Annotated in this window: 106 protein-coding genes, 7 tRNA genes, 2 pseudogenes and 1 riboswitch (2 of these 116 running past the window's edge); of the genes and pseudogenes, 40 read left to right on the forward strand and 75 right to left on the reverse strand. The window is 59.6% G+C overall.

Annotated elements, in window-relative coordinates; translation table 11 throughout:
* From KVH01_RS11815 to leuC, 22 genes are all read right to left on the reverse strand, one after another.
* Positions 1-659: the 5' portion of a c-type cytochrome gene (locus KVH01_RS11815; RefSeq protein WP_217881581.1), read on the reverse strand. 577 nt of this gene lie to the left of the window's left edge; 659 of the gene's 1,236 nt are visible here — the first part of the coding sequence; its start codon is at positions 657-659; its stop codon lies beyond the left edge, outside the window.
* 2 nt (positions 660-661) lie between these two features.
* The gene (locus KVH01_RS11820; protein WP_043049549.1) at positions 662-1,201 is read right to left on the reverse strand and encodes a (2Fe-2S)-binding protein; all 540 of its coding nucleotides are present in this window, start codon (positions 1,199-1,201) and stop codon (positions 662-664) included.
* Positions 1,194-4,025, reverse strand: coding sequence for a xanthine dehydrogenase family protein molybdopterin-binding subunit (locus KVH01_RS11825; RefSeq protein ID WP_217881582.1), 2,832 nt, complete (start codon positions 4,023-4,025; stop codon positions 1,194-1,196). Before KVH01_RS11825 ends, KVH01_RS11820 begins: the two co-directional genes overlap by 8 nt.
* A 415-nt stretch (positions 4,026-4,440) precedes the next feature.
* A tRNA-Asp gene (locus KVH01_RS11830) sits at positions 4,441-4,517 on the reverse strand.
* Between the two features lie 105 nt (positions 4,518-4,622).
* Positions 4,623-4,699 (reverse strand) — tRNA-Asp (locus KVH01_RS11835).
* Between the two features lie 55 nt (positions 4,700-4,754).
* Positions 4,755-4,830, reverse strand: a tRNA-Val gene (locus KVH01_RS11840).
* 108 nt (positions 4,831-4,938) lie between these two features.
* A complete protein-coding gene (locus KVH01_RS11845; RefSeq protein ID WP_043051729.1) occupies positions 4,939-5,703 on the reverse strand; it encodes an SDR family oxidoreductase in 765 nt (254 codons plus the stop codon).
* 11 nt (positions 5,704-5,714) lie between these two features.
* Positions 5,715-6,926: an O-succinylhomoserine sulfhydrylase gene (locus KVH01_RS11850; protein ID WP_043051728.1), complete on the reverse strand. Its 1,212-nt coding sequence runs from the start codon at positions 6,924-6,926 to the stop codon at positions 5,715-5,717.
* Positions 6,927-6,991: 65 nt separating this feature from the next.
* Positions 6,992-8,497 (reverse strand): amidophosphoribosyltransferase, encoded by a 1,506-nt coding sequence (gene purF / locus KVH01_RS11855; protein ID WP_015884965.1) that lies wholly within the window; start codon positions 8,495-8,497, stop codon positions 6,992-6,994.
* Positions 8,498-8,538: 41 nt separating this feature from the next.
* Positions 8,539-9,096: a CvpA family protein gene (locus tag KVH01_RS11860; protein ID WP_005789751.1), complete on the reverse strand. Its 558-nt coding sequence runs from the start codon at positions 9,094-9,096 to the stop codon at positions 8,539-8,541.
* 807 nt (positions 9,097-9,903) lie between these two features.
* Complete coding sequence (locus KVH01_RS11865) at positions 9,904-10,563, reverse strand: SPOR domain-containing protein (RefSeq protein ID WP_217881583.1); 660 nt, start codon at positions 10,561-10,563, stop codon at positions 9,904-9,906.
* Positions 10,547-11,854: a bifunctional tetrahydrofolate synthase/dihydrofolate synthase gene (gene folC, locus KVH01_RS11870; RefSeq protein ID WP_217881584.1), complete on the reverse strand. Its 1,308-nt coding sequence runs from the start codon at positions 11,852-11,854 to the stop codon at positions 10,547-10,549. The genes KVH01_RS11865 and folC overlap by 17 nt, the downstream gene beginning before the upstream one ends.
* Positions 11,851-12,771: an acetyl-CoA carboxylase, carboxyltransferase subunit beta gene (gene accD, locus KVH01_RS11875; RefSeq protein WP_032888267.1), complete on the reverse strand. Its 921-nt coding sequence runs from the start codon at positions 12,769-12,771 to the stop codon at positions 11,851-11,853. The genes folC and accD overlap by 4 nt, the downstream gene beginning before the upstream one ends.
* A gap of 243 nt (positions 12,772-13,014) precedes the next feature.
* On the reverse strand, positions 13,015-13,647 hold the full coding sequence (locus KVH01_RS11880; protein ID WP_217881585.1) for a phosphoribosylanthranilate isomerase: 633 nt from the start codon (positions 13,645-13,647) through the stop codon (positions 13,015-13,017).
* 64 nt (positions 13,648-13,711) lie between these two features.
* The gene (gene truA / locus KVH01_RS11885) at positions 13,712-14,536 is read right to left on the reverse strand and encodes a tRNA pseudouridine(38-40) synthase TruA (protein WP_043051724.1); all 825 of its coding nucleotides are present in this window, start codon (positions 14,534-14,536) and stop codon (positions 13,712-13,714) included.
* A gap of 229 nt (positions 14,537-14,765) precedes the next feature.
* Positions 14,766-17,291 carry a FimV/HubP family polar landmark protein gene (locus KVH01_RS11890; RefSeq protein ID WP_217881586.1) on the reverse strand — a complete coding sequence of 842 codons (2,526 nt, stop codon included), beginning with the start codon at positions 17,289-17,291 and terminating at the stop codon, positions 14,766-14,768.
* A gap of 161 nt (positions 17,292-17,452) precedes the next feature.
* Positions 17,453-18,463, reverse strand: a complete 1,011-nt coding sequence (locus KVH01_RS11895; RefSeq protein WP_217881587.1) for an aspartate-semialdehyde dehydrogenase — start codon at positions 18,461-18,463, stop codon at positions 17,453-17,455.
* A gap of 250 nt (positions 18,464-18,713) precedes the next feature.
* Complete coding sequence (asd, locus tag KVH01_RS11900; RefSeq protein WP_005789767.1) at positions 18,714-19,826, reverse strand: aspartate-semialdehyde dehydrogenase; 1,113 nt, start codon at positions 19,824-19,826, stop codon at positions 18,714-18,716.
* A gap of 64 nt (positions 19,827-19,890) precedes the next feature.
* Positions 19,891-20,973: a 3-isopropylmalate dehydrogenase gene (gene leuB, locus KVH01_RS11905; RefSeq protein WP_217881588.1), complete on the reverse strand. Its 1,083-nt coding sequence runs from the start codon at positions 20,971-20,973 to the stop codon at positions 19,891-19,893.
* Between the two features lie 54 nt (positions 20,974-21,027).
* The gene (locus KVH01_RS11910) at positions 21,028-21,792 is read right to left on the reverse strand and encodes a class I SAM-dependent methyltransferase (protein WP_217881589.1); all 765 of its coding nucleotides are present in this window, start codon (positions 21,790-21,792) and stop codon (positions 21,028-21,030) included.
* Positions 21,793-21,923: 131 nt separating this feature from the next.
* Entirely contained in the window at positions 21,924-22,568 is a 645-nt protein-coding gene (gene leuD / locus KVH01_RS11915; protein WP_014719160.1) for a 3-isopropylmalate dehydratase small subunit, read from the reverse strand.
* 10 nt (positions 22,569-22,578) lie between these two features.
* A complete protein-coding gene (leuC, locus tag KVH01_RS11920; protein ID WP_046068941.1) occupies positions 22,579-23,997 on the reverse strand; it encodes a 3-isopropylmalate dehydratase large subunit in 1,419 nt (472 codons plus the stop codon).
* Positions 23,998-24,137: 140 nt separating this feature from the next.
* Between leuC and KVH01_RS11925 the strand changes: the two genes are divergently transcribed.
* Positions 24,138-25,028, forward strand: coding sequence for a LysR family transcriptional regulator (locus KVH01_RS11925; protein ID WP_217881590.1), 891 nt, complete (start codon positions 24,138-24,140; stop codon positions 25,026-25,028).
* A 66-nt stretch (positions 25,029-25,094) separates the two neighbouring features.
* Positions 25,095-28,373, forward strand: a complete 3,279-nt coding sequence (locus KVH01_RS11930; RefSeq protein ID WP_217881591.1) for a sensor domain-containing protein — start codon at positions 25,095-25,097, stop codon at positions 28,371-28,373.
* A gap of 3 nt (positions 28,374-28,376) precedes the next feature.
* Here KVH01_RS11930 and KVH01_RS29835 read toward each other — a convergent pair whose 3' ends face one another.
* The 11 genes from KVH01_RS29835 to uvrB all read right to left on the reverse strand — a co-directional run bounded on the left by KVH01_RS29835 (position 28,377) and on the right by uvrB (position 37,181).
* Positions 28,377-29,324 (reverse strand): CsgG/HfaB family protein, encoded by a 948-nt coding sequence (locus KVH01_RS29835; RefSeq protein ID WP_225924161.1) that lies wholly within the window; start codon positions 29,322-29,324, stop codon positions 28,377-28,379.
* A 458-nt stretch (positions 29,325-29,782) separates the two neighbouring features.
* A complete protein-coding gene (locus KVH01_RS11940; protein ID WP_217881592.1) occupies positions 29,783-30,745 on the reverse strand; it encodes a tRNA dihydrouridine synthase in 963 nt (320 codons plus the stop codon).
* A 55-nt stretch (positions 30,746-30,800) separates the two neighbouring features.
* Positions 30,801-31,235 carry an acyl-CoA thioesterase gene (locus tag KVH01_RS11945; protein WP_217881593.1) on the reverse strand — a complete coding sequence of 145 codons (435 nt, stop codon included), beginning with the start codon at positions 31,233-31,235 and terminating at the stop codon, positions 30,801-30,803.
* A 38-nt stretch (positions 31,236-31,273) separates the two neighbouring features.
* Positions 31,274-32,104 (reverse strand): alpha/beta hydrolase, encoded by an 831-nt coding sequence (locus tag KVH01_RS11950; protein ID WP_217881774.1) that lies wholly within the window; start codon positions 32,102-32,104, stop codon positions 31,274-31,276.
* A 14-nt stretch (positions 32,105-32,118) separates the two neighbouring features.
* The gene (locus KVH01_RS11955; RefSeq protein WP_043051277.1) at positions 32,119-32,658 is read right to left on the reverse strand and encodes a TetR/AcrR family transcriptional regulator; all 540 of its coding nucleotides are present in this window, start codon (positions 32,656-32,658) and stop codon (positions 32,119-32,121) included.
* Between the two features lie 182 nt (positions 32,659-32,840).
* Positions 32,841-32,916, reverse strand: a tRNA-Glu gene (locus KVH01_RS11960).
* A 78-nt stretch (positions 32,917-32,994) separates the two neighbouring features.
* Positions 32,995-33,070, reverse strand: a tRNA-Ala gene (locus KVH01_RS11965).
* Between the two features lie 50 nt (positions 33,071-33,120).
* A tRNA-Glu gene (locus KVH01_RS11970) sits at positions 33,121-33,196 on the reverse strand.
* A gap of 78 nt (positions 33,197-33,274) precedes the next feature.
* Positions 33,275-33,350 (reverse strand) — tRNA-Ala (locus KVH01_RS11975).
* A 147-nt stretch (positions 33,351-33,497) separates the two neighbouring features.
* Entirely contained in the window at positions 33,498-34,979 is a 1,482-nt protein-coding gene (gltX, locus tag KVH01_RS11980; protein ID WP_217881594.1) for a glutamate--tRNA ligase, read from the reverse strand.
* Between the two features lie 186 nt (positions 34,980-35,165).
* Positions 35,166-37,181: an excinuclease ABC subunit UvrB gene (gene uvrB, locus KVH01_RS11985; protein ID WP_217881595.1), complete on the reverse strand. Its 2,016-nt coding sequence runs from the start codon at positions 37,179-37,181 to the stop codon at positions 35,166-35,168.
* A gap of 343 nt (positions 37,182-37,524) precedes the next feature.
* Between uvrB and KVH01_RS11990 the strand changes: the two genes are divergently transcribed.
* Both KVH01_RS11990 and KVH01_RS11995 read left to right on the forward strand, forming a co-directional pair.
* Entirely contained in the window at positions 37,525-38,721 is a 1,197-nt protein-coding gene (locus KVH01_RS11990; protein ID WP_043047517.1) for an amino acid aminotransferase, read from the forward strand.
* A 98-nt stretch (positions 38,722-38,819) separates the two neighbouring features.
* On the forward strand, positions 38,820-39,029 hold the full coding sequence (locus KVH01_RS11995) for a hypothetical protein (RefSeq protein ID WP_043047518.1): 210 nt from the start codon (positions 38,820-38,822) through the stop codon (positions 39,027-39,029).
* Between the two features lie 107 nt (positions 39,030-39,136).
* On the opposite strand, the gene ptrR is transcribed toward KVH01_RS11995, so the two are convergent.
* A complete protein-coding gene (gene ptrR / locus KVH01_RS12000) occupies positions 39,137-40,009 on the reverse strand; it encodes a putrescine utilization regulator PtrR (RefSeq protein ID WP_043047643.1) in 873 nt (290 codons plus the stop codon).
* Between the two features lie 103 nt (positions 40,010-40,112).
* Here ptrR and KVH01_RS12005 point away from each other — a divergent pair, with 103 nt between their 5' ends.
* Positions 40,113-41,504: an aldehyde dehydrogenase family protein gene (locus KVH01_RS12005; protein ID WP_217881596.1), complete on the forward strand. Its 1,392-nt coding sequence runs from the start codon at positions 40,113-40,115 to the stop codon at positions 41,502-41,504.
* A gap of 50 nt (positions 41,505-41,554) precedes the next feature.
* On the opposite strand, the gene KVH01_RS12010 is transcribed toward KVH01_RS12005, so the two are convergent.
* Positions 41,555-41,860 (reverse strand): protealysin inhibitor emfourin, encoded by a 306-nt coding sequence (locus KVH01_RS12010; RefSeq protein ID WP_043047520.1) that lies wholly within the window; start codon positions 41,858-41,860, stop codon positions 41,555-41,557.
* A 28-nt stretch (positions 41,861-41,888) separates the two neighbouring features.
* Positions 41,889-42,950 (reverse strand): M4 family metallopeptidase, encoded by a 1,062-nt coding sequence (locus KVH01_RS12015; RefSeq protein ID WP_217881597.1) that lies wholly within the window; start codon positions 42,948-42,950, stop codon positions 41,889-41,891.
* 135 nt (positions 42,951-43,085) lie between these two features.
* On the opposite strand from KVH01_RS12015, the gene KVH01_RS12020 reads away from it, so the two are divergent.
* The 4 genes from KVH01_RS12020 to KVH01_RS12035 all read left to right on the forward strand — a co-directional run bounded on the left by KVH01_RS12020 (position 43,086) and on the right by KVH01_RS12035 (position 47,206).
* Positions 43,086-44,015 carry a DNA/RNA non-specific endonuclease gene (locus KVH01_RS12020; RefSeq protein ID WP_217881598.1) on the forward strand — a complete coding sequence of 310 codons (930 nt, stop codon included), beginning with the start codon at positions 43,086-43,088 and terminating at the stop codon, positions 44,013-44,015.
* A gap of 120 nt (positions 44,016-44,135) precedes the next feature.
* Positions 44,136-44,329, forward strand: a riboswitch (cobalamin riboswitch).
* Positions 44,330-44,433: 104 nt separating this feature from the next.
* The gene (locus tag KVH01_RS12025) at positions 44,434-45,444 is read left to right on the forward strand and encodes an ABC transporter substrate-binding protein (RefSeq protein WP_217881599.1); all 1,011 of its coding nucleotides are present in this window, start codon (positions 44,434-44,436) and stop codon (positions 45,442-45,444) included.
* Positions 45,441-46,445, forward strand: a complete 1,005-nt coding sequence (locus tag KVH01_RS12030; RefSeq protein ID WP_217881600.1) for a FecCD family ABC transporter permease — start codon at positions 45,441-45,443, stop codon at positions 46,443-46,445. Before KVH01_RS12025 ends, KVH01_RS12030 begins: the two co-directional genes overlap by 4 nt.
* A complete protein-coding gene (locus KVH01_RS12035; RefSeq protein ID WP_217881601.1) occupies positions 46,442-47,206 on the forward strand; it encodes an ABC transporter ATP-binding protein in 765 nt (254 codons plus the stop codon). The genes KVH01_RS12030 and KVH01_RS12035 overlap by 4 nt, the downstream gene beginning before the upstream one ends.
* A gap of 153 nt (positions 47,207-47,359) precedes the next feature.
* Here the strand turns inward: KVH01_RS12035 and KVH01_RS12040 are convergent, their stop codons facing one another.
* Genes KVH01_RS12040 through tspO form a run of 4 tightly spaced genes read right to left on the reverse strand, consistent with a single transcriptional unit; the run spans position 47,360 to position 49,501 of the window.
* On the reverse strand, positions 47,360-47,851 hold the full coding sequence (locus KVH01_RS12040; protein WP_217881602.1) for a GNAT family N-acetyltransferase: 492 nt from the start codon (positions 47,849-47,851) through the stop codon (positions 47,360-47,362).
* Positions 47,848-48,072 carry a hypothetical protein gene (locus KVH01_RS12045; protein ID WP_217881603.1) on the reverse strand — a complete coding sequence of 75 codons (225 nt, stop codon included), beginning with the start codon at positions 48,070-48,072 and terminating at the stop codon, positions 47,848-47,850. Before KVH01_RS12045 ends, KVH01_RS12040 begins: the two co-directional genes overlap by 4 nt.
* A gap of 35 nt (positions 48,073-48,107) precedes the next feature.
* Positions 48,108-49,061 (reverse strand): alpha/beta hydrolase, encoded by a 954-nt coding sequence (locus KVH01_RS12050; protein WP_217881604.1) that lies wholly within the window; start codon positions 49,059-49,061, stop codon positions 48,108-48,110.
* Positions 49,061-49,501 carry a tryptophan-rich sensory protein TspO gene (tspO, locus tag KVH01_RS12055; protein WP_217881605.1) on the reverse strand — a complete coding sequence of 147 codons (441 nt, stop codon included), beginning with the start codon at positions 49,499-49,501 and terminating at the stop codon, positions 49,061-49,063. Before tspO ends, KVH01_RS12050 begins: the two co-directional genes overlap by 1 nt.
* 175 nt (positions 49,502-49,676) lie before the next feature.
* Here tspO and chrA point away from each other — a divergent pair, with 175 nt between their 5' ends.
* Positions 49,677-50,879 carry a chromate efflux transporter gene (chrA, locus tag KVH01_RS12060; protein WP_217881606.1) on the forward strand — a complete coding sequence of 401 codons (1,203 nt, stop codon included), beginning with the start codon at positions 49,677-49,679 and terminating at the stop codon, positions 50,877-50,879.
* 90 nt (positions 50,880-50,969) lie between these two features.
* Here chrA and KVH01_RS12065 read toward each other — a convergent pair whose 3' ends face one another.
* Complete coding sequence (locus KVH01_RS12065; RefSeq protein ID WP_217881607.1) at positions 50,970-51,548, reverse strand: nucleotidyltransferase family protein; 579 nt, start codon at positions 51,546-51,548, stop codon at positions 50,970-50,972.
* A 253-nt stretch (positions 51,549-51,801) separates the two neighbouring features.
* On the opposite strand from KVH01_RS12065, the gene KVH01_RS12070 reads away from it, so the two are divergent.
* Genes KVH01_RS12070 through KVH01_RS12080 form a run of 3 tightly spaced genes read left to right on the forward strand, consistent with a single transcriptional unit; the run spans position 51,802 to position 55,854 of the window.
* On the forward strand, positions 51,802-53,139 hold the full coding sequence (locus KVH01_RS12070) for a cytochrome C (protein WP_217881608.1): 1,338 nt from the start codon (positions 51,802-51,804) through the stop codon (positions 53,137-53,139).
* Between the two features lie 4 nt (positions 53,140-53,143).
* Complete coding sequence (locus KVH01_RS12075; protein ID WP_217881609.1) at positions 53,144-53,635, forward strand: sorbitol dehydrogenase family protein; 492 nt, start codon at positions 53,144-53,146, stop codon at positions 53,633-53,635.
* Positions 53,632-55,854, forward strand: a complete 2,223-nt coding sequence (locus KVH01_RS12080; RefSeq protein ID WP_217881610.1) for a GMC oxidoreductase — start codon at positions 53,632-53,634, stop codon at positions 55,852-55,854. The genes KVH01_RS12075 and KVH01_RS12080 overlap by 4 nt, the downstream gene beginning before the upstream one ends.
* Positions 55,855-55,941: 87 nt before the next feature.
* Here the strand turns inward: KVH01_RS12080 and KVH01_RS12085 are convergent, their stop codons facing one another.
* The gene (locus tag KVH01_RS12085; protein WP_032896111.1) at positions 55,942-56,463 is read right to left on the reverse strand and encodes a DUF2846 domain-containing protein; all 522 of its coding nucleotides are present in this window, start codon (positions 56,461-56,463) and stop codon (positions 55,942-55,944) included.
* 63 nt (positions 56,464-56,526) lie between these two features.
* On the reverse strand, positions 56,527-57,126 hold the full coding sequence (locus KVH01_RS12090; protein ID WP_217881611.1) for a hypothetical protein: 600 nt from the start codon (positions 57,124-57,126) through the stop codon (positions 56,527-56,529).
* 526 nt (positions 57,127-57,652) lie between these two features.
* On the opposite strand from KVH01_RS12090, the gene KVH01_RS12095 reads away from it, so the two are divergent.
* Positions 57,653-57,886, forward strand: coding sequence for a DUF6124 family protein (locus tag KVH01_RS12095; protein WP_103733771.1), 234 nt, complete (start codon positions 57,653-57,655; stop codon positions 57,884-57,886).
* Between the two features lie 146 nt (positions 57,887-58,032).
* Positions 58,033-58,407: a GFA family protein gene (locus KVH01_RS12100; RefSeq protein ID WP_217881612.1), complete on the forward strand. Its 375-nt coding sequence runs from the start codon at positions 58,033-58,035 to the stop codon at positions 58,405-58,407.
* 191 nt (positions 58,408-58,598) lie between these two features.
* Here the strand turns inward: KVH01_RS12100 and KVH01_RS12105 are convergent, their stop codons facing one another.
* Positions 58,599-58,745, reverse strand: a complete 147-nt coding sequence (locus KVH01_RS12105; RefSeq protein ID WP_164487184.1) for a hypothetical protein — start codon at positions 58,743-58,745, stop codon at positions 58,599-58,601.
* Between the two features lie 521 nt (positions 58,746-59,266).
* On the opposite strand from KVH01_RS12105, the gene KVH01_RS12110 reads away from it, so the two are divergent.
* The 5 genes from KVH01_RS12110 (at position 59,267) to KVH01_RS12130 (ending at position 64,111) form a co-directional block, all read left to right on the forward strand.
* Positions 59,267-59,497 (forward strand): DUF6124 family protein, encoded by a 231-nt coding sequence (locus tag KVH01_RS12110; RefSeq protein ID WP_217881613.1) that lies wholly within the window; start codon positions 59,267-59,269, stop codon positions 59,495-59,497.
* 838 nt (positions 59,498-60,335) lie between these two features.
* On the forward strand, positions 60,336-60,818 hold the full coding sequence (locus tag KVH01_RS12115) for a GNAT family N-acetyltransferase (RefSeq protein ID WP_217881614.1): 483 nt from the start codon (positions 60,336-60,338) through the stop codon (positions 60,816-60,818).
* Between the two features lie 398 nt (positions 60,819-61,216).
* Positions 61,217-61,711 (forward strand): hypothetical protein, encoded by a 495-nt coding sequence (locus tag KVH01_RS12120; protein WP_225924163.1) that lies wholly within the window; start codon positions 61,217-61,219, stop codon positions 61,709-61,711.
* A gap of 69 nt (positions 61,712-61,780) precedes the next feature.
* On the forward strand, positions 61,781-62,596 hold the full coding sequence (locus KVH01_RS12125; protein WP_217881615.1) for a hypothetical protein: 816 nt from the start codon (positions 61,781-61,783) through the stop codon (positions 62,594-62,596).
* An 84-nt stretch (positions 62,597-62,680) separates the two neighbouring features.
* Positions 62,681-64,111: an IS1182 family transposase gene (locus tag KVH01_RS12130; protein WP_217881616.1), complete on the forward strand. Its 1,431-nt coding sequence runs from the start codon at positions 62,681-62,683 to the stop codon at positions 64,109-64,111.
* Positions 64,112-64,561: 450 nt separating this feature from the next.
* On the opposite strand, the gene KVH01_RS12135 is transcribed toward KVH01_RS12130, so the two are convergent.
* Positions 64,562-65,545: an NADPH:quinone reductase gene (locus KVH01_RS12135; RefSeq protein WP_225924164.1), complete on the reverse strand. Its 984-nt coding sequence runs from the start codon at positions 65,543-65,545 to the stop codon at positions 64,562-64,564.
* A 142-nt stretch (positions 65,546-65,687) separates the two neighbouring features.
* On the opposite strand from KVH01_RS12135, the gene KVH01_RS12140 reads away from it, so the two are divergent.
* Positions 65,688-66,032 (forward strand): winged helix-turn-helix transcriptional regulator, encoded by a 345-nt coding sequence (locus KVH01_RS12140; RefSeq protein WP_217881617.1) that lies wholly within the window; start codon positions 65,688-65,690, stop codon positions 66,030-66,032.
* Between the two features lie 106 nt (positions 66,033-66,138).
* Here the strand turns inward: KVH01_RS12140 and KVH01_RS12145 are convergent, their stop codons facing one another.
* The gene (locus KVH01_RS12145; RefSeq protein WP_003192651.1) at positions 66,139-66,372 is read right to left on the reverse strand and encodes a hypothetical protein; all 234 of its coding nucleotides are present in this window, start codon (positions 66,370-66,372) and stop codon (positions 66,139-66,141) included.
* Positions 66,373-66,533: 161 nt separating this feature from the next.
* On the opposite strand from KVH01_RS12145, the gene KVH01_RS12150 reads away from it, so the two are divergent.
* From KVH01_RS12150 to KVH01_RS12160, 3 genes are read left to right on the forward strand one after another with little or no spacing between them, the layout of a single operon-like run.
* Positions 66,534-67,076, forward strand: a complete 543-nt coding sequence (locus KVH01_RS12150; RefSeq protein ID WP_217881618.1) for a GNAT family N-acetyltransferase — start codon at positions 66,534-66,536, stop codon at positions 67,074-67,076.
* 33 nt (positions 67,077-67,109) lie between these two features.
* Positions 67,110-67,352, forward strand: a complete 243-nt coding sequence (locus tag KVH01_RS12155) for a hypothetical protein (RefSeq protein ID WP_057024598.1) — start codon at positions 67,110-67,112, stop codon at positions 67,350-67,352.
* A 58-nt stretch (positions 67,353-67,410) separates the two neighbouring features.
* On the forward strand, positions 67,411-67,710 hold the full coding sequence (locus KVH01_RS12160; protein WP_198720828.1) for an META domain-containing protein: 300 nt from the start codon (positions 67,411-67,413) through the stop codon (positions 67,708-67,710).
* 126 nt (positions 67,711-67,836) lie between these two features.
* Here the strand turns inward: KVH01_RS12160 and KVH01_RS12165 are convergent, their stop codons facing one another.
* Together KVH01_RS12165 and KVH01_RS12170 are read right to left on the reverse strand one after the other, a co-directional pair.
* Complete coding sequence (locus KVH01_RS12165) at positions 67,837-68,556, reverse strand: class I SAM-dependent methyltransferase (RefSeq protein ID WP_217881619.1); 720 nt, start codon at positions 68,554-68,556, stop codon at positions 67,837-67,839.
* 97 nt (positions 68,557-68,653) lie between these two features.
* Positions 68,654-70,114, reverse strand: coding sequence for an MFS transporter (locus KVH01_RS12170; protein WP_225924165.1), 1,461 nt, complete (start codon positions 70,112-70,114; stop codon positions 68,654-68,656).
* A gap of 134 nt (positions 70,115-70,248) precedes the next feature.
* Between KVH01_RS12170 and KVH01_RS12175 the strand changes: the two genes are divergently transcribed.
* From KVH01_RS12175 to KVH01_RS29850, 4 genes are all read left to right on the forward strand, one after another.
* Complete coding sequence (locus KVH01_RS12175; RefSeq protein WP_217881620.1) at positions 70,249-72,009, forward strand: S8/S53 family peptidase; 1,761 nt, start codon at positions 70,249-70,251, stop codon at positions 72,007-72,009.
* A 74-nt stretch (positions 72,010-72,083) separates the two neighbouring features.
* Positions 72,084-72,452, forward strand: a complete 369-nt coding sequence (locus tag KVH01_RS12180) for a cupin domain-containing protein (protein ID WP_217881621.1) — start codon at positions 72,084-72,086, stop codon at positions 72,450-72,452.
* A 485-nt stretch (positions 72,453-72,937) separates the two neighbouring features.
* Positions 72,938-73,243, forward strand: a complete 306-nt coding sequence (locus KVH01_RS29845; RefSeq protein ID WP_225924166.1) for a transposase — start codon at positions 72,938-72,940, stop codon at positions 73,241-73,243.
* 594 nt (positions 73,244-73,837) lie between these two features.
* Positions 73,838-74,047: an integrase core domain-containing protein gene (locus tag KVH01_RS29850; protein WP_264083781.1), complete on the forward strand. Its 210-nt coding sequence runs from the start codon at positions 73,838-73,840 to the stop codon at positions 74,045-74,047.
* 163 nt (positions 74,048-74,210) lie between these two features.
* Here the strand turns inward: KVH01_RS29850 and gbdR are convergent, their stop codons facing one another.
* The 7 genes from gbdR to KVH01_RS12220 form a co-directional block, all read right to left on the reverse strand.
* Positions 74,211-75,296 (reverse strand): choline metabolism transcriptional regulator GbdR, encoded by a 1,086-nt coding sequence (gbdR, locus tag KVH01_RS12190; protein ID WP_217881778.1) that lies wholly within the window; start codon positions 75,294-75,296, stop codon positions 74,211-74,213.
* Between the two features lie 22 nt (positions 75,297-75,318).
* Entirely contained in the window at positions 75,319-76,725 is a 1,407-nt protein-coding gene (locus KVH01_RS12195) for an amino acid permease (RefSeq protein WP_217881622.1), read from the reverse strand.
* A 138-nt stretch (positions 76,726-76,863) separates the two neighbouring features.
* Positions 76,864-77,604: a BPL-N domain-containing protein gene (locus KVH01_RS12200; protein WP_217881623.1), complete on the reverse strand. Its 741-nt coding sequence runs from the start codon at positions 77,602-77,604 to the stop codon at positions 76,864-76,866.
* Between the two features lie 110 nt (positions 77,605-77,714).
* Complete coding sequence (locus KVH01_RS12205) at positions 77,715-79,445, reverse strand: OPT family oligopeptide transporter (RefSeq protein WP_217881624.1); 1,731 nt, start codon at positions 79,443-79,445, stop codon at positions 77,715-77,717.
* Between the two features lie 251 nt (positions 79,446-79,696).
* Entirely contained in the window at positions 79,697-80,323 is a 627-nt protein-coding gene (locus KVH01_RS12210) for a glutathione S-transferase family protein (RefSeq protein WP_217881625.1), read from the reverse strand.
* A gap of 220 nt (positions 80,324-80,543) precedes the next feature.
* Positions 80,544-81,239 carry a tRNA (adenine(22)-N(1))-methyltransferase gene (locus tag KVH01_RS12215; RefSeq protein WP_217881626.1) on the reverse strand — a complete coding sequence of 232 codons (696 nt, stop codon included), beginning with the start codon at positions 81,237-81,239 and terminating at the stop codon, positions 80,544-80,546.
* A 10-nt stretch (positions 81,240-81,249) separates the two neighbouring features.
* Positions 81,250-81,963 (reverse strand): FadR/GntR family transcriptional regulator, encoded by a 714-nt coding sequence (locus KVH01_RS12220; RefSeq protein WP_217881627.1) that lies wholly within the window; start codon positions 81,961-81,963, stop codon positions 81,250-81,252.
* A 338-nt stretch (positions 81,964-82,301) separates the two neighbouring features.
* Here KVH01_RS12220 and KVH01_RS12225 point away from each other — a divergent pair, with 338 nt between their 5' ends.
* Both KVH01_RS12225 and gudD read left to right on the forward strand, forming a co-directional pair.
* On the forward strand, positions 82,302-83,663 hold the full coding sequence (locus KVH01_RS12225; protein ID WP_217881779.1) for an MFS transporter: 1,362 nt from the start codon (positions 82,302-82,304) through the stop codon (positions 83,661-83,663).
* Positions 83,664-83,683: 20 nt separating this feature from the next.
* Complete coding sequence (gene gudD / locus KVH01_RS12230; protein ID WP_217881628.1) at positions 83,684-85,009, forward strand: glucarate dehydratase; 1,326 nt, start codon at positions 83,684-83,686, stop codon at positions 85,007-85,009.
* A 196-nt stretch (positions 85,010-85,205) separates the two neighbouring features.
* Here the strand turns inward: gudD and KVH01_RS12235 are convergent.
* From KVH01_RS12235 to KVH01_RS12250, 4 genes and pseudogenes are all read right to left on the reverse strand, one after another.
* A pseudogene (locus KVH01_RS12235) lies at positions 85,206-86,207 on the reverse strand (chitinase); the annotation flags it as partial.
* A 40-nt stretch (positions 86,208-86,247) separates the two neighbouring features.
* Entirely contained in the window at positions 86,248-86,883 is a 636-nt protein-coding gene (locus KVH01_RS12240; protein ID WP_217881630.1) for a lytic polysaccharide monooxygenase auxiliary activity family 9 protein, read from the reverse strand.
* A 337-nt stretch (positions 86,884-87,220) separates the two neighbouring features.
* A complete protein-coding gene (locus tag KVH01_RS12245; protein WP_217881631.1) occupies positions 87,221-87,595 on the reverse strand; it encodes an addiction module antidote protein in 375 nt (124 codons plus the stop codon).
* A 1-nt stretch (position 87,596) separates the two neighbouring features.
* Complete coding sequence (locus KVH01_RS12250) at positions 87,597-87,899, reverse strand: type II toxin-antitoxin system RelE/ParE family toxin (RefSeq protein ID WP_032896084.1); 303 nt, start codon at positions 87,897-87,899, stop codon at positions 87,597-87,599.
* 465 nt (positions 87,900-88,364) lie between these two features.
* Here KVH01_RS12250 and KVH01_RS12255 point away from each other — a divergent pair, with 465 nt between their 5' ends.
* The 4 genes from KVH01_RS12255 to KVH01_RS12270 all read left to right on the forward strand — a co-directional run bounded on the left by KVH01_RS12255 (position 88,365) and on the right by KVH01_RS12270 (position 92,318).
* Positions 88,365-88,976, forward strand: a complete 612-nt coding sequence (locus KVH01_RS12255) for a DapH/DapD/GlmU-related protein (protein WP_217881632.1) — start codon at positions 88,365-88,367, stop codon at positions 88,974-88,976.
* Between the two features lie 336 nt (positions 88,977-89,312).
* A complete protein-coding gene (locus KVH01_RS12260; protein WP_217881633.1) occupies positions 89,313-89,600 on the forward strand; it encodes a DUF6124 family protein in 288 nt (95 codons plus the stop codon).
* A 163-nt stretch (positions 89,601-89,763) separates the two neighbouring features.
* Positions 89,764-90,792, forward strand: coding sequence for an alpha/beta hydrolase family protein (locus KVH01_RS12265; protein WP_217881634.1), 1,029 nt, complete (start codon positions 89,764-89,766; stop codon positions 90,790-90,792).
* Positions 90,793-90,926: 134 nt separating this feature from the next.
* A complete protein-coding gene (locus tag KVH01_RS12270; RefSeq protein ID WP_217881635.1) occupies positions 90,927-92,318 on the forward strand; it encodes an aminotransferase-like domain-containing protein in 1,392 nt (463 codons plus the stop codon).
* Here KVH01_RS12270 and panB read toward each other — a convergent pair.
* Positions 92,306-93,121 (reverse strand): 3-methyl-2-oxobutanoate hydroxymethyltransferase, encoded by an 816-nt coding sequence (gene panB, locus KVH01_RS12275; RefSeq protein ID WP_217881636.1) that lies wholly within the window; start codon positions 93,119-93,121, stop codon positions 92,306-92,308. The two genes, KVH01_RS12270 and panB, sit on opposite strands and share 13 nt — an antisense overlap.
* Positions 93,122-93,273: 152 nt before the next feature.
* Between panB and KVH01_RS12280 the strand changes: the two genes are divergently transcribed.
* Positions 93,274-93,444: a DUF2986 domain-containing protein gene (locus KVH01_RS12280; RefSeq protein ID WP_073526986.1), complete on the forward strand. Its 171-nt coding sequence runs from the start codon at positions 93,274-93,276 to the stop codon at positions 93,442-93,444.
* Here KVH01_RS12280 and KVH01_RS12285 read toward each other — a convergent pair.
* From KVH01_RS12285 to KVH01_RS12305, 5 genes are all read right to left on the reverse strand, one after another.
* Complete coding sequence (locus tag KVH01_RS12285; RefSeq protein ID WP_217881637.1) at positions 93,416-94,411, reverse strand: GlxA family transcriptional regulator; 996 nt, start codon at positions 94,409-94,411, stop codon at positions 93,416-93,418. The genes KVH01_RS12280 and KVH01_RS12285 overlap by 29 nt on opposite strands.
* Positions 94,412-94,415: 4 nt before the next feature.
* Positions 94,416-94,958 (reverse strand): cysteine hydrolase family protein, encoded by a 543-nt coding sequence (locus tag KVH01_RS12290; RefSeq protein ID WP_217881638.1) that lies wholly within the window; start codon positions 94,956-94,958, stop codon positions 94,416-94,418.
* A 90-nt stretch (positions 94,959-95,048) separates the two neighbouring features.
* Entirely contained in the window at positions 95,049-95,582 is a 534-nt protein-coding gene (locus tag KVH01_RS12295; protein ID WP_043047578.1) for a GNAT family N-acetyltransferase, read from the reverse strand.
* Positions 95,572-96,783: a YeeE/YedE family protein gene (locus KVH01_RS12300; RefSeq protein WP_217881639.1), complete on the reverse strand. Its 1,212-nt coding sequence runs from the start codon at positions 96,781-96,783 to the stop codon at positions 95,572-95,574. Before KVH01_RS12300 ends, KVH01_RS12295 begins: the two co-directional genes overlap by 11 nt.
* Before the next feature lie 53 nt (positions 96,784-96,836).
* Positions 96,837-97,454 carry a TetR/AcrR family transcriptional regulator gene (locus KVH01_RS12305; protein WP_217881640.1) on the reverse strand — a complete coding sequence of 206 codons (618 nt, stop codon included), beginning with the start codon at positions 97,452-97,454 and terminating at the stop codon, positions 96,837-96,839.
* 133 nt (positions 97,455-97,587) lie between these two features.
* On the opposite strand from KVH01_RS12305, the gene KVH01_RS12310 reads away from it, so the two are divergent.
* Positions 97,588-98,028 carry a hotdog fold domain-containing protein gene (locus KVH01_RS12310; protein ID WP_124378769.1) on the forward strand — a complete coding sequence of 147 codons (441 nt, stop codon included), beginning with the start codon at positions 97,588-97,590 and terminating at the stop codon, positions 98,026-98,028.
* 12 nt (positions 98,029-98,040) lie between these two features.
* Here KVH01_RS12310 and KVH01_RS12315 read toward each other — a convergent pair whose 3' ends face one another.
* Positions 98,041-99,258 (reverse strand): MFS transporter, encoded by a 1,218-nt coding sequence (locus tag KVH01_RS12315; RefSeq protein WP_217881641.1) that lies wholly within the window; start codon positions 99,256-99,258, stop codon positions 98,041-98,043.
* Positions 99,259-99,380: 122 nt separating this feature from the next.
* On the opposite strand from KVH01_RS12315, the gene KVH01_RS12320 reads away from it, so the two are divergent.
* On the forward strand, positions 99,381-100,037 hold the full coding sequence (locus KVH01_RS12320; RefSeq protein ID WP_217881642.1) for a TetR/AcrR family transcriptional regulator: 657 nt from the start codon (positions 99,381-99,383) through the stop codon (positions 100,035-100,037).
* A 131-nt stretch (positions 100,038-100,168) separates the two neighbouring features.
* Here the strand turns inward: KVH01_RS12320 and KVH01_RS12325 are convergent, their stop codons facing one another.
* A complete protein-coding gene (locus tag KVH01_RS12325; RefSeq protein ID WP_217881643.1) occupies positions 100,169-101,479 on the reverse strand; it encodes a sensor histidine kinase in 1,311 nt (436 codons plus the stop codon).
* Positions 101,472-102,146: a response regulator transcription factor gene (locus tag KVH01_RS12330; protein WP_043047594.1), complete on the reverse strand. Its 675-nt coding sequence runs from the start codon at positions 102,144-102,146 to the stop codon at positions 101,472-101,474. Before KVH01_RS12330 ends, KVH01_RS12325 begins: the two co-directional genes overlap by 8 nt.
* A 285-nt stretch (positions 102,147-102,431) precedes the next feature.
* On the opposite strand from KVH01_RS12330, the gene KVH01_RS12335 reads away from it, so the two are divergent.
* Positions 102,432-102,734, forward strand: a complete 303-nt coding sequence (locus KVH01_RS12335) for a hypothetical protein (RefSeq protein ID WP_082636708.1) — start codon at positions 102,432-102,434, stop codon at positions 102,732-102,734.
* A 90-nt stretch (positions 102,735-102,824) separates the two neighbouring features.
* Positions 102,825-103,214, forward strand: a complete 390-nt coding sequence (locus tag KVH01_RS12340) for a hypothetical protein (RefSeq protein WP_225924168.1) — start codon at positions 102,825-102,827, stop codon at positions 103,212-103,214.
* A 220-nt stretch (positions 103,215-103,434) separates the two neighbouring features.
* On the opposite strand, the gene KVH01_RS12345 is transcribed toward KVH01_RS12340, so the two are convergent.
* Positions 103,435-104,808, reverse strand: coding sequence for a transposase (locus KVH01_RS12345; RefSeq protein WP_217881644.1), 1,374 nt, complete (start codon positions 104,806-104,808; stop codon positions 103,435-103,437).
* A 325-nt stretch (positions 104,809-105,133) separates the two neighbouring features.
* On the opposite strand from KVH01_RS12345, the gene KVH01_RS12350 reads away from it, so the two are divergent.
* On the forward strand, positions 105,134-105,715 hold the full coding sequence (locus tag KVH01_RS12350; RefSeq protein ID WP_318836573.1) for a DsbA family protein: 582 nt from the start codon (positions 105,134-105,136) through the stop codon (positions 105,713-105,715).
* 93 nt (positions 105,716-105,808) lie between these two features.
* Here the strand turns inward: KVH01_RS12350 and KVH01_RS12355 are convergent.
* The 6 genes and pseudogenes from KVH01_RS12355 to tcuA all read right to left on the reverse strand — a co-directional run.
* Positions 105,809-106,536, reverse strand: a pseudogene (locus tag KVH01_RS12355) (prepilin peptidase).
* A 9-nt stretch (positions 106,537-106,545) separates the two neighbouring features.
* Complete coding sequence (locus KVH01_RS12360; protein WP_217881646.1) at positions 106,546-107,007, reverse strand: hypothetical protein; 462 nt, start codon at positions 107,005-107,007, stop codon at positions 106,546-106,548.
* 510 nt (positions 107,008-107,517) lie between these two features.
* Positions 107,518-108,429, reverse strand: a complete 912-nt coding sequence (locus KVH01_RS12365; protein ID WP_217881647.1) for a DMT family transporter — start codon at positions 108,427-108,429, stop codon at positions 107,518-107,520.
* 86 nt (positions 108,430-108,515) lie between these two features.
* Positions 108,516-109,619: a glutamate-cysteine ligase family protein gene (locus KVH01_RS12370; protein ID WP_217881648.1), complete on the reverse strand. Its 1,104-nt coding sequence runs from the start codon at positions 109,617-109,619 to the stop codon at positions 108,516-108,518.
* 53 nt (positions 109,620-109,672) lie between these two features.
* A complete protein-coding gene (gene asnB, locus KVH01_RS12375) occupies positions 109,673-111,469 on the reverse strand; it encodes an asparagine synthase (glutamine-hydrolyzing) (protein WP_225924169.1) in 1,797 nt (598 codons plus the stop codon).
* A gap of 44 nt (positions 111,470-111,513) precedes the next feature.
* On the reverse strand, positions 111,514-112,877 hold the 3' portion of the coding sequence (gene tcuA, locus KVH01_RS12380) for an FAD-dependent tricarballylate dehydrogenase TcuA (RefSeq protein WP_217881650.1). Its footprint extends 178 nt past the window's final position; only the last 1,364 of its 1,542 coding nucleotides appear in the window; the start codon falls outside the window, past its right edge; its stop codon occupies positions 111,514-111,516.

The raw sequence follows: 112,877 nt of genomic DNA on the forward strand, positions 1-112,877 counted from the left end.
GTGGCGAGCAGGCTCGGCGCCAAATAACCATTGAGAATGCCGCCGGTCAGGCGCTTGTCCAACTGCATCGCACCCGGCAGACCGCGAGGTGTGTGACATTCGCCGCAATGACCGAGTACCTCGACCATGTACTGGCCGCGTTTCCAGGTATCGCTTTTGCCTTCGGCCGGCTCCAGTTCCAGGGCTTTGCCGTACAGCAGGTTCCAGCCGATCAGGCCCAGGCGCACGTTGAACGGAAAGCTCAGGCGGGTCTCCGGCGATGCGCGCTCGATAGGCTCGATAGTTTTCAGGTACGCATGAATCGCGTCCGAATCCTCACGGGGCATCAGGTGGTACGAGGTGTATGGCATCGCCGGATACAAATGCGCACCGTCGCGACGCTTGCCTTCGGTCAGCGCAGCGAAGAACTCGTCATCGTTGTACAAACCGATGCCGTGCTCTTTGCTCGGCGTGATATTGGTGCCATAGATCGTGCCGAACGGCGAGACGATCGGCAAGCCGCCCGCAAACGGCGCGCCGCCCGGTGCCGTGTGGCACGCCATGCAGTCAGCTGCGCGGGCGAGGTATTCACCGCGCTTGACCTGATCATCGGCATGGGCAAACAACACTGGCGCAGCCAGGCCGACCGCCAGGGTCAGGCGGGTCAGAAATAGCTTCATGCTTAACCCTCCTTGACCAGGCCGAGATCGTTCAGCACGTTGCGGGTGGCGTTGTAGTAACGCACATACCCGGTGCACCGGCAGATGTGATGGCCCAGGCTGTCTTCGATAACCTGTTCCAGCTGGCTTTGCACAATCGGCTGGCGTTGCAGCTTTTCCACCAGCACCGTCGCCGCGTTGACGAAGCCCGGTGCGCAGTAGCTGCACTGGAACGCGAACTCGTCCACAAAGCGCTGCTGGATCGGGTTCAGCTCTGTGACCTGCCCCGACTCGTCGCGCTTGGCATGGGATTCGATGGTGCGCACTTTCTTGCCTTCAAAGTAATGCGCGCCAGTGATGCACGTGCGCACTTCCTCGCTGGTGCCGTCCGGGTTGTCGACGATCACCACGCAAGCGTGGCAAATACCCTGGCCGCAGCCTAGACGCGAGCCGGTAAGGTTTTTGTATTCGTGCAGGTAATCGATCATCGGCAGGTCATCAGGGATGTCCACCGGGCCGACGGATTGACCATTGAGGGTCAGTTGAAGCGGACGGTCAGCCATTGAGGGCCTCCTTGATGCGCGCAGCCGTGATTGGCAGGTCGCGAACACGTTTACCGATGGCGTGGGCCACGGCATTACCGATGGCCCCGACGATCGGGATCATCACCACTTCAGCGATCCCCTTGGGCGGGTCGCTTGGCGACAGCGCCGGCAGAATCTCCGACGTTTGCTTCCACACGGCTACGTGACGCGCCATCGGCAGACGGTAACGGTTGAAGTTCCAGTCGCCCTCCCCCGGCCCGCCTTCGTACAGCGGCATCTCCTCCATCAACGCGTGACCGATACCCATGGCGACACCGCCTTCGAGCTGGCCTTTAACCAATTCCTCCACCAACACACGGCCGCACTCGATCCACGAATGGTGATTGAGCACTTCGACCTGCGCCGAGCCCTTGTTGACCTTCAACTCGACCAATGTGGCCACCGGGCTGTAGTAAGTCACGGCAGCGTTGTTCAACTGCGTCGCGGGGTAGCTGATGTTCTGGCGGTCCAACAGGTGGAAACCGGCGGTGCTCATCAGCGCTTGCTTGGCTTTCGGCGCACCGTCGCCGTACTTCACCGCCAGACCGTCGAGGGGCAGGCGCTCGCGAACGCCGTCGATGCTGTATTCAGCCTCTGCCCAGCTCCAGCGGTTGAACCCGTGGACAGTGGCAGCGGTGACCAGGCCACGCTCGTGGGCGTGCCTGGCCAACACCTCGAAGCTCAACGGTTGCATGCCGTTGGCGGTGAGCTTGCCGTCGACCCAATGCGCATCCTCACGGCGTACCACATAGGGGTTGGCCTGGCCGCCGAACGGACCCTGACGCCAGATCTCCAACGCCGCCGGCCACAATCCGTGGTTGAACAGCACGCGCGCCGCTTCACGGGTGGCATGGCTGAAGTAATACGCCGAGTTGGTGGCCGAAGACGCCGAAGCGAGCTTGCCTACCCAACGCGGGTTGCGCAGCAGGTTGTCCTGCTCGGCCTGACTCATGATGTAAGGGTTGCCGCTGGTGATCAGCTGCATCTCCTTCCATTCTGTTTCGCCGGTCTTCACTTCGTGTGCCGGGCTGCCGAGGAAATCAGCCACCACCAGCGACTGCGAGGTCGACATGCCGGTGCCGATTTCGATACCGATGTGGCGCAGACTGATGCGACCGTCTGCGCTGAACTCGATACTGGCCATCGGTGCTTCGGAACCGGTACCGAAGTCTTTCTGGCAGATGGCAAAACCGACGCCGTACCAGTTGTCCGGGTCAGCGGCTTCGCGTTGTTTCTTGATCGCGTCGCGGTTCTTCCACACGTCGTGCACAGCGGCTTTGTCGAGAATTTCGTGCAGGCGTAAGGCACCGGCAGGAATGGCGCCCTGGGTGTTCTTCATGCCCGAACGCAGGGCATTCTTGCGACGCAGCTCGATGGCATCCACACCGAGACGACCGGCGATTTCGTCGACCATCATTTCCGTCGCGGCCATGCTCTGCAGGGTGCCGTACCCGCGCATCGAACCGGCTTCAACGCCCCGCGAGTGATAGGCGGTGACTTGCAGGTCGTTCTGCGGCATGTAGTAGATCGATTGCGCAGCCGTGGCGCCTACTGCGGCGACCGAGGGGCTGTAGTTGACCCGGCCACCGCCATCGACGCTCATATCAGCCAGGAAGATCTTGAAGCTGTGGTCGTTCTTGTCGACAGCCAATTGGTAGCGGATGTCGAACGGGTGACGCTTGATGCCGCTCTGGAACTGCTCGTAACGGTCATTGGCCAGGCGCACCGGCACGCCGCCGCCATACAAGGCTGCGAGGGCGGCGTAGTAGACAAAGATATTGTGGTCTTTGGAGCCGTAACCCACGGTATAACCGGGGTGCATATTCAGGTTGGCCAGGCCGAAGCGCGACGGCGAGATCATTTTTGCGGTCTCGGTCGCAACTTCCAATGGGCACTGGGTGGCCACCACAAAGTGCAGGGTCTTGGTCGCTGGATCGTACCAGCCGTTGCCGTTATCCGGCTCCATGGCCGCCGGTTCGATCGATGGGGTTTTGTAGCGCTCGTCGAACACCAACCAGTTATCCGGCGGCGTGTTGAGCTGGCTCTTCATGCGGTCGGCGTAGAACAGACCGCGCTCGGTCAGGTTGCCGTGCAGGTTCGGCTGGGAATTCCACACCGGGCGCCGGTTTTTCAGCATCGGGAACAGGATCGAATCCTTGAGACTGGCGAATTCATCCTCATCTGCCGAGGTCGGGCCGCCAACGCGCACGTAGCGAAAGCTACCGTAAGGGTCGCCTTCGTAGTACGGCACTTTGGCGCCGTAACGAATCGCCTTGTCATTGAACTTGAGTTTGTTTTTTGCCTGACGGAACCGCTCGAAATCGTTCCAGATCAGGATCGCCACCGGATGACCGATGAACATCGGCACCTTGCCTTCCGGCAACAGTGGATCCGGAGCATGTTCTTGCGGGAACACGATACCGTCGTTGTCCAGGTCGGCAGCGGTAACAATACGGTCCGGCTGCAGGCCGGCGCCGAGCCACGCCAGGTCGTAGCCCGCATAGATATGGTCGGCCTTGGTGGTCTTGAGCAGCATGGCGTGACCTTGCTGCACAGGCCAGCCTGGCATGTCCTTGGAACGGATGTCGCGGGCGAAGACTTTACTGCCACAGACTTTCGACAAGGCATCGTTACGCTGGCGCGCCTTGCCGTTATTGCCCAGCCATTTTTCGGAGGGCACGGTGACGCTGTTTTCCATCAAGGCCGCCAGCGCCTGGGTGCTGAGCGGCGTGAGCGTGACGCTCACACCCGCCACCAGCCCGCCCTGAAGGAACGAACGCCGGGTTATTTCACGGTTGGACATGGATCATCCTCTGAGCGGTTATACATCCGCCCTTATGGTTAAGTGCAGCGAATCTGGAGACTTGCAGAAGCCTTTCTGGACGAACTAAAAGGCCATGATGACAGTGCAAAGTTGACCGAAGAGTTAACTTTAAAGGTTTCTGCGCCTGCGGCAAATAACCACATGGAAATTTTTTGACACAACAATGCAAAACGGCCGACAAGATCGATACGATCTGTCGGCCGTTTGCCTGTTAATGCGGGATATTGGCGTAGCTCAAGAGATTGGGCGTTGGCTGCTGCGAACACGATGGTGAGGTTTTACAAACGCCAGACACAAAAAACCCCAGTCTTTCGACCAGGGTCTTTGCTATCGGATCAAGTCAGCCGGTGGCTTTCTTGTGCTTCAAGGCGTTCAGTGGGCCTTGAGACAGATATGGCGCAGCGGACGGGACTCGAACCCGCGACCCCCGGCGTGACAGGCCGGTATTCTAACCGACTGAACTACCGCTGCGTATCGCTTGGCTGATTGAGCGTACAGCCTCAACCACCTTTAAACATCTGATCGATCAACCTGGGTTGTTCAATCTCAAGCCCGATACATCGAACCTGGAAAATATGGCGCAGCGGACGGGACTCGAACCCGCGACCCCCGGCGTGACAGGCCGGTATTCTAACCGACTGAACTACCGCTGCGCGTCGGTGCAACCTTTAACGTTGCGTCTTGCCCTGAAGCAAGACTCTCAAGAAGTGGTGGGTGATGACGGGATCGAACCGCCGACCCTCTGCTTGTAAGGCAGATGCTCTCCCAGCTGAGCTAATCACCCTTTGCTTCGTTGAGGCCGCGAAATTTACGCAGGTAGCGGACCTAAGTCAATAGCCCGCTTGAAGTTTTTCTGAAAAAGACAAAATCACTTCAAGACAGCTACCCCGCCCTACTCGCTATAAATCATCTTCTTGCTCATACCACCATCCACCACAAACTCTTGCCCGGTGACAAACCCGGCCTGACGCGACAGCAACCAGGCTACCATCGCCGCCACGTCCTCTACCGTGCCTACTCTGCCCGCAGGGTGCTGGGCATGATCGGCGTCGGTGAGCGGCTCGGCACGGCGCGCAGCAGGATCACGCGCATCGATCCAGCCGGGGCTGACCGCATTGACCCGCACTTCCGGGCCCAGGCTCATGGCCAAGGCGTGGGTCAGGGCCAGCAGGCCACCCTTGCTCGCCGCGTAGGCTTCGGTGTCCGGCTCCGATTGACGGGCCCGGGTCGACGCCAGGTTGACGATGGCACCGCCGTGGGCGCGCAGGTAAGGCGCACAATGCTTGGCCAGCAGCATCGGCCCGCTGAGGTTGACCGCCAGTACGCGATTCCAGTGGGCCAGATCGAGGCTTTCCAGGGTGATATTGCGCGGATCGGCGACCGCCGCATTGCACACCAGCGCATCCAGGCGCCCGAACTGCCCCAGCACCTCGGCGACACCCTGGGCGACTTGCTTCTCGTCAGCCACGTCCATGGTGATGAACCAGGCATTCTCGCCCAGCACCTTGGACACCCTGGAACCGCGCTCGCGGTCCAGGTCAGTCAATACCACCTGCCAGCCTTCGCTGATCAGCCACGCCGCAATACCGAGGCCAATGCCGCGCGCCGCCCCCGTTACCAGTGCAACGCGCCCGTTAGTGGCCGCTGCAGCCTCCATGGACCACTCGATCACAAGGCCGCCAGCCCGCGGGCCAGGTCTGCCTGCAAGTCAGCGACATCTTCCAGGCCCACCGCGATACGGATCAGGCTGTCACGGATACCGGCGGCTTCACGCTCCTGCGGCGCCAGGCGCCCGTGGGAGGTGGTGCTCGGGTGAGTAATGGTGGTCTTGCTGTCGCCCAGGTTGGCAGTGATGGAAATCAGCCGCGTCGCATCGATAAAACGCCAGGCGCCGTCTTTGCCGCCCTTCACTTCAAAGCTCACCACCGCGCCGAAACCACGCTGCTGGCGCTGGGCCAATGCATGTTGCGGGTGGCTCTTGAGCCCGGCGTAGTGCACCTTCTCGATACCGTCCTGCTGCTCCAGCCACTCGGCCAGGGCCTGAGCATTGGCGCAATGGGCCTTCATACGCAGGCTGAGGGTTTCCAGACCCTTGAGGAAGATCCAGGCGTTGAACGGGCTCAGGGTCGGACCGGCGGTGCGCAGGAAGCCCACCACTTCTTTCATCTGCTCGCTGCGGCCAGCCACCACGCCGCCCATGCAACGACCCTGGCCGTCGATGAACTTGGTCGCCGAATGCACCACGATGTCCGCACCCAGCTTCAACGGCTGCTGCAAGGCCGGGGTGCAGAAGCAGTTGTCGACGATCAGCATCGCACCCTTGGCGTGCGCGATTTCGGCCAGCGCGGCGATATCGACCAGTTCGGCAAGCGGGTTGGAAGGCGACTCGACGAACAACAGCTTGGTATTGGCCTTGATGGCCCCGTCCCAGCCGGACAGATCTGCCAGGGGTACGTAGTCCACTTCGATACCGAAGCGCTTGAAATACTTTTCGAACAGGCTGATGGTCGAGCCAAACACGCTGCGCGATACCAGTACATGGTCGCCAGCGCTGCACAGGCTCATCACCACGGCCAGGATGGCCGCCATGCCGGTGGCGGTCGCCACGGCCTGCTCAGCGCCTTCCAGGGCCGCGATGCGCTCTTCGAACGCACGCACAGTCGGATTGGTGTAGCGCGAATACACGTTACCCGGCACTTCGCCGGCAAACCGCGCAGCAGCGTCAGCGGCAGTACGGAACACGTAGCTGGAGGTGAAGAACATCGGGTCGCCGTGCTCACCTTCCGGGGTACGGTGCTGGCCGGCGCGCACAGCCAGGGTATCGAAAGCTACGCCATCGAGGTCGCTGTCCAACCGACCGGCATCCCATTCCTGACTCATGCTGCGACTCCTTACTCAATACTTTATTTAAGATACAAAACCGGCCCCTCAGGGCCGGTTGTTACTCAGTTGTTATACAGGTCGATGATCGCACTGACCGCCTGGGTCTTGATCTTCGACGAGTCGTTGCGCGCCTGCTCGATCTTGTTCAGGTAAGCCTCGTCGACATCACCGGTCACGTACTTGCCGTCGAACACGGCACAGTCGAACTGGTCGATCTTGATCTTGCCACCGCCGACCGCTTCGATCAGGTCTGGCAGGTCCTGGTAGATCAGCCAGTCGGCGCCGATCAAGTCGGCCACGTCCTGGGTCGAACGATTGTGTGCGATCAGCTCATGGGCGCTCGGCATGTCGATACCGTACACGTTGGGGTAACGCACCGCAGGCGCTGCGGAGCAGAAGTACACGTTCTTCGCCCCGGCTTCGCGGGCCATCTGGATGATCTGCTTGCAGGTGGTGCCACGCACGATGGAGTCGTCCACCAGCATCACGTTCTTGCCACGGAACTCAAGCTCAATGGCGTTGAGCTTCTGGCGCACCGACTTCTTGCGTGCAGCCTGGCCAGGCATGATGAAGGTACGGCCAATGTAGCGGTTCTTGACGAAGCCTTCGCGGAACTTGACGCCCAGGTGGTTGGCCAGTTCCAGGGCAGCGGTACGGCTGGTGTCCGGAATCGGGATGACCACGTCGATATCATGCTCAGGACGCTCGCGCAGGATCTTCTCGGCAAGCTTCTCGCCCATGCGCAGACGCGCCTTGTAGACCGAAACGCCATCGATGATCGAGTCCGGACGCGCCAGGTAGACGTGTTCGAAGATACACGGAGTGAGCTTCGGCGCCACGGCGCACTGGCGGGTGTGCAGCTTGCCGTCTTCGGTGATGTAGACAGCCTCGCCCGGCGCCAGGTCGCGGATCAAGGTGAAGCCCAGCACATCCAGGGACACGCTTTCGGACGCGATCATGTACTCGACGCCTTCGTCGGTGTGACGCTGGCCGAACACGATCGGGCGGATGCCGTGGGGGTCGCGGAAACCGACGATGCCATAACCGGTGACCATCGCCACTACCGCGTAGCCACCGACGCAACGGTTGTGTACGTCCGTCACGGCGGCGAACACGTCTTCTTCGGTCGGCTGCAGCTTGCCGCGCTGGGCCAACTCGTGGGCGAACACGTTGAGCAGCACTTCCGAGTCGGAACTGGTGTTGACGTGGCGCAGGTCAGATTCGTAAATCTCCTTGGCCAGTTGTTCAACGTTGGTCAGGTTGCCGTTGTGCGCCAAGGTAATGCCGTAAGGCGAGTTGACGTAGAACGGTTGAGCCTCGGCCGAGGTAGAGCTACCGGCAGTCGGGTAGCGCACATGGCCAATGCCCATGTGCCCGACGAGGCGCTGCATGTGACGCTGATGGAACACGTCACGCACCAGGCCATTGTCCTTGCGCAGGAATAACCGGCCGTCGTGGCTGGTCACAATACCGGCAGCGTCCTGGCCGCGGTGCTGGAGGACGGTTAGCGCGTCATACAGCGCCTGATTGACGTTCGACTTACCGACGATACCGACGATGCCACACATGCGACGCAACCCCTACTTAATGAATCTTGACTGAACACAACTTACTGAGGCGTTTGCGCCGGCAAGAGGTGTTCCTTGAACGGAAGATCAGCGGGTACGCTGATTCCGCTGGCCAGCCACTGACTGCTCCACCCCAGGATGAGGTTCTTGGACCAATCTGCAACCAATAGAAATTTTGGCACGAGTACCGACTCCTGCCACCACGAATCCTGCTGTACCGGCCCCAGGCTCAACAGCCCGACTGCCACGACCACCAGCAACGCGCCACGCGCAGCGCCGAAGGCCATGCCGAGAAATCGATCGGTCCCGGAGAGGCCGGTGACACGTATCAACTCGCCAATAAGATAATTGACCATTGCCCCCACCAGCAGCGTGGCGATGAACATGATGGCGCAGCCCGCGATGACGCGAGCCGAAGGTGTCTCTATGTATCCGGCCAGGTAGACCGACAGTGAACCACCGAACATCCAGGCTACGACTCCTGCGATGATCCAGGTCAGCAACGACAGTGCTTCTTTTACGAAGCCGCGGCTCAGACTGATCAAAGCGGAGATGGCGACGATGGCAACGATCGCCCAATCAACCCAGGTAAATGGCACAGTGCAGCCTACGTACGGATAAGGCGGCGCATTTTAGCAGAGCGCCGGGCGATGGGTAAGCTGTGATTACGGGTGCTTTGCAAATCAATAGATTGGGCGGTATGAACGCGATTTCAAGCCCAGCATAAACCACTGTGGGAGGGGGTTTGCTCCCGATGCAATATGTCAGTAGCCAATGTACTGGTGTTCCATCGCTATCGGGGCACGGGTATCTACGTGACACACCGCGGTCAAATGTGGGAGGGGGCTTGCCCCCGATGGCGGCCTGACAGCCGACCAGAATCTTGGATTAGAACGAGTACATGTCCATTGCTGCGGTAACGGCCACTTAGGGTTCCGCTTTTACAGCGGGTCACTTTTGAAAAGCCGGAATGCCGGCCCAGGCAAAAGTAACCCAAACGCTCTTGCCCCACCACTCGGCACCTCGCTTAGGCTCGGTGTGCCCGTAATCCGCCATGAATTTGGGGGGCCGCCGCCCCGCGCCATCCATGGCGCGGGGCGCCTAAGATCAAAAGCAGATCAAGATCAAGAGCGGCTCGCTGCGCATCGTGGTTACCGCCGGCTGCTACACAGTTTTGTAGATACCTATGGCTATCGGGCAAACCCTAATGCCCGTCCGTTAAGCGTACATCGCCCTCTGTAGGAGCGAGCTTGCTCGCGAAAAACGTTAACGAAAACGCGTGCTTCCTGAATGAATGCGGCGCCTGTGAGTTTTTCGCGAGCAAGCTCGCTCCTACAAAAAGCCTTAACTGACTGGCATCAGGGCGAGCCCCTCTCACACTCAGATTGCATGACTGCCTGTTTGAATCAGCCGCGCTCCGGCTGGAACCGCACCACAAACCCATTGAGGTTCTGCTGGCGCCCCAGCAAGTCCCGCAGGCGATCAGCCTCGGCACGCTCGATCAACGGCCCGACAAACACGCGATTCTTGCCATCGGCACTACGGATATAAGCGTTATAGCCTTGGGCCCGCAGCTTTTTCTGCAGGGCGTCGGCACTTTCACGATTGGCCAGACTGGCCAACTGGATCGACCAACTGATCGGCAGGCCATTGGGGTCGATGCGACTCTGGCCCACGTCCGGCTTACCCGGCGCGGCAGGCTGCGGCGCTACCGGCTTGGGCGCTGGTGCAGGCGCAGCCGGTTTGGCGGCGACTGTCGGGGCCGGTGTCGGCTTGACCACCGGCACACTCGGCTGCACCGGCATCGAAGGCGCCTCTTGCGCGGCAACCTCCTCGTCAGTCGGCACGGGTTCTTCCTCTGGCAATGCCTGGGGCTCAGGCACCAACACCGGCTCGACCTGAACCTGAGGCACCACAGGCGCCTGGGGTGCAGCAGGCGCCTCAACCACGACCTGGCGCTGTTCATCCTGGCGGGAAAACAGCATCGGCAGGAAAATCACCGCCAATGCCACCAACACCAGGGCTCCGACCATTCGCTGCTTGTATGCGCTATCCAGTAATGCCATGTGCAGCTTCCTCCGTGGAGCGCCGGGCCAACCATTCGAGCGCCTCGGCGACACAATAAAATGATCCGAACAACAGGATTTCGTCGTCGGCGGTCGCTACCGCACACTGAGCCTCGAGGGCAGCGGTGACGCTTGCATACGACGTCACCGGCGCACCAAGGTTCTGCAATGCTACTTCCAGCTCAACCGCCGGGCGGCTACGCGGCGTATCCAACGGCGCAACGGCCCAAGACTGAACGTTGCCCAGCAACGGCGCAACCACGCCGTCGAGGTCTTTGTCGGCCAACAACCCAAACACCGCCAGGCGACGGCCGGCCGGCGGCGTGCGCGACAAGCGTTGCGTCAGGTAGTGGGCAGCATGGGGGTTATGCCCCACATCCAACAACAGGTTCAGGCGCTTGCCTGCCCAGTCGAAGGCGCGGCGATCCAGGCGCCCCACCACTTTGGTCGCCAGCAACGTCGCGGCAATCTGCCCGGCGTCCCAAGGCAGGTCCAGCAGGAGGTAAGCTTGCAGCGCCAGCGCAGCGTTTTCCATCGGCAGATTAAGCAGTGGCAGATCCAGCAGTTCTACCGCCTTGCCACGCGCATCACGCCCGCGCCATTGCCAATGGGAAGCACCGATTTCAAGATTGAATTCGCGACCACGCAGGTAGAACGGGCACTTCAGTTCGCGCACCTTGTCCAGCAAGGGTTGCGGCGGATCCAGGTCGCCACACAGCGCCGGCCTGCCCTGGCGGAAGATTCCGGCCTTTTCATACGACACCGACTCGCGGGTATCGCCCAGGTAGTCGGCGTGGTCGACGCCAATGCTGGTGACCAGCGCCAGGTCGGCATCCACCACGTTGACCGTATCCAGACGCCCGCCAAGGCCGACTTCCAATACCACCACATCCAGTTGCGCACGCTCGAACAACCAGAGCGCCGCCAGGGTGCCCATCTCGAAATAAGTCAGGGAAATATCGCCACGCCCGGCATCCAGGGCAGCGAAGGCTTCGCATAACTGTTCGTCGGTGGCTTCGACACCATTGAGCTGCACGCGCTCGTTGTAGCGCAGCAGGTGCGGTGAGCTGTACACGCCGACTTTCAGGCCCTGGGCCTGCAACAGCGCGGCGACAAAGGCACAGGTGGAGCCCTTGCCGTTGGTGCCGGTCACCGTGATCACACGCGGTGCCGGCTGGCCCAACCCAAGGCGGGCCGCTACCTGTTGCGAGCGCTCCAGGCCCATGTCGATGGCGGACGGATGCAACTGCTCAAGGTAGGCGAGCCATTCGCCCAGGGTACGTTGGGTCATAGGTTTGCAGGCACCGGCGGCACGACGATTGGCTCGACTTTAGGCGCGACGTACACAGGGGTCGGCAGGCCCATCATTTGCGCCAGCAGGTTGCCCAGGCGTGGGCGCAGTTCGCCACGTGGAATGATCAAGTCGATTGCGCCATGCTCCAGCAAGAATTCGCTGCGCTGGAAGCCTTCCGGCAGTTTTTCCCGCACGGTTTGCTCGATCACTCGCGGGCCGGCAAAACCGATCAGCGCCTTGGGCTCGCCGACGATCACATCACCGAGCATCGCCAGGCTGGCGGAAACGCCGCCGTAGACCGGGTCGGTGAGTACGGAGATGAACGGGATGCCCTCTTCACGCAGACGCGCCAATACCGCCGAGGTCTTGGCCATTTGCATCAGGGAGATCAGGGCTTCCTGCATACGCGCACCACCGGAGGCGGCGAAGCAGATCATCGGGCAGCGGTTTTCCAGGGCATAGTTGGCAGCGCGTACGAAGCGCTCGCCGACGATGGCGCCCATGGAACCGCCCATGAAGGAGAACTCGAAGGCCGAGACCACCACGGGCATGCCCAGCAGCTTGCCGCTGACCGAGATCAGCGCGTCTTTCTCACCGGTCTGCTTCTGCGCAGCGGTCAGGCGGTCCTTGTATTTCTTGCCATCGCGGAACTTGAGGCGGTCGACCGGCTCCAGGTCAGCGCCCAGCTCATTGCGGCCGTCGGCATCCAAAAAGATGTCAATGCGCGCGCGCGCGCCGATACGCATGTGGTGGTTGCACTTGGGGCAAACGTCCAGGGTCTTCTCCAGCTCCGGGCGGTACAGCACCGCGTCGCAGGATGGGCACTTGTGCCACAGACCTTCAGGAACCGAGCTTTTCTTCACCTCGGAACGCATGATCGAAGGGATCAGTTTGTCTACTAACCAGTTGCTCATGCTTTCTTTCTCCAGTACCGGTGGCTTGAACACAGCCCCGCGTATGCCCTTGAGCTAAATTCATATGTGGCGATGATACCTGCGGGACGGGGTCAGACGTTCGACCTGCCATTTCCTGCCTGCATCCCCAGCCTTCCAGACAACCTGCCAGCGCAGGGTTGCCACTTCATCTCCGGCCCACCACAGGCGGCGCCGGGCTGTTTTACACAGTGGTAGTTATGGACGGCGGCAGACTGCCAGCCGTCACATCCCAACGCTGCTGTTGCGCACGGCCTGCACGAATGCGCGAATCTTGCTGTGATCCTTGATGCCCCTGCCCTGCTCTACCCCCCCGCTGACATCCACGGCATACGGCCGCACCTGCTCGATGGCCGCTGCAACATTCCCAGGGTTGAGCCCGCCAGCCAGGATGATCGGTTTGTCCAGCGCCTCGGGAATCAGCGACCAGTCGAACGCCTCGCCTGTGCCACCGGGCACGCCTTCGACGTAGGTGTCCAGCAGAATCCCGCGAGCGCCGCTATATGCCGCACACGCAGCGGCGATATCGTCGCCGGCCTTGACCCGCAGCGCCTTGATGTAAGGGCGCTGATAGCTTTCACACTCATCTGGCGTTTCATCGCCGTGGAACTGCAGCATGTCCAGCGGCACGGCATCCAGGGTTTCGTTGAGTTCGCAACGGCTGGCATTGACGAACAAGCCCACCGTGGTCACGAATGGCGGCAGCGCGGCGATGATTGCCCGCGCCTGCAACACATTCACCGCCCGCGGGCTCCTGGCATAAAACACCAGACCGATGGCATCCGCCCCCGCCTCGACTGCCGCGAGCGCGTCCTCTATGCGGGTAATCCCGCAAATCTTGCTGCGAACGGCTGGCATATCGTAAGAACCTCAGGGTTTGGACCGTGAAAGTCCCGGATGGTAACAAAAGCTTTTCCGGGCGTCAGCCGCCAAGTTCGCTGAAACCTGTGAGGAAGTGTGGACCGATAAAGCGTTCCGGCAATTGGAACTCGTCGCGGTACTCCACATCCACCAGATACAAGCCAAACGGGTGCGCCGTGACGCCGCCCGTGCGGCGAATGCGGCTTTCCAGCACTTCCCTGGCCCACTCCACCGGGCGCTCGCCGGTGCCGATAGTCATCAGCACGCCGGCAATGTTGCGCACCATATGATGCAGGAAGGCCCCGGCGCGGATATCCAGCACGATCATCTTGCCGTGCCGGGTGACCCGCAGGTGGTGGACCTCCTTGATCGGCGACTTGGCCTGGCACTGGCCGGCACGGAAGGCGCTGAAGTCATGCACACCCACCAGGTGCTGCGCGGCCTCGGCCATGCGCTCGGCGTCCAGCGGGCGATGATTCCAGGTGATTTCTTCATTGAGGTGCGCGGGGCGGATCTGATCGTTGTAGATCACGTAGCGGTAACGCCGGGCGATGGCCTTGAAGCGCGCATGAAAATGCGCCGGCATGACCTTGGCCCAGCTCACACTGACATCATGGGGCAAGTTGATATTAGCCCCCATCACCCACGCCTTCATTGAACGCTCTGCCTGGGTATCGAAGTGCACCACCTGGCCACAGGCGTGGACACCCGCGTCGGTACGCCCGGCACACATCAGCGATACCGGCGAATCAGCGACTTTGGACAGGGCGTTTTCCAGGGTTTCCTGCACCGTCGGCACGCCAGACGCCTGGCGCTGCCAGCCGCGATAGCGCGAGCCTTTGTATTCCACGCCCAGGGCGATGCGGTAAAAGCCTGCGGCCGCCATTTCGGCGGCCGCGTTATCTATATTTGCCAAGAACTGAGAGCCTGATGAGTTGCGCAAAGGCGGGCATTATAAAGGCGCCGGATACGTGGCGGGCGTTTTGTTATGGATCGATGCCAAACAAATGTGGGAGGGGCTTGCTCCCGATAGTGGGGTATCAGTCAACAGGTTCATTGACTGAGCCACTGCTATCGGGAGCAAGCCCCCTCCCACACTGTTACAGCGCCTGGCTTTAGATGCGGCCGAGCATTTCCTTGGCTTCGCTACGCTGACCTTCATCACCCTCGGTCAACACTTCAGACAGGATATCCTTGGCACCGTCCGCATCACCCATGTCGATGTACGCCTGGGCCAGGTCCAGCTTGGTGGCGACCTCATTGGTGCCCGAGAGGAAGTCGAATTCCGGCTCATCACCGCCCAGCGCCGCATCTTCTGCGGTGAAGGAAGGCTCGATGGGCGGATGTTCCAGGCTCTGGGACAAGCGGTCCAGTTCGGCGTTGACATCATCGAGCTCCGACGAAAAGGCGTCGGGCTTGGCTGCAGGGGCGTTCGGCTCATCCGCCAGAGACAGGTCGAAGTCTTCCGGCAGTTCGAATTCGTCCAGTGCGGCGGGTGTCAGGGTGGGGGGTTCTACCGGCGGCACATCCGCCACCTGCCCTTCGAGCCCCGAAAGGAACTCATCATCGGACTGCGACGCCGGCGGCTCCAGCTGCAGGTCCAGGTCGAAGTCCGACAGGTCCTGCGCATCAGGCTTGGCTGCGGTCTGTTGCTGCAACAGCGCTTCAAAGGTTTGCTGGTCTTGCGCGATCTCGGCCGGCGAAGCGGCTTCCAGATCATCCAGGCTCAGGTCGAAATCGGTGTCGAACGCAGCGGTGTCCGCCTCGGGCGTCGGAGCCGGCTTATCGTCGAGCAGGTCCTTGACGTATTGTGCATCCAGCGCGGCCGCGGCCACTGCGGCACTGACACCCGCCGCCAACACGGCCATGGCCGGGAAGCGCGCCTTGAGCTGCTCGACCTGGGCATGGTTCTCACCATTGGCCACCAATTGGCGCTCCTGGGTGACGAAACCATCTTTGTCGTTCTGCAGGCCGTAGACTTCCATCAGCTTCAAGCGCAGGTCGCTACGCTTGGGCTCGTGCTTGATGGCTTGTTCGAGCACATCAGCCGCCTGGTTCAGGTGGCCACGGTCGATATGGGACTGGGCTTGCGCCAGGGCATCGCTGGAGTTCTCCTGGGCCACGGCAACAGCCAGCGGCGCGAGCACAGAGGCGACAGTCGGCACGACAACGGGCTCAACCACCGGGGCAGGCGCTGGCGCGGACGCCAGCTTGACGCTCGGCGGCGGCACTTCAAGGCCTTCGAAACTGTCGGGCGGCAGGTCCTGGTCAATATTGGGGGCAAACTCGGGCTCTTCGGCCAACGCCCGGGCCATGCGCAGGTGTTTTTCTTCTTCGCGGCGGGCATTGCGATGGCGCGCCCACAGCAGCAAGAGCAGCAGCACCACCAGGATGGCTGCGCCGCCAAGGATGCCGAGCACAATCGGGTTGGTCAGCAGGTCGTTGAACTTGCCTTCGGTGCTGGCAGGCGCTGCAGCCGGCTTGACCGGTTCAGGGGCAGGCTCAGGGGCCGGAGCCGCAACGGGCGCCGCAGGTGTTGCCGGCGCTGCCTCGGGCTCGCCGGCCAGCTGCGCAGGCATGGCCGCCGTTGCCGGCTCACCTTTTTCAGCCTGCAAGCGGGCGAGTTGGTCATTCTTCAGTTGAATCAGCTTTTGCAGCTTGTCCAACTGGCTCTGCAAGTCGGCGGCGCGGCTTTTCAGCTCTTCGTTATCACGGCGCGTGGTGTCCAGCTCTTCCTGGGTCATCGCCAGTTTGTCGCTCAGGGCACGGCTATCAGCGGCCTGGCCCTTCACGCCTTTTTTGGCGGACTCGGCCGAGACCAGGCTCAAGTTGTCCTGGGCTGCGGTGCTCGACGGCGCATTGCCAGCCTGGGTGCGTTTGGTCGCATCCAACTGCGCCTTGCCGGCCACTTGACTTTGAGGGGTACGGCGGCCTTGGCGCCAGGCGGCATTCTGCGCGCTTACTTCGGCAATCGCTTGCGGTTGCGCCAGCGCAGTGCTTTGTGTGGCATCCGGAAGGCGCAGGACCCGGCCGGTTTTCAGGCGGTTGATATTGCCGTCGACAAAGGCATCAGGATTGAGCGCCTGAATGGCCAGCATCGTCTGCTGGATCGAGGCACCATTGCGATTCTTCGCTGCGATTTCCCACAAGGTGTCGCGGGAAGTGGTGGTGTGCTGGGCCGGTTGGCTGACCGCGGGCGCAGTGCTCGCCGGCGCGCTGGCAGCCGGGGCCGGCTGATCGAACTTGGCAGGATCGAGCAGCACGCTGTAGTCACGCATCAGGCGGCCGTTGGGCCATTGCACCTGTATCAGGAAACGCACATAGGAATCGGGCAGCGGCTTGCTGGAAGTCACCCGCACCACGCTGCGACCTTCGGGGTTGATCACCGGTGTGAACGTCAGGTCATCGAGAAACGCCTGGCGGTCGACACCCGCATCCACGAAGGCCTGGGCTGAAGCCAGGCTTGGCGTGATCTCAGACGCGGTGAGGCCGCCCACGTCGCGCAATTCGATTTCCACCGACAGCGGCTGGTTCAACTTCGACTTGAGGGTCATCTCCCCCAGTTGCAGCGCCTGCGCCATACCGGAGGACAGCGCCGAGGCGGCCGCTATTGCTAACACCAGTTTGCGAACTTGAACCATAGCCTCATCCTTTGTTTGAACACTCCCCGCCCTGCGAGAAGGTTGGTAACCGCTGCCATAAGGCATGGCGAGCCGATAGGTTACCGACGCGCTTGTGTTCCACTTGGGGCCAAGCATAGCGCCTGGCTAGAATCAATCTACAAATTGCCGCCAAGTATCTTTTACACAAGGCCTTTTATCAACAACTGCGCCAGCTCCACGGCGTTCAGGGCCGAGCCCTTGCGTACGTTATCTGACGTCAGCCACAGATTTAGTTCCGCGGGGTCGTCGACTCCTGCGCGAACTCGTCCTACGTATACAACGTCCTGGCCGACGGCGTCGCCTACAGCCGTTGGATAATCCCCCTCCTCGACCAGCTCGATAGCCGGCGCCGCCTCGAGGGCGCGGTTCACCGCGACCAGATCGACCGGCGCGGCCAATTGCAACGACACAGTCAGGCTATCGCCAAAAAACACCGGGGCTTGAACGCAGGTTGCGGAAATCTTTAGCAAAGGTGTTTCCAGCACGGCACGCAACTCGTGTACGAGGCGTTTCTCCAGCTCTGTATGACCTTGGGCGTCTGGGGTACCGACTTGTGCCAACAGATTGAAAGCCATTTGCCGGTCGAAGAACTTCGGCTCCAGCGGACGCACGTTCAACAGCTCGGCTGTCTGGCGGGCCAACTCGCTGACGGCTTCGCGGCCCTGGGCGGAGACTGCCAGGTTGGCGGTGACACTGACGCGTTGGATGTCCACCAAGCCACGCAGCGGCGCCAGCACTACCGCAAGGTAGGTGGCACAAGGGCTTGGGCTGCCGAGCTGGAACGGCTTTTTCAAACCCTCCAGCACTTGGGCGTTAGCCTGCGGTACTACTTGCGGCGCCTGCTCGGCTGGCAGTGCGCCGGACAAGTCGATCACCGAACAGCCGGCGGCCGTGGCACGCGGGGCGAAGCTCAGGGTCACCGCCGGGCCTGCCGCAAAGAAGGCCAATTGCGCCTTGCTGAAGTCGAACTCGTCAACCTCCTTGACCCGCACGTTCTTGCCGCGAAACGGCACCGAAGCCCCCGCCGAGTTGCTGCCCGCCAGCAAATACAAGGTGCCCACCGGGAAATTCAGCTCTTCAAGGATCTGCACCAGGGTTTCACCCACGGTGCCGGTGGCGCCGATCACGGCAATTTCAAAGGTCTGGGTCATGGGGGTTGCCTCGGGCGTTACGGGGGAGCGGCACTTTACCGGGTGGTTGGGGGTGAGGCAATTAGCCTGGGCCTTGTGGTGGGGCTGATGGCGCTATCGGGAGCAAGCCCCCTCCCACACTTGCCCTCCATTTCAAGGTTGGAACTGGGTCGAATGTGGGAGAGGGCTTGCTCCCGATAGAGCCCGACAGAACAATAAAAAACCCCGCGCCTGTCACCAGGGCACGGGGTTCTTCAATGCCAGGAAGCGATCAACGCTCCAGCAAGATCCGCAACATGCGACGCAACGGCTCAGCCGCGCCCCACAGCAGTTGGTCGCCGACGGTGAACGCGCCAAGGAACTGGCTGCCCATGTTCAGCTTGCGCAAGCGGCCTACAGGCACATTCAGGGTGCCGGTGACCTTGGTCGGGCTCAGCTCCTGCATGCTGATATCGCGGTTGTTCGGCACCAGCTTGACCCAAGGGTTGTGCTGGCTGATCAGCCCTTCGATATCGGCGATCGGCACGTCTTTGTTCAGCTTGATGGTCAGCGCCTGGCTGTGGCAACGCATGGCGCCGATGCGCACGCAGATACCGTCCACCGGGATCGGGTTTTTGAAGCGACCGAGGATCTTGTTGGTCTCGGCCTGGGCCTTCCACTCTTCGCGGCTCTGGCCGTTGGGCAGTTCCTTGTCGATCCACGGGATCAGGCTGCCGGCCAATGGCACGCCGAAGTTCTCGGTGGGGTAAGCATCGCTGCGCATGGCTTCGGCCACACGGCGGTCGATGTCGAGGATCGCGCTGGCCGGGTCGGCCAGTTGATCGGCGACCGCAGCGTGGGTCGCGCCCATCTGCTTGATCAGTTCACGCATGTTCTGCGCGCCGGCACCGGAGGCCGCCTGATAGGTCATGGCGCTCATCCACTCGACCAAACCAGCCTCGAACAAACCGCCCAGGCCCATCAGCATCAGGCTGACGGTGCAGTTGCCGCCGACGTAGTTCTTGGTGCCGGCATCCAGCTGCTGGTCAATGACCTTGCGGTTGACCGGGTCCAGGATGATCACTGCGTCGTCCTGCATGCGCAGGCTCGAGGCGGCATCGATCCAGTAGCCCTGCCAGCCGGCTTCACGCAGCTTGGGGAAGACTTCGCTGGTGTAGTCGCCACCCTGGCAGGTCAGGATCACGTCGAGGGTCTTCAACTCTTCAATGCTGTAGGCGTCCTTAAGCGGGGCGATATCCTTGCCCACGGACGGCCCTTGGCCACCTACGTTCGAAGTGGTGAAAAACACCGGCTCAATAAGATCGAAATCCTGCTCTTCCAGCATCCGCTGCATGAGCACGGAACCGACCATACCGCGCCAACCGATCAGACCTACACGTTTCATCGCAACTACACCTTGTTAAAAAGTGGGCCGCCTTGCAGCAACAACTGCAAGCGGGCCCGAGAGATTACAGATTCCGCAGCGCGGCGACTACTGCGTCGCCCATTTCTTGCGTACCGACCTTGGTGCAACCCTGGGACCAGATGTCACCGGTACGCAGGCCCTGGTCCAGCACCAGGCTGACGGCTTTCTCAATCGCGTCCGCCGCATCAGCCAGGTTGAAGCTGTAACGCAGCATCATCGACACCGACAAAATGGTCGCCAACGGGTTGGCAATGCCAAGGCCTGCGATATCCGGCGCCGAACCGTGGCATGGCTCGTACATGCCCTTGTTGTTGGTGTCCAGGGACGCCGACGGCAGCATGCCGATGGAGCCGGTGAGCATCGAGGCCTGGTCGGACAGGATGTCGCCGAACAGGTTGTCGGTGACGATCACGTCGAACTGCTTGGGTGCGCGCACCAGCTGCATGGCGGCGTTGTCGACGTACATGTGGCTCAGTTCGACGTCCGGGTAGTCCTTGGCGACTTCCTCGACGATTTCCCGCCACAGTTGACTGGAGGCCAGTACGTTGGCCTTATCCACCGAGCAGACCTTCTTGCCGCGCACGCGGGCCATGTCGAAACCGACCCGGGCAATACGGCGGATTTCGCTCTCGCTGTACGGCAGGGTGTCGTAGGCCTGGCGCTCGCCATTTTCCAGCTCGCGCACGCCCCGTGGCGAGCCAAAATAGATACCGCCGGTCAGCTCACGCACGATGAGGATATCCAGGCCCGCTACCACCTCCGGCTTGAGGCTCGACGCGTCAGCCAGTTGCGGGTAGAGGATGGCCGGGCGAAGGTTGCCGAACAGGCCCAGTTGCGCACGGATTTTCAGCAGGCCGCGCTCAGGGCGGATGTCACGCTCGATCTTGTCCCATTTCGGCCCGCCCACGGCGCCGAGCAGTACCGCATCGGCAGCCCGGGCGCGGTCCAGGGTCTCGTCAGCCAGCGGCACGCCGTGCTTGTCGATGGCAGCGCCGCCGATCACGTCGTGGCTCAGCTCGAAGCCCAGGCTGTACTTGCTGTTGGCCAATTCCAGGACCTTGACCGCTTCGGCCATGATTTCCGGGCCAATACCGTCGCCAGGGAGAATCAGAATCTGCTTGCTCATGCGTTCCTCATTTCATCAAGCGACCCGCCCGCGGGCAGGTCGGGGAAAATCCAATCAGCGTTCGGCGAACACCACCAGCACGTCGGTGCTGAAGGTGCCGTCGGCCTGTATTTCGTAGTAATCACGCACTTCCTGGCCCATCGCCTGTTGCAGCTCAAGGATTGCCGTGCGCAACACCTCTGGCGTGCGCATGCGCTCGACCCACGAGGTGTATTCCAGGCGCAGGCGCTGGCGGCTGCTGTTGCGCACATGCAGACCGGACTCGCTGAGTTGCTGCATCCACTCGGCGGCGGAGTAATCACGCACGTGACTGGTGTCGCGCAGCACTTCGACGGTTTGCAGGTAAGTGTCCAGCAATGGGCTGCCCGGTGACAAGACGTCGACAAACGCCGCCACGCCGCCTGGCTTGAGCACTCGGCGCACTTCGCGCAGGGCCAGGCCGAGGTCGCTCCAATGGTGGGCCGAGTAGCGGCTGAACACGAAGTCGAACTCGCCATCGGCAAAGGGAAGGCGTTCGGCGGCGCCGTGTACGGTACGGATATTGTCCAGGCCGCGATCTATCGCAGCGGCGGCGACCACGTCAAGCATCTGCTGGGACAGGTCGTAGGCCACCACTTCTTTGACCAGAGACGCCACCTGGAAGCTGACATGACCAGCGCCGCAGCCCAGGTCCAACAGTCGTGCAGCGCCCTGCCCGGCCAGTTCGGCCTGTAGCAGTGCGAATTCGGTGCCCTGGGCGTGCACGGCACTGCTCAGGTAGGCTGCTGCCTGTTCGCCGAATTGTTTTTGCACGACTTGGGTGTGGGCGGTGGTGGTCATGGGGGATTCCTCAATGGACCTTGTGGTGTTTGTGCTGGCCCTATCGGGAGCAAGCCCCCTCCCACATTTGGAATGCGTTCCCCTGTGGGAGGGGGCTTGCTCCCGATAGCGGCGGCCCGGCCTACATCAATCTATGCATCGCGAAACAACCAAGGCTGACTCGCCCGGTGCCTGGTTTCAAACGCCGCAATCGCATCGCCGTCCTGCAAGGTCAGGCCGATATCGTCCAGGCCGTTGATCAGGCAATGCTTACGGAACGCATCCACCTCGAAGTGATACACCTTGCCATCCGGACGGGTCACGGTCTGCGCGGCCAGGTCCACCGTCAACTGGTAGCCCACATTGGCTTCCACCTGCTGGAACAGCTCATCCACTTCGGCGTCGCTCAAGATGATCGGCAACAGGCCGTTCTTGAAGCTGTTGTTGAAGAAGATGTCGGCATAGCTCGGCGCGATAATGCTGCGAAAGCCGTATTCCTCCAGGGCCCACGGCGCGTGCTCACGGCTGGAGCCGCAGCCGAAGTTTTCCCGGGCCAGCAACACGCTGGCGCCCTGGTAACGCTCGGCGTTGAGCACAAAGTCTTTGTTCAGCGGGCGCTTGGAGTTGTCCTGGTAGGCATAGCCCACGTCCAGGTAGCGCCACTCATCGAACAGGTTGGGGCCGAAACCGGTGCGTTTGATCGACTTCAAGAACTGCTTGGGGATGATCTGGTCGGTGTCCACGTTGGCACGGTCCAACGGCGCGACAAGGCCTGTGTGTTGGGTAAAAGCTCTCATCGGGTATTCCTCAGATCAATTCGCGAACGTCGATGAAACGACCGTTGACGGCCGCCGCGGCAGCCATGGCCGGGCTGACCAGGTGGGTACGGCCACCGGCGCCCTGACGCCCTTCAAAGTTACGGTTGGAAGTGGACGCGCAATGCTCGCCCGACTCCAGGCGGTCGGGGTTCATCGCCAGGCACATCGAGCAGCCCGGCTCGCGCCACTCAAAACCGGCCTCGAGGAAGATCTTGTCCAGGCCTTCAGCTTCGGCCTGGGCTTTGACCAGACCGGAACCTGGCACCACGATGGCTTGCTTGATGGTCGAGGCAACCTTGCGCCCCTTGGCGATCACTGCCGCGGCGCGCAGGTCTTCGATCCGCGAGTTGGTGCAGGAACCAATGAATACGCGATCCAACTGAATGTCGGTGATCGCCTGGTTGGCTTTCAAGCCCATGTACTTCAAGGCGCGCTCGATGGAGCCACGCTTGACCAGGTCAGCCTCTTTCGCCGGGTCCGGCACGTTCTGGTCAACCGCCAGGACCATTTCCGGCGAGGTGCCCCAACTGACTTGCGGCTTGATCTGCGCGGCATCGAGTTCGACCACGGTGTCGAACACTGCATCGGCGTCGGAGACCAGGTCTTTCCAGGCTTCGACGGCGGCGTCCCAGTCAGCACCCTGCGGGGCAAATGGTCGGCCTTTGACGTACTCGACGGTTTTCTCGTCCGCCGCCACCATGCCCACGCGCGCACCGGCTTCGATGGACATGTTGCAGATGGTCATGCGGCCTTCGATGGACAGGTCGCGAATCGCGCTGCCGGCAAACTCGATGGCATGGCCGTTGCCACCTGCGGTGCCGATCTTGCCGATCACGGCGAGCACGATGTCCTTGGCGGTCACGCCAAACGGCAAGGTGCCTTCGACGCGCACCAGCATGTTCTTCATCTTCTTGGCCACCAGGCACTGGGTGGCGAACACATGCTCCACCTCGGAAGTGCCGATGCCATGGGCCAGGGCGCCGAATGCACCGTGGGTGGAGGTGTGGGAGTCGCCGCAGACCACGGTCATGCCCGGCAAGGTCGCACCCTGCTCCGGGCCGATGACGTGGACGATGCCTTGACGCACATCATTCATCTTGAATTCGGTGATGCCATATTCGTCACAGTAGTCGTCGAGGGTCTGTACCTGCAAGCGCGAGACCTGGTCGGCGATGGCTTCAATACCGCCCTTGCGCTCAGGCGTGGTCGGCACGTTGTGATCCGGGGTGGCGATGATCGAGTCGACGCGCCAGGGCTTGCGCCCGGCCAGTCGCAGGCCTTCAAACGCTTGGGGCGAGGTCACTTCATGGATGATGTGACGGTCGATATAGATCAGCGACGATCCATCATCGCGACGTTTCACTTCATGGGAATCCCAAAGCTTGTCGTAAAGCGTTTTGCCGGCCATCAGTCGGTCCTCATCAGCGGTGCTTCTATACGCCGGGCTTTTCAATAACCCTTTGGCTTGTGAGGCTGATGGTATGGCGCTACATTAAATAACTCAAATTCATATTTTTTATGCTTTGGATTACCAACTGGAATAGCACCATGGACCTGGCCAACCTCAACGCCTTTATTGCCATCGCTGAAACCGGCAGTTTCTCGGGTGCCGGCGAACGCCTGCACCTGACCCAACCGGCCATCAGCAAACGTATCGCTGGCCTGGAACAACAACTGAAGGTGCGTCTGTTCGATCGCCTGGGCCGTGAAGTGGGTTTGACCGAAGCCGGGCGAGCCTTGCTGCCTCGCGCCTATCAGATCCTCAATGTGCTGGACGACACCCGTCGCGCCCTGACCAACCTCACCGGCGAAGTCAGCGGGCGACTCACTCTGGCCACCAGCCACCATATAGGCCTGCACCGTCTGCCGCCGATCCTGCGCACCTTCACGCGGCAATACCCGAACGTGGCATTGGATATTCAGTTTCTGGATTCGGAAGTGGCCTACGAAGAGATCCTCCACGGTCGTGCCGAAGTGGCAGTGATTACCCTGGCGCCCGAACCGCACAACCTGGTGCGCGCCACGCCGATCTGGGATGACCCGCTGGATTTCGTGGTGGCACCCGAACACAGCCTGATCAGCAACGGCTCCATCAGCCTGGCCGATATCGCCGCGCACCCGGCGGTGTTCCCCGGGGGCAATACCTTCACCCACCACATTGTCAGCCGGTTGTTCGAGGCCCAAGGCCTTGCGCCGAATATCGCCATGAGCACCAATTACCTGGAAACCATCAAGATGATGGTCTCCATCGGCCTGGCCTGGAGCGTGTTGCCGCGCACCATGCTCGATGACCAGGTGGCAAGTATCGCTTTGCCGGGCATACAGCTCAGTCGCCAGCTAGGCTATATCGTGCACACCGAAAGGACGCTGTCGAACGCTGCGCGGGCCTTCATGAGCCTATTGGATGCACAGGTTGATCTGCCAGGGTTACCGGCATGACACCGTGCGGCCCCGGGTTCTAACTACTACCGCGCTGTTTTCCCAACGAGCCAAGGCCCTTTGACAATGCGCAATCCCGTCGACCCGATGCCCCCCCTCCCCCGCATCTACGCCCTGGACCCTCAAGCGGCGGAGCAAAGCTGGGACAGCGCCCCGCAATTGCTGGCGGCCCTCAATGCCGCCCGGCTGGGTGCCTGGTGCTGGGAAATCGATACGGGAAAAATCAGTTGGTCACGGGGCACCCAGGCGTTATTTGGCTTTGATCCTCGCCAGCCGCTGCCCAAGGACCTCGACTATCTCGATCTGCTCGCACCGGAAGACCGAACCCGCGTGATACGCGGTTTTCACGCGGTACTCGCCGGGGAGCCATTCGAGCGCGCCATGCACCACCGCATCCAGTGGCCCGATGGCAGCCTGCACTGGCTGGAGATCAGCGGCAGCCTGGCGCCAGACAAAGCAGGTCGCCGCCGCATGATCGGAGTGATTCGTGAGATCACTCACCAGCGCGAACGCGAATACGCGCTCAGTCATTCAGAAAAGCGCTTCGCCACGCTGTTCCACCTGTGCCCGAACATGGTGCTGCTGACGCGCCAGGCCGACGGTTTGATCAGCGAGGCCAACCAGTACTTCGAAATGCTGTTCGGCTGGCCGGTGGCCGACGCCATTGGCCGTACCACCCTGGAGCTGGGCTTGTGGCGCGACCCTGAACAACGCGCACTGCTGGTCAAGGCCACCCAGCGCAAGGGCGAGCCCATGACCATGGAGGTGCAGTTCTGCGCCAGCAACGGCCAGATCCACGACGGCACGCTCAGCGCCCAGAAGGTCGAGCTGGACGGCGAGGCCTACCTGATCAGCACGTTCCTCGACACCACAGAGCGCAAAAATGCCGAACAAGCGCTCAAGGACAGCCAGGAACGCCTGGACCTGGCCCTGGACTCGGCACAGCTGGGCACCTGGGACTGGCACATACCCAGCGGCATGCTTTACGGCTCGGCCCGTGCCGCCCAACTGCACGGCCTGGACCCCGCACCGTTCCACGAATCCTTCGATGCGTTTTTCGAAGGCATGTCCGATGAAGACCGCGAGGGCATGCGCAACGCCTACCGCAGCTTGCGCGAAGGTCCGGGTGGCAACTATCAGTTGACCTATCGCGTGCTGATGGAGGACGGCAGCCCACGCTACCTGGAAAGCCGTGCCCGCCTGTATCGCGACGAGTCCGGCCACCCCTTGCGCATGGCCGGCACGTTGCTGGATATCACCGACCAGGTCGAGCGCGAGCAACGGCTCACAGCCTCCGAAGAAAAATTCGCCAGCTTGTTCCAGGCCAGCCCCGACCCGATCTGCGTGACCGACCTGGACAGCGGCGCCTTTATCGAGATCAACCCCGCGTTCACCCAGACCTTCGGCTTTACCGCCGCCGAAGTGATCGACAAAAGCGCCGAACAGATCGGCCTGTGGGACGAGTCCAGCAAGCGTCTGCAACGCATCGAGCAGGTGATTCGCGAACAGGCCCTGAGCAACGTAGCCGTCGTAGTGCATCACAAGGATGGCCAAAGCCTGACCTGCGTGATTTCCAGCCGCTTGATCAAGGTCAGCGACCAGTCGTGCATCGTCACCACGCTGCGCGATATCACCCAGCAGCAACGCTCGGAAGCCGCACTCAAGGCCAGTGAAGAGAAATTCGCCAAGGCATTCCACTCCAGCCCCGACGCAATTTCCATCACCGAACGCGACAGCGGCCGTTATGTGGAGGTCAATGATGGTTTTTGCCGCCTGACCGGTTACCGCACCGAGGAAGTGATCGGCCTGACCCTCTACCAGATCGGCATCTGGGCCGATGAAAACCAGCGCGCCGCCCTGCTGGCCGAACTGCAGATCAAAGGTCGCATTCATCATCTGGAAATGCTCTGGCACAACAAACGTGGCGAGGTGTTGGCGGTGGAGGTTTCGGTTGAACCGATCACCTTGAATGAAACCCCATGCCTGCTGCTGACCGCACGGGATGTCAGCCTGTTGAAAAACGCCCAGGCGCAGATCCGTCACCTGGCCTACCACGACCCCCTCACCAACCTGCCCAACCGTGCGCTGCTGATGGATCGCCTGAGCCAGCAGATCGCCCTGCTCAAGCGCCACAACTTGCGCGGCGCCCTGCTGTTTCTTGACCTCGACCACTTCAAGCACATCAACGACTCCCTCGGCCATCCGGTGGGTGACACCGTATTGAAGATCGTCACCGCCCGCCTGGAAGCCAGCGTGCGCATGGAGGACACCGTGGCACGCCTGGGCGGCGATGAATTTGTGGTGCTGCTCAGCGGCCTGGAGGGTTCGCGTCAGGCCGTCAGCAGCCAGGTGCAAGCATTGGCCGACACCCTGCGCGAGTTGCTTTCGGAACCGATGTTCCTCGACGGCCATCGGCTGCAGGTCACGCCCAGCATCGGCGTGGCGCTGATTCCCGACCATGGCAGCACACCGGCCGACCTGCTCAAGCGCGCTGACATCGCCCTGTACCGCGCCAAGGACTCAGGGCGCAATACCACGCAGATGTTCCACAACAGCATGCAGAAAACCGCCAGCGAGCGCCTGCGTATGGAGACCGACCTGCGCCTGGCCTTGTCACGCGGTGAGTTCAGCGTGCATTACCAACCGCAAGTAGACGCACGCGGCAACAGGATTATCGGCGCCGAGGCCCTGGTGCGCTGGCAGCATCCGCAACTGGGCGCGCAGTCGCCAACGGAATTTATCAAGGTATTGGAAGACAGCGGCCTGATCCTGGAAGTCGGCACCTGGATTCTCGATGAAGCCTGCGGCGCCTTCGCACAATTGATTGCCGACGGCCTGGTGGACCCGCTCAATTTCAGCCTGTGCGTGAACATCAGCCCGCGGCAGTTTCGCCAGAATGATTTCGTGGAACGGGTGGAACGCAGCCTCAAACAGCACCAACTGCCCTTCAGCCTGCTGAAACTGGAGATCACCGAAGGCATTGTCATCCAGAACCTTGACGATACCGTGGCGAAGATGCGCCGCCTGAAAAAGCTAGGCGTGAGCTTCGCGATGGATGATTTCGGCACCGGCTATTCTTCCCTGACCTACCTCAAGCGCCTGCCGGTGGATGCATTGAAAATCGATCAGTCGTTCGTACGCGATGCCACCCACGACCCGAATGATGCGGAAATCATCCGCGCCATTGTGGCCATGGCGCGCAGCTTGAACCTGGAGGTGATTGCCGAGGGCGTGGAAACCCCGGAACAACTGGCGTTCCTGCAGCAGTTGGGCTGCCATTTATTCCAGGGTTATTTGCACAGCCGGCCGTTACCGATAGAGGGGTTCAGGCGGCTGCTGGAGTAGCGATCAGATCAGCGCTACGGCCTGACCTCGCGTAGGGGCCGAACCTTGGCGCCCCCATAATTCTTCGCGGCCATTGATGACCGCCACCGAATGCATGGCCCGGTTACACATACCCAGTTGCCCATTGGCAAGGTCGCGTACAGAAACCTTTTTCATATGCTTCTTCAACCCCAGCCGCATGAACCCTTCACCCGGCCCGGTCTCGTCCTCGCCATTATTCAAACTGCGGATCGCCGCCTGGAAGCTTCGTCCCGCCGTACGGTCATTGTTTTCCATCTGCGCACGCTTGGCACTAACCGCAAACAAGAACTGCGCATCCTTGAGCATCCCCTTATCGGCGCCGACAAACCGCGCAGCTCTCGCCCCTTCGGCGAGCTCACGGTCGGTCAGGGTGAGCTGGAAGTCATCCCGCATGACCACCTGGTAGCCGCCACTGGTTTTGGTCACTTCCTTGAAAATATCCGTGGGGCTCTGACCAAATCGATACATCGCCGCCTTGATGGCCGATACCGTCACACAGTTGCCATCGGGGCCCTGGCGAAACCCGCTCCAGATGTTGTCAGGCTTGGCGCCATTTCGCTTGCTGGAAAGCCCCTGGATTTCCAGTGCAGCACCTGGTTTGGGGGCGACAGGTTCTGGCGTCACCTGCGGGGTAACTTTTACGGAAGGAGCAGGTGCATCAGGACGTACCCGGGCCCGTCTATCTCTTCCCTCAGATATCAACTCCTGTAACTGAGAAGAAATCGAACGCAACGCAGTAAGAACTTCCGGCAACTTATCATTTTCGGTTTTGCTTTCCGACACCGTGCTGACAGGTACACTTACATCGCGTTTAACACTCTCACTGCCAGACCACAGCGTTGGGCTTAACTTATTACTCGCTTCACCCAGATCACCGAACTTATTGAAATCTACAATACGCGCAAAATTGTTAATTGAATGAATAGACATATACTTCTCCACACACAGGCATCCCACGAATACAGACTTCGCCGAAGGTGCCTGCTTTTCTTAAAATTTTAAACAACCCCGCTCATACACAGCCTCGGGACGCTCGTCCGCCCCTGATTCAGTGCGGGTATTGATTTGACTTTTATGAACTGGAAACAACAGCGTCACCCAGTCCATCTATTCGTGGGGAATGCGCCTATCGAGTTCCCGAAATTGTTTCTTATATAACGACACCCGCACGCACTCGAGGGCGCTCCTCCCTGCCTGTTTCCATGAGCCCTTGCGCCAAGCTGCTGCCGGCTAATCTTGGTCCTTACATACGTTAATAAACGACTGATCGGCAAATAGCCGATAATATTCAAGCAACTTCAAGCTGAGCTTTTTATGGTATTTCGCGCACGCGAAAGAAAAGGCTCCAATGGAGCCTTATCAGTTCAATATAAAAATTACTTGACGGTTCAATCCGACGGGGCTGGCTGCTGCATGCCCAACAGGCGACCGACCTGCTCCAAGTGCGTCTCACGCCGCAGGGCCGTGAACAGTTCCACCGCCTCCGGGTAATTGCGTGTCAGCATCGCCAGCCATTGTTTCAAGCGTCCGGGCGCCTGCTTTTCAGTCAGTTGTGCCACCGATTGACGCCAGAATTCCTGCAGCATCGGCTGCATCTGCGCCCAGGTCATTTCGACCACGTCTTCGCCCGCCTTCGCGGCTACGATCTGCCGTGCCAGGTCAGGGCGAGCCACCAGGCCACGGCCGAGCATGATGTCTTCGGCACCACTGATTTCGCGACAACGCTTCCAGTCTTCGACGCTCCAGATATCGCCATTGGCGAACACCGGCACCTTGACCACTTCCTGCACCCGCGGGATCCACTCCCAATGGGCCGGCGGCTTGTAGCCATCGGCCTTGGTGCGCGCGTGCACCACGATATGCGCAGCACCGCCCTCGGCCAGGGCCGTGGCGCACACCAGCGCGCCGTCCGGGCTGTCGAAGCCCAGGCGCATCTTGGCGGTGACCGGAATGTGGGCAGGCACGGCGCGGCGCACGTGCTCGACAATCTGGTTGAGCAGTTCCGGCTCCTTGAGCAGCACCGCACCACCACGGGATTTGTTCACGGTCTTGGCCGGGCAACCGAAGTTCAAGTCGATGACTTGCGAACCCAACTCGCAGGCCAGTGCGGCATTTTCCGCCAGGCATACCGGGTCGGAGCCGAGCAGTTGTACACGCAGCGGCACACCTGCCGCCGTGTGGGCACCGTGCAACAGCTCCGGAGCGAGCTTATGGAAATAGGCAGGGGTGAGCAGGCGGTCGTTGACGCGGATGAACTCGGTCACGCACCAGTCAATACCGCCCACGCGGGTCAGCACGTCCCGCAGGATGTTGTCGACCAACCCCTCCATGGGCGCCAAGGCAATTTGCATGGAAAACACTCAACAAAAATCGTGGCGCAGTTTACTGGGTTTCCTGCGGCAACCGTTAACCCCCGGTCAGGGCGGGGCCATAACCTTCAATAAACTCGGCGGGCATACGCTTGGGCTTGCCGCTGGACAGCTCGATGCACACAAAGGTGGTTTGCGCACGCAGCAGGGTCGCGCCATCACGGGGGCGTACCAGCTGGAAACGACGGGTCATTTTCAGGCGCTGGTCCCAATCAACGATCCAGGTGGCCAGTTGCAACTCATCGCCTTCATAGCCGGCCGCCAGGTAATCGATCTCGTGGCGCACCACGGCCATGGCACGATCCAGGCGCCGGTATTCGGTGAGGTCCAGCCCCAGGCGCTGGGAATGGCGCCAGGCACAACGCTCCAGCCAGGCCACGTACACCGCGTTATTGGCGTGCCCGAGGCCGTCGATGTCCTCAGGCGCGACCTGCAGATCGATGATAAACGGCGTTGCCAGGTCCCAGCCCATGCCTTGCTCCAGTCGATTAATGTCGGCGGGGCAGTGTATCAGGCGATTTGCCGTTCCTGTAGGCGGCCAGCTAACAGCACGAGTACCGCATCGATCACCCTTGGGTCGGCCAGCACTTTCTGATGCCCGCCGGCCTCCAGACGCAACAGACGGCTGTCGAACCACGCCTCATGGATGGCTTGCGACGCCTTGACCGGCACGAAGGTGTCGTCTTCGGCATGCACGATCAGGCCGGGGATATTCATCTGGTAGTGAGCCACATCCAGGTGCTTGAGCGGCATGCCGAACGTCAATTCCACCTCCTGGATGAACGCCGCCCGCGCCCGCGCCGGCAAACCGACCATGTGGGTGAAACCGCGCAACACATCCAGAAAACGCGAGGGTGCGGCAATACTCACCAACGCCTCGGTACGCAGCCCCAGTTGCACCGCCAGCATCGCACTGGCGCCGCCCATGGAATGGCCGATTACCGCGTGCAGCGGCGGCAACTCGGCAGCGGCCTCGAGCATAGCGCGGGCAAACAGCAACACATGGGCTTCACGCCCCGGTGAACGGCCATGGGCGGGACCATCGAGGGCAATCACTGAATAACCGTTGTCCACCAACGCAGTGATCAAGCTGGCGAACTGCGTGGGCCGGCCTTCCCAGCCGTGCATCAACAACACCGCAGGGCCCTGGCCCCAGCGCAGGGCGGATAAGCCAAAGCGCAGAGTAATGCGCTCCGACTGCGCCAACAGCGGCAGCTCCCAGGCTCGTGGCGGCAGGTCACGCGGCGTCATGAACACACGTCGCATCCTGTTGGCCACGGTTTGCGGCGCCAGATGCCCCAGGGTGCCGTTGAAGCGACGAAGCCAGGTTAACGTGGCCATCATCCAGCCCTCTTCTAGCGTACGGCCGACTTGGCCGCGCGCAGCACACGGTCAGACAACTCACCCGGGCCAAGGGCACGGGCCAAAGCCAGGCCGCCGATCATCAGCGCCATATCCGCCAGGGCTTTGTCAGTATCCTCAGGGCTGGCGGCCAGCTGCGCAGCCATCAGTTCACAGTGCTCACTCAAGGCCTGGCGGAATTCATCGGGCAGGCGGCTCATCTCGCCCACCGTCGCCGGAATCGGGCAGGCCTGGGTGGTGGAGTCGCGGTGCTTGCGCGACAGATAAAACGCCGCCACCAGCGCCCTGCGCTCTTCACCGGTCAGTTGCGAATCAATGTCGTCAATGGACGCACGACGCTTGGCCAACAGCTGAGTGAACGCCTCGAGCATCAAGGCGTCCTTGCTTTCAAAGTGCGCATAGAAACCACCGACCGTCAGTCCCGCCGCACCCATGACTTCGCCCACGCTCGGCTCAGCCGGGCCGCGCTGGATCAACGCTGCGCTGGCAGCCTGCAAAATACGCTCGCGGGTCTGGGCTTTTTTATCGCTCATACTTGCCTCCGTCTCTCATGGGTTGAATATTATTACCATAATAATATTTGGCAAGCGACCGGCATGACCATTGGTCAGTACACAGGAATGGGATCAGGGAGAGGATTGGCCAAACGCCAGACAAACAAAAGGGCCATTCAATAATTGAATGACCCTTAAAAATCCCGCAGAGCGGGTAATCGTGGCGTCCCCTAGGGGACTCGAACCCCTGTTACCGCCGTGAAAGGGCGGTGTCCTAGGCCACTAGACGAAGGGGACACAAACCTTCTGTACATTGATCAGGGCTGAGTCCTGATCGATTCAAGGCCGGTGTGGCCAAACCTTGAACCTGTAAATTGGTGGAGCTAAACGGGATCGAACCGTTGACCTCTTGCATGCCATGCAAGCGCTCTCCCAGCTGAGCTATAGCCCCGGATTTTTCGCCTCGCGGCGCAGCAGACCTTGCGAGCTGCTTGTTGAAACTGGCGTCCCCTAGGGGACTCGAACCCCTGTTACCGCCGTGAAAGGGCGGTGTCCTAGGCCACTAGACGAAGGGGACAAAACCTTCTGTACAACTGATCAGGGCTGAGACCTGATCGATTCAAGGACGGTGTGGCCAGACCTTGAACCTGTAGATTGGTGGAGCTAAACGGGATCGAACCGTTGACCTCTTGCATGCCATGCAAGCGCTCTCCCAGCTGAGCTATAGCCCCTCATCGGTGAGGACGGGGCGAATCTTAATGGCGGTTTGGAAAGGTGTCAAATTTATTTTCAACATTTTCCAAAATTTTTTGCCGGGATAACAATCACTTACCGACAAAACCCCGGAAAACCGGGGTTTTGTCACTGCAACGGCCTGATTACGCGATGGCGCCCAGCAGTTTTTCCCATTCCTTGTTTTCTTTCTTCGACACACCACCAAGCAAATCAAGGGCTTGGCGCAGACGGAAACGGGTCAGGTCCGGCCCAAGGATTTCCATCGCATCGAGCACCGACACCGAACTGGCCTGCCCGGTGATCGCGGCAAACATCAGCGGCATGGCGTCGCGCAGTTTCAGCTCCAGGGATTCCACCACCGCCTGGATCGTCGCAGTGATCGCGTCCTTCTCCCACTGGCGCAGGCTTTCGAGCTTCCACAGGATCAACTGCATCAGTTGGCGAACCTGGTCAGCCGAAAGCTTCTTCGACTCAAACAGCTTGGCATCCGGGTTCACGCCCCCGGCGAAGAAGAAACTGGCCAACGGTGCGACCTGGCTGAAGGTCTCTACCCTGCCCTGCACCAATGGCGCGATCTTCATCATGTACTCAGGGTTCAATGCCCACTGCTGCACACGGCTGGCAAACTCTTCCACCGGCAGGTCACGCAGCCACTGGCCATTGAGCCACGACAGCTTCTCGATATCGAAGATCGGCCCGCCCAGGGACACGCGGGACAGGTCGAAGTTATCGACCATTTCCTGCAGCGAGAACTTCTCACGCTCGTCCGGCATCGACCAGCCCATGCGCCCCAGGTAGTTGAGCATCGCCTCAGGCATAAAGCCCATGCGCTCATAGAAGGTTACCGACGTCGGGTTCTTGCGCTTGGACAGCTTGCTTTTGTCCGGGTTACGCAGCAGCGGCATGTAGCACAGCTGCGGTTGTTCCCAGCCAAAGTACTCGTAGAGCAGGATCAGCTTCGGCGCCGAGGGCAGCCACTCTTCGCCGCGCAGTACGTGGGTGATGCCCATCAAGTGATCGTCGACCACGTTGGCCAGGAAGTACGTCGGCAGGCCGTCGGTCTTCATCAGCACCTGCATGTCCATGCGATCCCACGGGATCTCGACGTCGCCGCGCAGCATGTCCGGAACCACGCACACGCCCTCGCTCGGCACTTTCATGCGGATCACGTGAGGTTCGCCAGCCGCCAGGCGTGCGGCCACTTCTTCCTTGGACAGCAGCAAGGCACGGCCATCGTAGCGTGGGGTTTCGCCACGGGCCTGTTGCTCGGCGCGCATCTGGTCCAGCTCTTCGGCGGTGCAAAAGCACGGGAAGGCATGACCCATGTCGACCAGTTGCTGGGTGTACTGCTTGTAGATCTCGCTGCGCTCGCTCTGGCGGTACGGGCCGTGAGGGCCGCCGACGTCCGGGCCTTCGGCCCAGGTAATGCCCAACCAGCGCAGGGCGTCGAAAATCTGCTGCTCGGACTCACGGGTGGAGCGCAGTTGGTCGGTGTCTTCGATCCGCAGGATGAACTCACCGCCATGCTGCTTGGCAAAGCAGTAGTTGAACAAGGCGATGTAGGCAGTACCGACGTGGGGATCCCCAGTAGGCGATGGCGCAATGCGCGTGCGGACGGTGGTCATGGCAGGTCTCGAATGGGCGATAAAACTGAAAATTGAAGCAAGGGGCGAATGGTAACAGCCTGGGGGATTTCTGGAAAACCGCGGCGCGGCAATCGGGGGCAAGCCCCCTCCCACATTTGACCGAGTTCAAACATAACAGTGTGGGAGGGGGCTTGCCCCCGATGAGGCCAGTAAAGCCAGCGCAAATCAGACCGTCAGCAACCGCTCGCGCAACTTGCCAATCTCATCCCGCGTCTGCGCCGCCGCTTCAAACTCAAGATCCCGGGCCAACTGGTACATCTTCTCTTCCAACTGGCGGATGCGCTTGGTGATCTCACTCGGCGAGCGCAGTTCATTCTCGTACTTGGCGCTTTCCTCGGCGGCCTTGGCCATGCCCTTGCGCTTCTTGCTGCGCGAGCCGGGCACGGTGGCGCCTTCCATGATGTCGGCAACGTCCTTGAACACGCCTTTGGGGATGATGCCGTTTTCCAGGTTGAACGCGATCTGCTTGTCGCGACGCCGCTGGGTCTCGCCAATCGCCCGCTCCATGGAGCCGGTGATGCGGTCCGCGTAGAGAATCGCCCGGCCATTGAGGTTCCGCGCCGCCCGGCCGATGGTCTGGATCAGCGAGCGTTCGGAGCGCAGGAAGCCCTCCTTGTCCGCATCCAGAATCGCCACCAGCGACACTTCCGGCATGTCCAGGCCTTCGCGCAGCAGGTTGATCCCCACCAGCACATCGAAGGTACCCAGGCGCAGGTCGCGGATGATTTCCACACGCTCCACGGTATCGATATCCGAGTGCAGGTAGCGCACGCGCACGCCATGGTCGGCCAGGTAGTCGGTCAAGTCTTCGGACATACGCTTGGTCAGGGTGGTGACCAATACGCGCTCCTCCAGGGCGACACGCATGTTGATCTCCGAAAGCAAGTCATCGACCTGGGTCAGCGCCGGGCGAATTTCGATTTCCGGGTCCACCAGGCCAGTCGGACGCACCAGCTGCTCGATGACGCGGCCGGCATGCTCGGCCTCATAGTTACCGGGCGTGGCGGACACAAAGATGGTCTGCGGGCTGATGGCCTCCCATTCATCGAAGCGCATCGGTCGGTTGTCCAGTGCCGACGGCAGGCGGAAACCGTATTCCACCAGGGTCTCTTTACGCGAACGGTCGCCCTTATACATGGCGCCCACCTGCGGCACGCTGACGTGGGACTCGTCGATCACCAGCAAGGCGTCCGGCGGCAGGTAATCGTAGAGGGTTGGCGGCGGCGCACCGGACTCGCGACCCGAAAGGTAGCGCGAGTAGTTTTCGATGCCGTTGCAGTAGCCCAGCTCCAGGATCATCTCCAGGTCAAAGCGGGTGCGCTGCTCCAGGCGCTGGGCTTCCACCAGCTTGTTGTTGGAACGCAGGTATTCCAGGCGCTCTGCCAACTCGACCTTGATACCCTCGATGGCGCCCATCAGGGTTTCCCGCGGGGTCACATAGTGGCTTTTCGGATAGAAAGTGAAGCGTGGCAACTTGCGGATCACTTCGCCGGTCAACGGATCGAAGGCCGACAGGCTTTCGACTTCATCGTCGAACAGCTCGATGCGAATCGCTTCCAGGTCGGATTCCGCCGGGTAGATGTCGATCACATCGCCGCGCACCCGGAAGGTGGCGCGGGCGAAGTCCATGTCATTGCGGGTGTACTGCAGGCTCGCCAGGCGCCGCAGCAGTTCGCGCTGGTCGAGTTTGTCGCCACGGTCGACGTGCAGCACCATCTTCAGATAGGTTTCCGGGCTGCCCAGGCCGTAGATGCACGACACCGTGGTGACGATGATCGCGTCCTTGCGCTCCAGCAAAGCCTTGGTTGCCGACAGCCGCATTTGCTCGATATGGTCGTTGATCGATGCATCCTTCTCGATAAAGGTATCGGAGGACGGCACGTAGGCTTCGGGCTGGTAGTAGTCGTAGTAGGAAACGAAGTACTCCACCGCGTTGTTCGGGAAGAACGCCTTGAATTCGCCATACAGCTGCGCGGCCAAGGTCTTGTTCGGCGCCAGCACCAGGGTCGGGCGGTTGATCTGGGCGATGACGTTGGCGATGCTGAAGGTCTTGCCTGAACCGGTCACCCCAAGCAGCGTCTGATGGGACAGACCGGCCTCAATGCCTTCGACCATCAGGCGAATGGCTTCCGGTTGATCGCCGGCGGGTTCAAAACGGGTGACGAGCTGGAAATCCGACATAACGTACCTCGTGTAGTCACCCCAGACTCAACACCGCCAGGGACGAAATAGCTCAGCAACCCGCGATTAATCATCGCAGGTTGCAGGAAAAAACCATGATAGCTGTAGAAGTGGAGACGAATGTGATGGGTTTCAAGGCTATCGTCCTACATGACCTTTGCCTTCAATGTTGCAATAAGACTAACGGTCAACAAATAAACCGAAAAACATGGCCGAAAAGCCGTTTCGGTTGTCGCCCTAAGCGGTGATGGCCTCTATACTAGCTCCCCGTTTGTGCACCGCTCTAGTGCATTCGGCTGGAGCGCGACACGTCCCTCCCTTCCCCCATAGAGCTGCCGCAAAAATGAGCCTGTTTTCCGCTGTCGAAATGGCACCACGCGATCCAATCCTGGGCCTCAACGAAGCATTCAACGCCGACACACGAACCACCAAGGTCAACCTTGGCGTGGGCGTTTACTGCAACGAGGAGGGGAAAATTCCACTCTTGCGTGCCGTTGCCGAAGCGGAAGCCATTCGCGTGGCGCAACACGCCGCCCGAGGCTACTTGCCGATCGACGGCATCGTGGCCTACGACCAGGCGGTGCAAAAGCTGTTGTTTGGCGCTGAATCCCCCCTGCTCAGCGCTGGCCGCGTGATCACCGCCCAAGCGGTAGGCGGCACTGGTGCGTTGAAAATCGGCGCCGACTTCCTCAAGCAATTGCTGCCCAATGCCGTGGTCGCCATCAGCGACCCGAGCTGGGAAAACCACCAGGCGCTGTTCGAAAAAGCCGGTTTCCCGGTGCAAACCTACCGCTACTACGACGCTGCCACCCACGACGTCAACCGTGCCGGCCTGCTCGAAGACCTCAACGCCCTGCCGCCACAGTCCATCGTGGTGCTGCACGCCTGCTGCCATAACCCGACCGGCGTCGACCTGAGCCCGGCCGACTGGCAAAACGTGCTGGAGGTGGTCAAGGCCAAGAACCTGGTGCCGTTCCTCGACATGGCCTACCAGGGCTTCGGCGATGGCATCCACGAAGACGCCGCTGCCGTACGTCTGTTCGCTGAATCGGGCCTGACGTTCTTTGTGTCCAGCTCGTTCTCCAAGTCGTTCTCCCTGTACGGCGAGCGCGTGGGCGCGCTGTCGATTGTCAGCGAGTCCAAGGAAGAAAGCGCGCGCATCCTGTCCCAGGTCAAGCGTGTGATCCGCACCAACTACTCCAACCCGCCGACCCACGGCGCGGCCATCGTTGCAGCTGTGCTGAACAATCCTGAACTGCGTGCCCAGTGGGAAGCCGAGCTGGCTGAAATGCGCTTGCGCATCCGCGGCATGCGCGAACAGATGGTGGCTGAGCTGGCCAAGGCGGCTCCAGGTCATGATTTCAGCTTCGTCGGTCGCCAGCGTGGGATGTTCTCCTACTCCGGCCTGACCGTTGAGCAAGTCACCCGCCTGCGCACCGAGTTTGGCATCTATGCACTGGATACCGGGCGTATCTGTGTGGCGGCGCTGAACCAGTCGAACATTGGTGCGGTCACACAAGCAATCGTTCAGGTGCTGTAAACCTGCTGGCGTTGCACAGAAGGGGAAGCCATGGCTTCCCCTTTTTTGTGTCCAGCCCCTAGACTGAACCTTGACCGCCCCTTTGCTGTGAGAGCCCTATGAGAAACGACGACCTGGACCTGCGTGCCGACCGTGACGAATTGCACGACTACGCCCCACGTGCGCCGCAAGCCAAACGCCAGAAGAGCCTGGTGCTGCAAGTGGCGCTGGGGGTGTTCCTCGGTGGTTTGGCGTTGTGGCTGGTGCAACTGGGTGCGACGGCGATCATGGCCAAATTGGCCATGGGCACCTTCCAATTCGGCGGCTGATGAAGAACAAAATGTGGGAGGGGGCTTGCTCCCGATTGCAGTGGGTCAGCTGGGCATAAGCTGACTGACACACCGCTATCGGGAGCAAGCCCCCTCCCACATTTGATCTAGGATGCTGGCAGATTGCGTTCTTCCAGCAGTTTTACGAAACTGTTCAGGCTCTGTGACACAGTGCCCCGCCGCCAGATCAGCCAGGTATTGAGGATGCGGAATGTGTCACTGAGCGGCCACACACTCACCGCCGCACACCCCGGCATACTCTCAAGCATGCTGCGCGGCATCAGCGCCAGCCCGGCCCCGGCGCTGACACATGCCAACATGCCGTGGTAGGACTCGATCTCGAAGATCTTGCCCGGCATCGCGCCATCCTGTGAGAACCAGCGCTCGAAGTGGTGCCGGTACGAACAGTTGGAGCGAAACGTATAGATGTTTTCGCCAGTTACATCCTGCCCACGGGTGATCGGAGCGTGATGCAGCGGCGCAATCACCACCATCTCCTCTTCGAACACCGCCACGCCTTCCAGGGTGGAATGCAGCACCGGTCCATCAACGAAAGCCGCAGTCAGCCGCCCGGACAACACGCCTTCGATCATGGTGCCTGACGGCCCCGTGCTCAGGTCCAGCTCGACCTTGGTGTACTGCTGGTTATACGCCGCCAGCAAAGCGGGGATACGCACCGCCGCCGTGCTCTCCAGGGAGCCCAGGGCGAACGCACCTTGGGGCTCCTCCCCCGCCACCGTAGCGCGGGCCTCTTGCACCAGGTCGAGAATACGCCGCGTATAACCGAGGAAATTCCAACCGGCCGGGGACAGGCGCAAACGGCTCTTCTCGCGGATAAACAACTCCACGCCCAGGTCCTGTTCCAACTGCTTGATGCGCGTGGTGAGGTTTGACGGCACCCGATGAATCAGCTGCGCGGCAGCGCTGATGCTGCCTTGCTCGGCAACGGCCTTGAAAATTTCCAGCTGCACCAGATCCACTTCATTCTCCAATCGTGAACGTATTGCTTAATATTATTCAGTTTCCAGAAAAGATACAGCCCCGTACGCTGACCCCAATCCACTTATTCAGCCGGACGGTGCCATGAACGCAATAACCCACCAGACCCACGCCATATCGATCAACCCCGCCAACGGCGAAACAGTCGCCAGCTACGCCTATGAAACCGCAGCACAGTTGGACACAGCCCTCACCCGTTCGGCCAGCGCGTTCCGCACTTGGCGCGGCCAGCCGGTCAGCCAGCGCGCAGAATTGCTGCTGGCCCTGGCCGCCGCCTTGCGCGGGCAAGCCGAAGCCATGGCGCAAATGATCACCCTGGAAATGGGCAAGCCCATCGCCCAGGCCCGCGCCGAGATCGAAAAATGCGCCCAACTCAGCGAATGGTACGCCGCCCACGGCCCGGCCATGCTCACCCCGGAGCCGACACTGGTGGACAACGGCAGCGCCCGGATCGAATACCGCCCGCTGGGCCCGATCCTCGCGGTGATGCCGTGGAACTTCCCGGTCTGGCAGGTGCTGCGCGGCGCCGTGCCGACCTTGCTTGCCGGCAACACCTACGTGCTCAAACACGCGCCGAACGTGATGGGCAGCGCCTACCTGATCCAGCAAGCGTTGCGCACAGCCGGATTCGCTGAAGGCGTGTTCGAAGTGATCAACGTGACCCAGGACGGCGTGTCCAGCGCCATTGCCGACCCGCGCATCGCCGCCGTGACCCTCACCGGCAGCGTGCGCGCCGGTATCGCCATCGGTTCCCAGGCCGGGGCCGCGCTGAAGAAATGCGTGCTGGAACTGGGCGGCTCCGACCCGTTTATCGTGCTCAACGACGCCGACCTCGACGCCGCCGTGCAAGCCGCCGTGATCGGCCGCTTCCAGAACAGCGGCCAAGTCTGCGCCGCCGCCAAGCGCCTGATCATCGAAGCCGGTGTGGTTGAAGCCTTCACCGCCAAATTCCTGGAAGCCAGCCGTGCCCTGGTGATGGGCGAGCCGACCTCGACCACTACCTATATCGGCCCCATGGCCCGCTTCGACCTGCGCGACGAACTGCACGGCCAGGTCCAGGCGACCCTGGAGGAAGGCGCGACCCTGCTGCTGGGCGGCAACAAAGTCCCAGGCGCGGGCAACTACTATGAACCGACCGTATTGGCCGACGTCACCGACCAGATGACCTCGTTCAAACAGGAATTGTTTGGCCCCGTGGCGTCGATCATCACCGCCCGCGATGCCGAGCATGCCGTGGCCCTGGCCAATGACAGCGAGTTTGGCCTCACCGCCAGCATCTTCACCACCGACTCAGCCAAGGCCCGCGATATTGCCGACCAATTGGACACAGGCGGGATATTCGTCAACGCGTTCAGCGTGTCGGACCCTCGGGTGGCGTTTGGCGGCGTGAAGAAAAGCGGCTTCGGCCGCGAGCTGTCGCACTTCGGCGTACGCGAGTTCTGCAATGCGCAGACAGTGTGGCTGGATCGCAAATAGCCAGACAGGGGCGACTGCGCTGGCTGCGCAGCACAAACCCCAGTCCTGCATCAACTGCGGATGTGCCGTCGCACGCATTGCACCAACCCTTCCAGCGCCTGCGACTTCACCGGCGCGAGCACACAGACCGTGTGCTCGCGCTCGCCCTCCACCACTGTCAGGGTGTAGTGCACTCGGCCGGGGTTACCGGCTTCGGGCACGGTGCTTTGTGGCAACTGAAAAAAATCCGCAGCTTCGATCAGTTGCCGCAATTCCTGCTGGTCCGGCTCGGGTAGCTTCTCCAGCTCTACCGTACGCGGCTTGGCCAGCCCCGGAAAAAACGCCGGCCCACCGCTTTCCTTGATTGAGATTCGCATGGCTGTTCCTCGCCGCCCAAGCGGCTGGTCAAACATTGATGCCCACGGCTTTCCACCCCTCCTTGACCGCTTTCTGTTCATCCTTGTTCGCACCGTAAAGACGCCCGGCCACATCATAGGTAATACGCGCAAAACGCAGGAACCCCGAGTTCGGTCGCAGCCGCGCATCCCGCAGTGCGTCATACCAGATGCGCCCTGCACGCTCCCAGGCGAACCCGCCGATCTTGGTCGCCACCTGATAGAAGGCGTGGTTGGGAATGCCGGAATTGATATGCACCCCGCCATTGTCCTCGTATGTCTGTACAAAATCATCCATGTGACCCGGCTGCGGGTCCTTGCCCAGCAGCTTGTCATCAAACGCAGTGCCTGGCGCTTTCATCGAGCGCAGGGCGGTGCCCTTGATCTTTTTGGTAAACAGCCCTTTGCCAATCAGCCAATCAGCCTCCTGGGCGGTTTGCTTCAACGCATACTGCTTGATCAGTGAACCGAACACGTCGGACAGCGACTCGTTCAACGCGCCGGACTGGTTGAAGTACATCAGCTTGGCCTCATCCTCGGTAACGCCATGGGCCAACTCATGGCCAATCACGTCGAGCGCCACGGTGAAGCGGTTGAACAGTTGCTGGTCACCGTCGCCGAAGACCATCTGGCTCGAATTCCAGAACGCGTTGTTATAGTCCTGGCCGAAGTGCACCGTAGCGTCCAGGGCCATGCCGGCATCGTCGATGGAGTTGCGGTCGAACACCTGGTCAAAAAAATCGAAGGTGGCGCCCAAGCCGTCATAGGCTTCGTCCACCGCGGCATCGCCACTGGCCGGTTGCCCTTCGCCGCGGATCAGCTTGCCAGGCAGGCTGTCGGTGTTTTCGGCGCTGTAGATCGAGCGCTGTTTCTCGGCGCCCATGGCCAACGCCATGCGGGCTGGGCCCTTGGCGGGTACCGCGACCATGCGCAACGAGCGGAACGTGCTGTCCTTGGCGCGAGTGCGTAATGCGACTTCCCGCTGGGCTTTATCCCCGTGGCGGGCGATCTGGTCGAGCATGTACGGGGGGATCAGACAGAAAATCGGGTTGCGCGGCTGGCGAACACACATAAGCTGGCTCCTTTTTGGCGTGTGATGAACGTCCGGGTAGCGGTTTCAGGATAGCCCTGTGTTCGCCACCTGGGCCAAATTGTCATGAGTTTGTGTTGCAGTGGTGTTTATCCGAGGCCCATAAGGAACATGCCCATGCCCGCCCGCACAGCCAAAATCGACCTTTCCCACCGCCCTAGGCTTGCCGACCTGCGCCCATTGGTCGCGCTCAGCCCCACCCTGCTGGAAGCCAGAGCCGCGACGCCGCGCGTCACCGCGGCCAAGGACCTCAAAAACCGTGCTGGCTATGCCGACGACTTCCTTAACGACTTCGTGGTGCCATGGCCCAAGGTCGGCGAGCCACTGTCGAGCGACGTGCAACCCAAGCGCCTGGACTACACGCATTTCTCCATCACTATGTCGCGTTCCCGACGACTGGCGCTGTACGTGGGGGTGAATATCGACGGTTCAAAGCATGTGGACATCACGCGCAGCAACGACACTTGGGCCTACGATGGTCGCCTGCCCCTGGATGCGCAGGTAGGTGAAGACCTCTACGCCGGCAATGGCCTGGACCGCGGCCACCTGGTGCGGCGCCAGGACCCCAACTGGGGCGACGAGGCCAACACTGCCAACTTCGACACCTTCCATTTCACCAACTGCTCGCCGCAAATGAGTGGTTTCAACCAGAAGACCTGGCTGGAACTCGAAGACTACATCCTGGACAATACCCAGCGCTGGAAAGCCCGGGCCACGGTGTTTACCGGCCCGGTATTCGCCGATGACGACCGGGTTTACCGTGGGGTGAAAATCCCCAAGGCATTCTGGAAAGTCGTGGCTTACCTCAGCGACGACGGCAAACCCTCCGCCAGCGCCTACATGATCGACCAAAGCCGTGAGCTGGGGCAGCTCGACCTGGTGTTCGGCCAGCTTCGCACCTACCAGCGCAGCGTGATCCAGATCGAGCAACTGACCGGCATCCGCTTCGCCAACCTGGCCGACTATGACGGGTTCAGCAATGAAGAACGTGCCACGGGCACGCGCATCGAGGCGCTGATCCGTGGGCCCCAAGACATACGACTCTGACCCATTCCTCTGTAGGAACGAGCTTGCTCGCGAAGCACCTGAGAGCGCTGCGGAGCATCAGGCTGCCCGCGTTATCGTTGACGACCTTCGCGAGCAAGCTCGCTCCTACAGGGCGTGATCGACTACCATACCGCCGCCGGTTCCCGTATGGGACTAACAGGGAATTCGAAACGCCGCCCGCGACGTCAATCGAAACTGCCCCCGCAACTGTAGGTGCCGAGCCTGCTCCCCACTGCCACTGGACCCTGTCCGGGAAGGCGGGAGCAAGGTGACGACGCATCAGTCAGGAGACCTGCCGGCCCAGCAAAACCACTAACCGGCGGGGTGTCCGGGAAGGACATCCTTGCCTGCCTGACCGGCAGCGTTCAAGGCTGTATTTCCGAGCCGTACCGCCCCTGCTGCACTCGGAGATCTCCCCATGCTGCCACGCGTTACCGCCCTGATCGCAGGCTTGGGTGCCTGTGCAATGGCCCAGGCCACGCCCACCCATTACCCGCTGAGCCTGGAAAACTGCGGCAGTACCCTGACCTTCCAGCACCCGCCTGCACGCAGCGTAACCATCGGCCAGGCCGCCACCGAGATGCTCTATGCCTTGGGCGTGGGCGATAAAGTGGTTGGCACTTCGCTGTGGTTCAACAACGTGTTGGCGCAGTACAAGGCACAGGACGCCACCATCGAGCGCCTGGCCAACAACGAGCCGAGCTTCGAAGCGGTGATCGCCAAGCGCCCGCAACTGGTGGCCGCCGAACTGGAATGGGTGGTGGGGCCCCAAGGCGTGGTCGGCACCCGCGAGCAATTCCATGAGCTGCAGATCCCCACCTACCTGCTGCCCTCGGATTGCGAAGGCAAGGACAACCTGGTGGGTGCCGACGGCACGCGGCTGGAGCCGTTCCGCATCGACACGATTTATAAAAGCATCCGCCAACTGGCGCAGATTTTCGACGTCCAGGATCGCGGCCAGCAGCTCAACGATGAACTGCAGGCGCGCCTGGCCAAGTCCATCGCCACCGCGCAAGGCAAAGGCTTGAAGCAAGCCAGCGCGCTGGTGTGGTTCTCCAGCGCCGAAATGGCCAGCGATCCCTACGTGGCCGGGCACAAGGGTATTCCGCAGTTCATGTTGCAAACCCTCGGCCTGCGCAATGTGGTGCAGTCCGATGAAGAATGGCCCGCCGTCGGCTGGGAAACCATTGCCAAGGCCAACCCGACGTTCCTGGTGATCGCACGCATGGATCGGCGCCGCTACCCCGCCGACGACCACGAGAAGAAACTCGCCTTCCTGCGCAGCGACCCGGTGACCCGCAACATGGACGCGGTGAAACACAACCGCATCATCATCCTCGATGCCCTGGCGCTGCAGGCCAGCCTGCGCACCTTCGATGGCCTGGAACAACTGGCCGCCGCGATCGACGGCTATGACCTGCCGAAATGATGCGTACGCTGCTCGCCCTCACACTGCTGTTGCTCGCCCTGCTCGCCGGCGTGGCCATCGGCGAAACGGCCATCTCGCCACAGGTGGTGCTCCAGGTGCTCGCCAACAAACTGTGGGCCGCGGGCTTCGTGCTCGACCCCATCGATGAAGGCGTGGTGTGGAACTATCGCCTGACCCGCGCCCTGGTGGCCGCTGCCTGCGGTGCGGGGTTGGCGACCTGTGGCGTGATCCTGCAATCGTTGCTGCGTAACCCGCTGGCTGATCCTTACTTGCTCGGCATCAGCGCCGGCGCGTCGACCGGCGCGGTCCTCGTTGCCTTGATCGGCGTCGGCGGCGGGCTGGTATCGCTGTCGGCGGGGGCGTTTGCAGGGGCGATGGCGGCGTTTGCGCTGGTGATCCTGCTGGCGCGGGCCAGTGGCTCGTCCAGCGGCACCGGGCAGATCATCCTCGCGGGCATCGCCGGCTCGCAATTGTTCAATGCCTTGACCGCGTTCCTGATCACCAAGTCGGCCAGCTCCGAGCAAGCCCGCGGCATTATGTTCTGGCTGCTGGGCAACCTCAGCGGCGTGCGTTGGCCGTCGGTGTGGCTGGCGGTGCCGGTGGCGATCGTTGGGCTGGCGGTGTGCCTGTGGCATCGTCGCGCATTGGATGCCTTTACCTTCGGCAGCGACTCGGCGGCGTCCCTGGGCATCCCGGTGCGCCGCGTGCAATTTGTGCTGGTGGCCTGCGCTGCGCTGGTGACGGCAGTGATGGTGTCCATCGTCGGCTCCATCGGTTTTGTCGGCCTGGTGATTCCCCATGCGGTGCGCCTGCTGCTGGGCACCGGGCATTCGCGGTTGCTGCCGGCGAGCGCTCTTGGTGGCGCGTTGTTCTTGATCGCCGCCGATGTGCTGTCGCGCACCTTGATCAAGGGCCAGGTGATTCCCGTAGGTGTGGTCACGGCGTTGGTGGGTGCACCGGTATTTGCGCTGATCCTGATTGGCCGCAGGAACGCGCGATGAGTGTGCTCAGTTGCACCGGCCTGGGTTTCAAGGTGCGAGACGCTGAGTTGCTGCGCGATATTCACCTGGACGTGCAGCAAGGGGAAACCCTCGGCATCGTCGGGCCCAACGGCTCGGGCAAATCCACCCTGCTCAAATTGCTCGCTGGCTTGCGCGCCCCGGCCAGTGGTGAAGTACGCCTGGGCGCCAAGCGCCTGGGTGAGCTGTCGCGCCGCGCCATCGCGCAACAGCTGGCGGTGGTTGAACAGCAGGCCGACACCGACGATGCCATCCGCGTGTTCGACGCCGTGGCCCTGGGCCGCACGCCATGGCTGTCGGCGCTGAGCCCGTGGTCCAGCGAAGACGACGCCATCGTCCGCCAGGCCCTGCACGACGTAGACGCCACCCACCTTGGCCACCGCGCCTGGCGCAGCCTCTCCGGCGGCGAACGCCAACGCGTACACATCGCCCGCGCCCTGGCGCAAAGACCGCGGATTCTGTTGCTGGATGAGCCGACCAATCACCTGGATATCCAGCATCAACTGGCGATCTTGAAAGGCGTGCAAGGCTTGCCGGTGACCACCTTGATTGCCCTGCATGACCTGAACCAGGCACTGACCTGTGATCGCCTGGCCGTGCTGGATCGCGGGCGATTGGTGGCGTTGGGCACGCCGTTGGAAGTGCTGACGCCGGAGCGCCTGCAAGAGACCTTCGGGGTACAGGGGCATTACCTCACGGACCCATTCGACGGTGCGCAAATCCTGCGCCTGCGCCCTACCTGACAGACCTGGGCCAAATGTGGGAGGGGGCTTGCTCCCGATGAGGGAGTGTCAATGAATACACCTGGGGCTGACCCACCGCCATCTGGGGCAAGCCCCCTCACACATTTTTGACCCAGGGGTGTCAGCCAGGCCGCCGCCCCTGCCACATTTGATCTACAGAGGCCGGTGCATATGGGTGGTCTGCCATACCGGATCAGCTTCCACATCCACCACCTCGAATCCTTGCCGGATCCAGAAATCAATCGCCCCCGGCAGAAACGGATGGGTATGCAGGTAAACCACTTCCACCCCGTCCGCCCGCGCCAGCGCTTCCAGCGAACGGTATAGCTCACCCGCCAGACCGCAGCGACGAAATGCCGGATGTACGTACAGGCGCACCACCTCCACTGTCTTGCAGCCCTGGTAGTTCAACTGTGCAAAGCGGCCGTCGTACGGCAGGTAACCCACCGCCGCAACGATCTGGCCTTCGGCACGAGCAATCAGAAACTGCCCGTCGCCCTGCAGGTAAATGGCTTCGAACTGCGCCAGGTCATCCGGTATCCCGGTTGCGCTGAGCTTTGGGAACAGTTCATCACGGGCCTGCAACGCGAAGCTGAGCACTTCGGGCAGATCAGCCGGGGTGGCGACCTGGATTTTCGGCCTCATACCACCTCAATCCGGGTGATTCCCACCACCTGCGCCTGCTCGAGGATCTCCTCCGGCGTTGCATCCGCGGCAGGCATGATCAGGCCGTTTTCCGCGTCGCCGAAATGCAACGCCAGCAAATGCAGCGCCGCCTCATGCACAGGTAATTCAGGCTGCTTGAGGTCGAAGCTGTGAGTGCGAGGCTCATCATTGAAAAGATAGTTCAGGGTGTAAGCACGCATGCGGGAATCCTTGTAAGGGGAGAAGGCGCAACTGATTAACCTGACTCAGCGTTCAGCTTTTTAGTTCCCACCTGATGCAGATGCTGCGTTATCCATTTGCGACTGTAGGCCAACACGTTGCCTGCCATCGCCAGCGGAAAATGAATGAAACCATGGGCCGCCTCCGGCAGCAGGTGCGCTTCTGCCCCGCCCCAGCGCTCGGCGATCAGCAGCGTGTCGTCTTTGAGCGGGTCCAACTCGCCCACGAACATCAGCGCTGGCGGCAACCCTGCAAAATCCCCGTACAACGGTGACAACGGCGGCTGCCGGCGCGCCTCGTCGGTGATGCCCGGCGTCAGCAGGCGCAGCGCCTCGACCATGCCCGGCCCGTCCAGCAACAAGGTGTCCGGCCCCGCCGTGCGCACGCTTGGCGTGCCGGTCAAGTCATAGACGCCGTAATACAACACCGCGCCGCTTACCCGTTCGAGCAACTCGGGCCATTGCTTGAGCGCCAGCAAGGTGGCCGCCGCCAAGTGACCACCGGCCGACTCGCCGACGAAGAACACCGGCAAGTCGGCAAACTCCGGACAATCCCCCAGGAGCCAGCGTGCAGCGACCAGGCAGTCTTCCAGCAATCCTTCTATCGGCGTGTCCACCGCCAGCCGATAATCCACCGACACCACCGCCACGCCGCAGGCGTTGACCATGCCGAGGTTGAGGTCGTCATCCATCTGCGCATTGCCAATCACCCAGCCACCCCCGTGGATATCCAACACCACGCCTTTGGGCGTGCCACTGGGCCGCAGGATGCGCACCGGCACCGAGCCCACCTTTTTGCGCTCTACCACGGGCGCCTTTTTCAACGTTTGACTGACGCGCAACAACGCCTGGATCAGACGCGGGGTGACGCGGTTGCGGATTTTAAAGCGCGGCATCCACCCAAGCTTCTGATTGAAGCGGCGCATCTGGGCCAGTTCAGGCTCGCTGGCCGGCCAATGTTGGTAGGTCATCAGCGGTTGTTCCGCAGGATCGAGAAGTTCAACGCCGCGGCTACACACAACCAGGCGAGGTAAGGGAACAGGATCAAACCGGTGATCAGGTCCAGGCGCACGGCCAGCACCACCATCGCCGCCACGGTGAGCCACAGCAGCGCGATAATCACCATCCCGGCCAGCAGTCGGTGGGCGCCGAAGAACACCGGTGTCCACAAGGTATTCAGGGCAATCTGCGCTGCCCACAGCGCCAGCACCATTTGGCTGCCGGGGATCAGGCTCAAGCGGTAGCCGGCCCAGGCCAGCAGCAGGTAGATGATTGTCCATGCCACCGGGAACAGCCAGTTGGGCGGCGTGAAGCTGGGCTTGACCAGGGATTCGTACCAGGCGCCGGGCTTGAAGATCACGCCGGTGCTGGCGGCGGCGGCGCAGGCCAGGAGGAAAATAAAGAAGGTCATGGTCGGTCCTTGAGGTCGAGTGATATAGAAAGCAACGCTATGCTTGAGTGACTCAAACACCTGCGCATAAATTCAATGCATTCGCCAAAAAATACCCTCTCTTCTGCACGTCATGAAAATTGGGTAGGGTCTGCAAAATGCCGGCGATGCCTACCCTACAGCAGAGAGCCTGACCTTGGCCAAGTCCACTACCGATCACCCTGACAGCCCCTGGTCGGTGTTCCTGATCTTCCTGCGCCTGGGCCTGACCTCCTTCGGCGGGCCGATTGCGCACCTGGGCTATTTCCGCGAGGCGTTCGTCACTCGGCGGCAGTGGTTGAGCGAGCGCAGCTACGCCGAACTGGTCGCCTTGTGCCAGTTCCTCCCCGGCCCGGCCAGCAGCCAGGTCGGCATTGCCCTGGGCTTGTCCCGCGCAGGCTACGGCGGCGCCGCAGCGGCCTGGGCCGGGTTTACCTTGCCGTCGGCCATCGCCTTGATTCTCTTTGCCGTCGGCCTTTCGCACTACGGCACCGCCATCCCCGGCGGCGCCTTGCATGGCCTCAAGGTCGTCGCCGTGGCCGTCGTCGCCCAGGCCGTATGGGGCATGGCGCGCAACCTGTGCCGAGGGGCCGTGAAGCTCACGCTGATGCTGATCGCCGCGTGCATCGTGCTGCTGGCGCCGTCCGCCTGGAGCCAGGTCGGGGTGATCGCCGCCGCAGGCGTGGCCGGCCTGCTGTTGTTCAAGCCCCAAACCCATACCGAGCCCGACACCCTGCCCATCGCCATCAGCCGCCGCGCCGGGGCCATGTGGCTGGTGCTGTTCGTGGTGCTATTGGTGGGCTTGCCAGTCCTGGCCGACGGGCTACCCACCCCCTCCCTCGCCCTGGTGGACGCCTTCTACCGCACCGGCGCCCTGGTGTTCGGCGGCGGCCACGTGGTGCTGCCGCTGCTGCAAGCCGAAGTGGTACCGCCGCAGTGGGTGAGCAATGACGTATTCCTCGCCGGCTACGGCGCCACCCAAGCCGTGCCCGGCCCGCTGTTCACCTTCGCCGCCTTCCTCGGCGCCTCGATGACCCACGCCCCCAGCGGTTGGCTCGGCGGCATGATCGCCCTGCTGGCAATCTTCGCCCCGTCGTTCCTGCTGATCTGCGGTGCCTTGCCTTTCTGGGCCAGCCTGCGCACAAACCCACGCACCCAGGCCGTCCTGGCCGGGGTGAATGCAGCGGTGGTCGGGCTGTTGCTGGCGGCGCTGTACCGGCCGGTGTGGACCAGCGCGATTTTCAACGGGTATGACTTTGCCCTGGCCGTGCTCGCACTGGTCGCGCTGATGGCCTGGAAACTGCCGCCTTGGCTGGTGGTGATAGGTTGCGGCGTACTGGGCACGTTACTGGACTTGTAGGAGCGAGCTTGCTCGCGAAAAACGTCAACGATAACGCGTGCTTCCTGAATGAGCGCGGCGCCTGTAGGTTTTTCGCGAGCAAGCTCGCTCCTACAGCATTGGGGCTAAGCCCGGCTCGACGATCCTGAGCCAAGGCCAGCGCGCCTGATAACTTCTGGCCTTGTGCAAAAACAGCTGCGGTTCGGAATGCAGTGGGTTGATGCGCAGCACGCCCTGCTCCACATCCTCCAGCCCATAGGGTGCATACACCTCGCCGGTGGTGATATCCAACGCGATGCAAGTGCCCGCCACCAGGTAACGGTCGACCCCCTGCCTGGCCGAATGCAATTGCGGATAGGGCCGGCCGAATCGCTCAGGGTACCAAAGGTGCACCCGCGCCTGATTCCTGACCTCCACATTCACCCCCAGGTCCTGGAAGAGCCCCTGCGCCGCACGAATCACCGCATCCTCCGCCTCGTAGGACAGGTCGGTGTCGAAGTAAAAAACATCGTAGTCCTTCACGCCCTGATCAGCCGGCAGATTCGCCTGATGATTCCACACCGCCTGGAACAGACAACCCGCCGTGAGCATGCACTGCTGCACCCCAAGGTCCGGCAGGCGCGCCGTGATCTGGGCATTAATCGGGTTAGCCATGGCCAATTCGAGCAAGGTGTCGACAGTCAATGTCATATTCAATCCTCCATAGTCTGGCGCAACCATACCACCCCAACATGTCACGCCCGTAGGAGCGAGCTTGCTCGCGAAAATGCCAAGCCACGCCGTGCGACGATTCTGCTTATCCCTACCTTTAGTCGGATATTTCTGAGGGTACTGACGCAACGGCTAGCCTTCAGCCTAGCGTAAGGGATAACGCTGAACATTCGGTCCATGAAGGGCCAGTACGCCTCGTCGTCCCGACGCTTTATCTGCTGAGGAGACGATAATGAAAATAACCTTGAAACGGTTGGCGTGCCTGGGTGCAAGCTTCACCAGCGCGCTCGCCATGGCCGATGCGGCCGGCCCGCCAGTGCTGTCACCTGCGATCCCCTTCGACGTCACCGCCAACCCTCCCTTCACCCTGGACAACCTGCAACACGATTTCGACGTGCTGTCGTGGCAGACCTTCGTCGCCCTGAACTGGCCCGCAAAGGCCGACGGCAGCGCCGACACCTCGGTGAAAATCGGCACGCCGGGGCAGACGGTTTGGGAGTCGTGGAAGGAGAGCTACGCGATTTTCCTGCCACAAGGCCAGAAGCCGCTCGCCTGGGACCAGGCCACGCCGCCGCCCGCCGCCTGCCAAGGCAAAGGTAACCTGCCCGTACTGCAACAGATGGGCAAGGTCGCCGGTGTGCTCGACGAATTCATCCAGCCGTTCAAGACCGGCCCGCTGGTGGACCAGAATGGCACCTACACGCGCAACGCGATCATGGTCAACCAGCCGATGTTCGACGACATCGTCAACAAGGGTCTCTACAGCAAGGAAGGCCAGCAAGCGTTCCTGGGCAAGGCCGACAACCGCATCGCCTTCTCCTGCGGCGTGAAGGACAAGCAGGTCGGCGCGATCATGGTCAAGTCGGCCTGGAAGGTACTGGGCGGCAACGACAACCCGCAGGAATTCCATGCCGTCGACGCCTTGGTCTACACCCCCGGCAACACCGACCCGAACACGGGCGCGGTGATCCCTGAGTCGTGCAGCGCACAGAAGGTCGGGCTGGTCGGCCTGCATATCGTGCACAAGACCAAAGATGCGCCGCAGTGGGTATGGTCGACCTTTGAGCACGTGCGCAACGTGCCGGAAAAGACCACGCCGATGAACGAGCGCAAGGGCCCCTACCTGTTCTACGACGCCCAGGCCAGCGACCGCCCGATAAACGAGCCGCCAGCGCGCCCGTGGGACCCATCGAAGAAAGCCACGCCGTCGCAGATCGTGCGGGAAATACCGCTCACCGTCGCGACCCACCAGCTCAACGCGCAGTGGCAAGGCGCGCTGAAGGGCACGGTCTGGGCCAACTACCAGCTGATCAGCACCCAGTGGCCGACCGCCCCCGCCGATGACTGCCAACTGCCGTCGCCAACCAACCCGCTGGGCACACCTGCCCCGTCCTTCCTGGCCAACGCCACCCTGGAAACCTACAACCAGGGCACCACGCCACAGGCCTCATCCAGCTGTATGGAATGCCACAACAACGCGACCACCCGGGTGACCCAGTCCCCGCGCACCAGCTTCGCCGATTTCACCTTCCTGCTTGAACGTGCCCAATCCACTGGCGCCAAGGAGTGATGCCATGAGCGACCCGAACCTGCAAAACTTCATTGACCTGTCCGCCGTGCTCACCGGTCTTGCCGCCGACCTGCTCGCGCCGACCCTCGACCCGATCAAACTGCCGCCGCTGTTCTTCGCCACGGCCCAGCAAGGCATGGGCACCGCCGCGTTCAGCAATTTGCTGACGCTGTACGCCAGCATCAAGAACCAACCGCCTGCGCAAATCGCCAGCGCCGTGCTCGGCAACTCGGACCCGCAGATCGCCCAGGGCGCCCGCTCGATCATGAAGCTGTGGCTGCTTGGCAGCTGGTACCAACCTTATGACCAGGGCACCGCCCACAAGGGTGACACTCGCGTGGTCTCCGACCAGGCCTACAAGGAAAGCTGGGCGTGGAAGATCGCCCAATCCCACCCCATGGGCTATAGCCAGTACCACTTCGGCTACTGGAACGAGCAGCCACCGACCCTCAAGCAATTCACCGGTGTCGACGCCAAGGAAGGGCAGCAGCCATGAGCACTCTACACACCCAGAACATCGAAACCGCCGATGTGATCGTCGTGGGCGCCGGCATGGCCGGCAGCGTCATGGCCTATCAGTTGGGCCTGGCCGGCTTGAAAGTGCTGGTGCTCGAGTCGGGCCCGGCGATCCCGCCTAACCGCAGCGAGTACCTGGAGCGTTTCTACACTGCCGTGTTCAAGTCGCCCGAGTCGCCCTACCCACCGGAGCAGACCGAGCAGACCCCGGCCAAACAGTTCGCCCCGCGAGCGACTATCCAGGACTTGATCACTGCCGGCAGCGACGACCCGGACAAGGTGCAGAAGAGCTACCTGGTACAAAAGGGGCCGCACCTGTTCGCCAGTACCTACGAGCGGGTAGGCGGCGGCACCATGTGGCACTGGATGGGCACGGCCCTGCGCCTGTTGCCCAACGACTTTCGCATGCGCACTGCGTACAACGTCGGGGTCGACTGGCCGATCAGCTACGACGACCTGCAAACCGCCTACTGCCGCGCCGAGCAAGAGATAGGCGTGTCCGCCGATGTCGCTTCGCAGACCTACCTGGGCGTGACCTTCCCCCAGGGCTATCAATACAGCATGCACGGCATCCCGCCGTCGTTGGTCGACCAGGGCCTGGGCAAGGGCATCAATGGCACGCAGTACCAGGGCATCACCCTCAACGTGCGGCAGACCCCGGCCGGGCGCAACTCGCAGAACGACAACGGCCGCCGGGTGTGCGCCGGTAACACCAGCTGCACGCCGATCTGCCCGATCCAGGCCAAGTACGATGCCACCGTGACCATGGCCAAGGCACTGGATACCGGCAACGTGCGGATCCTCTACCAGGCCGTGGCGAGCCAGGTGCAGGTCGATGCCAATGGAGTCACAGGTATCGATTTCATCCAGTACCAGAACAACGGCACGCACCAGAACGGCACGGCCCAGGGCAAGCGCTACGTGATCGCCGCCCACGCGATCGAAACGCCGAAGCTGCTGCTCAACTCCATCGGCCCGCACAGCCCTAAAGGGGTCGCCAACAGCAGCGGCCAGGTCGGCCAGGCGTTGGCCGACCACCCGGTGTACCTGGCCTGGGGCCTGATGCCCGAAGGCAAGCCGCTGTTCCCGTTCCGCGGGCCGTTGTCCAGCTCGGGGATCGAGGACATGCGCGATGGCCCGTTCCGCAGCCAGCGTGCCGCCTGGCGTATCGAAATCGGCAACGAGGGTTGGAACTGGTCGGTAAACGACCCCTACACCTCGGTCTGCGATTTCATCGACGGCACCAACCATGGCGGCGCCAACCCCAGTAACCAGGCGTTGTCCGGCGTGGCGCTGGTGCAGCAGCTCAACAGCGTGCTGACCCGCCAGTTCCGTCTGGGCTTCTTGATCGAGCAGGTCGAGAAAGACCCCGACAAAGCGCTGTGCCGGGTAGAGAGGGCCGAGGGCTTCACCGACGGTTTGGGCCTGACCAGGCCACAGATCACCTACGAACTGTCCGACTACACCAAGGAGGGCTTCAAGCAGGCGCGCCTGGCCGCCACCCATATCATCACCAAGCTGATGGGCGCCACCGAGCTGACCGACCTGAACCCTGAACTCAAGCCCGGCTCGCAAACGGTGTTCAAGTACGACGGCCAGAACTACGCGTTCTTCGGCGCTGGCCACCTGATGGGCACCTACCGCATGGGCTCGGACCGCACCAAGTCAGTGGTGGACAAGGACCAGCGCAGCTGGGACCACCCCAACCTGTTCCTGGTCGGCGACGGCGTGTTCCCCACCACCGGCACCGCCAACCCGACCTTGACCATCACCGCGCTGACCTTCCAGGCCGCCGATGTGGTCGCCAGCGACCTGCTCAAGCGTACCGTGCAGGTGCAGGCCAACCAGGCCTGGCAAGGCACCGGCGTGCAGGTCAACGGGCATAGCTGGCAACTGGCGGTGTGCACCGGTGGGCAGTGGACGGCCAACCCGGGCACCGGGATGGTCGGCGCGGCGGGCAACTCAAGGTTGACCGCCAAGCCCGGCTATACCTTGCCCGGTCAAGCGGAAGGCGCGTTGATCGGGCGTATCGGCAACAGCGGCGCGCCGTTCCTGGTCGGCAACCAGGCGCAATTGCCGCGTGGCCAGCAGGGGGAGTTGCAGTTGTGCATCAATGACGACCTGACCGGGCGCTACGGGGCTGGCCTGAGCGATAACAGGGGCAGCCTGTCGGTGGAGGTGCGTTTCGGCACGGTGTAAGCGCTGGCATAGCAACCCCACAGTGCTGCGGTATTGTGGGGTTGCTCTCTGTCGGCAAGTTGGCTTCTGATGAAGTGGGACGCCCGGTTACCGTGCGGTCGCCGGCAACTCCTGGCACCACTTGATAGACCGCAGCGCTTCCTCGGCAGGCACAAGCGCGTAGCGCGAGTAAAACATTGTCCCGCTGAAACGACGGCCGTCGACTTCACCCAAGGTCTGCCCATCCTTGTAGTCAGAGGTACTGAGTTGATCGGCGATGTAATACACCTTGCCATTCTCGACAGTGATATCGAAACGCTGGTTAACCATACCGCTGATGATCGGTGGCGAAGTGGAGGCGACGCTGTGCTTACCGGCGGGAATGCCAGCCTTGAAAAAACTACCGGAAGGCAAGCTGCCGACGGTGCGGCCATCGACCTGAATAGTCGGGGCCACCCCGCTACCGATGCTCGCCGCCGTGCGATAAAAGTAAACCGTGGCCTCATCCGCACGAGGTTCAGCCGGTGACGTGAAGAACGGTTGACCTTTGAGGTCCGGACCGCTGATACAACCGGTCAGTGAGACCAGGCCTGCGAACAGGCTGGCCCAGAGTAGCGTAGAGCGCTTCATGCATGAATTCCTTGAACGTGGATCAATGGGCGTCGGGTTTGATGACTGTCACCGTTACCCGATTCAGATCGTGCACAGCCCTTTACCGAAATCAGTGGCATCAGAACTCGGCCAAGGCGCAAAACCGCTCTTCGGCGTCAGATTCACGATGTTGCGGTCCTTGAGCATCGGGTACTTGCGCTTGAGCGCCTGCACCGTGTCCTCAGCATTGTTGACGTTGGACAGGCAAAAGCGCAGGGCATCGGCGCGCAGATCGCCGATATAGAGAGTTTCCCCGGCCTTCACCGAGAAAACCGCAGGCACAGGGCGTGGCATCGACTTACCCGCGTAATACACGTAATGCCACTGCGTGTACTCATACTCACCCGGCGGCACTTCATACATGAAGTAATGGCCCAGCAAATGGGCTGATGGCTGATCATCTTCATTGCCCAACGTCGTCAGCCGTAATGCGGTGCCGGGTGCGCCCTGTTGGTCGATTTCAACCACCAGCCCATGGGGCTGCATCAGATAGCTCTCACCAATCGAACCGACGATGATCGCCTTACTCGGGTCCGGCGCGTGCTTGCCGTCGTAGCGTGACGTCGCGCACCCGGACAGAAGCGTCGCGCAAAGTGCGACTGCAGCCCAGACGAGATATTTACTGCTGACTTTCCCTAGCATTGGTCTTTTTTTCCGATCAGTAATTTTGCAGTTTGTAGAGCCCAGCCGAGCGAACCGAAAGTTCGCACGCCTGGTGCTTCGTTGTTGGCTCGTCGGCATCTATTGTCCAGCTACCCGCACCTTGATAACAACCCACGCTTGACCCACTCCTGTAGGAGCGAGCTTGCTCGCGAAAAACCCAAACGATAACGCAGCGCCTGAAGGAAAAATCCGATTCCCCTGCCGCACCTTGCTCCATTGCCTACGCCTGCGTCAGAATCCGCCGGCTTGTGTGCTGGGGTGGCCGTCTCTAAGGTGGCTCGGTCGCTGAATTGTTCAGTGATTCGGGTTTAGTAGCCTGAGCTTGGGTATCTATTAGTGCATGAGCTTCATCAGTCAGACGTTGCGTCTGTGCTTGATGGTGGCTGTGCGTAGGGCGTCTTCGGGCGCGCCGGCTTTAGATATCCACCGGTCTACTAACCTGCGTACAGCTGCCACCCACTGTTTAGTAGCGGAAAGGTGGTGGCATCACTCAGGATGTCTACGCATGTCAAAATCAGATTCAAGTGCCCTCTTCAACGTTGCCCCCAACGCCAGCAACGAAAGCCTCATCACCAACAGCTACGAAACCTTCACCAGCGTCAGCACCCTGCTGCTCGACCTGTCCGAAGACCTCAACGGCAAACACCGCGACATCGCCCTGGCGATCCACCAACTGAGCGAACTGGGCGTACTCCTCACCGCCAGACTTCTTGACCGCGAAGTGCCCTGCCCTGGCTGATGATTAGCCCTTCAACTTGCTAGCCCGATAAACCGCCGCGTCGTCGTGAGCCACCTACAGTGACTCGGCGGTTTGGTTTGATGGGTAGGTCGACTGACTAGCGCGGGACGGTTACGCTGACGTTTTTCGCATGACGGGAAAAGCGTATGACAACGGTGTACCAGGGAAGCTGCTTATGCACAGCCGTCACTTACGAGCTATCCGCCACGCCGAAAGCAGTGAGCCATTGCCATTGCCGCCAATGCCGCAAAGGTCACGGGGCTGCATTCGCTTCTTACGCCAGTGTTCCCCGTGACGCACTACGGGTACTTTCCGGCGCTACAAGCATCAAAACCTATGCATCTTCAGAAACCGTGTTACGCGAATTTTGCTCGCATTGTGGCTCGACATTGTTCTGGTCACGATCTCAAGGCGAGTTTGCCGATTGGGTTTCGATAGCCCTGGGCACGCTCGACACGGCTTTCATAGCTGAAAAGCAAAAATACGTTCATGTCGACTCCGCAGTGCACTGGTGCGGCTGACTGCTTCGAGTCATTTCAGCTGGTTATGACAGGCTGAAACCGGCAAATAGCTGCCCGTCTCAGAAACCGCCAATCCGCATGATATAAGCGAAAACAGGAAAAAGGGGACCAGGAAAAAGGGGACGGATTTATTTCTAGGAAAATAAATCTGTCCCCTTTTTTACTGTAAATACTGCGTTGCCCGGCGGGGCTTACCCCTGTTCCCAATGAATGTACGGGATAGTGCAGCCGTCGTCTGCACGGCATGGCTCATTGAAAGGATTTTTGTCAACGGCTAGCGCGTTGGCGCCGAAGCCTAAAGCCAGCAAAGCAGAAAAAAGAACGATATGTAGTTTCATGAGGTTCTCCTTGAGCGACATTGCTCGCTTTAAGCGTAGTACGTGCGAGGCGGCAGGTCGCCCGCCCACACAGCGCTCAAAATCTGGTTCAGATTTTTCCTACACGCCGTCGAGTTGATCGCGGAGCTGGGCGAAAGCGGCAAAGATCAGGCGTCATGTTGAGCACTGCATCTTTCACCGCAATTGGTAGTGCCTGAAGGCAAAATCCGATTCACGCGCCGCGGCTTGCTCCATTGCCTACGCGTGCGTCAGAATCCGCCGGCTTGTGCGCTGGGGTAGCCGTCTCTAAGGTGGCTCGGTCGCTGAATTGTTCAGTGATCGGGTTTAGTAGCCCACCTTAGACCTAACAAGTGCACAAGCTTCCTCCATCAGACGTCCTCGTCTGTGCTTGATGGTGGCTGTGCGCAGGGCGTCCTCGGACGCGCCGGTTTTGTTAGGTTCCACCGGTCTACTAACCTGCGTACAGCTACCGCCCTATTGTTTAGTAGCGATGGGAAGTGGCCCAAGCAAGGAACTTAACCATGGTTAACGATTCAACCACGCTCTATACCGTAGCCCCCAACGCCAGCAACGAAACCCTCATCACCAACAGCTACGAAACCTTCACCAGCGTCAGCACCCTGCTGCTCGACCTGTCCGAAGACCTCAACGGCAAACACCGAGACATCGCCCTGGCGATCCACCAACTGAGCGAACTGGGCGTACTCCTCACCGCCAGACTCCTGGACCGCGAAGCACCCTGCCTTGGCTGATGATCAGCTCTTCAACTTATTAGACCGATGACTCGCCGGGTCGTTGTAGGCCACATACAACGACACGGCGAGTTGGCGCTTGATGGCTTTGTGGATTCAGCCTCGGCACAAAGCCCTCTGCGATGACGAGAGCGGCGACTGCTTTCGGCCCAGAGTGTGTAAATACTTAGCAGGAACGTGCGGCACTGAGGTAAAGCTGGTCTGTAGATCTCAAACCGAAGGGATGCCCTCGAATGCCGGGATCTTCTAGAACCAGTGTTCGTGCATTTTCGAAAGAAATACAGAGGTAATCGGCAGACTAGATGCTGAACCGATGACCGAGTCGATCCCGCACTTCGGACACAGAGCGGTGCTATCTAGATCAACCCAGTCAGTGATTTCTGAGGGCGAAAACACAGTTAAACAGTAAAAACAGCCACAGTGATCGCTTGCTTCAATTTGAGTACGGTGATTTGTAGAAAATAGGTGCGCTGAAATCACATCCATGGGCAGGCCCTTAAGCTCCAAATTTACTAGCATTACTTTCTTGCATCAGAGTACATCAAGAGCCTTCCAACGTTGCTACGATTGCCCAAAGTGATAACGCAGGATTGCCTATGAAACGTTTCATCCAAGATGACGATCGCGGACAAAGCACCCTGCTTCCCGAAGCCTTGACGACTACGTCCCCTTTGTTGTGGTCCCCTTTGTTGTGCGGATTGGGTGGGTGTCTACTGGCATTGCAATTTCCTTGCTGGGGCCGTTACTCCATTTATGCCGTGAACATACCATGCGGGTCGCTTCATCAGTATCAGGCTCTCTATACTGGGGCCCCAGGATGGTAGTTGGAGCACACCCTATGCCCGTCGCACCCAATCAAAATTCCCCCATCATTTTGGTCCCGGCTCAACAAAGCGACTTGGATAATCTTGTAGCCATTCGAATTGAGGCCATGCGCGAAAGTCTGGAGCGTGTTGGGCGATTTGATCCGGTCCGTGCGCGGGAGCGGTTTCTTAGCGGCTTTGAAGCTCGCAACACACGCTACATCGAGGCATCTGGAGAGAGGGTGGGTTTCGTAGTGGTCAAACATCACCACAATGAACTCTTGCTCGATCATTTGTATGTAAGGCCGAGCGCGCAGGGATCAGGGGTAGGGTCTGCTGTTCTCACGCAGATTTTCAAAGAGGCGGATGCGGCTGCGCTTCCTATTAAAGTGGGTGCTCTCAAAGAAAGCGCTTCCAATCGCTTTTATACCCGCCATGGCTTCCAGTTCATCGAAAGCAGTGAATTCGACAATTATTATATTCGTCAGCCTATTCCGGCGATTGGCCCAGCTTGCTAGCTGGATATGATGCGCCTCGACGTACGCAAAGCTCTGCCTTTTCAACTGGCTCGTTTTCAGCTTGGCCAGCCGGGTTCAAGCGCTGCAACGCGATCAGGCACCGGCCACCGTCCAACAGAACCAGTTCATAGTCCTGACCCGCCTTTGGGGTGAACGGAGGATTTGCTGGCAGGGTCAGCGGCAGTGGTAAGGACTCTCGCTGTGCAGTTCCCCGCCACTATGGGGGATAGCCGGTAGCGGCAACCAGGACCACTGCGCAAGCTGTTGAAATTGAAGGGTTGCAGGCTGGATATGTGTTAGTCCCTGCAGGTTGTGAAATCCTTATTCATCCGACGTGTCAAAAACAGCAACCCTTGGCTTAAAGAATTCTGGTTACCTGCCGCTATAGAGGTTGAGTCTTGCTGTCTTTTCTATACAAGATGACGCGCAAGGACAAGAGTCATAGTGATTATCAAATTAAAGGGATATTTATGAGATTCGCTAAACTGTTCGGGGCAGCAACTTTATTCGTCTCTATGATTGCATCTGCCCAGGCAGGCATAATCGTTACCGTGAAGGTGAAGAACTCTACGAACGGTCCAGCCGCCTACACTTTCGAATACTTTTCAGGGAGTGTAGCCCCCTCCCCAAGTACGATTCTACCGTCTGCAACGACAACATTTGCCCTGACCAGTGTGGCGGATACGGTTTCAGGAATGCGGTTCGTCTATACGTCAGGCAATAAGAAATGTCGTTTTGCAGCAAGCCACCAAGTCAATCCAACGACTAAAACCCCTAGCTGGACTAAAATGGGCACTAGCACTGGTTCCGATAAGGCTACTTGCAACGCCAATATCACAGCAATTCAATCGACGCCTCCCTATAACTACACTGTCGAATTTGAAATCAAATAATCCGACATTTGTATAGGCACCCTAGCTGGAGATAGCTCTCGATCTATCGCCAGCGTATGGAGTATCACCATGGATATTTCGATTAAATCGTATCAAGCAAGCACACAGGCAAAGGTTTCTGCACAAGAGAAGCCTCCTTCGTCCAACCCTGTAAATTTACCTTCAGGGGATGCTCCCTTCAAGACGACGGAGACCGTCACAATCTCCGATTCTGCACGGGCACTGTACGCATTAAGTAACGCTGATGATAAACAAGCCGCTATGTCCAATAGGGATTTAAAAGGACAATATGCAAAAGGTCAGAGCGATATGTACAGTTTCGGGCAGCGGATTGCTGGGGGGAATCTTAATAATGCGGATCTACTTCCCAAAACAGACGACCCTGCCCGTTTGGCGTTAGGTCAGCGGTCACTGGATTACGCAATTGGGCTTTCTAAGCTCCCGCCCGAAAAACTTCCAAACCCATTTGAAGGTATGGCTCGAAACGGGCTAAGCAATATTGTTTATGATGATTCAGGAACCTATACGGATGCAGAGCGATATGCCGCTTATGGGGAGCTTAGTAAGCAGGATGAAACCTATTTTTCCAAGTTGTACGCCAATATAACGAACGGCGGTGACAACAGTGAAATCTTCAAAGGCATCATGGACTATTTCGATGATCTTCCAGCGGTCGAGAAAGCGGCATACCCTGATGGCTTCAGAGACAGTATAAAAAGTCTTTACCAAGAGCAGTTAGAACAATCGGGGCCGCTCGCCCTTCTCAGGCAATCGACTGAAAACGACTCTGATAAATTGTCATCGAGCGTCTTCAACAAGGCACAATCACCGGAGCAGATGTTGCAGGCCATCTTAGAAAAAGCGATTGCTCTTTCGGCGGTCTGAGGTCTCTCTTGGGCCCAGAGTGTGTAAAAACACCTTCGCGAACCCTTGCTATGATTTCTGAGGATTTCATCGCAGGGATCGCCCATGAAGCGCTTTATCCAAGGTGAACATCGAGGCCAAGGCACCTTACTTCCCGAGAGCCTCGACGACTACGTCAGCGATACCAATCCGGTGCGCGTAGTCGACGTTTTTGTCGACGAACTCAACCTGGTTTCCTTGGGTTTTGACGGTGCTATTCCGGCTGACACAGGCCGTCCCGCTTACCACCCCGCGATCCTGTTGAAGATATACATCTACGGCTATCTCAACCGCATCCAGTCGAGCCGACGCCTGGAGCGAGAAGCTCAACGAAACGTCGAGCTGATGTGGTTGACCGGGCGTTTGATGCCGGATTTCAAGACCATCGCCAACTTCCGAAAAGACAACAGCAAGGCCATTCGAGGCGTCTGTCGCCAGTTCGTTGTGCTCTGTCAGCAGTTGGGACTTTTCGGAGAAAATCTGGTCGCCATCGATGGCAGTAAATTCAAAGCAGTCAACAACCGCGACCGCAATTTCACCAGCGCCAAACTGAAGCGGCGAATGGAAGAAATTGAATCGAGCATCAACCGTTACCTGACAGCACTCGATGCTGCCGATCGGCAAGAGCCAACAGCCTCCGAGCCCAGCGCCGTGCGGCTGGAGGAGAAAATTGCCAAGCTGAAGACGCAAATGAAAGAGCTTAAAGCGATCGAAATCCGGCTCAACGAATCGCCGGATAAACAGGTCTCACTGACCGATCCAGACGCCCGCTCCATGATGACGCGCGGCGCGGGAATTGTCGGCTACAACGTGCAAACAGCGGTCGACACCCAGAACCATTTGATCGTTGCTCATGAGGTCACCAACTTCGGTTCCGACCGAGATCAACTCAGCTCGATGGCGAAGCAGGCTCGCGATGCCATGGCGTCCGAAACGCTGGCGGTGGTAGCTGACCGAGGTTACTTCAAGAGTGAAGAAATCCTTGCCTGTCACGACGCGGACATCACTGCCTACGTGCCAAAGCCGATGACTTCAAGCGCCAAGGCAGATGGTCGATTCAACAAAGATGCGTTCGTTTATGACGCGACGAAAAACGAATACATCTGCCCGGCTGGAGAGGCGCTGCCTTGGCGCTTCTCCAGTATTGAGAAAGGCATGAATATGCACTGTTATTGGAGTTCGAAATGCCAGGGTTGCACGCTGAAAACGCAGTGCACGCCGAGCAAAAATCGTCGAGTAAGGCGCTGGGAACATGAAACGGTGCTCGAGGAAATGCAGCGTCGGTTGAATGATGCGCCGGACATGATGCGAATCCGAAAAAGGACAGTTGAGCATCCCTTCGGGACGCTCAAACAATGGATGGGCTCAACGCATTTCCTGACGCGCAAGCTGGTTGGGGTAAGCGCTGAGATGAGTCTGAATGTACTCGCCTACAACATGAAGCGAGTTATGAGCATTATTGGTACAGCAAGCTTGCTGAAGGCGATGGCGGTGTAAAGTCTCGGTTTTCTCTGCCCCAGAAGGCGCTCAACCGCTACATAACCGCTTTGGAAGGTCATTAATGCTTATCACGGAAAACGCTTGGACAATTGCATCGCCCAGGAACGCCTGAATGACGCATTCGATATACGAAAGCGTTTTTACACACTCTGGGCCGAAAGCCGTCGTTGAAAACGCTTGAGTTCAGCACCAAACAGGCTGCATGCATTTGCGGTGAGCGAAGCATTGCTTCGATCAGCTCGGCCCATTTGGTCAGCACGGTGCAGTCGAAGTCCATATCATCGCTGCTTTTAAATGCGCTCATGAATAGCAATAGTTTGGTTTTGAGCAGCCGTTATTTTCCATAAGCGTCGGGCCAATTTCGCAGAGAGATCGGGGGCAGACCACGGTTATAAAATTGTGGTCTGGCCCCGATTTTCAATTTTCAGACCGATTTTCAGACCTCGCTCACAAAGCGACGAGTACCTTGCCCATAACGGATGCCGATTCAAGAGCGAGGTGCGCGTCGGCGATCCTCTCCAGCGGCACACTCATCCCGATATGGGGCGCATAGCTGCCACTTACCAGGCAGGCGTTGATGTCCCTGATCGCGTCGATTTTCGCCGCCAGCGGTACCGAATAAATAAACACGAAGCGCAGCACGCATCCATGCACCATCGCGCTTAACAGCGGCAACGTGAGCGCATCGGTGGCATGCGTCATCGCGTAGGAACTGATGACACCCCCAGGCGCCAGGCATGCAAGGTCTATATCCAGGTTCGCTTTCACGTTAACGTCGACGATGCGGTCCACACCCATGTTGCCCGTACGCGCCTTGACTACTGCGGCAACATCTTCATTTAGACGGTTCAACACCAGATCTGCCCCCGCCGCCCGAGCGACGGCGGCCTGCTCTTCATTCCTGACGGTGGCCGCTATCCACGCGCCCGCCCACTTTGCCAGGAGGATGGCGGCGGTGCCGACCACGCCCGCTCCGCCTTGCACCAGTACATTCCGGCCCCGGATGTCGCCATCGGCGAACAGACAACGATGAGCAGTCAAGGCCGGGATGCCGAGTGATGCACCGACCTCGAAAGATACGTTATCAGGCAGTGGCACAGCCTGCGCCGACGGCACCACGACATAGTCGGCCGCGGTGCCTGTCGGCCTGCCGTATTGCGCTTCATAAACCCATACCCGCTGGCCTACCCGACCAGCCTCTTTCGGATCGCCCACGGCGTCAATGACGCCCGCGCCGTCCTGGTGCGGAATGATCCGCGAGAACGGCATCGCGGAGGAGAACCCGGTGCGGGCCTTGAGGTCGGTTGGGTTCAGTCCCGACATGTGCACCCGGACTCGGACTTCTCCGGGGCCGGGTTGGGGATCAGGGATTTCGGCGACGCAAAGCACCTCATGTGCGGGGCCTTGACGCTCGTAAAAAGCCGCTTTCATGGATTTGTTCTCCGGCGTGGAAGGCATGCTTGCGTGAGGCACGATTATCGAAATCCAGTATATTTTTTACAAGTAGGCACACTCTTTATACATAAGGATAAAAAATATACTATTGAGCCTTTATCTGGCCTGAGGCAGCGTCATGACACGTGGCAAGCTCGATCAATACCGGTGCACGGTCGAAATCACAGTCCACATCGCTGGCGGCAAATGGAAGCCGTTGATCATTCACTACCTGCTGAGCGGAACCAAGCGTTTCGGCGAACTGAAAAAGCTGATCGGCGGGGTCACGCAGCGCTCGTTGACGTTGCAGCTGCGCGAGCTTGAGGCAAGCGGCATTGTCAGCCGTGAGGTATTTGCCGAAGTGCCTCCACGGGTGGAGTACACGCTGACGGCGCTCGGAAGCACACTGACTCCGATACTGGAAGCGATGAAGTCCTGGGGCGAACACTACCTGGAGAGCAAGACCCGCAAAGAGGATGGTTAAGCGCTGCGAGCTACGGCATCAGGGTTTATCCGTTGCAGTCCAGGCGGTCTTTGGTTAGTCGCCCAACAGGGACGCCCTCATTACCGCAGCCATGGATTGACTTGCACTAGCCCTTCAACTCACCCGCCCGATTGCTCGCCGCATCGTCATACGCCACATACAGCGACTCAGCAATTTGGCTTTTGATCGCCTTGGTGGCCTCCAGCCCCAACACAAAACCCTCGGCTTTACCGCCAGCGCGGTTAAGTTCTTCATGGGTGGAGGCGCCCGTAATAGCGTCAAGCAGCTTGGCGGCGTGGGGGCCGACGCCTTTGGGGAGGGAGATCTGGTCGATGGACATTATCGCTACCTTGAAAAATTGAGTTCGGGAGCGAGTGGAACCACTGCCGGGGCTGGCATGGTAGACCTGTTTGCCATGAAAAGGGTCGCTTTACGCGCAGCGGCGCTATTCTTCGCGGTTACGCAGTCAGCGTTGGGTCATTGATAAATCTGGAGGGGCTTATGGAGTATTGCGTTGAGGGCTACCGCCTTCGGCCATTGTCACGTGACGATTTCGAGAGGATCAGCCGTTACGAACGCGTCAATCGCAGGCATCTGCAACCCTGGGAGCCACTCAGGGACGAGGAGTATTTCACCACGGGCAGCGCCAAGGCCAGGGTCGAGCAGCAGGTAAACAGTATGCAAGCTGGCAATGCTCTGTTTTTCCTCTTGCTTGAGCCCGAGAACGGAGAGGTTCTAGCGCGGTGTAATTACGCGAACATCGTGAAGGGCGTTTTTCAGGCCTGTCATCTCGGTTTCTCGCTGGCGGAATCGGCCCAAGGTCGCGGCCTGATGAAAAAGACACTTCAGGTCACCAACCGTCACTGCTTTGAGCAACTGAGCCTTCACCGGATCATGGCCAATCATTTACCCCGCAATGTGCGAAGTGAACGTCTTCTGGAATCGCTGGGGTTTGAGAAGGAAGGTTATGCGCGAGCCTATTTGAAAATTGCCGGCGTCTGGGAGGACCATACGCTGAGATCACTGATCAACCCTGAACAATAAGCGCGCCACCCACCCCACTCAGGAATAAAGCCGATGCCCACCGAGCCCCTCTGCCTGGTTTTCGTCCCCGCCCTCGCCGCCGTGCTGACAGCCGCCGAATCGAAAAAAGGCGCCCCCCTCAGCGAAGTCGAAGTCTGCAATATCCGCGACCAAGCCACTTGCATTGCGGTAACCTTCTCCACCGCGCTGGCGATGGAACAAGAGCGGGGTTACCCGGATATCATTGCCGAGGATTGCTGGAATGAGTGGCAACGCTTGCGCCCCTCGCTGCAATAACCCTCGCGCTGATCAGCCTATCGCCTGACGCCCCAACCCACTCCCAGGATTCACGGACTTGAAAAAATTACTCTCGCTTGGATGCATCACCCTGGCCTTGACCGGCTGCACATTCACCGGCGCCAATGAAGTTGCCCCAGGTGAATACATGATCAGCAGCCATGGCAGCATCTTCAACTCCAGGGAAGGCCTGCTGGAAAATATCAACCAGAAAGCCGCAAAGGTCTGTAACGGCAAACCTTATCGCTTGGAAGGTGACACCGGCGCCAATATGCTGGTGAGCACAACCTCCCATCTGGGCCCGACGCCTACTACCGTGCTGGGTCTGAAAGCCATTTGCGAGGGCGACAAGCCTTAAGCCCGTTGGAGCGCCTTTATGCCGCCTGCCTCACGCGATCACCCACGGATTGAAGGTCGTCTCATCGTCGGCGCCAATCGCCGCCATGCTGGTGGTGAAATGTGCGGGCGATCTGAAATCGGCCTTTCACTCCCCCGCTTTACACGTCAACCAGCCCCCCCAGAAAAGGCTGCTGAAGAAACGCGTCGCGTCGCCAAACCCGGCGTCGTGCAACAGTTTCTGAACCGCCGCTTCGGAATGTGGAGGGTCGGCGCCTTGGAGGATTTTACCAAGCTTGGCCTTTACTTCGTCCGAGCTGGATCCATGCTGGCGCCACCGTTGCCCCCAGGCCGCCAGCAGTAACGGCTGGCTGGCGTAAGCATAGTGATTGCCCGCGACAATCAGCGGTGCACCCGGTTTGAGATGCGCACGGATCGATTGCAGAATCTGGCGCTTGGCCTCATCACCCTCCAGATGGTGGAGTACACCGATCAAGGTGGCGGCGTCGTATGACGCATCTGCTGGCAGGTCTTCGAGGTGCCCAAGATGCAGGGTGGTTCTTTCAAGCAAGTGGTTTGCTTGCAACTGCTGCCTCGCTGCTTCCAGCATCGGCTGGGAGGGATCAACGGCCATGAAGCGCCAGCCCGGCTCGAGCCCGGCCATGGCTATGATCTCCTGCGCCGTACCGCCCGCGCCGACCACGAGTATGTTGGCCGAGGGCGCATCGCCGAGGCTTGCCGCCAGCATGCAGGCGGCCAGATCCTGGCAGGCATCATATCCCGCCAGGGCAATACGGCTCTGGCGTGCGTATTCACTGGCTCTTGAGGTATCAAATTTTTCAGCAGGGTTGGATGGGATCGAGTTCAAGACGGTTCTCCGTGGCCTTGAAGCAACTTACGTCACCCACAGAGATAAGAAAAATTCATTAATTTTATCTGCTGCATTCCTATCGGGAATGTGCGCCTCAATCCTCAGCCTGTGACAACGGCCGCGCTACGGTTTCCAGCGCTTGGCGCTCCGCCGCCACGCCCCACACCGCCTGCACCAGCGCCGCCGCGCACATCAACCCTGCGCCGATCAAATACCCAACCAGCAAACTCCCGCGTTGCTGCGTCTGTATGAGTTGCCCAAACAACGTCGGGCCGATAATCCCGCCCAGCCCGGTGCCGAAGGCATAAAACACCGCAATCGCCAGTGCGCGTATCTCCAGCGGGAAGGTTTCCGCCACGGTCAAGTATGCCGAGCTCGCCGCCGCCGAGGCGAAGAAGAAGATCACCATCCACGCCAGCGCCTGCTGGGTCACATCGAACCAGCCTTGCTGGAACGCGTAGCCACTCAGCGCCAGCAGCACGCCGGAGATGGCGTAGGTCGCGCTGATCATCACGCGGCGGCCGATCACGTCGAACAAGCGCCCCAGCAGCAGCGGGCCGCAGAAGTTGCCGAGGGCCAATGGCAGCACGTACCAGCCGACTTTTTCGGCAGGGACCTGGTAGAAATCGGTCAGCACCAAGGCGTAAGTGAAGAAGATCGCGTTGTAGAAGAACGCCTGGGCGGTGAGCAGGGTCATGCCGACCAGGGCGCGGCGACGATAGCTGACGAACAGGGTGTGGAAGATCTCGCCCAGCGGCGTGTGGTAGCGGGCATGCAGGCGCAGCGCTGGGCCAGTGACGGCGGGCAGCGTGTGGCCGGTGTCGCGCAGGCGCGCTTCGAGGCCTTCGACGATGCGCCGGGCTTCGTCGTGCCGGCCGTGGATCATCAGCCAGCGCGGGCTCTCGGGCAGCCACAGGCGCATCACCAGGATGATCAAGCCCAGGGCGGCGCCGATGCCGAAGCACAGGCGCCAGCCAAGGTCGCCGCCGACCACTTGAGGATCAAGCAGCACAATCGCGCCGCCGGCACCGAGGGCCGCGCCGAGCCAGAACGTGCCGTTGATGGTGAGGTCGACCCAGCCACGAAAACGCGCCGGGGTGAATTCCTGGATGGTCGAGTTGATCGCGGTGTACTCGCCACCGATGCCCATGCCGGTCAGGAAGCGGAACAGCAAGAAGGTTTCCAGGCTGAAGGAAAACGCCGTGGCGGCGGTGGCACCGATGTACAGCCACAGGGTGATGAAAAACAGCTTGCGCCGCCCCAGGCGGTCGGTGAGCCAGCCAAACAGCAGGGCCCCGAGCACCGCGCCGGCGATGTAGACGCCGCCGGCCAGGCCGATGTCGAAGTTGCTCATGCGCAGCTCGGGGCTGTTTTTCAAGGCGCCGGAGACCGAGCCGGCCAGGGTCACTTCCAGGCCGTCGAGCAGCCAGGTGATGCCCAGGGCAAACACCAGCAGGGTATGGAAGCGGCCCCAGGGCAGGCGGTCGAGACGTGCAGGCAGGTCGCTTTCGAAGACCGTGCCCATTTCGCTTTTGAGTGCCTGTTGTCGGGTCATTGCCACATCCATCCTGTGCACTTACTCCTTCGTTATGAGTCAGCCCGCGCAGCGGGAGTTCAGTTGCGCAGGCTGAACGAAGCAGGCCCTGGTGCAGTCGGAACAGCAGGCCCCAAAGGCAAGGAACCCTGCTCATGTCGTTACGCTGCGCCGCCCTCCTCAGCTTGTTCACCTTGACTGCCAGCTCGTATGCCGCGGCCCAGGAGCCATTGCGCCTGGAAAACCTCAAGCGCTGTGGCGACCTGCTGGACAACCGTCAGCAGGAATGGTGCCTGAGCGTGCGCGGCCTGGGCGCTGGCACCCCGCAGTTGAAACTGGCGGGCCAGGCATTGCCGGCGAAGGCCCTCCAGCGCGACGGCAACCAGTTGCGCCTGCACCTGGACAGTGCCACCTACCAGAGCGGCCCGCTGTGGCTGGAAGACGGCCCGCGCGCCAGCAATGCCGCATGGCTCAGCCTGCGCCACAGCCAGGTGGTGGCCGCCGGGCCAAGTGAAGTCGCCAAGAACATGGACGGGTTGACCACCTATGTCGACCTGGTCAGCGTATTGATTGAAGAAAACCACGAGGGTCGCCAGGAAGCCGAGCGCCTGGCGCGCAAGTACGGCGCAACCGTGGTGGGCAGCATTGCGCCACTGAACGTCTACCAGCTGCGCCTGCCGGCCAAGGACCTGGTGCAACGCGATGCACTGGTGCTGCGCCTGGGCAGCGAGACCAGCGTGGATGCGGTGGTCATCGAAGAGTCCGCAGCCGAAGAAGCCGAACAGGCCCGCCCTGAAAAGCCAAACAAGCCGGCGCCAGATTCTGATGAATGGGCCGCCAACCGCTTTCTTGACGCCGTGGCTTACTACCAGCGACGCATCCCCGGGCAGCACACGCCTATAGCGCCGCAACCGGTGCGCATCGGCGTGATCGAACGCGGGGTGGATTTCGACACCGCGGACTTTGCCGACTACCTCGGCCCCTGCTCGCCCAAACGCACCTGCGTGTATGCCCGCGATACGCAGGCGCCGGACAGCCATGGCACCACGGTCGCCGGCATACTCGCGGCGGGCTGGGATAATGGCGGCAACAGCGGCTTTCTGCGCGGGCTGGACAAGGCCAGCGGCGGCTTCGAGGTGATTGTCGACCGCAACTCTGATGCCGGCATTACCGCCAACATCGCCGCGTCAGTCAACCTGGTGGAAGACGGCGTGCGCGTACTCAATTGGAGCTGGGGCATTCATCGCGTCGGCACCAAGGACGTCAATGGCAACGACGTCGATTCCCTGGTGCGCTCGGGCATCGCCATGAGCGGCTATGAAGAATTGCTCGAAGAGTTTTTTCTGTGGCTGCGCAAGGAACATCCCGACGTGATCGTGGTGAACTCCGCCGGCAACGGCTCGGCGTTTTCGGGCAGTGACGACTACCGCCTGCCCTCCTCCTTCATCACCGAAGAATTGCTGGTGGTCGGCGCACACCAGCGCAACCAGCGCACCGGCATTGCCGTTGAAGACCCGGCTTACGCCGTCACACGCAGCTCTTCGAATGTGGACATGCGCGTAGACATCACCGCCGCCGCCTGCGCCCACGCTTCAACGGCCACGGCCGGCGAGGAAGGCGCGGTGCATTGCGGCACCTCCTACGCCACACCGATGGTCGCAGGCCTGCTGGCGGCGATGCTGTCGATCAACCCGCAACTGGAACCCGAACAACTGCGCATGCTGCTGCGCCGCAGCGCCATGGCGATTGGCGACAACCATGATTTCGAACGCAGCGACGCCCAGGACCTCACCGCGCCCATCCTGCCGTCAGAGCGCAACTACCAACTCAATGACAAGGACGTGGGCCGTTCGGCACGGCTGGATATGCAAAAGGCGTTGGACCTGGCGGTGCAGAGTCGTACGCGGGTGCGCTGAGGCTGCAGGATCGTACAAGCCTGCTGACCGCCTGCATGGGTAGTCTGGCCTTCTCATCGACAGGAAGATCCAGCATGACTCAAGCACAGCCTGTAAATCTTGCGCAAAAAGCCTCGCTCATCGACCAGCAATGGAGCCCAAGGGTGGTCGCCGAAATGAACGACTACCAGTTCAAGGTGGTGCGCATCGAGGGCGAATTCATCTGGCACTCGCACCCGGAAACCGATGAGGCCTTCCTGGTGCTCGAAGGCACGCTGCGCATCGACCTGCCGGACGGCCCTGTGTACGTGGCGCCGGGTGAGTTGTACGTGGTGCCGCGCGGCATTGAACACAGGACGGCGGCCGAGGGGGAAGCCAAGCTGATGATGATCGAGCCCAGGGGCGTTCTGAATACCGGGCATGAAGGCGGTGAGCGTACGGCTTTGAATGACCAGTGGATTTGAGCGTTGAGGCGCACGACTTCAGGTACGCCGCGGGCCCTTGTGGGAGGGGGCTTGCTCCCGATAGCGGATTGTCAGTCACTGCATGTGTTGACTGAACCACTGCCATCGGGAGCAAGCCCCCTCCCACATGGCTACTCCCTATTCCTGCAACAACAACGCCTGCTGCTTGAGCCTGCGTTTTTGCGTTGATCGCCTGATACTGATTCAACGCACATCCAATGTGGGAGGGGGCTTGCTCCCGATAGCGGATTGTCAGTCACTGCATGTGTTGACTGAACTACTGCCATCGGGAGCAAGCCCCCTCCCACATGGCTACTCCCTATTCCTGCAACAACAACGCCTGCTGCTTGAGCCTGCGTTTTTGCGTTGATCGCCTGATACTGATTCAACGCACATCCAATGTGGGAGGGGGCTTGAACTGGCCTAATGATTTTGGACACTTCAATCGGGCGCTATGATAGCGCCCAAATATGAGGTGTTTGGATATGCGTAAATCTTATTCGAGTGAGTTCAAGCTCAAGGCTGCCAGCATGGTGCTGGATGAAGGCCAGCCGGTTACTGAGGTCTGTGCCAGCCTGGATATCGGCCCCACAGCCCTACGCCGCTGGATCGATCAAGTGCAAAAAGAACGCTTGGGCTCGACTCCGGTAGGGGCCAAGGCGATTACCGCTGATCAACGAGAAATCCAGAGGCTCAAAGCTCTGCTTAGAGAGAAAGACCTGATATCGAAATCCCGGAAAGGCCAGTGCTCTCCTGCTTTGACGCCAAAGATCATTCACGCTGATCGATGAGCTGGACGAGTGCACGGCGTTAAAAGGTGTTGTCGGGTGTTTGGGATCACCGCAGTAGCTTATTATTGCCTGGCGCCAGCGCAAAGCATAACCTAACGGTCGTAAGCTCAAAGCCGCGCCGGTCAGCGCACCGCTGCGTCCAGAGAGTCGGCCGGCGCACGTACTTTGTCCACGCGAGCCGCAAGCCAAAAGGGCATCGTATCGGACGTTACATGGCTCGCAGTTTGGATGCGTGGCAGACGCCAGTCGTCAGCGCAGGCGCCATACAAGTCGCCGGCGGAGGTTTTGGTAGCGCCGCACATGCCTGCTAAGCGGAAATTACGATTTGCGGTTAATCAGGTGTGTGCGACGGACTTCCATCAAGGTCGGCAAGCGGTGGATACTTCGCAGCCATTTTGATCTGTACGCTCGCAGGATCGTAGGCTGGTCGTTCTCGCATTTCCTGATGCCAACCTGACCTGGGCGGTAGCTAATGGGCATGGCAGTGGAGCTACGTGGCCATCCTCAGGATGTGTTGTTTCATTCTGACCGCGTTGTCAGTACACCAGTCATAAATTCAGAAATTTGCTGCTGAAACATGGATTTAGGCAAAGCATGAGTCGTAAAGGCGAGTGCTGGGACAACGCTCCAATGGAGCGTTTCTTTGGCAGTTTGAAGTCGGAGTGGGTGCCTGAAGCGGGTTACAAACTCGAACATGAGGCCCGAGCAGACGTGCAGCGCTATGTCTCGCGCTACAACATCAGCAGACCTCATAGCTACAACGACTACCGGTCGCCGGTCTCGAAGGAAAGGTTGGCGGCGTGAACCTTAATCAGTGTCCAAGATTACTTGACCAGTTCAGCTTGCTCCCGATAGCGGATTGTCAGTCACTGCATGTGTTGACTGAACTACTGCCATCGGGAGCAAGCCCCCTCCCACAGGGGCCAGCGGCGTACGCAAAGTTGTGTTGATACCTAACACCGCGGCCTTATCGCCTTTGAACCTGCACACTCGCAAACGTCGGTTCGTCACGCGCCTGCTCCAACGTGTTCTTGGGCCGGTCCGATACTGGGGCCGGCGTCACCGGTCGCACTGCGGCGGGCGGGTGCAGGCGCATGTCCGAGCGCTCATCACTGGGCGCCACACCGAAGAAATCCCGGTAGCACTTGGAAAAATGCGGCGTGGACACAAAGCCACAAATCACTGCCAGTTCGACAATCGAGATGGGCGTCTGCATCAGCAACTGGCGGGCGCGGGTCAGGCGCAGCTTGAGGTAGTAGCGCGACGGCGTGCAGTACAGGTACTTCTGGAACATACGCTCCAACTGGCGGCGGGACACGTGCACGTAGGCGGCCAGTTCGTCGAGGTCGATGGGTTCTTCCAGGTTGGCTTCCATCAGGGCCACCACTTCTTGCAGCTTGGGCTGTTGCGTGCCGAGCAGGTGCTTGAGCGGCACGCGTTGGTGGTCGCGTTCATTGCGAATGCGCTCGTACACGAACATCTGCGAAATCGCCGCCGACAGCTCATGCCCGTGGTCGCGGCCGATCAGGTGCAGCATCATGTCCAGCGGGGCGGTGCCGCCGGAGCTGGTGAAGCGGTTGCCATCCAGGGTGAAGACGCTGGAGCTGACCCGCACGCGGCTGAACGCCTCCTGCATCGACGCCATCAGCTCCCAATGCACGCTGCACTGGAAACCGTCGAGCAAACCCGCCTGGGCCAGCGCCCAACTGCCGGTGCACACCGCACCGAGGCGCTTGCAATACAAGCGCGCCTGGCTGCGCAACCAGGCAATGTGGGCAGGGCTGATGACCTGCTGAATGCCGATGCCACCGCACACGATCACCGCGTCGAAGCCGCGTTGGTCCTGGGCGCACGCATCCGGCGTGACCGACACGCCATCGCTGGCCCACACCGGCCGGCCGTCGAGGCTAAGGGTCTGCCAACGGTAGAGTTCTTCGCCGGCCAACTGGTTGGCCATGCGCAACGGCTCGACTGCACACGACAGCGATATCAGCGTGAATTGGTCCAGCAGCAAAAAGCCGATGGTCTGGCAAACAGGCGCGTCAGCGTCCATCACGGCGATTCTCCACGCGGGATCAGGACTGTTCCAGCGCAACCGGCCTGGTCGCCCGATTGTGCTGGCGCGCCGTGACCAGGCCGATGAAGGAAATCACCAACGCCAGGCCAATGGTTGAAGACACTTCGGTGCGATGTTCCGGCGTCACCATCATCACCCCCAGCGCCAGGCAGATGAACACGATCACCAGGTAAGTCAGCCAGGGAAACAGCCACATGCGGAAGGTCAGCTCGATGTTCTGTCGAAGCAGGAGCCGACGCATGCGCAGTTGCGAGATCGCGATCACCAGGTACACCAACAGCGCAATGGCCCCGGAGCTGGCGAGCAGGAACTGGAACAACCCCGCCGGCATGAAATAGCTCAGCAGCGTGATGCCCGCGCCGATGATGGTGCTGGCGATCACCGCTGCCCTGGGCACACCCGCTGCCGAGGTGATTTTCAGCGCGCGTGGCGCATCGCCGCGCTTGCCCAGGGAGAACAGCATGCGCGAAGAAATGTAGATCGAGGAGTTCATGCAGCTGGCCACCGCAATCAACACCACTACGTCGACCATGAACTTGGCATTGGGGATATTCATCAGCTCCAGTGCGCGCTGATAGGAGCCCACGGACGCCAGCAACGGGTCGTTCCAGGGCACCACGGAAATCACGATGGAGATCGACAACAGGTAGAACACACCGATGCGCCAGATCACCGAGCGTGTGGCCTTGGCGATGTTCTGCGCCGGGTTGCTCGATTCGGCTGCGGCGATGGTCACCGCTTCGGTGCCGATGAAACTGAACATGATGGTGATGAACGCGCCCACCACCGCCGACAGGCCGTTGGGGGCAAAACCACCGTGCTCCTCCATCAAGCGACTCAAGCCGCTGGCTTCACGATCCGGGATCCAGCCCATCAGCACGCTGAAACCCAGGCCAATAAAGCCAACGATGGCAATCACCTTGGCCATCGCGAACCAGAACTCGAACTCGCCGTATTTGGCCACGCTGAACAGGTTGGTGATCACCAGCAGGATGATCGAGACCAAGGCAAACAGCCAGGCATCGACCTGGGGGAACCACTGGTTGAGCACGTGCCCGGCGGCCAGCGCCTCGATGGGGATCACCAGCACCCAGAACCACCAGTACAGCCAGCCGATGGTGAACCCCGCCCAAGGGCCGATGGCCTGGTCGGCGTAGGTGGAAAACGAACCGGTGTCGGGGCGCGCCACCGCCATTTCCCCGAGCATGCGCATTACCAGCACCACCAGCAGGCCGGAGAACAAATAGGCCAGCAACACCGCCGGCCCGGCGGCGGCGATGGCGTGTCCGGAGCCGACAAACAGCCCCGCGCCGATAATGCCGGCGATGGACAACATAGTCACGTGGCGGGGCTTGAAGCCCTGCGCCAGCTGACCGTTGGAATCGTTGGGAGTCAGGCTAATCATTGTTTTTGTTGTGCTCAGGCGGCCAATGACCCTCACCTTAAGTGCGCGGGGCCCGGTACAAGTAGCCTGGTTACGCCATCATCGAGTCTGATATCGACATTGGTCATGGCGGTGCACGGGTTTACCGAGCGTCACGCCTTACTCTTGGACGCTGCGTATGAGCGAGCCAAACAGCTCCCCACGCGGCATCTTGTCCAGTGGAATATCGGCATTCGCGAACCACTCCTGGCCGGCTTCCGGATGCGGCCCGCTCAGCACCACAACGCCTTTCTGGTAGGCATAGCGCGCCGCTGCTACATCGCCATTGCGGTAAGTGGCGAGGGTCTTGTAGGGCGCGGCGCCACTGGCCTTGGGAAAGTACGGGCCATCCTGATAGAACACATGATCAACCTGGCCGGCCCACGTCACCCGCACGGCAGCGTCGTCGATACCGGTCACTTCAAAACCGGGGCGGCCGGCTTCGGTGTCCAGCGCCTGGGGGATCAGCCCAAGGTTGTTGTCGTCCGCCAGGTAGGCGCCCATGCACAAGCCCAGGTAGCGGCCACCCTTGGCGACATAGTCGCGGATCGCCTCGGCACGCTCGTCACCGAGACTGTCGAGGGCGCCGGGGATGTCCTGGCCGCCGCCGGGTTGTACGTAGAGGTCGTAGCGGGCCAGGGTGTGTGGGGTGATGTCGATGGGTTCGTCGGCACCCACGAAGTCGATCTGGTAATTCGGGTTAAGACGCTGCAAGGCGGTTTTGACGTTTTCCGAGCAGTCCGCGCAACCCGCTGGGCCACGGTAGATGGCGACATGGGTGACGGGCGTTGCACCGTGTACGGGTAGCGGATGCAGCGTAGCGAAGGCAAGCAACGTGGCAGCGATGGCGGGCAGTTTCATGGGGTAGGCTCAACGGTCAGTTGGCGGGGTGTGATCCAGACGTCGCAGCGCCAAGCCTATAACGGTGAGCCTTTTGAAGTGGTGAAGAGTTGTAAATCCACGTGGGCCATTCATCCATTTCCCAGCATCTGCCACAACGACGCGCCCACGCCAGTAATGCTCTCCCCAGCGATCAACCCTGCCGCCGCTGTGATCGCGAAGCGTTGCGTCACGCTCGGCCAGCGACAACTCACCACCCAGGTGATCACCGCGCCCAGGGCCATCATCAGCGACACCGAGGCGGGCAGGACAAAGGCCAGGCCCAAGGCTGCCGCGCTCGGCAGATAGCGCGCGCGATGGGCCGGCAGCGTGCTGTCGAGCAGGCCCAGCAGTACGCCGAACAGGCTGGCGATGGCGATGGCCCAACGGATGCTCGGCGATAGAGAATCCAGGCCATGGGTCAGGGTCTGGGCCACGGCTTTCCAGGTGGCGACCGCCGGGGCCGGCCACTCTTCAGTGAGCAGCATGGTCTGAGGGTCGGGAATCAACGCCAGGTAAGCGAACACGCCGACGATGCTGCCGACAAAAATCCCCAGGATCTGGGCGATCACTTGCTTGTGCGGCGTAGCGCCAATCGCCTTGCCCACTTTGAAGTCATTCATCAAGTCGGTGCATTGCCCCGCCGAACCGCCTGCGGTGTTGGCGCTCATCAGGTTGATCGGCACCTGGCCGGGCGCAACGATGCCAAAACTGAGCTGGGACAGTTGCCCGATGGCGCCAATCGGTGGAATGCCGGTAGCCCCCACTACCCGCGCCGCCACAGCGGCCAGGCAGATCGCCAGGGGAATGGTCAGCAGCGCCATGCCCAGATTGATGCCGAACAGCAACGCCTGCAGGCTCACCACCAGCACGATCGCCACGGCAAAACCGGCGGCAGGCCCAGGCTTGGGAACCGTCCACGGCATACCGCCAGCGGCCCGGGTCGAGCGATGCAATGCCCACAGGCGAATCGCCAGGGACGCCAGGGTAGAACACACCATCAGGCTCACCCCCGGCCACAACAGCCATTCCACCAACACCGCAAACTGCGGGCCGCTGCTGCCGGCGGGCGGGCTCACCAGCCCGTTCGCCAACAGCCACGGGCCCAGCCCTCCCCATGCGAGCAAAGCGCCGAGTAGCAGGGTCAGGCCCACGCGAATGCCGATAATGCCGCCAAACCCCAGCAACAGCAGCGAAGGGTCTGCGGTGAAGGTCAGGCGCTCCAACTGGGCACTTGGCGACCAGCGCGGGAAGGCCCACATAAAGGTATCCACCCACTTGACCAGCCCCGACAACAGCGCCGCGCCGAGCAGCACTTTCAAGCGCGTTGCGGCTTCGCGACCATGGTTGTAGATGTGCAGCAGGGTCTCCAGGGTGGCCATGCCTTCGGGAAATTTCAGTGCCTTGTCATTGAGCAATGAAGGCCGCAGGTACCACGCGATCCAGATCCCCAGGAAGCTCACCGAAAACACCCAGGCGATCATCGGCAGCGCCGCCAGTTGGTTGCCTGTGAGCAAGGTATAGGCCGGGATGGGCGCCACCAGCCCACCGGAGATGATCGAAGCGGCGGCCGAGGCCACAGTCTGGTTGATATTGCTTTCGTGCAGGGTCCACGGCAGGTGCTCGCCGGAACGCCGGGCCAGGCCTTGCCAGATTCCGTAACCGATCAACAGGGCGATGATCGACATATTGAATGACCAGCCGATCTTCAAGCCTGCGTACACGTTGGAGGGGGTCAGCAGGATCCCCAGTACGATGCCGGTGATGACCGCCCGCAGGCTCAGTTCGCGTTCTACGGGGACGGTTGCCGAGGTGGAGTGCATGCAGATTCCTTTCGAGAAAAACCAGTGCCGCCTTTTAAGTGAGCGCTGGGAGACTCGAAGGTTCATCTGCCGTACACGGGACTAAGGTTGTAAATGTGGGAGGGGGCTTGCCCTAATACCTGTAGGAGCGAGCTTGCTCGCGAAAAACTCACAGGCGCCGCGTTCATTCAGGAAGCACGCGTTATCGTTGAGGCTTTTCGCGAGCAAGCTCGCTCCTACAGAGGGCAATGAGCACTAACCTTCAAGCCTGGCTATTTGGCGAACGCATATTCCCCGCCCCGCTCCACCGCCTTGCGGTATGCCGGGCGCGCCTGGAGCTTTTTGACCCACGCCGCCAGGTTCGGGTACGCCTGCAATTTGCCCTGGGCCTGGGCCACTTCACCGATAAAGCTCATCTGGATATCCGCACCGCTGAGTTCGTCGCCCACCAGGTACGGCGTGCGCCCCAGCACATCATTCAAGTAGCCCAGGTAGTTGGCCAACTCCGATTCAATCCGCGGATGCAGCGGTGCACCCGCTTCACCCAGCCGCCCCACATAGAGGTTGAGCATCAACGGCAGCATGGCCGAGCCTTCGGCAAAATGCAGCCATTGCACATAGCTGTCGTAGGCGTCGGTGGCCGGGTCGGGTTGCAGTTGGCCGTTGCCGTGGCGGCGGATCAGGTAGTCGATGATTGCGGCGGATTCGATCAGCACGCGGGAACCGTCTTCGATCACCGGGGATTTGCCCAGGGGGTGAATGGCCTTGAGTTCAGGTGGCGCCAGGTTGGTCTTGGCGTCGCGCTGGTAGCGTTTGATGTCGTAGGGCAGGCCCAGTTCTTCAAGCGCCCACAGGATACGTTGCGAGCGGGAGTTGTTGAGGTGGTGGACAGTGATCATAGCGGGAACACCTTGGGGGATTTAGGAGAAGACTACAGGGTAGCGTTGAAGTGCCGTGAATGTGGCTCATGAGGGCTGCTGCCTGCACGGTCAAATGTGGGAGATGTCGAGCTCTAGCGAGGCTTCGAAGGCGGCGGCACTCGCGACATAAATGTTGCCCGATACACCGCTATCGAAGCCTCGCTAAAGCTCGACATCTCCCACATTGGATCGGTGGCGCTCAGGCGAGCAACTGATCGATCCACTGCACCTGCTGCACGATCTCCTGCACTTTCTGCTCGGGCACCGCCTGCCGCGCTTGTTCGAGGCTGGTCAATGTCTTGCGTTTCTCGCGCAATATACGTTGCCACTTCGCTAGGAAATCTTCGCTGCGCGCCTGCATTTGCAACGGGCCGAAGTACAGCTGCTCGGCGGTATAGGTCATCGCCTCGGTGCGTTCGGCGACGATGATTTCGTAGTAGAAGCGGTTTTCCCGCAGCAGCTCTTCGTGGAGGATCTGGTAGCCGTTGTCCATCAGCCATTGGCGCAGCGGCTGCTCGCCGCCGTTGGGTTGCAGGATCAAGCGTTCGCGGCCGTTCAGGTGCGCCTTGCCGCTATCGAGGATGTCGCGGATGGTCTCGCCGCCCATGCCGCACAGGCTGATGGCGGTGATTGCGTCGGCCGGCTCGATGGCCGCCAAGCCATCGGCCAGGCGCACGGTGATGTGCCGCGCCAGGCCGTTGTCTTCCACGGTACGGTTGGCGGCGTGAAAGGGTGTAGCGGCCACTTCACCCGCCACGGCCGCCGCAATGGCGCCACGACGCATCAAGGCCACCGGCAGGTAGGCGTGGTCCGAGCCGATATCGGCCAGGCGTGCGCCGGTCGGCACATGCGCTGCCACACGCTCAAGGCGCATGGACAAGGTATGTTGGTTCAACGGTGATTCCTTATGATTGCCCGGAAAAACGATCCCGGCTGTTGGTCAAGTGCAGCACCATGGCCGCCCGTGCGGCGTCCGGGTCCTGGCGCTTGATCGCATTGTAAATCGCCTCATGCTCCAGGTTTGCCAGTTGCCCCAGCTTGGCAAAATCCGCGCCGCCACGTTCGGCGGCCTTGACCTGGGTGCGCGGGATCATGCCGTTGCCCAGGTGCAGCATGATGTCGGTAAAAAACCGATTGCCGGTGGCCTCGGCGATCAGTTGGTGAAAGCGCTTGTCTTCCTCTACGCAACTGTCGTTGTTGGCCAACGAGGCTTGATAGTCATCCAGGGCCTGGCGCATGTGGGCCAGTTGTACGTCGCTCCTGCGCAGCGCGGCCAGGGCCACGGCCTGCACTTCCAGGCCCAGGCGCAATTCGAGCATGTTGCGTACGCTGGCGACCGTGTCCACGTGCAGGCGCAAGCCTGGTTGTGTGTGCTGCTCCAGCACGAAGGTGCCGATGCCGTGACGCGTCTCCACCAACCCCGATGCCTGCAGCTTGGACAGCGCTTCGCGCACCACGGTACGGCTCACCCCGTGCTCACGCACGATGGTGGATTCAGACGGCAGCTTTTCACCCGGCTTGAGTTGCCCGAGCAGGATGCGCTGGGTCAGCGACTCGACCACGCCTTGGGCCAGGTTGGTTGAACGTCTACGCACAGGTGTTGTGCTTTCAATGGGCATTGTCACGGTCCACGGGGCTTGGGCTGGAGAGAGCTTATCACTCTGGATGCAAAGGACACCTGATTGCTGAAAAAACACTCAACTTGTATGACAACATCATCAGCCGCCCTTTTTATCAACTGGTTTGCTCTGAAAACGACGCCCTGCCACCCCGCCCTCACCGAAGCGAACACACCCCATAAAAACTCACAAATAACCAAAATAAGCAGCCAAACCTGGCCCTTATAAACACAAAATCACTGACCTGAGCATTGCGATACCTAGAAAACCACTTGTATGATGTCTGGCAACAAAACAGCTAACCCGCACAAAAAAAATCAGGGGGACGTTTTCAAATGGTGAGCCATTCAAGCCCAGCATCCGCTGCACCCGAACGTGATTCAGTGCTAGACCGCGCCGTGAGCAAAGTGAAGCGCCATGTGCTGCCACTGTTCGTGATCATGTTCATCCTCAACTACATCGACCGGGTCAATATCGGCTTCGTGCGCACGCACATGGAGCATGACCTGGGCATCGGCGCGGCGGCCTACGGCTTCGGTGCCGGGTTGTTCTTCATCGGCTACGCGCTGTTCGAAGTGCCGTCCAACATGCTGCTGCAAAAAGTCGGTGCACGTATCTGGCTGACCCGCATCATGTTCACCTGGGGCATCGTCGCCACGCTGATGGCGTTTATCCAGAACGAAACCCACTTCTACATCCTGCGTTTCTTGCTGGGCGTGGCCGAAGCGGGCTTTTTCCCGGGGGTGATCTACTACTTCACCCGTTGGTTGCCCGGTGTGGAGCGTGGTAAAGCCATCGCCATCTTCCTCAGTGGTTCGGCGCTGGCGTCGTTGATCTCCGGGCCGTTGTCGGGGGCGTTGCTGCAGATCGAAGGGCTGGGCCTGCACGGTTGGCAATGGATGTTCGCCATCGAGGGCCTGGCTTCAGTGGCACTGGGGTTCTTCGTGTGGTTCTGGCTGGATTCCAAGCCCCATGATGCCAAGTGGATGACCCGCGAAGAACAGGACGCCCTGGTGGACGCCATCGATCAGGAGCAGCGCGAACGTGAAGCCCTGACCACGGTGAAACCGACCATCGGCAAGCTGCTCAAGGACCGCCAGATCCTGCTGTTCTGTGCCTTGTACTTCTGCATTCAACTGACGATCTACGCCGCGACGTTCTGGCTGCCGAGCATCATCAAGAAAATGGGCGACCTGAGTGATGTGCAGGTCGGGTTCTTTAACTCGATCCCCTGGCTGATCTCGATCATCGCCATGTATGCGTTCGCGGCGCTGTCGGGCAAGTTCAAGTTCCAGCAGGCCTGGGTCGCCGCGGCGTTGCTCATCGCAGCGGCCGGGATGTTCATGTCCACCACCGGTGGGCCGATCTTCGCCTTCGTGGCGATCTGCTTTGCGGCTATCGGCTTCAAATCCGCGTCGTCGCTGTTCTGGCCGATTCCCCAGGGCTACCTGGATGTGCGCATCGCAGCTGCCGTGATTGCACTGATCAACTCCATCGGCAACCTGGGCGGCTTTGTGGCACCGACCACCTTTGGCTTTCTGGAGCAGACCACCGGCTCGATCCAGGGCGGGCTGTATGGCCTGGCCGGCACCTCGGTGCTCGCGGCCATCCTGGTGTTTTTCGCCAAGACGTCGCCCTCTGTCGTGCAGACCCCACATAGCGCTGCACCCTCAGGCGCCACCATCAGCAAACCCCTTTGAGCGTATATAAGGACCTTGCCATGAATACCCCTGTAGTCACCCATTTCCAGGTCATCCCGGTCGCCGGCCACGACAGCATGCTGCTGAACCTCAGCGGCGCCCACGGCCCCTACTTCACGCGCAATATCGTCATTCTCAAGGACAGCAGCGGCCACACCGGCGTGGGTGAAGTGCCCGGCGGCGAACGCATTCGCGAAACCCTGGAGGACGCGCGCAGCCTGGTGATCGGCCAGCCGATTGGCCAGTATCAGCGCGTCCTCAACCAGATGCGCAGCACCTTCGCATCGAGGGACAGCGCCGGTCGCGGCCTGCAAACCTTTGACCTGCGCATCACCATTCACGCCGTCACCGCCATGGAAGCCGCGCTGCTCGACCTGCTGGGTCAGTTCCTCGAAGTGCCGGTGGCTGCCCTGCTCGGCGAAGGCCAGCAACGCGACGCGGTGAAAATGCTCGGTTATCTGTTCTATGTGGGGGATCGCAACGCTACCGACCTGGCCTACCGCAACGAGGCCGACGCCGATGATGATTGGTTCCGCCTGCGTCACGAAAAAGCCCTGACCGCTGACGCTGTGGTACGCCTGGCCGAAGCGGCCAAAGCTAAATATGGCTTCAACGATTTCAAGCTCAAGGGCGGCGTATTGAGTGGCGATGCAGAAATCGAAGCGGTTACCGCGCTGGCCGAACGCTTCCCGGATGCGCGCATCACCCTTGATCCAAACGGTGCGTGGTCGCTCAAAGAAGCCATCCGCCTGTGCCGCGACCAGCATCATGTGCTGGCCTACGCCGAAGATCCGTGCGGTGCAGAAAACGGCTACTCGGGCCGTGAAGTCATGGCCGAATTCCGCCGCGCCACGGGCCTGAAAACCGCAACCAACATGATCGCCACCGACTGGCGCGAAATGGGCCACGCCATCCAGCTGCAATCGGTGGACATTCCCCTCGCCGACCCGCACTTCTGGACAATGCAGGGCTCGGTGCGCGTCGCGCAAATGTGCAACGAGTGGGGCCTGACCTGGGGCTCACACTCCAACAACCACTTCGATATTTCCCTGGCGATGTTTACCCAGGTGGCCGCAGCCGCCCCGGGTGAGATCACCGCCATCGACACCCATTGGATCTGGCAGGACGGCCAGCGCCTGACACGTGAGCCGTTGAAGATTGAAGGCGGTTACGTAAAGGTGCCGGCCAAGCCGGGCCTGGGTGTGGATATCGATATGGACGCCGTAGCCAAGGCCCATGAGCTGTACAAAGGCATGGGCCTAGGGGCGCGGGATGACAGTGTGGCGATGCAGTTCTTGATTCCGGGTTGGGGCTTTGATAACAAGCGGCCTTGTTTGGTGCGGTAAATCGGTTTTATGAACGCTCAGCGCAATTTGAGCGTGACGCAAAAAAATCCGATGCCCAAACAGGCATCGGATTTTAGTCAGATCAGAAGCTTAGCTGCTTGACCTCTGGCACGTCTGCCAGAGGCCTCTTGCGCTACTGCTGATTGGCGACCTCCAGATCCGCCGTATCCTCCTCAAGGCCAGAGAGAGCAGTGCCATTGATCATCGGGCCATAACGGCGGCTGAACTCCCAGTTGTAGGGCACGTGGTCTTTGCTGACCCCGTTGTCCCAATTCACCGACCAGGTCATCAGGCCCTTGATCGACAATCCTTTGTCGTGCAAACGCTTGAATGTATTGGTCACGGCTGCTGGGTTGATCACATAACCGGTGGCAGCCGCGTCGACGTTCGCGGGCAGGCCAATGACGAACTTGTCCGCCGGGATTTTGGTAAACCCGCGCGTTCCGCTCACCAGGCTTTCGGTCAGGTAAAACAGGAAGTCCTCTTTCATCGCGTCGTTGTTCTGGGCAATCCAGGCGCCATTGCCATTGTTGACCTCCTGCACCCAGATCCCGTCGCCACCCTGGTTGTAATACTGCGGGGCGATGAAGTCGTAATAGCCTTCCAGCGCCTGGATGTAGCCGACGTATTTGCCGGCGGCGGTCAGGTACGGAAACTCCGGCGCCATGCTGATGATGAAGTGTTTGCCTTGAGCTGCGTAGTGGTCCTTGACCAATTTCAACGCGGCGGGCAGGACAGTCTTGTTGTCGGCGAAATCAATCGCGCTCTGTTCAAGATCGATATCCAGGCCATCAAAGCCATAGGTTTCCACCAGGCGGATAATCTCGTTGGCCAGTGGCTGTTCGTTGCCTTTATGCAGTTCGATGTGTGCATCGGCGCCACCAAGGGAAATCAGCACCGCCCTGCCCTGGCTGTTCAGCACACCCACCTGGCGACGAAACTCGGCGTCGGACAGGTTGTACGGCTTGAAGGTTGGGATACCGTTGCCCTTCATGAAGGCCACGGCCACCACGTTGTAATCCTTTGGCACATCCGCCAGGTTGATATTGGCGAACTGGCCACGCTGGTAGCCATCGCTCGGGCCGGCAGGCCAGTTGTGCCAGAAGCCCATGAGGATCTTTTTGCCGGCAATGCTGGGCATCAGCGAAGCGGCATCGTTGAGTGGCGATTGCAGTGAGGTAAAGTCGATATTTGACATGTTCTAATCCTTCAGAACCTGTGGGTTTAATGGTGCGGGCTTATTTGAAGTCCACGTCGAAGGCTTGATAGAAGGCGTTGCCGGTGTTGGCGACGATCCACATCAATACGATCACATGCTGGCCCTTCTTGTTGGCCGGCAGTTTCACTTCATGATTGACCTTGGCCTTCAGTTCGCCTGCATGGCTGTAGTACGGCACCTGGGCATAGAAGTCTTCAGCGAACGGCTGGGCTTCCAGCTGTGCGCGGGTGATGCGCTGTTTCGGATCCCAGCCATCCTTGGTGATCAGCCAGCGATAGCCACGGGTGGTGTGCGGCGCGGTGTATGCCCAGGTGACCTTGAAGGTCTGACCCGGCTCGACATTGAGCAACGGCCAGGTGAAGGCGCGGTTGAGTTTCTTGGCCATTTCCTCGCTGGTGAAGTTGATGCAGTCGCGGGCATCGGTCTTGCCACCGCTGAGAATGAAGCCGTCGGCGGGCGGGGTGACGCTGTCACTGTCGGTTTGATAAGGCGCCGGGAACGGACCGGCCATCAGCGCCGGGAAGTTCTTGCCGCCTTCCATTTCATTGACCTGCCAGGTCTCCAGCAGGCCGAGATCCACGGCGACTGCGCCACGGCTGGAAGGGGATGTGACACGACCATGGCGAAGAGGTGTCTGGGTTTGTGGTTTGTTCATTTTGTGACTCCATTCACTTGATTAAGAACTCTCCTTTCTTGAAGGAGAGGACCTCAACCTAACGGAGTCGCTTTTTTTTGCCACAGGCCCATTTTTCACTCATTTTCGTTTCACGAGCGCGTCGACCTGCAAATACTGGATACATAACCAGTACCAGGGAGAAAACCTTACGCTGCTAAAGGTCGATTTCCTACAAGACTAAGCGCACATCAACACGCCTTCTCTCGTAAATGGCTTTATCCCGTTCGTAAGGGATGGGCGCTCTGTCGACAAAAAGGGACGGACAAAAAGGGACGTATCTATTTTCAATCAAATAAACCGTCCTCTGTTTGGTCCATCAGGTTTTGCCGATGACAGCCGTTTTTTTAGCGGTAGTCGCGGTAATCGGTCGCACCGTCAGTTCCACCCCCAATGCCAGCATCAGCTTCTGGACCGTCTCATAACGCGTCTTTGAGCCGCCTTTCAGGGTTTTATACAGGCTCTCCCGATTCACTCCCGCCGCTTCGGCAACCTTGTTTACACCCAGGGCCTTGGCAACCTCGGCCAGCGCCTTCATAAGGACTTGCGGGTCATGGCACGCCATGCTTTGCGCAAGATAGGCACTGATGGTTTCCGGGCTATCAAGGAAACGTGAAGCCTCATAGGCGCTGGTGCCGGATGTATCCAGCTCGAGGATCGGCATGTCCTCTGGTTTGAATATCGACTTACTCATGTCATTGACCTCTCAGGGCATCGAGAATCTCTTTTGCCCGCTTGATTCCTCGTTTCTGGTCGGTTTTATCGCTCCCCCACAGCATCAGGTAAGCGGTGATGCCCGTGCGCACAAAGTAAATCCTGTAGCCGGGCCCGACAAACACACGCATTTCACTCATGCCATCGCCTACAGGCTGGCAATCGCCAAAATTGTTTTCTTCGGCTCGATCCAGGCGGATCAGCACAGCCGTTTTTCCCCACACATCCCTCATACCGTCGAGCCATGTATCGAACTCGGGCGTCCTGCCAATCGTATTGATCACAGAGTCACATGTAGCCTACTGGCTACTCCTTGTAGATGCCAGTGAATTTTTAATGTCGGTGAGCACCGCAAGAAAAAATCCTAGTCCAGCCGCCGTGCAGGCAGCCGAGCGAAACTATTAGCGCTTGTGTCCCTTAGCCCCTGATCGGACATCGAGTCGCCTTGCGGCAGCGTCAGCCGAAACGGGAGGCCCAATCAACGCCTATCAATGTGGGAGGGGGCTTGCTCCCGATAGCGGTGTATCTGCCATTGAGAGGTTGGCTGACCTGCCGCAATCGGGAGCAAGCCCCCTCCCACATTTGCACTGCGTTGTTGTTGAGGCAGCATTTTTCCGCACAACGGCGACCCGCGACTTTCTTTGGTATTAAGTAAACCGGGGCAGACGCTATTAAGATGTCGCCTGAGCCCACCACCCTATCGTCACAGCGGGCTCTACCCTCCCACCCCGACATCGGAAGCGCTCTGCATGAAGCTACCTGAGATCAGTACATTCATTGCTCAATGGCCCTCCCTTGGCGTGACGCAGCCTGCCGCTTGGCGGGTGTCTGAAGACTGCGAAAACCAGGTTTTGGCCTTGCTGTCACGCCTCGGCACGGGCTACCGGCGCCACGGAGACTGTGCCATCCACGAAAGCGCCATTGTCGAAGAAGGCGCTGTGCTCAAGGGCCCGATCATCATCGGCGAAGGCGCATTCGTAGCAGCGGGAGCCTACCTGCGTGGCGGCGTTTATCTGGGCAGCCATTGCATTGTGGGCCCAAGCTGCGAACTGAAAAGCACCTTCATGCTGGCCGCAAGCAAGCTGGCACACTTCAACTTTGTCGGCGATTCATTGATTGGCGAAGGGGTAAATATTGAAGCCGGTGCAATCATCGCCAATTACCGGAATGAGTTGGATGGGGCGGATATCAAGATCCGCTACGCAGACAATGTGATCGACACAGGGGTGAACAAATTTGGTGCCCTGGTAGGCGACGGCTGCAAAATCGGCGCGAATGCCGTCATTGCTCCAGGCGCAATATTAGAGCCGAACAGCCATGTTCCGCGCTTGGGGTTGATTGACCAGTTTGCCTACGAGTAGCGATAGCCTGTAGACATGTCCTACAGCGCGCTGCACCACCTTGCTCCGTTGCCTACAGTTGCGTCAGAATCCGCCGGCTTGTGCGCTTGGATGGGCGTCTCTAAGGTGGCTCGGTCGCTGACAACTCAGTGATCGGGTTTAGTAGCCCGAGTGACAACATAAAGTGCATGAGCCTCATCGATCAGATGTTCTTGTCTGTGCTTGATGGTGGCTGTGCGCAGGGCGCCCTCGGGCGCGCCGGCTTTGTGTGTTTCCCCGGTCTACTAACCTGCGTACAGCCGCCACCCTTTCGTTTAGTAGCGATGAGGTGTTGGCCCTAAAACAGGTACAACACACATGTATAAAGTCACGCCCAACCCTCCAAACGATCCAAACCTTGCGCTTGATCAGGCACAACCACCCTCCTCCTCGCTGTTCAGCGTTGCCGACGATGCCAGCAGCGAAACGCTCATCGCCAATAGCTACGAAACCTTTTCCTCGGTAACCGCCTTGCTGCTTGATCTGTCGGATGAACTGACAGGTAAACAGCGCGATGTCGCGTTGGCGATTCATCAGCTGAGTGAACTGGGGGTTTTGTTGGTGGACAAATTGATGGCGAGGCAAAGTGCTTCAACGGTTAGCTAGCCTTGCAGCCATCAGTCGTCATGATCGACTTCACGACGACTCGGCTGCGCCTTTGCGCCGGTCAGGCCTTCGGGGCCTGGCGGGCGCTCTTTCTCTTGGACCCTCTACCTGAACCGACCGTTTCAGGTCATGCTGCGCCCTCCTTTTCAAGGACGAAAAAAGCATGAAAGCCCTCCTCGCCGCTCTGCTACTGATGTGCCTGAACGCTCCCGCATTCGCCGCCGACAACCCCGTCGGCTTCCAAACCACCACCTTGCCCGACACCCATAACAAACGACCGTTGGAAATGGCTGTGTGGTACCCCGCCACTACTACCGCGCAACCCAAGCTGATCGCCGACAACCTGGTGTTCATTGGTGTGCTTGCGGTACCTGATGCCGCACCGATGCCCGGCAAGCATCCTTTAGTGGTGCTCTCCCACGGCTACGGTGGCAATTGGGGCAAACAGGCGTGGCTGGCCAGTGCGTTGGCGCAGCAGGGTTATATCGTGGCGGCGGTCAACCACCCGGGCACTACCAGCCAGGACCGCAGCGCGCAGGCCGCTGCGCAGTTATGGCAACGGCCCAGGGATTTGAGCCGGGCCATTGATTCGCTGCTGGCTCAACCCGAGCCATTCGGTGCGGTGGATAGCGGCCGGATCGCGGTGGTGGGGCATTCCCTCGGGGGTTGGACGGTGATGGAGACGGCCGGTGCACGTTTCGACCCGGCGCTGTTTGCCCGGGACTGCAGCGCTCATCCGACGCTGGTCGCGTGTACTGCCTACCGTGAGATGAACCCTGAAGGCACTCCGAACGGGAAGGAGCAATTGGCGGCGGACTTGAGCGACAAGCGCGTCAGCGCCGTGGTGTCTTTGGACCTGGGCCTGTCGCGCGGGTTTACCGATGCAAGCCTGGCGGCGCTGCCGGTGCGGGCGTTGGTGATAGCGGCCGGTGTGCCGTCAGCGGATTTGCCGGCGCAGATGGAATCGGCGGACATGGCCAAGCGGCTGCCAAAAGCCTCGACGCAGTACGTGCAGATCAGCGACGCCAATCACTTCAGCTTTATGTTGCAATGCAAACCCGGCGCGGCAGCGGTGCTCGACGCGGATGTGCCCGGCGACAGCATCATCTGTCAGGATGGGCCGGGCGCACGGCCACGACCTGTGATCCAGCAGCAGATAATCACGCTGATCAGCCAGTTCCTCGAACGCTGATCAGGGTTTGATGATGTAGGAGCGAGCTTGCTCGCGAAAAACCTCAACGATAACGCGCGCTTCCAGGTAAAACGTGGCGTGCTGAAGTTCTTCGCGAGCAAGCTCGCTCCTACAGAACAGCGGCTCAAATAAGTATGAATACAAGCAAAGACACCTTCGCCTATCAGGCGGTGTACCGCTACCTCATCGAGTTGATCGAGGCCTGCCCTGCCGACGGCGAACGCAAATTGCCGTCCCTGCGCCAACTGGCCCTGCGCCTGGGCGTGTCGGTGTCGACCACCAAGTACGCCTATGCATTACTCGAAGACGAAGGGCGGATCCAGGCCAGGCCCAAGCTCGGCTTTTTCATCGCCCCGGGCTCGGCTGCCGTCATCAACCCCAGCTCATCCCCCTTGCTCGACCAGGTCTTCGCCAACGCACGGCAACCCGGCATGCTGGCCCTGAGCAGCGATGCCCCGGCGATGCTGTTGTCGATGGAGCAGCCCTTGTTGATGCTGGAGCGTGAACTGGCCCGGCAATATCCGCGCTCGTTGACGCCGCTGTACCAACCGTTTGGCGAGCCCGAGTTGCGCACAGCCTTGGCCGAACGCTATAGCCGATCTACTGACCATTACTGGCAAGCCGACCAGGTGTATATCGGCTCGGACCTGCACAGTGTATTGGAGGTCTCGCTCAATGCCCTGGACCTGGCGGGCACGCTCGCACTGGTGGAGTCGCCGTGTTCCTGGGCGATTCTGCGGCAATTACAGGCGGCGAAAGTCCGTGTGATCGAGATGCCACTCGGCGCAGATGGACGTTTTGACCTGGACGCCCTGAACGCACTGCTCAAGCGTGAGCCGATCCGCCTGGCGGTGCTGTCATCGACGGTGAATATGCCCCAGGGCAGTGTGATGCCCACGCAGGATAAACAGCAGATCTGCCAGTGGTTGGCCGAGCGGGATATCTGGCTGTTCGAAAACGATACCTACGGCGAGCTGTACTTTGGCCCGCAACCGGCGCGCTATCGTGACTATGCCGACCCGCAGAAACTGTTGGTGTTTTCGACCTTCGACAAAGTCATCGGCTCAGAGGCGCCCTACGGCTATGTGCTGTGTCGCAGTGCCGGGGCGCCGTTGCAGCGGCTGTTTCTGGAGCGCGGTTTCCGCCTTTCGCCGATCCGCCAGAAGGCCATTGCCAGGCTGTTCACGACCCAACGTTTCGACGCTCACCTGAAGGCGTTGCGGGCACTGCTGCTGGAGCGCATGACCCAGCTCAAGGCCTTGCTGCACGCCTATGGCGATGACCTATGGCGCGTGGTCGCCCCCCACGGTGGCGCAAGCTTTTGGCTGGAGGCCACGCGCCCCGTGCAGATGCGCCAAGTGTTCGCGCACTTGCTAAGCCAGCGTATCGTCATCGCCCCCGGCGAACTGTTCAGCCAGCAAGGCGCCTGGTCTCATCACCTGCGCCTGAGCTACACACTCGACTGGAGCAAGGACATTACCCAGGCCGTCCAGCTACTGGCCCAGGCGTTGCGTCAAAGCCCGTAGCAGTGCCGGTCTTCGGGAAAACGACCCTGGCGCACATCGTCGGCAAAACGCTCGCAGGCATCGCGAATCACCGCCCCCACGTCAGCGTATTGCTTGACGAAGCGCGGCATCGAACCGCCGCCCAGGCCCAGCACATCCTCGGTGACCAACACCTGACCGTCACACGCCGGCGATGCGCCGATGCCGATGGTGGGTTGGCTTGAGTCCAGGGTGATCTGCCGGGCCACGCCCTCGGCCACGCCCTCCAGCAGCAGACTGAAAGCGCCGGCCTCCAGATTGGCGCGGGCATCTGCCGCAATCACTGCAGCGGTTTCAGGCGTCAGCCCCTGGGCCTTGAACCCGCCCATCACATTGACGAACTGCGGCATCAGCCCCACATGGGCCATCACCGGAATACCCCGTGCCACCAGAAACTCGACGGTGCTCGCCAACGCCTGGTTGGCCTCCAACTTGACCGCATCGCAACCGGTACGCGCCAGCACCTGGGCACAATTGCGAAAAGCCTGCTCATGGGATTCCTGGTAACTGCCAAACGGCATATCGGCGATGACACAGGCCAAGCGGGTACTGTCGACCACCGCCCGGGTGTGGCCGATGATTTCTTCGAGCTGCATGCTCAGGGTCGAGGCGCGGCCATAGCCGACCATGGCGGTGGAGTCACCGACCAGGATGAAGTCGACAATCGGATCGATCAGCTTGGCGATAGCGCTGGAGTACGCGGTGAGGGAGACGATCTTCTGCCGGCCCTTCATGGCAACCAGTTGGGGGACGGTGGTGCGCTTAGTGCGGGTATGGATACTCATTGGGGGCTTCCGTTTGCGCTGGATACCCGACCTGATTATTGGTAAAACCCAGCCCCGTTCAATGCACAGATTGCCGCGAAAAAGCGACCCAGGCCCGGCCATGTTTTTTCAAGCTGGTATCATCCACTCCTTTCCTCCCCAGGCAGCAAGACATGAACCGCCAGAAAAAACTCCAGCAGCTCTTCAAGGCCAAAGCCAAGAAGGCCAGTGCCAAGCTGGCGCCAAAAAGCAAAGACAGATACATCAGCAAGGCCGACCGTTTGAAGCTGGAAACCGAAGCTGGCCAGGACCCGGTTACGTCCCCCGAGACGCCTGCTGAGTAAGGCGCACCGTTGAAGGGGCTGCCGCTTCATATTTGCCCCAGATACGCCGCAGATGCCGCGCCGAACCAAAGCCTGCACGCTCGGCGACAGTTTCAATGGCCAGGTCAGACTCGGTCAGCAATTCGCGGGCCACGGCCAGGCGCAGGCGGTGCAGGTAATCCAGCGGGCTGATGCCGACATGCTCCTGGAACAAACGCCCCAGGTGGCGGCTGCCGGTGCAGGCCAGGGCGGCCATGCGTGTAACGGTCCAGGCTTCACAGGGGGCCGCTGCGATAGCGTCCTGCACCCGATGCACCGCCGGATGCAGGTGATTACGCCCGGCTATCCAGGGCGATAACTGCGGGTCGCTGCCGCTGCGGCGCAGGTACACCACCATGTCCCGCGCTACCGCACACGCCAGCCGTGGCCCGGCCAGTTCGGCGACCAGGTGCAGCATCAGGTCGATACCGGCCGTGACACCGGCGCTGCAACTGACCGGGCCATCGGTCACGTACAGGCGGTTTTCCAGGACCCGGGCCTTGGGCGCCATGGCCTGCAAGGTGGCGCACAACGAGTGGTGCGTGGTGCATTGGCGCCCATCAAGCAGCCCGGCCCTGGCGGCACTCAACGCGCCGGCGCACACGCACACCAGGCGTTCCGCCGAGGGCGCGAAGACGCTTTGCAACCATTGGGTCAGGTGGTTGCTGGCCGACTCGAAAGCCTGCTGGCGCGCCTTGTCGACCTTCATCGTCGAGCCCACCAATACCACCAGGGTGCCGGGGGCCAGGGTCGGTGGCAGTGGCGCCAACCCTGTCAGCGGCAAACCGATGGACGTGTGCAGTGACGCCACCGGGCTGACGTAGTGCAAGTCGAAATCCACCGTCGCCGGATCCTCGACTTGCGCGGCCAGGCGCAGTACTTCGGCAGGCCCCGCCAGGTCGAGCATCAGCACGTTTGGCAACAGCACGAACAGTACCGGCACGCTCATTGATTCATCCCGCCAGCGCCTGGGCGACCGTCACGATGCGCGCGAATCGGTCATCCAGGACCAGCTCCGTGCGTTGGCGAATCTCAGCCGGCGTGTAGACCCGACCGCTATGCGCATGGGTCATCGGAAAGGTCAGCGTCGCCTCGCTGACAAAATCCACCGTAAAGCCGCTGTCCGCAGCCTGTCGTGTAGTGGTCTCGCAGCATTGCTCGGTGCGAATGCCGCTGATGATCAGCGTGTTGACGCCCATCTCCGTCAGGCGAGCAGCCAATGGCGTACCGGCAAAGGCACTGTGGTAGCGCTTGTGGATCACCAACTGCGGGTTTATCGACAATTCGCTCAATGCCCTGACGTTGCCCGATTGCATGGAGAAATGCCCCTGGTCTTCAACATGGAAGACTTGTATCACCGGGATGCCCTGCTGAACACAACCATCGATGAGGGCCTGCTGTTTTTCCAGATAATCGGGCAGGTCATTTTCGGACCAGTAGGTTGAATGCCGGAATGAATGCTGGGCGTCGATCACAATCAGGGCTTTACGGCTCATGGGTTGTCCTTGTGGCTTGTATCAGTGACTGAACGATGCAGCCAGAGTAAGGTCAACACACTTCGCACGACAGACGCGCCACGGACTACTTCAGGACGGATTCGGACATCCTACCGGCCACGCCATGGCGCATCGGCTGCCAGGTTCGAAGCCATGGGCATACTCATCCGCCAGGAGATTTTCCAAACGCTGATCGGTATGCGCTACAAAGCCCAGGCGCCGATAGAACGGGGCATTCCACGGCACCTGCAGGAAAGTGGTCAGCGTCACCGCACGCAGGTGCCGAGCACGTGCATGGCCCATCGCCGTTTCCACCAGCCTGCGACCCCAGCCTTGGCCTTGCAGCGGCTGGGCCACCGACACTTCATGGATATGCAGGTCATCACCGACAGACTCTGAGCTGAGGAAACCTTGAGGCTGGCCGCGTTCATCAACCACTACCCAACAGGTCATCAAGGCGATCCATTGCCGATGGCGCTCGACGCTGATCGGCGCGGCATCCGCCAGCCAGCCCAGCCCCTCGATTGCCCGGAACGCTTGGGCGGCAGAGCGCTCGATGGCGGGCAATAGCCCGGCATCGTCCGTGCGCGCCAAGCGAATGTGAGCGGGCCGCTCAGCACCCACTCAAGGCCACCTGGGGCCGTTCGCCCGCAAAGAAGAAGGGCCGCAAGCGCACGCCCACGCCGTTGCCGATAAAGGCCGCCACCAGCCACACCCAGCCATGCAGGCTGCCCGAGGCGATGCCACTGAAGTACGCGCCGATGTTGCAGCCATAGGCCAGGCGCGAACCGTAGCCGAGCATCAGGCCGCCGATCACAGCCGCGATCAACGAGCGCGCCGGAATATTCAGGCTGGGCGCAAAACGCCCGGCCAGGCCCGCAGCCAGCAGCGCGCCGAGGACAATGCCGATGTCCATGACGCTGGTGATGTCTTCCCATACCGGCGCGGCCAGGGCCTTGGCATTGGCCGGCATCTGCCAGAACGCCCAGCTGGCGACGTCCACGCCCAGCCCGCTCGCCACCTTGGCGCCCCACAGCGCGAACGCCGAGGTAATGCCCCACGGCCGCCCGGCCAGGGCCAGGGTGGCGTAGTTGAGCAGCGCCAGGCCAATCGCGCCCCACACCAGCGGCCAGGGTCCGCGCAGGAAGCGGCGTAGCCCTTGGTGCTCGCTTTGCACGCCTTGTTCAAGCTGGCCGTGACGGCGCTTTTCCAGGCGCACGGTCACCATTGCAATCAGCGCGAACACCACCAGGCTCAGGACCAATGCCGGCAGCACACCGAAACTCTTGACGATGGACACCGCGGGGAACGACGGCAACGCAAACCACCAATCGACGTGATGGGTGGCGATCAACGAGCCACAGATAAAGAACAGCAGCGTCACCAACATCCGCGCATTCCCGCCGCCCACCGTGAACAAAGTGCCCGATGCACAGCCGCCGCCCAATTGCATGCCGATTCCGAAGATAAACGCCCCGAACACCACTGACACACCGGCCGGCGCCACCAGCCCGGCCACCGGCTGGCCGAACAAGGTGCCCGCGCCCAGCGCCGGAAAAAACAGCACCACCGCCACCGCCAGCATCACCATCTGCGCACGCAAGCCAGCGCCACGCCGATCATTGATAAACACGCGCCAGGCCGAGGTGAAACCGAAGGCGGCATGGTAGAGGGTCAGGCCCAGGGCGGCGCCGACCACCAGCAACAACACCTGGCGTGCGCCCACACTGTTTTGCAGGAACAGAGCGCCCGCCACCAGCAGAATAAAAGCGATCAGTGGCGCGGCAGGCTTGCGCGCAGGCGCCAGGGAAAGGGAGGTGCTCATGGGGATCTCGATTGGTTGGAAGGAGGCCAGTATAGACCCTTAAGTTGCGGGTCCTATTTGAGGCTCAAGGAATTCCACGCGGCGTCGGCCAGCAGCTCACGGTACTCAAAAGGGCTCTTCTTGACCTTCGCCGACAACCACGCGCGGGAGTAGCTTTCCGCCGCGCCAATGATCAACGAAGGGATAAGTTCTGCTGGCAAATGGTTGAAGTGCTCCTTGCGCCCTTCCCCACTCATCCAGGCTTTCAACTGCTGGTTGCGCTGCTGGTTGCGTGCGATCAGCTCGTCCTTGAACGGGCCGTTGGACACGGCGAAACGGCTCTGGAACACAAACCGTGCCCACTCCGGCTGCGCGCTGACCCATTCAACATAGCTGTACACCAGGCCGACCACGCCAGCGTGGGCCGTATCCGCCGCTTGCAGGTAGCGATCACGCAAACTGGCCTGGTCTTCCAGCGCAGCGAAGAACAGCGCCGCCACCAAACCCTCTTTATTGCCGAAGTGGTGATAGATAGCGCCGACGCTGGTATCACAGCGCGCGCGGATGGTTTCGATATTGGTCGCTTCGATACCTGCCTCGTTAAAGCACGCCAGCGCTTCACGCAGGATGGTGCGTTTGAGGTCGCTGCGCCGACCGGGAAAGGTGCGCTCGATAAGATCGATGGAGTGCATGGGGGGACGCCAAATAAAAACAGTTTATAGGTTGAGCGACCGCCAGAGAAAGCCTGGTTGACAGACTGGGAAATAACGGAATATTGTTCCGTTGCAGAATATTATTCTGTAAATAACTTCTGAGGATACTCCTATGAGCCAAGCCCTGAGCATGTTCAATAGCGTCGGCCCGGCTGCATTCAGCAACCTGGCCTGTCAAATGGCCCCCTACTTCAGCACGATCACGCCGCAAATCGCTGAGCTGAAGCCCAACCACGCGGTAGTCACCGTGCCGTTTCGCAAGGAAATCACTAATCACCTGGCCTCGGTGCACGCCATCGCGCTGTGCAACGCTGCCGAACTGGCCGGCGGCATGATGACCGATGCGTCGATCCCCCCTGGCGCGCGCTGGATCCCCAAGGGCATGAGCGTGGAATACCTGGCCAAGGCGAAAACCGATATCCGCGCGGTCGCCGACGGCAGCGCCATCGATTGGCAGACTGCGGGGGACAAGATCGTACCGGTAGAGATCTTCGATGCGGGCGACGTCAAGGTGTTCACCGCCCACATCACCATGAATGTGAAACTCGCATAGGCACACCGTCGTTCAGTGCCCCACCACCGCAGGCCCATTGGCAGACCGCCGTCCCGGCTTGAAACCATGGGCATGCGCCGTCCAGGCGATCAGCAACGCGAGGATGATCAATACCAGCATCGCCCAGGGAAACGCGGCCACGCCGCAGTGATCCAGCAACACTCCGCCGAGCACGCCACTGCCGGCAATCGCACTGTTCCACGCCACTACGTTCAGTGACAGCGCCACATCCGCGCCGTCACCGGCGGCATCGGCCAGGGCGGTTTGCAGCAAGGTGGCGGCGCCACCAAAGCTCAGGCCCCATATCGCCACGCCGAGGTAGACCACTGCCGGCTGGCTGCCTAGCAGGCCGAACGCCACACAGATCGCCGCGAATGCCCCCAGGCTCGCCAACACGGTTTTGCGCAGCATCGGCTCGACCAAACGCGCCGTCAGCCAAATGCCCGCCAATGCGGCAACACCGAACACCAGCAGCACCAGGTCGACCCTGCTCGCCAAGCCAGCACGCGCCACGAATGGCGCAATGTAGGTGTACAGAATGTTGTGGGCCAGCATCCAACTGATGACGACCGCCAGCACCGGGCGTACCCCGGGCGTAGTCAGCACTTTGCCCAGGGATACGCGCTGATGCGCAGGCTGTGGTGGATAGTCCGGAACCTTCACCAGCACCCACACGATCAGCCCCAGGGTTAGCGCCGACATCAGGCCGAACGTGCTGCGCCAGCCCACCAGGCCACCGATCCAGGTGCCCAGCGGCACACCCAGTGACAGCGCAATCGGCGTGCCGACCATCGCCAACGCCAGTGCCTTGCCTTGCTGATGGGGCGCTACCATGCGCCGCGCATAACCGGCCAGCAGGCTCCAGGCCAACCCGGCTGAAACGCCGGCAAAGAAGCGCGCCACCAGGGTCACGCCATAATGGGACGACCACGCGGTGATGGAGTTGAACAACAAAAAACCAACGATGGTCAGCAACAGCACATTGCGCCGGCGCCAGCCGCGGGTGGCGATGGTCATTGGGATCACCGCCAGCACCGAGCCCAGCGCATAAGCGGTGACCATCTGCCCGGCCATGGACGGCGAAATGCCCAGGCCTGCGCTGATCAACGGCAGCAGGCCGGCGGGCAGGGTTTCGGTGACGATGCAGATGAAACCGGTCATGGCCAGGGCGAGCAACGCGCCGATGGGCAGGCGTTCGGACGAGGCCGAGAGGCTGAGTGAGGGGGTCATGGAATACTCCTTGGCGGACTTAAATACTGATCGATATAAATGTTGCACAGCGGGACACCGCATTGTCAACGACTTATGTATCGACTAGTATTTATCTCATCTCCCCCAAGAGGATTGCCGTCATGGCGCAAATGGGCCGCCCCCGCAGCTTCGACCGAGAACAGGCCGTTGAACAGGCCATGCACCTGTTCTGGCAGCACGGCTACGACGCCACCTCCCTTGCCCAACTCAAAACGGGCCTGGGTGGCGGGATTTCCGCACCGAGTTTCTACGCCGCGTTCGGCTCCAAGGAAGCACTGTTCGATGAGTGCGTGCAGCGCTACCTGGCGACCTACGCCCAGGTCACCGAATGCCTGTGGGATGAAAGCCTGCCGCCACGCCGGGCCGTCGAAACCGCATTGCGCCAGTCAGCGCGCATGCAATGCGACGACGCCCACCCCAAGGGCTGCATGGTGACACTGGGGGTGATGAGCGCACCGAGCCCGGAGCATGCACGGGTGGTGGATGCGCTGACCCAATCCCGGGCGCGCACCCGCGCGGGGATTGTCGCGTGTGTACAGCGGGCGATCCAGGCCGGCCAGTTGCCGGACACGCTGAATGTTGAGGCGATGGCGACCGTGTTCGATTGCTTCTTGCAGGGCGTGTCGATCCAGGCGCGGGATAACACACCCCATGAGCAGATCGATGCGGCGATCAACCATCTGCTGTTGACCTGGGACATCGCGGCATCTACGGCAGCGCCCATTCGTCCCGGCGCGCCAGCGCTGTTGAAAACATGACAGCCGTAAAGGCGAACACGGTCGCACAATCTATTTGATGCCCCGCGCTGCAAATGTGGGGGGCTTGCTCCCGATGAGGGAGCGTCAGTCAATACATAGGGGGCTGGCCCACCGCCATAGGGCAAGCCACCTCACACATTTGCAGCGCTCGGCATCACGCGGGTGAAATTGAGGATGACCGTAAACCTCTGTTGCTCACGGATCACCTCAATCTGCCAGCCCAGCTTTGCGCATAACTGCCGCATCAACTGCAACCCAAGGCCATACCCAAAATCATCGGATTCCTGCCGCGGCTTGGCCTCGCTGATGTGGTTGGCAATCACCAGCCGGGGGTATTTGAAACTGATATCCACCGTGCCTTCTTCAGCGTATTGCAGGGCATTGCGCAGGAAGTTGCCGATCACGATGCGGCATGCGGTGGGAGGCAATCGGCAAGGTCCGTTCTGGATGTCGATGCTCAACTCAATATCCCGGTTACCGATCAGGTAGCGGTGTTTTTCAATCAAGTCGCCCACCAGTTCGCTCAGGTCAACGTCTTCTTCCGGCAGCGGCTCGGGACCCTCGCGGCTCATCCACAGCAATGTCTCGGCGATCAGTTGCATATTCAGCACCGAGCGTTCTATGCGCTGCAATGAGGGTGGCAGCACACCGCCCGATTGCAGGGCCAACAATTCGATAGTGGCCTTGAGCACCGCCAATGGCGTGCGCAGTTCATGGCTGGTGTAGCGCAACAGGCGACCTTCTCGCTGGCTGGCGGCCTGCACCTGCTCGACACTTTTGGCCAGGGCGTCAGCCAGCATGTTGAACTCCTTGAAACTGAAACCCGGCCGTGTGCCGGTCAGTGCCTCAGGGTCTTTGAGTGTGCCGGACCATTGCACCAGGCGCCCCAGCGGCCGAACCAGCCACCAGACCAGCAAGGCGATGATGATCAGCGCCGGCACGAAGACAGCCAGGCTGATGAACTTGACACTCTCTATGACCTGATCGAAATAGGCGTCAGACAACGGCGTCTCGACCTCACCCCCGGCTTCCTTATCGTGGTCGATGTCGTACATGTAGAGGGTTTTGCCGTCACCCAGGGGCTGTTCAAGGATGATCTGGAATGGCTCGTCGTCTTCATCGGAATAGAGATCGCCGAAGATATTCACCGCACCGAAGGACAGATTCGGCGGTGTATTGAGCAACTCACGGACGTCCTGCGGCAACGCCTCCTTGCCGATGACGCTGGTATAGAAATAATTGTGCGGCGTCGGCGTGGTCGGGTCCTGCTTGTAGTGCCGGAGAAAATACTGGGCCTCCTCCTCCATCATCGCGCTGGCGGTATAGAACAGGCCGCGCACGGTAAATTCAGGCAGCAGCTTACTGTAGATCACCAGCACCACGGCAATCAGACACAGGAAACTGCCGCTGATTACCCACTTCAGGCTCAGGCCTTTACGCATGGGGTTTTACCTGAATGCCGACACCCGCCAGGGTATGGATCAACGGCCGGCCAAAAGGCTTGTCCACGGCCTTGCGCAACCGATGCATATGCACCTTGAGCGTATCAGTGTCGGGTGGCTCATCGCCCCAGATCTTCGCTTCCAGGCGTTCTCGGGAAACGGGTTGGGGACTTGCGCGCATCAGGCTCTCCAACAAGGTCCAGCAAATGGGTGACAAATGCAGCTCCTGACCCGCGCGGCTGACTTTGCGGGTAGTCAGTTCCATCACCAGATCATCTACTTGCAAACGACTGGTCTGACCGCTGCGGCGCAGGCTCAGTGCACGAATCCTGGCAAGCAGTTCAGCCAATTCGAAAGGCTTGACCAGGTAGTCGTCGGCGCCCGCAGCAAAACTGGCGAGCTTGTCAGACAAGGCGTCCAGCGAAGTCAGCATCAAGATGGGCGTCTGGATGCCTTGCTGGCGCAGCCGCTCGCATAATTGCTGGCCGTCCAGTCGCGGCAGCATGATATCGAGGAGAATCACGTCGTAATGCTGGTTGAGGGCCAGGTTGAGCCCGGTCTGGCCATTTGTGACGTGGTCGCAGACGATGCCGCTGATCTCCAGGTACTCGATGACGGTGGTGGCCAGGTCCAGGTTGTCCTCGACCAGCAGCAAGTGGATATGCACGGAAGAAACCTCAGACAGGTGCAGAGGTTTGAAGGATAACGGAAGTCGAGCGGTTCCCTGCGGGTGTTTACCTGACGTTAACCCAGCGCCGATTAAGCTGAGGTTCCTCTAGTCCAGAGCTCGTCATCGCCATGAACCTGTCTTCGATGATCAAAGGCGTCCTGCTAGCCTTGATTTTCCTCACACTGCTGGTCGGTTGCCTGCCACCGCAAGCTCAGCGGGTGCGTATGGGAGGCAATAGCTGGTTTCCGATTGGCCACAACATCGAGCACTCAGGGTCGTGGTATGTCACCCGTGCATGCTGATGACGTCGGCGCCAGCTATACCAACCAGTTGGTCGCCTGTGTGGTGCTGATTGTGTGTGTGTCGGTTGCGGTGGGTATCTATATCGCGCGCTTGAATGCCCATGTTGATAAGCAACGCGAGCTGGCGTCGGTGTATCTGCACGAATGTCATAATGGGCGCGGGGGTTTTATTGTCTACCCTGATGGCAGACGCAGCGCAGACGACTGCTACACCGCCACAGGGGGTAAATCGACGGATGCCGACGAGCCACAGGATCTTCCTGGCTTGCTTGGGGCTCAATAGCGTTGAATTCATCTGACCCTGCGTTGAATCCGCGCAGGCTTTTGACGGTAGAATCGCTGCGAATTGAGCTCCACCAAGGATAGGAAAGCAATGTATTTCAATTTCATCACTCTCCTCACGCTCACATTGCTCACTGGTTGCGCAGCAATCCCCTACGAAAAGCCGCAAGACCAGTTGAGTATCCAGAAAGACTTGTCTTTAAAACCCGAGGAAATTGTCACAATGACCCAGGTGAACTGGTGCGCCTACGCCTATGGTGAACTGACGCCTTGCCATCCTCAGGAAGCACTGGGGGTTCAGACTCGGACAAAATTGATATTGGCCAGTTACAACAAGCCCCACTACAAAACAATTGTTGAAGTACAAGCCAGCGATGTCATGTGCGCGCACCTACAAACGCCGGTAGACACCACTCCAAATCTGTTTTTGTTCGCGCTGCGTAATTGCATGGACTTGACCACCCATTTGCATTCGGCTTGACCAGTCGTTTGCATCGGATTTGACCAGCGCACTGGGTGACCTTGACCGGCAAAAAACGGCCGATTCTGTTGAAAAAGTCGGATTTTCAAATGGCCTGAACTCAGGCACGACCACCACCGGAGAACCTACTCACCACATTGAGTGGTTTTTCGGCCCTTCGGTGACCTTTGCTGCTCTGCTAGTGGGTTAATTTGAGGTTTTTTGCTTGGTGCAGGCGCACCTATCCCGTGGCTGGTGGCCCTTGAGGTGAAAATTTGGCCAGCCGTCGCAGGTTCTGCACCGCAGCGGCCAGCGTGAACTCATCCGTCGCGCCACTCATGCCACGTAGCCGCAGGCGATCCAATTTCAGGATGCGCTTGAGGTGGGCAAACAACATTTCGACCTTTTTACGTTCGTGGCGAGAGCGCTGATATGCCGGCGTTGCGGCAATGCGCCGAGCCACATCGCGAGCGGCTTCATGGACGCTGCGAGCGATCTTGCGAATCGAAGTGTACGGGCACCACCTGGCTTTCATCGGACATGTCGCGCAGTCGGTCTGTCTGGATCGAAAGATGATGGTGTTGGCTTTGGTGACGTGCGAACGCTCGTTCTTGAAGGCTCGCCATTCGCTGCGCAATGGGTTGCCGGCTGGGCAGCGGTATTCCTCGGCCTCTTCATTCCAGTGGAAATCGTTACTCGAAAAGCTGTCGCTCTTGCGCTCAGTTTTGTCCCACACCGGCACATGCGGCTCGATGTCTTTTTCCTCCACCATCCAGGCCAGCATCGGCGCGGTACCGTAAGCGGTGTCACCAATGAGGCGTTCCGGCTTGATGTCGAACTGCGCTTCGACCCGATCGATCATCTTCTTGGTGCTCTCGACTTCTGCGGTTCGATGAGCCGGTGTGGGTTCCACATCCATGATCACGCCGTGCTCGGTATCGATCAGATAATTCGTGGAGTAAGCGTAGAAAGCAGGGCCGCCTGGAGCAGCCGTCCAGCGGGCTTGAGGATCCGTCAGCGACAGGCGTTTCGGTAGCGTTTCGGCCAAAGCCTCCTCATCGAGGCCTTCAAGGTACTCACGCACGGCGCGAGTGCTCAGGGCCTGATCGCTCCAGTTGATCTGTTCATCACCCGGTACGCCGCGCTGCCGACTCGCATCCGCCTTGATGATGCTGGCGTCCACGGCAAAGCCTTCACCTTTGACCAAGCCTGCGTCCATGCAACGACGCAGCACTTCATTGAACAACCAGCGAAACAGAGCGCTGTCCCGAAAACGGCCGTGTCTATTTTTGGAAAAGGTCGAGTGGTTGGGGACTTCATCTTCAAGGCTTAACCGGCAGAACCAGCGATACCCCAGATTCAAATGGGCCTCTTCGCACAGCCGCCGCTCTGAGCGAATGCCGTAGCAATAGCCCACGATCAGCATGCGGATCATCAGTTCAGGATCAATCGACGGACGCCCGATAGGGCTATAGAAATCGGCGAGGTAATGGCGCAGGTCACTCAGATCGAGACACTGATCAATGCTGCGCAGAAGATGATTGGCTGGGATGTGATCTTCAAGGTTGAACGAGTAAAACAGTCGCTCCTGCCCACTCGATAACTGTCCCATCATGCTCTGTGATCCCCCGCCGGCCAATGAACCAATTTTGCCGCAGGTCAAACAGGGGAGCTACTTTTTCAACAGAATCGGCCAAAAGCCGCCGATCGGGTCAGGCGACTTCCGGCCCGCTTACGTCATTCAGAACTGGCTAATTGGCAAAAGTCAGACAATTGAGCGCGTCTATGAAATCAGGGCCGATTCACCCTCAGCCCGAGAGTGCTGAACACGCCCTCCTTGAAGCACTGCGTAATCAAGCACTCTTGTCATCGAAGCCTACGGCCGAGCTCCACACATGATTCGGTCTATGGGGGTAGTGGGTTTTCTAGGATTATGTTTGGTGACTGTCGGCTTTGCCGTCCTCAAAAGCGAGGTGCAAACACGACAACATTCAGGCCCTTGGACGTTCGGGCAGGTTAATGCTCGCTGGACTGTGACTGAGTTTGCGGATCTGGAATGTCCGTACTGCAAGATCTACACACCGGCTCTGAAAGCCTGGGTCCAGCAGCAGAAGAACGTAAACCTTCAGTGGCATCACCTTCCACTGGACTTCCACGGTTCGACCGCGATTTATGAAGCTAAAATGGTTGAATGCGCGGGAGTGTTAGGCGGCGCGCCGGCTTTCTGGCAAGCCGTCGACCAGGTCTTTGAACGAACTCGTAGCAACGGCCTTGGCTTCAATGGTCAGTTGGACATCTACGACGTTGGTCACCAGGCACTGATGGCCTGTGCTGCAAATAACAAACAGATTTCTCTGCGCATTACCCGACAGGCAGAAGAAGCCCTAAAGTCTGGGGTCACAGCGACACCCACCGTGCTGATTAGAGACAATAAAACCGGAAGGTCTCTTAAACTGGAAGGGCCTGCCAATGATGTGATGTTGCTGTCGGCAATTGACTTGTTGATTGAGAAAGGTAACTAGCTCTGCACCATATTTTCACTATGTGCACACGCGGCCAGCAACCGCCACTCATGTGCGAAAGGTGAAATGTTGGTTGTGTCTAGCCCAGCCGATTTAAACGACCGCCCACGCCGGCGTGTAGAGTAGAGCGAGCCAACCTGCAGCAGCCAGGTATGGACCAAAAGGAATGAGCGCTGTCCGCTCTATTTTGCCAAACGCAAGGAGCGTGCTTCCCACCACAGCAAATACCAGTGACGATAGCACCAACGTCACTGGCAAGATCTGCCAGCCACCCCAGGCGCCGAGCATGGCCAACAACTTCAGATCGCCCTGGCCAATACCGTAATCGCCAGTGATCAACCTGGAAAGGACACGTATGGACCAAAGCACCAGGTAGCCACCCACGACTCCCCACAGGGCATGGACAGGGTTGTAAACAGCTCGAAGCTGTTGACGATCAAGCCCAGTCACAGCAGCGGCCAAACCAGCACGTCCGGCAGCAACTGGTGATCGAGGTCAATCAAGCTCAGGACCAGCAAGCCACCGGCCAACACCAACGCGGCCAAGCCGCTTGGCACAACACCGTAGTACAGCGCTGCCCAGCTTGAAAAGCCTCCCATGACCAATAGCGTCATACTAAATCGAACGTTAATTTGATCAGGCAGTAATGACAGGGACGAACGCGGACGGTGCTCAGTAGGAGATTCTTGCCCCAGCATCTGGGCGGCGTCCAATCGCCATTGTCTTTCCAGGAAAGCAGGAATACTGACAACCAAAGCGCTGACGGGTAATCCGGCCAAAAGACCAACCGTGAAAAGAGCTATCGGTAGTGTGTGGTGCACCTAATTTTCCTAAGCCTTCGTAGCGCTTTGTTTCACGCTCGAATGGACCAGTTGCGCTGCTTTAGACCAAAGTGAGTCAGCCTCCCTTACCCACTCACGTACGTTGTATTGACCGCCCCCAGCCCCGTGAGAAAACTCCCACACAGTGACATGCGGAGAAGTGCCAAATGCTGCTCCAGCGTCAACGGATGGATGTAGGTCGTCGTACGGGGATTCAATACCGTAGCAATGACTCAAAGATGGGTGATCACCAAACGCTTCGATACTTGAGAAAGGCAGAACAGCAACCAAAAGCGTGTAAGTCACATTGTATTCACTATGCCCGCAAGAAAATTCCACTCGAAAATCAGGAGCCCAATTCCCAACTGACGCTGGGTTTGTATGCCAAGTCCAACCAGCAAGGTCAAAGAAGGCCGCCCACTGAGCTTCTAGAGGTGTTTTAAAATCCAAACCGTCGTAAATCGCTGTCATTTTGGAAAACCTCGATTTCGCGGGTGCGTAATTGCGCCCTGGTACTGAGTAATGCCCAGTCAAGTGCCTTGGTGTGCAGCGGACGCTGTCCTACCTATTGTCGGTCACACCAGCCGCGACCAGTAAGTTCGCGTCAGTTAAACTGATCACTGCCTTGGCCGCTCCCAAGCAAAATACGGGGCCGTTTGGGTGTCCACCCTCTATCCTTGCATCCGAAAAGCTTTCAGGGCAGAACGACACTTCGTTGATCTTGATGATCCCCGCGCTCTTGTAGATCGTTACTGTGCTTACCATAAATACCTCTTTTTCATATCCACTTCGGCTTGCATGGGGGTTTCTGTTTTGGTCTAAGCAAACTCAACGTAAGCCAAGAACCACGATGACCATCCTCTTTCGCCTTCAGGGCGCCTTCGGTTGGTTCAGTTACACCACTCCCCGGGACACGATCACCAGTTCTGTCAGATACGCAGCAGTTCCGCGGGATCTGGTTAGCAGCCAATGCTCTATCAGCTACGTGGAATGCCTCATACGCAGATTTTCTAACGCCAGAATGGGTAATACAACCAAAGCAACACCAATAAGCTGCGACTCGTTCAAGCGTTCACTCAAAAAAATCATGCCAAGCAAAACTGCCGTGATTGGGGAGGACAGCTCTAACACAGATGCATAGCTTGCCGATACGTGTTTCAGGCCCTTATAAAAAGCCCATGTGGGAACGGTGACTGTGACAAACGTTAGGATGAATACTGTAGGGAGGAAAGGTGTCTGATAGGGCCACTGCGCGACAGTTGAACTATAACTCGAGAAATCAACTAGTGGTATTAGCAGCGACGAGCCTATAAAATACCTGAAGAAGGTCATTTGAGCAGCCGAAGGCGAGGCATCCATGATAGTTAGACGCCTCCCGATAACGCCACTAAAAGCCCACCCAAGCGCACTAGCTAACGCTGCCAGCAGACCAATGATAGTCATGTGCGCAGTCTCAAAGATTTTCATCGGCTCTGGCACCGCCACCAAGAACGCACCCAAAATGCTTACAACTGATAAGAGTATCTCCGTCCGCGTAAGGCGCTCTTTAAGGAAAACATAAGCACATACAATGACAAATACGGGCTGCAACTTTCCGACTACGCTCGCAACTGAGAGGCTCAGGTGGTCTATCGCAATATAGAGCATGCTCGTCCCAATTGAGTTTCCGAAAAAGGCCATAGCTATGAGAAGATATGGGGCTTGACGAAAGCTTTTCCACAATTCAGATGGCCTGAACCAAACAGAAACTAGGCTTATACATACAAAGGCCGAGTTAATCACGTTAAGAAACAGTGGGTCGACATAGACCAGAAGATATTTTTTCGTAAACGCTGAAAATCCCCAAAGAATCCCAGACAATATTATTAGGGTCGGCCCCCACGAACTTTTCATCGGCATCCTTCTTTTCATTGGCTGGATATGTGCCTCCCTGATTGAAGGCACATAGTATGGTAATCGTCCGGGACATATGAAATTAGTTATTTGCCAACCAGTTCTGAGTTTTCCCGCAGAACATTCTGTATAGAGCCAAGGTGCAAATAACGCTCGACAGTTCTCTGTGCTTGCGTAATCCGTTGGTCGCGAAGGGCCCAAAGTGGATTAAGTAAATCCGCGTTGAAGCCGTTCCGCGTAAGCGCTGCGGCAGCTGCCTCTAGAACCTTCGAAACAGCATCCGCGGGATTGAATTCTCCGAAATTTCTGTCAACTAATACAGCGTCGTAACCAAACTGCGCTACTCTTCGGATGTTCTCCTTCGAAAACCTGTCTGGTAGGATCGGGAATTCCGCATCCGACAAAATAATTCCAAGACTAAGCGCGGCGTAGGCCGCGTGCATCCTTAGATCATTGGTAGCGTCAAATAGGGTTATTTCTTTTCTGTGATGTTGGTCGTCACGGTAGTAGATTGTATTGCGTGTGAAAGTCCTACGGTAAGATCGCTCTGAGTGAGCCTGCACACCCATAGGCGTCCACAGTTCGCCCAACCGAAATGGAGTATTCGCCGCGAGGATAACCATAACCGGTGCTGCGTATGAGAAACGCAGATCCAAAGCAAGCCTATCCAGCGCGTTTTCGCGATCGTCTGGCATGCTAATATTTATGGCTAGCCCCTGAGTGGTCATGGCCACTTCAGCCGATGACCACCCGATTAGATCCCGCTCGCCTTTTTCACCCACGTAAGCGGGTTGAAAAGGGTGATTTCCGTGGCAGCAAAGTCTAAGTCCGGCTTTAGAAACTTTTGCCTGCAAGCTGTTATAGAGCCTCTCGAAGGATTGAACGGATTGCTCAATCGAGAAATCAATCGGAGTCCTAATTTCGACCCCTTTGACGTCGACACGAGACGCAACCTTGCCACTTGTCTCTGTATCGTATCCTTCTAAGTAATAGGGGCCCTGCCCGGATCCAGTGTATTTTTCCACTAGGTAATCAGCGCTCTCAGTTGTAATTGAGTTAACACTGTCTCGGAGAATTTCAAACGGCATCTTATCCCCGAATAGCGGATTATAATCACTATCGGTAACCATGACCTCCGCTTCCCATCCGAATTTAAACTTGTCGAAATTTAGCTCATAAAATGTCGGCATTTGTTGAACCTCGAACAAATAAGGGGAATTTAATTAAGTGCAAATGACATACGTCAAATGGCGCTGACCTGATCAATCCAAACCGAATATACTGTCGCCGCCCAAAGCGCGAAGGATGCGTCTCTGCTAGGGTTGCTTCCCTGTTCGGTTAAAAGGCTAGACAAACGCTCGGTATCGAACGGTGTATCCTCACGCATGCGCTTAGTTTTCACTGCTTCATTTACGAAATCATAGAGGCGGCTTCCTTTGTGCATGAGACTTGTAATAGGGAGCGTGAAAGGCTGTTTTGGACGATCCATTACCGAGATCGGGAGAACGCCCTTAGCAGCCTCGTATACAACAGCCTTTCCTCCAGCGGCGTTTCGTAAGTTGATGTTATCTTCAAGCCTTCGCGCAAAGTCGACTATGCGAGGCTGGCAGAATGGAACTCTCACTTCCACACCTGACGCCATGGCCAACGGCTCCGCGCGATGCAGAACATAATGGCAAAGGTTGCGGTTTTGCTCAAAAGTTTTAACAGCCTGCTCCCGCGTCCCTGTGAAGGACAATAACTCGTCAGTGAACTCTCGATCAATCTTGTCGTTGTGATCTGATATTGATCTGAGGAAGTCAGCCTTGAAAAGAGACGCTCGCGTCTCCCGCGAGCAGGGAGCCATGCCGTCGAGATATGCAGTGGGCCAATCACTACCCTCGTGGGATATGGATTTAACCATCCTCGTGTAACCGCAAAAGAGTTCGTCGGCGCCTTCACCAGTTAGCGCTACGCGATAACCACGATTGCCAACTTCTTGAAACAGGCAAAATGCACTCAGTGCGTGCGGAGCGGCATTTGGTTGCCCAAGATGGTAAACCATTTTAGGCAAAAGGTCTGGTATACGATCAGGATCAAGTACGGCGTCGTAATGGTGTCCGCCACTAATTTGAGCCACGTCCCATGCATAACGGCGCTCATCGAACGGCCAGTTTCCTTTACAAGAAACATGAAACGATGGAAGGGGCTGCGGGGATCTGTGATTCGCAAGGATTGTTATTAAACTTGAGTCTAACCCGCCGCTGTTCACTGAGCATACATTGGCATCGGCGACTTTGAGACGATTGACTTCCCAAGCAAGAAGTTCTTTGAGCGCCTCGCCTGCCTCAGGTAGTGACTTCGGAATGCTTTCTCCATAGACTATACGAGATTGATAACGCATTGTGCGAAGAGGCTCACCTTGTCTCTGCGAAACTATAGTAGAAGGAGGGATGCTTGAAACGTTCTCGATGAAAGTCTGTCCATCGCTAACCGCTCGAACAGTCATGTATTGGTTCACCAAATCGTGACGAATGCGAGTTGGATTTAAGCCGAAGCGCAGGAGGGCGAGCAACTCAGTTGAGAATACGACACTGTCACCACTCGGCGAGCGACCGTAGTAGACTGGTTTCATTCCAACACAGTCAGTAGCTAATATGAGAAGCGGCTTATCATTCCTTTTATCGAGAACAGCGATCGAGAACATGCCATCGAGATATTCAACGAATGAAGGGCCATATTCGACGTACATAGCCGGTAGAATTGATCCATCGCATTGATCGCCAAAGCGATAACCTTTATGCTCGAGTTTCCGCCGAAGATCATCATGGTTATATATTTCGCCATTTAAACAGACATAAATGTTTTGAATGCTCGCATAGGGCTGACGACCGCCGCTAGGGTCAGTAATCGCTAGTCGGTTGGCTCCAATGCCGCAATTTGGAAAAGACACATACGATTGTGCATCTGGGCCCCCGTGCTTTTGAGCCTCTGAAACACTTTGCATCCGGTATTGAAGGGAATTGTTGGAACTTGTCAAATAACCGAAAATCCTACACATATAAACTCCAGCTAATTAGTAAAATATCCGCATTCAATGCTCGGTCAATTGACCAAATAGTTTGGTGAAAAACTCATCATTTCATGCGCTTGTCTCGAACTATTGGCCGCGCTGTAACCAGCAATGCGTCCAAAAACCGTGCCTGACGTGAGGCCGGCTCCACTTGGGTATCCATTGAAAAAAACGCCACCGACGATCTCACCGCAGGCGAAAAGTCTCTGAATTATAGCGCCGTCTCGATTAACAACCGCACCATCTGCGTTGATCTCAATGCCGCCGTATGTGAAGGTAATCCCTCCAGTAACAGGATACGCTCTGAATGGCGGTGTATCTAAACATTGAGCCCAATTGGTCCGTGGCGGAATCAACCCGTGCGCACCTTTCCCGTCTTTCACGCTTGGATCGAAGACCACAGTATCATCGACCGATGCATTAAATTCAGAAATGGTTTTCAATGCAATTTCGGCATCAATATTATTAATTTGACTTATTAGATCGTCCAGGGACTCACTTTCGAAGTAATCCATTTTGGATAAATTATATTCATCATATAAATGCGGTATACTCTTAGCATCAAAAAATTGGTAAGCGACACTGTCGCTCTGGAGCATTATATCGCGACCATATTGAGCATACGTGTTATTGCGAAAGTCGGCCCCTTCGTTGACAAACCGGCGCCCCTCTTTGTTCAGCATCACGCCCAAATGATAGCAAACCTTTCTAGCTCTTAAGCGTTGTTTCTTAGAGAGACCTTCGAACGACCCATTCTCTGCGGTAATTCCTGTTGGCACTATATGGCATCCTTCATAAATACCGAAGGGATTAGCGCCAGCCTTAAATGCTATCTTTAGTCCGTCGCCAGTGTTGTGCCTGGTACCGCGTACCAAAGCATTGCTGACATCCGCTCCAATAAACTGAGAAAGCATTTCTTTGTTAGATCCAAAGCCACCTGAAGCCAAAATTATCGAATGTGCCTTCAAAACGCTTTCGCTTTCATCACTATTTTTGACTTGAATTCCCGTTATCCGACCGTCAACGATAACGAGATGCTGTGCAGAACATGAATAACGCACTGCCCCACCTTTTTCCAAAAATGCGAGGCGTTGAGACTCAGCTAATCCCAAACCTTCACCAACACAGCGAAGGATAGAGCCTCCCCAAAAAGAATATCCGCCCTCAGTTTTTGTAGCTTGAGCATCGTAATTTGGCTCAAAAAGAACCCCCTTCGAACGCAGCCAAAGTAGCGCTTCGTACGAAGCGTCGACGAGCTTGAGCTGATTGGAAGTCGGTGGCGAACCGTTGTTGTACTGAGTTAAGTCTGCAAGAAAATCATCGCGTGTGTAAATCGGGAATCGCGTAACTGAAAGTCTCGGATCGGCATATCCATCGATTAACTGGTTTATGGATG

The organism is Pseudomonas khavaziana (genome assembly GCF_019145205.1).
In the GTDB taxonomy this organism is placed as follows: Bacteria; Pseudomonadota; Gammaproteobacteria; order Pseudomonadales; family Pseudomonadaceae; genus Aquipseudomonas; species Aquipseudomonas khavaziana.

Excerpts from the sequence above, each read along its gene's own strand:
- KVH01_RS11820 (WP_043049549.1), bottom strand. The coding sequence starts at position 1,201 with ATGGCTGACCGTCCGCTTCAACTGACCCTCAATGGTCAATCCGTCGGC.
- KVH01_RS11825 (WP_217881582.1), bottom strand. The coding sequence starts at position 4,025 with ATGTCCAACCGTGAAATAACCCGGCGTTCGTTCCTTCAGGGCGGGCTG.
- KVH01_RS11845 (WP_043051729.1), bottom strand. The coding sequence starts at position 5,703 with ATGGAGGCTGCAGCGGCCACTAACGGGCGCGTTGCACTGGTAACGGGG.
- KVH01_RS11850 (WP_043051728.1), bottom strand. The coding sequence starts at position 6,926 with ATGAGTCAGGAATGGGATGCCGGTCGGTTGGACAGCGACCTCGATGGC.
- purF (WP_015884965.1), bottom strand. The coding sequence starts at position 8,497 with ATGTGTGGCATCGTCGGTATCGTCGGTAAGTCGAACGTCAATCAGGCG.
- KVH01_RS11865 (WP_217881583.1), bottom strand. The coding sequence starts at position 10,563 with ATGGCATTACTGGATAGCGCATACAAGCAGCGAATGGTCGGAGCCCTG.
- folC (WP_217881584.1), bottom strand. The coding sequence starts at position 11,854 with ATGACCCAACGTACCCTGGGCGAATGGCTCGCCTACCTTGAGCAGTTG.
- accD (WP_032888267.1), bottom strand. The coding sequence starts at position 12,771 with ATGAGCAACTGGTTAGTAGACAAACTGATCCCTTCGATCATGCGTTCC.
- KVH01_RS11880 (WP_217881585.1), bottom strand. The coding sequence starts at position 13,647 with ATGCCAGCCGTTCGCAGCAAGATTTGCGGGATTACCCGCATAGAGGAC.
- truA (WP_043051724.1), bottom strand. The coding sequence starts at position 14,536 with ATGGCGGCCGCAGGCTTTTACCGCATCGCCCTGGGCGTGGAATACAAA.
- KVH01_RS11890 (WP_217881586.1), bottom strand. The coding sequence starts at position 17,291 with ATGGTTCAAGTTCGCAAACTGGTGTTAGCAATAGCGGCCGCCTCGGCG.
- KVH01_RS11895 (WP_217881587.1), bottom strand. The coding sequence starts at position 18,463 with ATGACCCAGACCTTTGAAATTGCCGTGATCGGCGCCACCGGCACCGTG.
- asd (WP_005789767.1), bottom strand. The coding sequence starts at position 19,826 with ATGAAACGTGTAGGTCTGATCGGTTGGCGCGGTATGGTCGGTTCCGTG.
- leuB (WP_217881588.1), bottom strand. The coding sequence starts at position 20,973 with ATGAGCAAGCAGATTCTGATTCTCCCTGGCGACGGTATTGGCCCGGAA.
- KVH01_RS11910 (WP_217881589.1), bottom strand. The coding sequence starts at position 21,792 with ATGACCACCACCGCCCACACCCAAGTCGTGCAAAAACAATTCGGCGAA.
- leuD (WP_014719160.1), bottom strand. The coding sequence starts at position 22,568 with ATGAGAGCTTTTACCCAACACACAGGCCTTGTCGCGCCGTTGGACCGT.
- leuC (WP_046068941.1), bottom strand. The coding sequence starts at position 23,997 with ATGGCCGGCAAAACGCTTTACGACAAGCTTTGGGATTCCCATGAAGTG.
- KVH01_RS11925 (WP_217881590.1), top strand. The coding sequence starts at position 24,138 with ATGGACCTGGCCAACCTCAACGCCTTTATTGCCATCGCTGAAACCGGC.
- KVH01_RS11930 (WP_217881591.1), top strand. The coding sequence starts at position 25,095 with ATGCGCAATCCCGTCGACCCGATGCCCCCCCTCCCCCGCATCTACGCC.
- KVH01_RS29835 (WP_225924161.1), bottom strand. The coding sequence starts at position 29,324 with ATGTCTATTCATTCAATTAACAATTTTGCGCGTATTGTAGATTTCAAT.
- KVH01_RS11940 (WP_217881592.1), bottom strand. The coding sequence starts at position 30,745 with ATGCAAATTGCCTTGGCGCCCATGGAGGGGTTGGTCGACAACATCCTG.
- KVH01_RS11945 (WP_217881593.1), bottom strand. The coding sequence starts at position 31,235 with ATGGGCTGGGACCTGGCAACGCCGTTTATCATCGATCTGCAGGTCGCG.
- KVH01_RS11950 (WP_217881774.1), bottom strand. The coding sequence starts at position 32,104 with ATGGCCACGTTAACCTGGCTTCGTCGCTTCAACGGCACCCTGGGGCAT.
- KVH01_RS11955 (WP_043051277.1), bottom strand. The coding sequence starts at position 32,658 with ATGAGCGATAAAAAAGCCCAGACCCGCGAGCGTATTTTGCAGGCTGCC.
- gltX (WP_217881594.1), bottom strand. The coding sequence starts at position 34,979 with ATGACCACCGTCCGCACGCGCATTGCGCCATCGCCTACTGGGGATCCC.
- uvrB (WP_217881595.1), bottom strand. The coding sequence starts at position 37,181 with ATGTCGGATTTCCAGCTCGTCACCCGTTTTGAACCCGCCGGCGATCAA.
- KVH01_RS11990 (WP_043047517.1), top strand. The coding sequence starts at position 37,525 with ATGAGCCTGTTTTCCGCTGTCGAAATGGCACCACGCGATCCAATCCTG.
- KVH01_RS11995 (WP_043047518.1), top strand. The coding sequence starts at position 38,820 with ATGAGAAACGACGACCTGGACCTGCGTGCCGACCGTGACGAATTGCAC.
- KVH01_RS12005 (WP_217881596.1), top strand. The coding sequence starts at position 40,113 with ATGAACGCAATAACCCACCAGACCCACGCCATATCGATCAACCCCGCC.
- KVH01_RS12010 (WP_043047520.1), bottom strand. The coding sequence starts at position 41,860 with ATGCGAATCTCAATCAAGGAAAGCGGTGGGCCGGCGTTTTTTCCGGGG.
- KVH01_RS12015 (WP_217881597.1), bottom strand. The coding sequence starts at position 42,950 with ATGTGTGTTCGCCAGCCGCGCAACCCGATTTTCTGTCTGATCCCCCCG.
- KVH01_RS12020 (WP_217881598.1), top strand. The coding sequence starts at position 43,086 with ATGCCCGCCCGCACAGCCAAAATCGACCTTTCCCACCGCCCTAGGCTT.
- KVH01_RS12025 (WP_217881599.1), top strand. The coding sequence starts at position 44,434 with ATGCTGCCACGCGTTACCGCCCTGATCGCAGGCTTGGGTGCCTGTGCA.
- KVH01_RS12030 (WP_217881600.1), top strand. The coding sequence starts at position 45,441 with ATGATGCGTACGCTGCTCGCCCTCACACTGCTGTTGCTCGCCCTGCTC.
- KVH01_RS12035 (WP_217881601.1), top strand. The coding sequence starts at position 46,442 with ATGAGTGTGCTCAGTTGCACCGGCCTGGGTTTCAAGGTGCGAGACGCT.
- KVH01_RS12040 (WP_217881602.1), bottom strand. The coding sequence starts at position 47,851 with ATGAGGCCGAAAATCCAGGTCGCCACCCCGGCTGATCTGCCCGAAGTG.
- KVH01_RS12045 (WP_217881603.1), bottom strand. The coding sequence starts at position 48,072 with ATGCGTGCTTACACCCTGAACTATCTTTTCAATGATGAGCCTCGCACT.
- KVH01_RS12050 (WP_217881604.1), bottom strand. The coding sequence starts at position 49,061 with ATGACCTACCAACATTGGCCGGCCAGCGAGCCTGAACTGGCCCAGATG.
- tspO (WP_217881605.1), bottom strand. The coding sequence starts at position 49,501 with ATGACCTTCTTTATTTTCCTCCTGGCCTGCGCCGCCGCCGCCAGCACC.
- KVH01_RS12065 (WP_217881607.1), bottom strand. The coding sequence starts at position 51,548 with ATGACATTGACTGTCGACACCTTGCTCGAATTGGCCATGGCTAACCCG.
- KVH01_RS12070 (WP_217881608.1), top strand. The coding sequence starts at position 51,802 with ATGAAAATAACCTTGAAACGGTTGGCGTGCCTGGGTGCAAGCTTCACC.
- KVH01_RS12075 (WP_217881609.1), top strand. The coding sequence starts at position 53,144 with ATGAGCGACCCGAACCTGCAAAACTTCATTGACCTGTCCGCCGTGCTC.
- KVH01_RS12080 (WP_217881610.1), top strand. The coding sequence starts at position 53,632 with ATGAGCACTCTACACACCCAGAACATCGAAACCGCCGATGTGATCGTC.
- KVH01_RS12085 (WP_032896111.1), bottom strand. The coding sequence starts at position 56,463 with ATGAAGCGCTCTACGCTACTCTGGGCCAGCCTGTTCGCAGGCCTGGTC.
- KVH01_RS12090 (WP_217881611.1), bottom strand. The coding sequence starts at position 57,126 with ATGCTAGGGAAAGTCAGCAGTAAATATCTCGTCTGGGCTGCAGTCGCA.
- KVH01_RS12095 (WP_103733771.1), top strand. The coding sequence starts at position 57,653 with ATGTCAAAATCAGATTCAAGTGCCCTCTTCAACGTTGCCCCCAACGCC.
- KVH01_RS12100 (WP_217881612.1), top strand. The coding sequence starts at position 58,033 with ATGACAACGGTGTACCAGGGAAGCTGCTTATGCACAGCCGTCACTTAC.
- KVH01_RS12105 (WP_164487184.1), bottom strand. The coding sequence starts at position 58,745 with ATGAAACTACATATCGTTCTTTTTTCTGCTTTGCTGGCTTTAGGCTTC.
- KVH01_RS12110 (WP_217881613.1), top strand. The coding sequence starts at position 59,267 with ATGGTTAACGATTCAACCACGCTCTATACCGTAGCCCCCAACGCCAGC.
- KVH01_RS12115 (WP_217881614.1), top strand. The coding sequence starts at position 60,336 with ATGCCCGTCGCACCCAATCAAAATTCCCCCATCATTTTGGTCCCGGCT.
- KVH01_RS12125 (WP_217881615.1), top strand. The coding sequence starts at position 61,781 with ATGGATATTTCGATTAAATCGTATCAAGCAAGCACACAGGCAAAGGTT.
- KVH01_RS12130 (WP_217881616.1), top strand. The coding sequence starts at position 62,681 with ATGAAGCGCTTTATCCAAGGTGAACATCGAGGCCAAGGCACCTTACTT.
- KVH01_RS12135 (WP_225924164.1), bottom strand. The coding sequence starts at position 65,545 with ATGAAAGCGGCTTTTTACGAGCGTCAAGGCCCCGCACATGAGGTGCTT.
- KVH01_RS12140 (WP_217881617.1), top strand. The coding sequence starts at position 65,688 with ATGACACGTGGCAAGCTCGATCAATACCGGTGCACGGTCGAAATCACA.
- KVH01_RS12145 (WP_003192651.1), bottom strand. The coding sequence starts at position 66,372 with ATGTCCATCGACCAGATCTCCCTCCCCAAAGGCGTCGGCCCCCACGCC.
- KVH01_RS12150 (WP_217881618.1), top strand. The coding sequence starts at position 66,534 with ATGGAGTATTGCGTTGAGGGCTACCGCCTTCGGCCATTGTCACGTGAC.
- KVH01_RS12155 (WP_057024598.1), top strand. The coding sequence starts at position 67,110 with ATGCCCACCGAGCCCCTCTGCCTGGTTTTCGTCCCCGCCCTCGCCGCC.
- KVH01_RS12170 (WP_225924165.1), bottom strand. The coding sequence starts at position 70,114 with ATGACCCGACAACAGGCACTCAAAAGCGAAATGGGCACGGTCTTCGAA.
- KVH01_RS12175 (WP_217881620.1), top strand. The coding sequence starts at position 70,249 with ATGTCGTTACGCTGCGCCGCCCTCCTCAGCTTGTTCACCTTGACTGCC.
- KVH01_RS12180 (WP_217881621.1), top strand. The coding sequence starts at position 72,084 with ATGACTCAAGCACAGCCTGTAAATCTTGCGCAAAAAGCCTCGCTCATC.
- KVH01_RS29845 (WP_225924166.1), top strand. The coding sequence starts at position 72,938 with ATGCGTAAATCTTATTCGAGTGAGTTCAAGCTCAAGGCTGCCAGCATG.
- KVH01_RS29850 (WP_264083781.1), top strand. The coding sequence starts at position 73,838 with ATGAGTCGTAAAGGCGAGTGCTGGGACAACGCTCCAATGGAGCGTTTC.
- gbdR (WP_217881778.1), bottom strand. The coding sequence starts at position 75,296 with ATGGACGCTGACGCGCCTGTTTGCCAGACCATCGGCTTTTTGCTGCTG.
- KVH01_RS12195 (WP_217881622.1), bottom strand. The coding sequence starts at position 76,725 with ATGATTAGCCTGACTCCCAACGATTCCAACGGTCAGCTGGCGCAGGGC.
- KVH01_RS12200 (WP_217881623.1), bottom strand. The coding sequence starts at position 77,604 with ATGAAACTGCCCGCCATCGCTGCCACGTTGCTTGCCTTCGCTACGCTG.
- KVH01_RS12205 (WP_217881624.1), bottom strand. The coding sequence starts at position 79,445 with ATGCACTCCACCTCGGCAACCGTCCCCGTAGAACGCGAACTGAGCCTG.
- KVH01_RS12210 (WP_217881625.1), bottom strand. The coding sequence starts at position 80,323 with ATGATCACTGTCCACCACCTCAACAACTCCCGCTCGCAACGTATCCTG.
- KVH01_RS12220 (WP_217881627.1), bottom strand. The coding sequence starts at position 81,963 with ATGCCCATTGAAAGCACAACACCTGTGCGTAGACGTTCAACCAACCTG.
- gudD (WP_217881628.1), top strand. The coding sequence starts at position 83,684 with ATGAATACCCCTGTAGTCACCCATTTCCAGGTCATCCCGGTCGCCGGC.
- KVH01_RS12240 (WP_217881630.1), bottom strand. The coding sequence starts at position 86,883 with ATGAACAAACCACAAACCCAGACACCTCTTCGCCATGGTCGTGTCACA.
- KVH01_RS12245 (WP_217881631.1), bottom strand. The coding sequence starts at position 87,595 with ATGAGTAAGTCGATATTCAAACCAGAGGACATGCCGATCCTCGAGCTG.
- KVH01_RS12255 (WP_217881632.1), top strand. The coding sequence starts at position 88,365 with ATGAAGCTACCTGAGATCAGTACATTCATTGCTCAATGGCCCTCCCTT.
- KVH01_RS12260 (WP_217881633.1), top strand. The coding sequence starts at position 89,313 with ATGTATAAAGTCACGCCCAACCCTCCAAACGATCCAAACCTTGCGCTT.
- KVH01_RS12265 (WP_217881634.1), top strand. The coding sequence starts at position 89,764 with ATGAAAGCCCTCCTCGCCGCTCTGCTACTGATGTGCCTGAACGCTCCC.
- KVH01_RS12270 (WP_217881635.1), top strand. The coding sequence starts at position 90,927 with ATGAATACAAGCAAAGACACCTTCGCCTATCAGGCGGTGTACCGCTAC.
- panB (WP_217881636.1), bottom strand. The coding sequence starts at position 93,121 with ATGAGTATCCATACCCGCACTAAGCGCACCACCGTCCCCCAACTGGTT.
- KVH01_RS12280 (WP_073526986.1), top strand. The coding sequence starts at position 93,274 with ATGAACCGCCAGAAAAAACTCCAGCAGCTCTTCAAGGCCAAAGCCAAG.
- KVH01_RS12285 (WP_217881637.1), bottom strand. The coding sequence starts at position 94,411 with ATGAGCGTGCCGGTACTGTTCGTGCTGTTGCCAAACGTGCTGATGCTC.
- KVH01_RS12290 (WP_217881638.1), bottom strand. The coding sequence starts at position 94,958 with ATGAGCCGTAAAGCCCTGATTGTGATCGACGCCCAGCATTCATTCCGG.
- KVH01_RS12300 (WP_217881639.1), bottom strand. The coding sequence starts at position 96,783 with ATGAGCACCTCCCTTTCCCTGGCGCCTGCGCGCAAGCCTGCCGCGCCA.
- KVH01_RS12305 (WP_217881640.1), bottom strand. The coding sequence starts at position 97,454 with ATGCACTCCATCGATCTTATCGAGCGCACCTTTCCCGGTCGGCGCAGC.
- KVH01_RS12310 (WP_124378769.1), top strand. The coding sequence starts at position 97,588 with ATGAGCCAAGCCCTGAGCATGTTCAATAGCGTCGGCCCGGCTGCATTC.
- KVH01_RS12315 (WP_217881641.1), bottom strand. The coding sequence starts at position 99,258 with ATGACCCCCTCACTCAGCCTCTCGGCCTCGTCCGAACGCCTGCCCATC.
- KVH01_RS12320 (WP_217881642.1), top strand. The coding sequence starts at position 99,381 with ATGGCGCAAATGGGCCGCCCCCGCAGCTTCGACCGAGAACAGGCCGTT.
- KVH01_RS12325 (WP_217881643.1), bottom strand. The coding sequence starts at position 101,479 with ATGCGTAAAGGCCTGAGCCTGAAGTGGGTAATCAGCGGCAGTTTCCTG.
- KVH01_RS12335 (WP_082636708.1), top strand. The coding sequence starts at position 102,432 with ATGTCACCCGTGCATGCTGATGACGTCGGCGCCAGCTATACCAACCAG.
- KVH01_RS12340 (WP_225924168.1), top strand. The coding sequence starts at position 102,825 with ATGTATTTCAATTTCATCACTCTCCTCACGCTCACATTGCTCACTGGT.
- KVH01_RS12345 (WP_217881644.1), bottom strand. The coding sequence starts at position 104,808 with ATGATGGGACAGTTATCGAGTGGGCAGGAGCGACTGTTTTACTCGTTC.
- KVH01_RS12360 (WP_217881646.1), bottom strand. The coding sequence starts at position 107,007 with ATGACAGCGATTTACGACGGTTTGGATTTTAAAACACCTCTAGAAGCT.
- KVH01_RS12365 (WP_217881647.1), bottom strand. The coding sequence starts at position 108,429 with ATGAAAAGTTCGTGGGGGCCGACCCTAATAATATTGTCTGGGATTCTT.
- KVH01_RS12370 (WP_217881648.1), bottom strand. The coding sequence starts at position 109,619 with ATGCCGACATTTTATGAGCTAAATTTCGACAAGTTTAAATTCGGATGG.
- asnB (WP_225924169.1), bottom strand. The coding sequence starts at position 111,469 with ATGTGTAGGATTTTCGGTTATTTGACAAGTTCCAACAATTCCCTTCAA.